This is a genomic window from Mucilaginibacter sp. (genome assembly GCF_028288185.1).
Taxonomy (GTDB): Bacteria; Bacteroidota; Bacteroidia; order Sphingobacteriales; family Sphingobacteriaceae; genus Mucilaginibacter.
Genome location: NZ_JAQBOF010000025.1, coordinates 1 through 115,343 on the forward strand (window position 1 = coordinate 1; position 115,343 = coordinate 115,343).

A 115,343-nucleotide genomic window follows, 5' to 3' on the forward strand; every position below is an offset into this window, starting at 1 on the left:
CGCAGCAGAAGTAGCCGTAGGCCTGGCAATAATTGTAAAGATATACCGCAACACAAATTCGATAGATATTAATGTGTTGAACAGGATAAAATGGTAGCTTAATTTCGGATTTGAATTAATATAATAATAAAGAAAAACGTAATACGTACAACGTCAAACGAACAATATAACAACATGGATAAATACATCTGGCTTATTCCTTTATTACCGTTAGCCGGTTTCGTTATTAACGGCCTTGGCCGCAATACTTTGTCAAAAGGCGTTATAGGCTTTATTGGCAGCTTGTTGGTTTTAATTTCATTTGGGTTAAGCGTTGCTGCTTTCTTCCAGATCAAATCTACCGGACAACCAATAAATGTTGATTTGTTTACCTGGTTCTCTGTTGGTGCATTGAAAGTTAATTTGGCTTTCCTGGTAGATCAGTTAAGTTCTATAATGCTGTTGATCATAACGGGAGTAGGGTTTTTAATTCACCTGTATTCTGTAGGTTATATGCATGATGATGACGGCTTTGGTAAGTTCTTCGCTTACTTAAACCTGTTTGTTTTCTTTATGCTATTGTTGGTATTAGGTTCAAACTATCTGGTAATGTTTATAGGTTGGGAAGGTGTGGGGCTTTGCTCTTACCTGCTGATCGGCTTTTGGTACACTAATCCAAACTATGCTGAAGCCGCAAAGAAAGCATTTATCATGAATCGTATTGGCGACTTAGGTTTCCTGATAGGCATATTTGTAATATTCCATACGTTTGATAGCATAGCATACGCTGAGGTATTTAAAAGAGCGGCTTATGTACATGATGCACCATTTGTACTCATCACTTTATTATTATTTGTAGGTGCGGTTGGTAAATCGGCACAGTTGCCATTATTTACCTGGCTGCCTGACGCGATGGCCGGCCCAACCCCGGTATCAGCCTTAATACATGCTGCAACCATGGTTACTGCTGGTGTTTATATGATAGCCCGCTCAAACATCCTCTTTACAATGGCTCCTGAAACAATGGAGGTTATTGCCATCATCGGATTAGCGACAGCGGCATTTGCGGCATTGATAGCCTTAACACAAACAGATATTAAAAAGGTATTAGCTTATTCAACTGTATCGCAGTTAGGCTATATGTTTTTGGGTTTAGGTGTTGGTGCTTATACGGGTGCTTTTTTCCACGTATTAACTCACGCTTTCTTTAAAGCGTTATTATTCCTGGGTGCAGGTTCTGTAATTCACGCCATGGGTGGCGAGCAGGATATGCGTAAAATGGGCGGATTATCAGGTAAGATAAAAATTACGTTCGTTACCATGTTGGTTGGTACTATTGCTATTGCAGGCATACCGCCATTCTCTGGTTTCTTTTCGAAAGACGAAATTTTGGCCGCGGCCTATGCCCGTAGCACCACATTTTATGTAGTAGGTGTTATCACCGCTATGTTAACCTCATTCTATATGTTCCGGATGATGTACCTAACGTTTTGGGGTAAATTCCGCGGGACGCATGAGCAGGAACATCATCTGCATGAGTCGCCGCCAAGCATGACCATTCCATTGATCGTACTGGCTATATTATCAGCCGTTGGTGGTATGATAGGCGTACCGGCAGTAATGGGCGGCCATCATGAGTTGGGCGCATACCTTGCCCCGATTTTTGAAGCATCACACAAAATATTAGGTGAGCATGAATTAGCTGCCAGTACAGAATGGTTATTGATGGGCCTGTCTGTTGGCGGCGCTTTAATTGCCATGGTTTACGCTTATGTAAAATACGTTAAAAACGCGCATGTACCTGTTGAAGATACCGAAGAGCGTTCACTATTAGCAAACTTATCTTACCATAAATTTTATGTTGATGAGATCTATGATTTCCTGATCCGCAGGCCGCTTGATGCTATATCAGGGTTCTTCTACAACGTTGTAGAGCGTTTAGGCATTGACGGATTGGTGAATGACATTGGTAAAGGTACATTGGAATCAAGCAAGGCTTTGCGTTTACTACAAACGGGTAATGTAGGTTTCTACATATTTATGATGGTGGCTGGTATCATTGCCATATTACTGTATAGTTTAAAATTGTTTACCATATAAAATGACGGTTAGTATATTAATATTTTTGCCGGTTATTGCGGCGCTTGCTGTTCTCTTCTTTAAGAACGAAACGGCTAAACACGCGGCATTATTTTTCTCTGTTGTCGAACTGGCAATTGCCGGTATATTCCTGGCTAATTTTGTACCCGATGCTAGCACACAATTTGCTGTTGATGTACCATGGATAGTAAAACTGGGTATTTACTTTAGCGCAGGTATTGATGGGATCAGCATGATCATGGTATTGCTTACTACGGTGCTTGTTCCGCTTATAATTTTAACCACCTACAAACACCAGTATAAAAATGCCAATGCTTTTTACGCCTTGATATTATTTATGCAGGCAGGTATGCTGGTTGTATTTACCGCTTTAGATGGGTTTTTATTCTACGTAGGTTGGGAAGCCGCATTAATACCTATCTATTTTATCTGCTCACTTTGGGGCGGCGAAAACAGAATCCGTATCACCATTAAATTTTTCATTTATACGTTTGCCGGTTCGTTATTTATGTTGCTGGGCATTATATATATGTATATGCAATCGCCTGGGCAAAACTATAGCATAACCGAGTTTTATGCCAGCAGTCAGCTTACTACAGGCCATTCAGGTTTGGTATTCTGGGCCTTCTTCCTGGCGTTTGCTATAAAAATGCCGTTGTTCCCGTTCCATACGTGGCAGCCCGATACTTATACCGAAGCACCAAGCGCAGGTACCATGATGCTATCGGGCATAATGCTTAAAATGGGTATTTACGGCGCTATAAGGTGGTTGATACCTATTGCACCGGCAGGCTTTTTAACCTGGCAAACGGTAATTATTATAATGGCGGTAATCAGTATTGTTTACGGCTCGATCATTGCGTTTACGCAAACTGATGGTAAGCGTTTGGTTGCTTATTCATCCATAGCACACGTTGGCCTTATTGCCGCAGGTATATTTGTTTGGAACGTACAAGGTGTACAAGGTGCCATGATACAAATGCTTAGTCACGGTATTAACGTGGTGGGTATGTTCTTTATATGGGATATCATCAGCACTCGTTTAGGTACGCGAAATATTAACCAGCTGGGTGGTATAGCTAAAGTTGCTCCGCATTTTTCTATTGCTTTTTTAATTATTGTGTTGGGTACGGTGGCGTTGCCATTAACTAATGGTTTTATAGGCGAGTTTTTATTATTAAACAGTGTTTATCAATATAGCATTTGGGTAGCCGCGGTTGCCGGCCTAACCATTATTTTTGGCGCGGTATATATGTTGCGTATGTATAAAAATGTAATGCAGGGCACCACTAATGAATTAACTGCTACGTTTACAGATATTCATGGCTCAGAAAAATTAGTATTAGGTATTATCTGTGTGTTAATAATTGGCCTGGGTATATATCCGCAGCCAATATTACACATATCATCAGCCGCTGTCGAAAATTTGGTACACAGTGTAAGATTCCCAGTTAAGTTTTAATTATGAATACTATAATAGTTATATCTGTTTTACCTATAGTGCTTTTGTATTTAGGTTTATATAAAATGCAAAAAGCGTTGTTGCCGGTAACCGTTGTTGGTTTACTTGCTGCATTAGGTTTAGCAATAGCGCAATGGAACACCGGCGCTGTACCAGAATATCATGGAATGATATTATTTAATAATTTTTCTGTTATTTTTTCATCAGTTGCCATTATATCAACCCTGTTAATACTACTGCTTGCTAAAGATTATTTTGAAAAGATAAGCAACCATGTAGCCGAGTATTATGCTATTATTTTATTCTCCCTGGTGGGGATGATTGTAATGGTTTCTTACTATAATTTAACCATGTTATTTATCGGCATAGAAATAATGTCGGTAAGCTTGTATATACTGGCAGGTATTAAGAAGAACGATTTTGCATCAAACGAAGCAGCATTGAAATACTTCTTAATGGGTGCTTTTTCAACCGGCTTTTTATTATTCGGCGTTACTTTAATATATGGCTCAACAGGTTCATTTGGCTTGGAAGCTATTCAAACATGGGTATTAGATCATGCGGTTGTTGCCCCTATGTTATGTGCCGGTATAGTATTAGTTATTGTTGGCCTATGCTTTAAAGTAGGGGTAGCTCCGTTCCATTTCTGGGTACCGGATGTGTATGAAGGTTCGCCGTCATTAATAACGGCCTTTATGTCTACAGTGTCTAAAATTGCCAGCTTTGCTGCCTTTTTACGCCTGTTTTCTACGTGTTTTCCGGTGTTATCTAATATATGGGCGCCCGCGTTAATTGTTATAGCTATTATAACATTATTTATAGGTAACATAACCGCGCTATATCAGCAAACCTTTAAGCGGATGCTGGCTTATTCAAGTGTATCGCATGCAGGTTATTTATTGTTTGCAATTTTAGCATTAGGTGCAAGCTCAACAAATACCATATTTGTATATGGCACCGCTTATTCTATAGCCACAATTACAGCCTTTGGCGCGTTAATACTTGTACAACAAGAAACAGGAAGCGATAGCTTTGACAGCTTTAACGGACTAGGTAAAAAGAACCCGTTCCTGGCGTTGGTATTAACCATAGCCATGTTATCATTAGCAGGCATACCGCTTACAGCCGGCTTTATAGGTAAGTTTTTCGCCTTTAATATGGTATTGGGCAAAATGCATATCGCGTTAGCTATTGTAGCGGTTATTAACGCTATCATCAGTATTTTCTATTATTTCAGGGTTATTGTTGCCATGTACTTCCGCGGTACAGAGCGCGAGCAGATCGTGGTTTCGCCTTATTATGTTTTTGTGTTAGGCTTTACAGCACTGGCAACAATTGTAATAGGTGTGTACCCGCAATTGATTAGCGGACTCATTTAATGAGCAATCAAAATCCCAAAAAATGATTTAATATTTGTAGTTTTACAAATATAGTGAATGGAAAATTTTTGGGAACACCTGCAAAATTTAACAGACGCTCAATCCATTTTAAGTAAGGGAGGGTTTTACTTCCTGCTTATTGTAGTTTTTGCTGAAACAGGTCTGTTTTTCGGTTTTTTTTTACCGGGTGATTATTTATTATTCATGGCCGGTCTGCTATGCTCATCAGGGATGATCGATGTATCATTGGGTACATTGCTGTTATCCGTAATTTTGGCAGGTATCTTAGGCAATTACACAGGCTATTGGTTTGGTTACCGAACGGGGCCAATACTGTTCAACAAAAACGATTCATTGTTCTTTAAAAAGCGCTACATAATAATAGCCGAGGAGTTTTATGCCAAGCACGGCGGCATGGCATTAGTTTTAGGCAGATTTTTCCCGATAATAAGAACTTTTGCGCCTATCTTTGCAGGCGTGGTTAAAGTAGACTTTAAAAAGTTTACCTTATATAACTTAGCAGGTAGCATAATGTGGGTAAACACATTTATCTTATCCGGTTATTTTTTGGGTAGAAAGTACCCACAATTAAAAGATTATCTGGAATACGTAGTATTAGGATTAATAATAGTTACAACAATTCCGCTTATTATTGCTTTCTTAAAAAAGCGATTAGTAAAAAGCGAATAATAAATTATAATAAAATAAATGAGTACACAACATCCATGGCACCAGGTTTCGCCGGGCGATAACATTCCTGAATTTGTAAATGCGGTAATTGAGATACCTAAGGGATCAAAAGCTAAATATGAAATTGATAAAGATTCGGGCTTGTTAAAACTTGATCGTGTATTGTTTTCATCAGTAATGTACCCCGCTAATTATGGCTTTATCCCGCAAACTTATTGCGATGATAAAGATCCGCTGGATATATTAGTATTATGTTCTATCGATGTGTTCCCGATGTCCATCATTGAAGCCAAAATAGTTGGCGTAATGCACATGGTTGATAATGGCGAGCAGGATGATAAAATTATCGCGGTAGCAAAAAATGATATGTCTATAAACTATATTAACGATTTACAAGAGCTGCCGCCACATGCCATGAAAGAGATAGTACGTTTCTTTAAAGACTATAAAGCTTTGGAAGATAAAAAGGTAACTATTGAGCATATGTTGGGTAAGAAATACGCCTACAAAGTTATTAATGAAAGTTTAGAACTATATAAGTCTACTTTTCCTGTTTACCAATAATTAATTGATGGCGCCTGACCTCTACGTAAACGGATATTATATTGTATTAACCATATTCCTGGTTTTCCTGAACGGTTTTTTTGTGGCCGCAGAATTTGCGTTGGTCCGCGTTCGTAGTTCGCAAATTGAATTAAAAGTAAAAACAGGTAGTCGCGTAGCACGGCTTACCCGTAGTATAATGGCTAATCTGTCGGGTTACCTGGCTGCAACACAATTAGGCATAACTATAGCATCGCTGGGCTTGGGTGTAGTTGGTGAAGACGTATTTACCCGTGTGATGCTGAACATGTTTAAAATGTTTGGCGTAGAGATAAAGTCTGTCCTGATTATTAATACAAGCCATGTATTTGCGTTTATTGTGATTACAGTACTTAGCATCGTTTTTGGGGAATTGGCACCTAAAAGGCTGGCCATACAAAGTTCCGTGCGTACTGCATTGGCAATATCTGCACCGTTGCGTATATTCTTTGTGATGTTTAAGCCTATAATCTGGTTGCTTAACAACTTTGCTAACTTTATTTTAAAACTATTAGGCATTAACGCTGTACAAGGCGAAACGCACCATAGTTCGGAAGAGTTACAATATCTTTTGGAACAAGGCAAGGAAACCGGTGCACTAGATTCGACCGAGCATGAACTGATCCAAAACGTGTTTGATTTTAACGAACGCGTGGTTAAAAACATCATGGTCCCCCGCACTAAAATATCGGGTATTGAAGTTAATGCTACCAAGGAGGAATTATTGGAAGTTTTGATAACAGAAGGTTATTCGCGTATACCGGTTTATGATGAGGTTATTGATAAGATAGTTGGTATAGTACATGCTAAAGATGTTTTGCCGCTACTGGCCCGTGATGAAGAGATCGTGCTAAAAAACATTATCCGCAAGCCATACTTTATCCCCGAAACCAAAAAGATAAACGACCTAATGGCCGAGCTACAGCAAAAGCGCATACAGATAGCCATCGTGTCTGATGAGTTTGGCGGCACCGCGGGTATGGTTACCCTGGAAGATATTGTTGAAGAACTGGTGGGCGAGATACAGGATGAATACGATGAGGAGAAGCCAATTGTAGAAGCAGTAAATGATCGCGAATTTATAGTGAATGCCCTGGCACCGATATATGATGTAAACGGCCACTTGCCGCATGACTTGCCCGAGGATGGCGACTTTGATACTGTATCCGGCTGGCTGGGCCATATATTTGGTAAAATACCTGATGTTGGCGAGCAGAAAGAATCAAACGGCTATAACATCACCGTACTAAAAAAATCCGACCAGAATATTGAATCGGTTAAGTTGGAACTATTGCTAAATGAAGAAGATACAGTAGATTTACACTAATCTGCCTGCCAATGCATCTTTTTTATACACCTGATATTGCCCCTGCACATCCTCAATACTTTCTTAACGAAGAAGAGAGCAAGCATGCCGTACGCGTTTTGCGTTTGGAGGTTGGCTCGGAAGTACAATTGATTGACGGCAAAGGAGGGCTATACACTGCGCAAATTAAAGACGCGCACCCAAAGCGTACTATCCTGCAAATTACCAATGTAATTACCAGTTATAATAAGCGCGACCATTACTTACATATCGCCATAGCCCCAACAAAAAACCTGGATAGGTTGGAGTGGTTTTTGGAGAAAGCTACCGAGATAGGTATTGACGAAATATCATTGATCATCTGCCAGCGATCTGAACGTAAAGAAGCAAAAACCGAGCGGCTAAATAAGATTATAACGGCAGCTATTAAGCAATCGTTAAAGGCGTTCCACCCGGTTTTAAACGAGGCTGTAACGTTCAATAAGTTTTTAGCACAGCCTTTTGACGGACAAAAATTTATCGCGCATTGCGAGGACAGTGAAAAGACAAGCCTTAGTGCTGAGATAGAAAAGCAAGGCAAATATTTAATATTGATAGGCCCCGAAGGTGATTTTTCGCCTGCCGAAATTGATGCCGCTTTGCAAAGCGGATATAAAGCCATAACTTTAGGTGATAGCAGGCTGCGTACAGAAACCGCCGCGTTAGAAGCCTGTTTTGAGGTGAATTTTTTAAACCGATAAATGAAGAAGATAATTGCTGCCGTTTGTGCTTGTATATTGCTACTAATAATTAGCAGCTTTAACACGCCAACCTATAAAATGGCCAAGCTTAAATATGCCGGCGGCGGCGATTGGTATGGCGACAGAACCGCTTTACCCAACCTGATAAAGTTTTGCAACGAAAATTTAAAAACTAATTTTCAGGCTGATGACGATATAGTTGAGCCGGGCAGCGCGCAGTTATTTAACTACCCGTTTATTTTTATGACGGGGCATGGTAACGTTATCTTCTCTGATCAGGATGCGGCCAATTTAAGAAAGTATTTAACCGGTGGCGGTTTCCTGCATATTGATGATAATTATGGATTGGATAAATTTATCCGCCCGCAAATGAAAAAGGTTTTCCCCGAGCTTGATTTTGTGGAGCTGCCGACTAATTATCCTATCTATCACCAAAAATATCCGTTTCCTAACGGCTTGCCTAAAATACATGAGCATGACGGCAAACGTCCGCAAGGCTTTGGGTTGATATATAAAGGCAGGCTGGTTTGTTTTTACACTTATGAGTGCGATCTGGGCAACGGCTGGGAAGATTATGGAACCTACGCTGGTGATACCCAGGAAAATCGCTTAAAGGCGCTAAAAATGGGTGCTAACCTTATTCAATTCGTACTAACGCAATAACTATCATGTACCAGCTAAAAGTAAATGGGCAATATGATTACGCGGTTGATAAAAATGGCGATGAATTATTGATCAATAATAAAAAAACACAAGCTGATATTAAACAGCTAAGCCCATCAACCTGGCATATTATTGAACAGTTGCGATCATACAACGTTGAGGTTATAGACTTTAATAAATCATTAAAAACTGCCCGGATCAGGGTTAATAATAATATCTACAACATTACAGCTAAAGATCAATTTGATGTACTGTTAGAAAAAATGGGTCTTAGTGGTTTAACTAACGCCAAAATAAGTGAGCTTAAAGCACCCATGCCCGGCATGGTATTAAAAGTTTTTGCCCAAGAAGGAGCCACGGTACAGAAAGGCGATAACCTGTTTGTTTTGGAGGCCATGAAGATGGAAAACATTATCAAATCTCCGGTTGATACCATAATTAAATCGATTAAAATAAAGCCGGGCGATAAAGTAGAAAAGGGGCAGGTATTACTGCAGTTTGCATAAAAAAAGAGCGGTCTGAATTTCAAGCCGCTCTTTTTTTTATGCCCATTCTTCAAGTCTCCCTTACCGGGAGAGATTAGAGGGGGCTTATTTTACCTTCTTAACACTAAAGTGTGGTTTGCCACTAGGGTGTATTTCAGGAGCGCCAACCAAATCCATTGCGCAACGGAAACCAACTTCAGCACTGGCATCATCTTCGTTCATAAAACGACGGGTGGCCGGATTTAACCAATAGGCCATATCATTCCATGAACCGCCTTTGTACACTTTTGAATGATTACTCACCAATGTAGTTGTACCATATAAGCTGGTATTAACTGTATCTACAAATCCCCTTGCATCAGCATTGTATGGCTTGCCTGCTAGCGGATCTTTCGAAGCAGTAGCTACGCTTGCTTTTTGCGAAGCAATCAGTTCGGCATAAGTCATCTTTTTAGCTGCTTTTGCAGGATCTTTTATAGGGCGACCGTATTTGTCTTTAGCATATTTACCTGTTGCCGGGTCGGCCAAACGTTTGTCAGTAAACTCATTACCACGGAACGGGTTAAAATCATCCACATCCTCAAACGTCATTTGGCGATAAGTATCTTGTACCCACTCATTAACGTTACCGGCCATATTATATAAACCAAAATCGTTTGGAACGTATGATCTGATAGGTGCTGTAATAAAAGCTTTATCATTTAAATAACCACCAACACCGCCATTATCACCCTGGCCACGTTTAAAGTTAGCCATTATTAAGCCACGGGTATCTTTTTTAGCAGAACGTACGCCTAAACCATTCCAAGGATATATTTTACCATCGGTAATATTTTCAAACTGGGTATTGCCTGCGTAAGCTAAAGCAGCATATTCCCACTCGGCCTCTGTAGGTAAACGGTAGGCTGGCTTTAAAATACCATCTTCAACAATTACAGGCCTAACCGCTTTTTTAGCACCGGCAACCGGTTTGCCATTTAAATCAGCAGTCATTTTTTTGCCGTCAATACCCGCGCCTCTAAATTGGTTATTTAAATACATATCTGTATTAAAAGGGATTTTCTGGGCTGCTGCCGCTGCAGTGTTCTTTTTAATATAAGGGTTAAGTATTTTACCTTGTTGTTGTAAAATAAGCTCATTGGTACGATCTGTACGCCATTGGCAATAATCCTGCGCCTGGTCCCAGGTAACACCCACTACAGGATAGTCCTGAAAAGCAGGGTGACGTAAATAGTTATTTACATACGGCTCATTGTATGATAAAGGCCTGCGCCATACTAAAGTATCGGGCAATGCATTATAATACAACTCATGATCTGTAGGGAAAGTCGCGCTTATCCAGTGCAGGTAATCCAACCAGTCCTGATTAGAAACCTCGGTTTCATCCATATAAAAGGCAGGGATAGTTACACGTTTACGCACATTATTGTACTCGAAATTAATGTCCTGATCGGCACTGCCACCTAAAACAAAAGTTCCGCCTTCAATAGCAACTAAGCCCGGGCCCGGAGATGGGTGGGTTTGCCTAAATTTAGAATAACCATAATTTTTATCATTATAAGGTATTCCTGTTTTTTGCGATTTAGACGACTTTTTAGAACAGCTACTAAACAACGTTGCAATCACCAGCACTATAACAGTGTTAGTAAAAAGTATTTTCATATTTTTACAATTATATATAGGGTAAATTTATAAAATATTTTAAATAAAATACTAAACTAAATTTGGCGTTAGTTAAACAATTACGCCTGTTTTATCCTTTTAACGAAGAAAGTAGTGATAGTGTTGCATCGCCAGGCAATTTTTAAAATAAAAAACTTATGCCAGCTTATTACCCAAACACATAATTAGCCTATATTTAGCCAATTAAACAAAAAGACTAACAATGAAGTTTTCTTATAGTAAGACCTCTTTTATATCTATCATACTACTATTACCTTTATTTGCAGTTGCCCAAACCGGAACAAGTACTAACGGAAGCGGTTCAAACTCCATACCTACAGCAGTGCCTTTTTTAAATATATCGCCCGACTCACGATCAGGCGCTATGGGCGATGCGGGCGTTGCTTTGTCGCCTGATGTTAATGCAAATTACTGGAACCCGTCAAAACTTGCTTTCTTAGATAGTGCTGCTAACAGCATATCCTTATCATACAGCCCGTGGCTGCGCCATTTGGTACCCGATGTTAGTTTATCTTATGTAAGTTTTGCGCATAAGCTTGATAGCAGAAATACAATAGGTGCTTCGTTAAGATATTTCAATTTGGGTTCCATTCAATTGGTTGATGCCAACCAAAACGACCAGGGCACTTATCGTCCCAGCGAGTTTTCGTTTGACGTGTCGTTCGCCCGTAAGTTTGGTAATAATTTTTCATTGGGTTTAACCATGCGTTATATTCATTCCAACTTATCTAATCAATCATTTGCATCCGGCTCAAGCCAGCAAACTAAAGCAGGCAACGCGGTAGCTGCCGATGTATCCATGTATCATACCAACACTTACCAGCAGTTTGGTAAGGATGCAACTTTTAGCTACGGATTGGACATTTCAAACATAGGCTCGAAAGTTAGTTATTCTGATGTTGGGCCGGCATACTTTTTACCCACCAATTTAAAATTGGGTATAGCTAATACTTTAAATATTGATGCCTTTAACCAGGTAACCTTCGCGTTTGATATTAATAAGCTGTTGGTGCCAACCCCACCGATAAGAGATGCAAACGGTAATATTATTTCAGGGCATGATGATGATATATCTGTTCCGGCAGGTATATTTGGATCATTTAGCGATGCGCCAGGAGGTTTTAGTGAGGAGATAAAAGAGATTTCCTTCTCGCCGGGTATTGAATATGTGTATGATCAGCAGTTTGCTATACGCGGCGGTTATTTTTATGAAAACGCGGCTAAAGGCGGCAGGCAATATATAACCTTAGGACTGGGCCTTAAATACGATATTTATAAATTCGATTTTTCATACCTGGCAGCCAGCCAGCAAAGCAGCCCATTGGCTAATACGTTAAGGTTTTCGCTATCAGTAAACTTCGGGGCCAGAAAGTAATATGAGTAAGGTAAGAGTAGGCTTTGGCTTTGATGTACATCAACTAAAAGAACAACATCCATTTGTTTTAGGCGGAGTGAACCTGGAGCATCATGCAGGTGCCTTCGGCCACTCTGATGCCGATGTTTTACTACATGCCATTTGCGATGCCCTGCTGGGTGCAGCTAATCTGCGTGATATAGGTTTCCACTTCTCAAACACCGATGACCGTTGGAAAGGCATAAGTAGCTTAAAACTGTTACAACATGTAATGGTATTGCTCCGCGAAAAAGGCTGGGAGATTGGGAATATTGACGCTATGGTATGCCTGGAAGCACCCAAGATCAACCCGCATATCCCCGCTATGAAAACTCATATAGCCGGTGCCGCCGGTATCAGCGAGGATGATATCTCCATAAAAGCTACTACTAACGAGCAACTGGGTTTTATAGGCCGCGAAGAAGGCGTTGTTGCTTACGCGGTTTGCCTTATTGAGAAAGATTAATAGTTGAAGATTAAAGATTAGGCCTGTCCGCGGGATCTATTAATAGTTAACTAATCACCAATCTCTTACTCTAATCACTATCTGCGTGTTCCACATTGAAGGTGTCCCGATGATACGGTTTGGTACACCTGTTTTTGCAAATGGTTGCAGGCTAAGCGATTATTTTTTTGACTTCGATTTCATTATTCAGTTTGGTACACTTTTCATGACTTTTAAGTAAGTTTTGGTACAACTGTTTAGTGACAAAAGAATGTCACCATAAGTTGTCAGATTTAGTTGTAACCCTCTCCAAAGGAGTTCTATGGACCGCATGTTGGATGATTTTATACGCTTTCCAATTGGCGCTCTTAATACACCTATAACTACAATTTCACGCGTTTTCACGCTACATAAACGCAATAAACCGTTTGAAGCACAAGTAGCCTTTGCGCTCTTGCCAGCCAGATATAATTACGCCATCGGCCCGGCACATTTTGTAGCAACGGGTTTTAATCCGTTGGATATGTAAATTTTAGAAAATGAATGTTGTAGGCATGACACTTATTTACGGTTCTTATTTTTCTTTTCTTTCAGTACAACGGATTAAAATCCGTTGCTACAATAATGATATTGGGTTACGCATCTTAGCGATCATACAGGTGAAATTATAATCCTCTTAATCCTATAACTGTTCCGGTTTGTGCAATTTAATATCCCAAAACTTAACTAATCTTGCACGCAAGTTTTTATAAAAGATTAATAACCGTAACTTCACAATATGGAATTTAGAAAGTTCTCGCCGTCCGACATTTTAAAGCCCTACGTTAAGCATTATTATATTTTTAAATCTGATCTGAATATTGAGTTTGAAGATACGGTGTTCCCCAGCGGTGATATGGAAATGATCTTTAATTTAGGCGAGGGTACATGGGAGTCGGCTGTAAATAATCAATTCTTAAAAACCCCGCCAATAGAGCTGTGGGGACAAATAACCAAGCCCTTGTCCATAAAATCTAAAGGCAGGCACACTATGCTGGGCGTTAAATTTTTCACCCACTCGGCAGCCTACTTTTTTAATGATAGTATTAACGTGTTTAATGACCAGATTATTGACTTGTCTGCGGTTATTGGCAGTTGTATACAAACTTTGCACAACCAGCTTTTTGAGGCAAAGACTGACGAAGATAAAATAGCGCTGATAGAAAACTTCCTATGGCAAAAATTATCAGCTAACGAAAGAAGGTCTTTCCAAATTAATAAAGTGGCTCATATACTGGCAAGTATAAAAAACGTTTCGCCGGATAATAACTTTGGCCATATCGCTTCAAAACATGGCATAACTTCCAGGTATCTTCATAAACTAATTTATCAGCATACCGGCTTATCGCCCACATCATTTAATAAAATAAACCGTTTCCAGTTCAGTTTAAACCTGGTTGCTAAAAACGAGCAGCCTTTAACCACTATTGCGTACCATTCCGGTTATTTTGATCAATCTCATTTTATCAGGGATTTTAAATTATTTACCGGTGTCACTCCATCGGCTTATGCAGAAAGCATTACGCCTGTTAACCAGCTTTTGCAGCAATAAGTTAATACTGTTCCGCTCTGTACAATTTTAGTGCTTAGTGCCCGCCTACTTTTGTTATTATAAAAAATAACAAAATATGAACTCTTATCAAACATTTTATCAGCTGCATCATAATGAAACGCCTTTTATACTAGGGAATATCTGGGATGTAAACAGCGCCAAAGTATTAGAGGCTAATAATTACCCGGCAATTGGTGTGTCAAGCCAGGCCCTATCAAACGCTATGGGGTATGATGATGGCGAAAACCTGCCCTTTGAAATACTGCTCCAACTGGCTAAAAAGGTTGTTGAGGTCGTAAATATTCCTTTTTCGGTTGATATGGAAGGCGGCTACAGCCGCAATGTTGATCGCATTATTGACAACATTAACAAACTGCATGATGCAGGTGTAGTTGGCATAAATTTAGAAGATACCATAGCAGGCACTACCCGACAATTACAGCCGGTAGCCGCGTTTCAAAAAACGTTGGAAGCCATAACCAACCACATTAGCCGGAATAACTTACAGCTGTTTCTAAACATCCGTACCGATGGATTTTTGTTGGGCATGCCAACTGCGCTTACCGAAACCCTTACCCGCATAAAAAATTACGAAAACCTGGGTGTTGACGGAATATTTGTGCCCTGCATTACTGAACGTAGTGATATTGAAACGGTTGTAAAAGCCACCAAACTGCCGGTTAATGTTATGTGTATGCCGACTTTGCCTGATTTTGACGCGTTAAAATTATTAGGGGTAAAAAGAATAAGCATTGGCCCATTTCTTTTTAATAGTGTATACACTCACGCCGGTAAATTGGCAAAGGCCATTATAGCTGATGGCAACTTCTCATCAATTATTTAACAACACCATTCACCAAAAAAAATAAAAAATGAACTTACCAAAAAGAGCGGAAGACGCTCACAGCACACTTGCTGCCGCCTTTAATACAGGCAACGTAGCCACCGTAATGAGTATGTATGATGTTAACGGTATTATTGTGCCCGAACCCGGCAAGCCCGTATCAGGCAAAGAAAAATTTGAAGAAGCTGTAAAAGCTATTCTATCCATTAAAGGCACTATGGAAATTAAAACGGTTTATTGCCTGCAAACCGGCAGCATTGCCATAGGCCGGTCTGAATGGAGCATTACCGATGGCGACGAAGTGAAAATAAGCGCCAAAGGCATTGAAGTAATGGTTGAGCAACCCGATGGCGGTTGGAAGATTATTATAGATCATGCATTTGGTGCAGAGAGCAATTTAACAGTATAACAATAACACCCAATATAACGACATTGCTAAAACAAGAGCTATCGGCTCGATTCACTTTATAGCAGCGGGTTTTAACCCGTTGAATACATAAAGTCTAAAAATGAGTGCCGTAGGCACGGCGCATATAATATGGGGTCGTACCTACGGTACTTTTACTTTTTCTTATGGTAATACAACGGATTGAAATCCGTTGTTGCAACATTGGTCAAGGCTACGCCTCTGTTGCAAATCTTTTATCGCTGTTAGTTGGGATTATAAATCCGGACTAAAGTTTTTAAGCCTACTGCAAACCAACACTGCAAACTAGTTAACTACCTCTTCACCCGCTCCGTAACATTCCCTGTACGCTTCAAGACACCCCAGGCGTTTAGTTCGCCTTTCATGGCTTTGCGTAAGGCTTTAAACAGGATGTAATACATTAGCTGGCGCCATATAAAACGCTGCGGAATGATGTACACCAGTTTCTTGTAATCTTCCTTTTCCATCCAGAAAGCCAGGATGCCTACAATGAAATCTACCAGCACGAAGATGACATAATAGGTAATGATCTTGCCCGGCTTATCGCCAAACAGGCCAATGATCATAAACAAGTCGGCCAATGGCGAGAACAGCGGCAATATGATCTGGAATATCAGGATATTAGGCATACCCACCATCCCAAAGAATTTATATTTTTTGTTGAACAGCGCGCTGCGGTTTTTCCAGAAACTTTGTATAACGCCAAAACTCCAGCGGAAACGTTGTTTAAGCAACGCGTTCAATGTTTCGGGGGCTTCTGTATAGGCTATGGCCTCGGCGCAATTTTTTATGATGTAGCCTTTTTTAAGGATCCGCATAGTTAAGTCGCAATCCTCGGCCAATGTATCGGTAGTAAAGCCACCGGCCTGGAACACCGCCGATTTGCGGAACGCTCCGATTGCACCGGGTACTACGGTTATACTATTGATCAGGTCGAACGCGCGCCTGTCCATATTTTGGGAGGTGATATATTCTATTGATTGCCACGTGGTGATGATGTTGGTATCATTACCAACTTTAACCGTGCCAGCTACCGCGCCAATTTCGTCATCAGTAAAATAGGTCATTAAATGATAAATGGCATCATCTTTTAACTGGGTATCGGCATCAATACAAACTACAAAATCATGGCTTGCATGGGTTATACCAAAGTTTAAGGCCGATGCTTTACCGCCATTAGGTTTGGTTAAAACCATTACCCGAGGGTTATCGCCATAGGCGGCATAAACCATATCATAAGTTTTGTCTTTCGACCCATCATCAACAAATATGATCTCGAAATGCCGGTACTCTGTCTTTAATAAACTTTGAATGGTTTTTATTACGGTAACCTCTTCGTTATAGGCAGGCACAATTATACTTACGGGCTGTAGTTTCTTTTTCTCGACCCTTATACGGTATTTGGCAAAGCTTTTGCCTTCGGTATATTGCCTTAGCGCTAAGATCCCTATTAATACAATACGGCCAATAGCCAGGAAAATAGCCGACAGGAACAGGTATAGTAAGAACCAGTTGCCATAAAAATAACTAACCACAAATACATCATACAAAGAGCCCATAATGCCACCCTCGTGTTTTACCCGGGGCATCAGGTCGTCTTTTGTTTTATCTAAAATATCGGCAATGGTAGTAAACTGGTAGCCATGGGTTTTAAAGAAATGTATAATTTCGGGCAAGGCCTTTACGGTTTCCTCGCGGGTATCGCCGCCGGCATCATGCAATAATAACATCGATCCGTTGTTGGCCTGCCTTATGGTACGGGCAACAATACTGTCTTTGGTAACGCCCGGCTGCCAATCCCACGGGTCTATAGATTCGCCTATGTTGATATAGTTTTGTTTGCGACTTTCGGCCACAGGTATAACCTCTGCAAGAGTTTGCGGTTCGGCATCGGCATTAAAAGGCGGGCGAAACAGAATAGTGCTATGGCCGGTAACAGATTCTATCAACTTACGGGTAGCATTTAACTCCAGGTTTACACGCTCAATACTTACGGTTGATATATCAGGGTGGAAGAACGTATGATTGCCAATTTCAAAACCTTCTTCATACTCACGGCGAAGAATCTGCATGTTTTTTTCGCCCATTGATCCTACGACGAAAAATGTCGCCGGAACTTTTTCGCGTTTTAAAATATCCAGTATCCTTGGGGTAAAGTCCGGGTCGGGTCCGTCATCAAATGTTAAAACTATTTTGCCCGGTTTGTAACCATATTTGCGGATAACATATTTGGTAGGCAGTTTTATATAATTCTGATTAGTAATAACGTAATTAACCGTATCCAGCTTAACATCTATCTGGCCTCTAACAGGTGTGGTTATCAGGTCAAGCACCTCGCCATCGCCTTCGTAGTTTATCTTGTTATTTAAACCCACGTATGTTAAGCGCTTAACATCAACGCCTGTTTTCCTTAAAGAATCAATAGCCAGGTTTTTCTGGAAGAAGCTCCACATACGTGGGTCCTCACCACCAAGCCGCCATAGCGCGACACCGCCAGTATCCCAATCATCCGCCATGCGGATAATGTTGAAATTTGTGGCAGCATCTGTAAAAACAACGGTGTGGTTTAATCCGTCCTGCCCATCATAATTGTAATGAAGGTTGGCTGATACCGGGTCATATATTATTTTACTCTTTTTTTCGTGCGCGGTACTAATGGCGGTTTGGTAGCCAATGGGTTTACCTACGCTATTCTCTGGCCAATCAACCCCGCCGCCAAATACGGTTAAAATAACTTTCTCGCTGGGTATGCGCGAACATACTTCGTCCAATATCTGTTCTACCCAGTGCTGGTTTGATATGTCGCCCGCGTTACTATCCTCTGTATGCTGGTTAATGGCCATAACAAATAGGAAGTCGTTAATATGCTGAAGGCGCTCCAGGTCAAATTGTTCATCATCCGGAATAACATTTTGTGTTACCAAAAAGCCTATGGGATGAAGCGTGTTATATAGCTCCTGCTCAAACGTAATATAGTTGAGCTCGTTGCGGTTTTTTATGTTGTCGAAATCAAGGTTAACGCCTTGAAACTTATACTTATTTAGCTGATTAACAATGCTATTTATAAAAGTGGTACGCAGCTTTTTACTTTTAATAATGCGCTCAATATCCTTGGTGTCAAAATCGCCGGTAGCATTGTTGTAATTAACATAGTTGCTTAAAGTAACCAGTACCGGCTTTTTGTATTTTTTGTTTAGATTAACAAGGCCGGTATCAATCCTGGCTTGTATGGTATCGGCGTTGGGTTTAATAATAAAGCCTTCGCTTACTATCATATCCAGCCGGGCGATATGTTCAACCAGCGAGTTGTAAGCCTGGGCTTCCCATGCGCGGTAAAAGCCGGCATTGATACGATCTTTATTATTAGGGTGTTTTATGCGATACAAACTGCGGGTGCGTTCCAGCTTTTGTATTTGGTCTTTATCTATTTTAAAATTTTTAAATTGCTTAGAAGCCTTTAGCTGTTCAAGCTCTTCTTTAGTAAGTTTTTTTGGTGTCGGATTTAAGTTGGGTAAACTAGGATATTGCTGCGAAGTAATGGTAATTACCGAGCCTGCCACGCTACAGATCAAAACAATTAATAGTATACGGCTAAGCCATTTAAAACGGTTCCATCTACCTGGGGTATCAGCTTGAAAAACCTGCTTGTCGGCCATTAATTACTAAAGATTATTACTAAAGATTTAAGTAGAATGTATTTAGGTTGGTACTATTTAAAGTTTTTATCAGTGTCGATGTTTGAAAAATCAACGCCGCATTTGCAGTTCTCGCCACAGCCTTTTTTAGCAAATAAATTTCTATACATCAGCCTGCCGATGTAAAATACAGCCGCCGCAAATATGATCAAGATTACTATTGCCTGTATATTCATGGTCACAAAATTAATACATTTTATTAAGAAACGTATATTAAGTAACGCCTGATACTGAACTTGTGTTTTTTTACTTTGAAATGTTGTGGGGATTGGTAATGTTAAACATAGTCTTGGGCTGTAGTTAAAGGTTTTGATAAAGCAAGTATAATGTCTAAATTAGAGTTATGGGAACATATATGACACTATGTTGCTTGATGCAAAAGATAAATAGCCTATCCCAATAAATGTAATCTGGTAGTTAAATTTACATTATCTTCTCACTTAATCCCTTTATCTTTTTAAAAATCCATATATTAACCTTACCTTTGCGCCAAATTTTAAAGGCATTTCATGCAAAAAATAAGAAACATTGCGATCATCGCACACGTTGACCACGGCAAGACTACTTTGGTTGATAAAATTCTGCACAGTTGTGCAATCTTCCGTGAAGGCCAGGAAACTGGTGAACTGATATTGGATAATAATGACCTGGAACGTGAGCGTGGTATCACCATCGTATCAAAAAACGTTTCGGTAATGTATAAAGATGTTAAGATCAACATCATTGACACACCTGGTCACGCCGACTTTGGCGGCGAGGTTGAGCGTGTATTAAAAATGGCCGATGGTGTTTTAATACTTTGCGATGCTTTTGAAGGAGCTATGCCCCAAACCCGTTTTGTAACACAAAAAGCTTTGGCCTTAGGCTTAAAACCTATTGTGGTTGTAAACAAGGTTGATAAAGTAAACTGCCGCCCCGAAGAAGTTTATGAGCAAATTTTCGAGTTGTTCTTTAACCTTGAGGCTACAGAAGATCAGTTGGATTTCCCGGTAATTTACGGTTCGTCAAAACAAGGATGGATGAGTACCGACTGGAAAAAACCTACTGAAGATATATTCCCGTTGATGGACGCTATTTTGGCAAACATCCAACCACCGCCAATTAGCGAGGGTACTTTGCAAATGCAGATCACGTCATTAGATTATTCTTCGTTCGTTGGTCGTATTGCTATTGGCCGTGTTGCACGTGGTGTTATTAAAGAAAACATGCCCGTATCATTGGTAAAACGCGATGGTACTATCCAAAAAACAAGAATAAAAGAACTATATACTTTTGAAGGCTTAGGTAAGGTTAAAGCTAACGAAGTTAGCGCCGGCGATATTTGCGCGGTGTTAGGTATTGACGGTTTTGATATTGGCGATACTATTGCTGATTTTGATAAACCGGAGCAATTGGAAGTTATCCATATTGACGAGACTACCATGAACATGTTGTTCACTATCAACACTTCACCATTTTTTGGTAAAGAAGGTAAATTTGTAACCTCACGCCACTTACGTGATCGTTTGTACAAAGAGATGGAGAAAAACCTGGCACTAAAGGTTGTTGAAACCGAGTCGCCGGATTCATACCTGGTTTATGGCCGTGGTATTCTTCACTTATCTGTATTGATCGAGACCATGCGTCGCGAAGGATATGAGTTACAAGTGGGCCAGCCACAAGTAATTGTTAAAGAAATTGACGGTGTAAAATGCGAACCGGTAGAAACACTGATCGTAGACGTACCGGGCGATGTTGCAGGTAAAGTTATTGAGTTGGTAACCCAACGTAAAGGCGACCTGTTAGTAATGGAGCCAAAAGGCGATCTACAACATTTAGAGTTTGATATCCCTGCACGTGGCATTATTGGTTTACGTAACAACGTATTAACCGCTACCGGTGGCGAGGCTATCATGGCTCACCGCTTTAAAGCTTACGAGCCATGGAAGGGTGTTATCCCGGGCCGCTCAAACGGTGTATTGGTATCAATGGATACAGGTAAAACTACCGCTTTCGCAATTGATAAATTGCAGGATCGTGGTCGTTTCCATATAGATCCGGGAGTTGATGTTTATGAGGGTCAGGTTTTAGGCGAGCATATCCGCGATAACGATTTGGTTATTAACTTAACTAAAGGCAAGCAATTAACCAACATGCGTGCATCTGGTAGTGATACCAACGTACGTATCGCGCCTGCCATTAAATTCTCATTAGAAGAGTCAATGGAATATATACAGGCTGATGAATACATTGAGGTTACTCCTCAAAGCATCCGTATGCGTAAAATATATTTGAATGAAAACGAGCGTAGAATAAACGCTAAGAAGTTTCAGTCATAATAGCTTAATAAGCTAATTGTTATTAAAAGAGCCGCAATATTGTGGCTCTTTTTTTGTTTAGGTATTACCAGTATATTTACGGTTAATAGTATGATGAAAAGGTATCTCTATATTTGTTTTGTATTACTGACTGCGTTGTATATAAACGCTTGTAAGAAAGAGGTAAAGTCAACCAATATTTGCCTGCACGACTCATCTATTGACTATATGAAACGCTGGGCGATATTAACCACCCAGACTGACGTTTTTGAAACAAACGGTGCCGTTAAAAGCCGTACCGTTATCCATCCCAATGGTTTTTTCCAGATCAACAGCGATTTTACCTATAATTTGTTTAGTGATGACGCGCCAGTAAACGGCAAATGGAACATCAATAAAACCTGTGATTTTGTGCTTAATCCAAACACCGCTAAAGAACGCCGGTTTTTAGTTATTACTTTGTCTGATGATTCATTAACACTGCGACAAACCTCTGGCCTTACATCTGTTACACAACGTTACGCGGCATTTAAATGCCCCAGTTTAGCCAGTTTAGAGTTTAGATGGGATAATGCTTTTACGCTGAGGGCTCCATATAGTACTGATACTGTTTTTAAAGCAATGCGCTCAAAACAGCCTGGCTATTTTAAATTAAATGCCGATGCCAGCTATAATCTTATTTTAGGCGCATTTAATGGCGTGCCCGCCCCACCACCGGCAACCGGTACCTGGGGAATTGCCCAACCCGGCTGCCTGCTTGTGCTGGATAAAAATAAGACGGATGAAAGATCTTACGAAGTGCAGAAATTAACGGCCGACTCGCTTGTTATATGGCGAAAAGATACTGTTATTAAGCAGAATTTTTTACAGCACTTTTTTAAGCATAAGTAATACCTGGCTTAATAATAAACCGTCAATAACCAAGTTATTTTAATAACCTGCATAAAAGCCTTAAATTAGCCGGATGAAAGGTAATGACCGGTTAAACCCCAATATATTCCACCCCAGATATGTACACCTTACCCAGTTAAGGGATGCAACCATCAAAAAAATAGAAGAGCTAACGGCCAATAATAAAGATTTGCTGCTGGTTGATTTTGGTTGTGGCGATATGCCTTACCGCAGTGTTATTGAACCGCATGTGGGTACTTATTTGGGTGTCGACCTGGAAATGAACCCCAAGGCTGATCATCATATCGGTTTTGACAGCAAAACCACCTTGCCTGATAATTATTGCGATATCATTCTTTCCAACCAGGTATTGGAACATGTGGATACACCATCAGGGTATTTACAGGAAGCGCTGCGGATATTAAAACCCGGCGGTTCTATCATACTAACCACGCATGGTTATTGGTATTATCACCCAACGCCTAATGATTATTGGCGGTGGACAAGCGCCGGCCTGCGTAAAACCGTAGAGGACGAAACCTTTATAGTTACCTCATTCTTCGGGATAATGGGTTTGGCCGCCAGCGGATTGCAATTGTTGCAGGATTCGATCATAAACAAACTGCCTAAATTTTTAAGGCCGCCGTTCGCGTTTATTATGCAGCTTAAAATTATTCTTTTTAATAAAATAAACTCGCAGCCACAGCGCGACAGGGATGCCTCTTTATATGTTGTATTGGCTCAAAAACCGCTAAAGTAATTAATGGAGCAATTTAACCTCTGCATCATTAAACCCAATAAAGATTCCTTTTCAGAAACCTTTGTGCGGGAACATATTGAGCGCTTGCCCGGCAATAAAAAAGTGCTGTATGGCGGTGTGTTCCCGGTTTATGACCACGAGGGTAAGTATCTCATCAAATCGCCGGTTGGTTTATTGAGCTATCTCATCCAGAAAAAAATATTTAACAAACTGGATATAAAGGTGCGTACACATGCCCTGGCAAAATATCTATCCAAAGAAAAAATTGACGTAGTATTTGCCGAGTACGGCATGGTTGGCGCATTGGTAACAGAGGCCTGCCAAATGGCAAACGTACCGCTGGTGATACATTATCATGGCGCCGATGTGCATCACCGGGCAACTATCATTCAATATTTGGATCTGTATAAACGGTCATTTAACTATGCCAGCGCCTTAATTGCGGTATCAGGCGATATGGCTGAAGCGCTGATAGAGTTAGGCGCACCTGATGATAAAATAACCAATGCCTCGTGCGGTGTTGACCCGGATGCTTTCCCCCAACTGGATATTTCTAAAACGGGCCGTACATTTTTAGCTATAGGCAGATTTGTAGAGAAGAAATCGCCAACATCGGTAGTAAAAGCGTTTAAGTTGGTGCTGGATAAATTCCCGGATGCTACTTTAAATATGGTAGGGCAGGGGCCATTGTTTGACGAGACAAAAGCGTTGATCCACCAATTAAAAGTAGAAAAAAGCGTTACTTTATCGGGCGTTTTAAACACGGCACAAATAAAAAATTTGTTTGCAAAAACACGTTGTTTTGTACAGCATTCGGTTACAGCGGCTAACGGCGATAAAGAGGGTACCCCGGTTACTATACTCGAGGCAGGCTCATCAGGCCTGGCCATAATAAGTACCTTGCATGCCGGAATAAAAGAAGCGATAATTAACGGAGAAACCGGATATTTGGTGCCCGAACATGATATTGAGGGAATGGCTGGTTATATGATGAAAATAGCCGGGGATGTAGAACTGGCCGTATCGCTTGGGGCTAAAGAAGCAACTTACATTCGCGAAAATTACGATATTAGAAACAGGATAAAAACTATAACAAAGCTTTTAAAACAAGCTATAGCAAACCATAAACATGCTTAAAAAAACATTACGGTCGTTAGTAAAGAACTTTGGTTACGATATAGTAAAACCAGACGAACGGTTAATAGTTGATGGCCTGCCCGCCGATTTTGATAAAGAAACAGTTGCTACCTACAAAAAGGTAAAACCGTATACTATGACTACGCCCGAGCGTATTGCATCATTATGCAACGCGGTAAACTACCTGGTCGACAATAAAATCGAAGGCGATTTTGTAGAGTGTGGTGTATGGCGAGGCGGCAGTACCATGGCCGCTATTGATACCCTGATGAAAGCCGGCGACAAAAGCCGCGAAATATATTTGTATGATACCTACGAGGGTATGTCTGAACCTACCGAGGCGGATAAAGTATTTACCGGCACTACGGCTGATGAGCTGATGACGACTACCGACAGGGACGACCCGACATCGGTTTGGTGTTACTCTACTATTGAGGAAGTGCAGAAGAATGTGGGCAGTCTTAATTACCCGGCAGCAAAAGTTCATTTTATAAAAGGCAAGGTTGAAGATAGCATCCCCCAAACCCTGCCGGGTAAAATAGCTTTATTAAGGTTAGACACCGATTTTTATGAATCAACCGCGCATGAGCTAAAACACTTATACCCGCTATTGGTACCGGGTGGTGTTATCATTATTGACGACTACGGCCATTGGGAAGGTGCCCGCAAAGCGGTCGACGAATATATAGAAGCCCAAAAATTACCATTATTGCTAAACCGTATTGACTATACCGGTCGTATCGGCATAAAATATTAAGCGTAAATAAATGGGGATAGTAAAAGCGCAGGCCTATAAAAATACGATGGTATCATACGGCGGTATGGTAATAGCGTATATAAATACGGTTTTGCTTTTTCCTTTTTTTGTTAACCCGGCCCAATACGGTTTTTATACGCTGATAGTTAGCGTATCGGTACTTTACTCGCTGGTTGCTTCACTAGGTGTGCCCAGCATACTGGCTAAATACTTCCCCTTTTACCGTACGGATGACCGTAAACATAATGGATTTATGCATTGGGCGGCGGGGTTGGCGCTGGCCGGTTTTATTGTGGCAACATTAGTTTATGTTGTATTTAAACCGGTAATACTAGCGCAGTATGCGCAAAAGTCGCCCTTGTTTGCAGAGTACTATTATTACCTGATACCTTTATCCTTTTTTGTATTATCCTTCAATTATTTGGAGATGACGGGGCGGATAGTATATCAAACTATCTATTCAAACTTCCTGCAAAATGTATTGCTGCGATTGCTGACTACAGGTTTCCTGTTGATGATAGCGGCTAAATGGATAAACTTTGAAGATTTTATATTTCTGTACATAGGTTGCAATGGCTTAATATCATTGCTGCTATTTATAAGCATAGTTTATACCGGCAACTTCTCTTATCGGCTTAATGATTTTGGATTTAAAACCATTAAAAAACGCGAGGTTTTAAACTTTGGTTTATTCACGGTAATATCAAGCGCCATATATGTGCTGCTGCAAAAGGTTGATACGTTAATGCTAAGCGCCATGGTTGGCGATGGTGTACAAGGTGTGTATAGCTGGTATTTTAATATAGCCATAGTGATAAGTGTGCCGGCCCAGGCCCTAAGCAGAACCACCTATGCTATTGTTGCCGATGCCTGGAAATCAAACAATCGCGACAACATTATCGAGGTTTATTATAAAACATCTATTATCCAGATGGTAATAGGCTGTTTGCTGTTTATCGGTATTATTGTAAATCGCGAAAACCTATATGCCATTGCCCGGAATAAAGAATACACCGACCCTAAATATTTTAACCTGTTTATAGTGATAGGCTTAGGGTTTTTAGTTGATATTACCGGCGGGCTAAATACTTATATCATGACTACATCGCATAAATACCGCCTGGTTACCGGGTTTGTTATAGCGGCGGTTATATTTTGTGTCAGTCTAAATTATATACTCATACCAAAATACCAGGGCATGGGCGCGGCTATATCCTATTTATTAACCACCATAGGTTTAAATTTTGCCACCTGGTTATATATAAAATACCGGTTTAAAATGCAGCCGTTTAATTACAAGCATATATTAGTAATTGGTATCGCGCTGATAGGCTGGGCAACGGGCCAATATTTTTGGCGAATGCCCAATGTTTTTTTGGATATTGTAGTACGTAGCGGGGTTACTACGCTGGTTTATGGTTTATTGGCCTATTACTTTAAAATATCTACCGATATTAATGAGAAGGCCGATGCCATGCTGAAAAAAGTTTTTCGGTAAATTAGATTGATAATTGAAATTGAATAAAATATAAAAATGCAGGAAGTTAACAGCAGCGAAAACCTTAAAACGGCGTACGATAATTATTATGAAAATAATGATGAAACCTGGCGCATGTTGGGTGCCAAATATAAGGTTGAGCATATTTTAACCGTTTGTAAAGGCTATACTTTTAACAAAGTACTAGAAGTTGGCGCAGGAGATGGTGTGATACTAAAACTATTGTCCGAAAAAAACTTCGCGCCCGAGCTGCACGCGGTCGAGCTATCGGCCAGTGGGGTAGAGCGCATTAAGGAAAGAAACATCCCCAGCATAAAGTCTGTACAGGAGTTTGATGGTTATCATCTGCCGTTTGAAGATGACAGTATGGACCTCATCATTCTTACCCATGTTTTAGAACATGTGGAGCATGAGCGCCTGTTATTACGCGAATTAAAACGTGTCGCAAAAATGGTGGTTATTGAAGTTCCGCGCGATTACCGCACCGGGGTTGATACCCGCATTAAGCATTTTTTGGCTTACGGGCATATCAATGTTTATACGCCAACATCACTACGCTATTTATTGCTGACAGAGGGATTTGAAGTCGTAACAGACCTGACCGATACCATCGCACCCGAAGTAACCAAGTTTTATACTTATATAACACTAAAAAAAACAAAGAACTTTTTAAGCTCGCTTAAAATTGATTTGGAGCATAATGTTAAAAAATTGGCTGCTGCTATCTTTGGTAAAAAGACAGAAGAAAAATTTGCCAATTACTATACGGTTTTATGCAAAAAAGCCGTTGAACAACCTAAAGTGTTTTAAATGCAGAACCTTGCCCCTATAGCGCTATTTGTATATAACCGGCCCGAGCATACCCGCCGTACACTGGCTTATTTGCAAAAGAATTTGCTGGCTGATGAGTCGCGTTTGTTTATATTTTCTGATGGCCCAAAAACCGAAGCCGATAAAGACAAGGTTGATGAGGTAAGGGCATTAGCTAATGAGGTTACCGGTTTTAAATCGGTTAAGGTAATAACCCGAAAGGAAAACCTGGGGCTGGCCAATTCTATAATTATTGGGGTGAGCCAATTGGTGAGCGAGTTTGGAAAGATCATTGTGTTTGAGGATGACATGATCTCATCGCCATATACGCTCGAGTATTTTAACGAGGGATTAACCAAATATCATGATGATGACGCGGTAATGCATATCGGCGCTTATATGTATGACCTGGATGATAAAACCCTGCCCGATGCTTTTTTCCACCGTATTGCTACAAGTTGGGGTTGGGCAACATGGGCACGCGCCTGGCGCGATTTTGAGCCGGATATTGATAAACTGATGGCCCAATTTAACGTAGAACAAAAATACGATTTCTCGATAGGCTACACCATGAACTTCTGGAAACAGATGGAAGAGTTTAAAGCGGGCAGAAACAACTCGTGGGCTATAAGGTGGTACGCGTCCATATTTCTAAAAGGAGGGCTTACGCTTAATCCCTCGCGCTCGCTGGTGCATAACATTGGGCATGACGGTACGGGCGTACACTCAAATATCGAAAACATGTATGGTGTTAATATCTCTAAAAACCCCATCAAGGATTTCCCTGTCGACCTAAAAGAAAATGAGCAGGCACATAATGCTATTAAACGTTTCCTGAAAAATCGCAAGGGTACTTTGCTGCAAAGGGGGATGCGGTTCTTTAAGCAGTGGCGGGTAAAGTCGGCTGTTAAGAAATAGCGCGAAAGTGTCACCCTGAGGCACTCGAAGGGTGAGCGTAAAGGCTTTTGCACATATGCTTCGAGTGCCTCAGCATGACACCCCTTTTAATTAGTTTTTCATCGCCTTCACCACAATATACGGCGACAGGGCCTTGCTCTCAAACGGTGCTATTTTGGTAATAACTTTCCCTGCAAACCATAATCCCTTAACAAACGCCTTGGCTAAAGCAGATTGCGTACCCTTATTCTCTAACCACATAGAAAACTTGCCGTAGTAGTATGATTCTACCTCGGTTAATCCTAACTGCTTACAGCAGTCGGCAAGCAGGGCGGGGTCCATACATTCAATGTAGTGTTTGTTATAATTTTCCAGGTCGAACTTGCGCTGTATCCAGCCGTTTATGCTTTTAAAATTAGGCAGGGTTATAAACAGTGTTCCGCCGGTTTTTAAGAATGGCAGGTGGGTTGCTATAATGGCTTTGGTATCTTTAAAATGCTCTATTAAGCCGAAGGATAATACCATATCATACTGCTCGGCAGGTTGATAGGTAAACAGGTCGGCTTCAATAATTTTAACATCACCGTCTTTTAAACCGTTCTTCTTCAGCAATTCGTTTATCAATCCCTGGTGAATAAAATAGTCGAACAGGGTGGTATCCATGTTCTCATATTTTTTAAGGTAGATGGCATAATATCCAGGGAACCCGCCCAACTCTATCGCTGTTTGGTAGCCTTTATCGGCTTTAAGTTTGCCAAGGATATCGCCAAAAATATAATCACGCTTAATACTAAAAATCAACCCCAGTCTTGATTCCCAAAATGCTTTCCAAAAAGAACGATCTGTTAAATTATTATCCATGTATGCTGTCAGCCTATTATAAATTCTCCGCGGTGTCCTTCTTGTCCAATACCCTTGCCGGGTTACCCACCACCACGCTATTGGCTGGTATGCTTTTGGTAACTACAGATCCTGCGCCTATAACTACGTTATCGCCAATTTCGACATCGCCAATTATAACAACGTTGGCGCCAATATCAACATTGTTGCCAATGCGCGGCGCACGGCCAAAGGTGCCGTCGGCTTGTTTTTTGTGGCCGATGGTGGTGCTGTTTCGTAAAGTGCAGTTATCGCCAATAACAACGCCCAGGTTTATTACCAATGCCTGTCCATGAAATAAAGATAACCCCCTGCCAATAGTAGTTTTACGCGGAATTTCAATACCCCAAACCCACTCTACCAGGTAACGATAAAACATCAGGTATGGAAAAAATATCACCTTGGTTATCATAGACCGGTTAATTAACATTACCAGCCTGAACAAAAACATAACAAGCTGTCCCTTCAAATTTCTATGGTTTGATTGCCAATCCTGAAATAAATAGCTCATGCGGGTTAACTGCTTTGGGTGTTTGTTTATTGAATAATCAAAAGTAAAATTTTTCGGCGTAATAATAGCAGAAAGCTAAAAGCAGAAAGACCAAAGCAAACTAAAGTACAAAGCAATTGAAAAAAGCTTTCTGCTTTAGTCTTTTAGCTTTCTGCTTTATTAGTATACTTGTGACAATGAAAGTAACGCTCATCAATACATCCGATGCCGGGGGGGGTGCACCTGCCGCTTGTATGCGCCTGTTAAAGGCGCTGGTTGGGCAAAAGACTGACGCGGCATTACTGGTACAAGATAAAAAAACTATTGACGATAATGTTCAGGGTATTGCCACTAGCTTTGTTACGAGGTTAAAAGCGCAAATTAATTTCTTACGTGAGCGTATCCCCTTTATATTATTTCATGAAAAGGATAAATCGGTACGGTTTGCATTCTCGCCAGCCAATTCGGGTACAAGCATCAAAAATAATTTTTTAGTTACCGGTGCGGATATTTTACACCTGCACTGGACAAACTCCGGCTTCCTATCCATTACCGACTTGAAAGAACTGGTTGATACCGGCAAACCTATTGTTTGGACGCTGCATGATATGTGGGCCTTTACTGGTGGTTGCCATTACTCGGGCATCTGCGATAATTTTATGCGCGAATGTGGCAATTGCCCTTTTTTGCGGGATGCCGATGAAAATGATATTTCGCATATCGGCTGGCTGCGCAAAGCCGCGCTGTTTAAGGATGCTAAAAATATAACCTTTGTAACCTGCAGCCAATGGCTGGCCGGGGTTGCTAAGCAGAGTTCATTGATAAAAGATTTCAGGATAGAGGCTATTCCAAATCCTATAGATATAGATATTTTTTCGCCGAAGGATAAAGCGGCGGCAAGAGAAAAAAGAGGAATTGATGCCGATGCCAAAATTATCCTTTTCGGCGCGGCTAATATTAACGATAAGCGCAAAGGCATTACTTACCTGGTGGATGCCCTGAATATTTTAAAAGCCAATTATCCGCAAAGCGAAAAAATAGAAATAGTAATATTTGGTAAGAACAAACATTTTGATGTAACACAATTGCCGTTTAAGGTGCATGAGTTAAATCTCATTAGCTCGCAAGAAGAGCTGGCTGACGTTTATAGTATGGCCGATTTGTTTATAACATCATCATTAGAAGATAACCTGCCCAATACCGTTATGGAAGCTTTGGCTTGCGGCACGCCCGTGGTTGCTTTTAATACAGGCGGTATACCCGAAATGGTAGACCATCAGCAGAATGGTTATTTAGCTCAATTTAAATCTGCCGGGGATATGGCTAAAGGATTACAAGAGGTATTGAATGGTGATGCTAAGCTGTCAGGAAACGCCCGCCAAAAGGTGCTTGATAATTATACCAACGAAAAAGTGGCCCAACAATATATTAACCTGTATCAATCCATTATAAAACAATGAGAGCAGGCCAGCCCATATTATCTGTAATAACCGTTGTTTATAATAACGTGGCTGATATTGAGCGCACACTGCTTTCGGTATTGAACCAAACTTATAAGGGGATTGAGTACATTGTTATAGATGGCGGATCAACCGATGGTACAGTACCGATAATTGAAAAATATAAAGACCGGCTCACTAAATTCATCAGCGAAAAAGATAACGGGATCTATGATGCCATGAACAAGGGGCTTATTTTGGCAACAGGTGATTACGTGTTGTTCATGAACTCGGCAGACGAGATCTACTCGGCTGATACTATAGCGAATGTGTTTGCTACTGCCCCCAATGCAGATATCTATTACGGCGAAACAGAAATGATTGATGCATCAAGCAAAAGTTTGGGCCAGCGTCGCCATAAAGCCCCGGCCAATTTTACGTGGAAAAGTTTTAAATATGGCATGAGCGTAAGCCACCAGGCTATTTACATTAAACGCGCATTGGTTGAGCCATATGACCCGCAATACCAATTAAGCGCCGATATCGACTGGATATTACGCGCAGCTAAAAAAGCTAAAACCATTGTAAACGTAAACCAATACGTTGCTAAATATCAGGTAGGCGGAATGTCGAAACTTAAACACCGCCAAAGCCTGGCCGAGCGCTTTGATATTATGAAAAAGCATTATGGTTTGTTGCCAACGCTATTTAACCACGGCATTATCGCATTTAAGTTGGGATGGTATTGGTTGAGGAATAGGAGGACGAACGATTGACCGATAACAATTTGTCATTGCGAGCGTAGCGTGGCAATCGCGAACTATTATCCGCATTGCATCCTTGCGATTGCCGCGCTCGTTCCTCGCTCGCAATGACAATTGGGTAATAAAAAGGGGTGCTGAATGAAATTCAGCACCCCTTTTTATGTGAGCAAGCCTTACGAAGTTTTAAAAACTTTGTAAGGCTGTAATAATTACGCCTTCTTTCCTGTCGGCTTTTTCTTATTCTCAGAATATCCTGCAAAGCCCAACGCTAGTACCAGCAATACAGATCCTGCTAATGAGATATTTTCGCCTGCATAGTATGAAGCAGGGTGAAATATAAATTCTATTTTATGATTGCCTACCGGTATTTGTGCGGCGCGTAAAATATAGTCAGCACGGAAGTAAGGGGTTTGTACCCCATCTAACTTCATGGTCCAGCCCTTGTCGTAATAAACCTCAGAGAATACGGCAATTTGCAATGAGGTTGAGCTGCTTTGATAAACCATGTGATCCGGGTTGTAGTTTACCAGTTTGATGGTAGCGTTTGTATCAACAAATGCCGATTTCTCATCAATTAAGCTTTTATATTTTTGATCGATAATAGCTTCGTCCTTAGGCGAAAAGCTGCTTATAGCCTGCATTTCTTCATCGGCATTTTTAGCATATTTTATGCTATGCACAAACCATGCATGCCCGCAAGCGGTTGCATTGTTTTGCATGCCAAAATTCTGTGTTTTTTGATCCTGGGTAATAATGTATTTAACATTCATCATATCCAAAACATCATGATTAACACTTTTAGCAAACTGGCTATCCAGTATTTCCTGGTAACGCTTTAAGCGTGCTGCCGAATAGCCGCTGAATGATTTATGGAAAAACGGGTTAACCAAATCATAGGTTTGCGATACTGTAGTATCAAACACCCTGAAATCAGGGTCGGTATCCCGGGCTATAAATTGATCTACCACGCGTGGCTGTGGTTTGTTCGATTCTTGTTTTTCGGTAAAGTTTTCGTCTTTTAAATAACGTTTATCTATTTGCCAAACATCAACCAAAATCAAGGCTAAAAAGCCAACCGATAATATAGTGGCGTTAATTTTATGTTTAATAAATGCCCATAATAAACCAAACGCAATCACTACAAATATTAATGAGCGTATAGCATCTGCGCGCTCAAGAGCCATCCTGTCTTTAACAATAGCGTTTGATACCGCGGTGGCTACAGCAGTGTCATTTTGCAGGGCTTGTGCAAGTGCCTGCACGCCGTTTGCCTGCTCTGCTGATCTAAAGCTTAATAAAACTTCGGGCAGGGCTATCAGCACTAATAATAAACCGCCGGTAATATACAAGGCTATCTTTAGCTTTTTGAAAACCTCTTTACTATCAACTGCTTCCAAAACTTCCTTAATAGCTAAAAATGCCAGTATCGGGAAACAAAGGGCCGCGACCGCCAGTACAGATTCTACCGTCCGGAATTTATTATAGAGCGGGAAGTAGTTGAAAAACAGATCGGATACATAAGGCCAGTTACCGCCGAAAGAAAGCAGCATTGTTAAAACCACAGTTGCCAGCAACCACCATTTTACGCGGTTTTTAACAACCAACAATCCAAATATAAACAGGAAACAAATGGCAGCGCCAAAGTAAAACGGTCCGCTGGTATTAGGTTTAGTACCCCAATAAGTACCCATGCCGGGGAATCCGCCGATTTGGTTAGCCATTCTTATAGCCTGGTCCGCAGGAACGCTGCGTGCAGTAAATACTTTTACAGTTTCAGAATTTTCGTCTAAGACCTCGGTAGAGCTGCCACCGCCGTATGCGTTAGGTACTAAAAACGTAAAGCACTCGCCAACGCTTTGGCTGTAGCTATAAGCATAATCTTTAGCCAGGCCGCTGCTTGGCTCGGTTGTATGCTGCGTTAAGTTTGATTGCCCCCTTATAGTTTCTTTACCATAATCATAAGTGCTCCAAAGTATAGACGCGTTTACCGTTACAGCCAACAACAAAGCACCGCCTAAATAAGCTAATGATTTAAAATACGGGCCGGTTGTTTTTGATTTTATGGCGTGATATAATTCAATGCCTGCTAAAATTAATATAGCCAGCATTAAATAATAAGTCATTTGTATGTGATTGGCACGGATCTCCATGGTGAGGAAAAGCGCCGTAAGCGCGCCGCCCAATATGTATTTTCCGCGCAGCGTTAATATTATACTGGCCAATATAGGCGCAAAAAACGCTATTGCATAAGCCTGGTTGGAGTGCCCCGCCACCAGCAAAATGATATTGTAGGATGAAAAGGTAAATGCAATGGCACCCGCTGCCGATAACCACGGATTCAATTTTAATACTATGAACAGGAAGTATGTACCCAATAAAAATATCAATACCGTATCAATAGGGTTTGGGAACACCGCTTTTAGCGCATGGATAACATGTGTAGTAATATTAGCTTTATACGGAGCCCAAAGCTGGAAAGCGGGCATCCCTCCAAATATTTGATTGGTCCACAATATGGTGGTGTCTTTTGCTTTATAAGCGTCAATTTCAGCAGCCGAGGATTGAGCCCCGGTAACATCGGCCTGCCCTAAAGTTTTACCCTGGAAAGCAGGGGTAAAGTATAAGAAGCAGATCACTAAAAAAATTCCTGTAATGGCGAAGTGAATGCCATTGCGCTTAAACCAGTTATTCATCTAAGTTTTTTAAAATGGATATTAATTAATGTTCAAAAATAGAAAATTGCCCGACAATAGGAATTATATGTTTGAAAGGATTTATTAAAGCTGGTTATGCGCTATAAAGTATAGCAGTACAAGGCCTACCAGACTAATTGCGTAAGCAATAATAACTGGCTTAGTAAATTCTTCAATATTTCTGCGGATGTTGAAGTAGTTGTACACCCCCAGCAGGATAATGGTTAGGCCGAAAAACCAGTTTAGTTTGGCATCCAACGTAAAAAGGGTGCAGCAAACTACGTAGTTGGTAATAATAAGTAAAGCATACTTGGGCGTATTGTTATGGTTACGCCTGCGTTTAAATATATCGTCAGATACCATTTAAAATTATTTTACTTCTTCGTAATCTACAAACTCGCCTTCGCTATCAGGGAATTTGCCTTTTTTTCGGTCTTCGGGCACATAATCAACTTTTATGCGGCCGGTTGGCTGTTGTTGGGTGCTTTTATAATTTGTTTGTTGCTGCTGATGTTGCTGCGCTTTGTTTACCACACTTTGAAAAAGCATTGGCAATGCCCAGCGTATAATTGCCCTTACTATATATAATATCCCTATGGCAATAAAGAGAAAACGGATTAATTCTTCCATTTGTGTATTTCTTAATAATTAGCGTACAAATATAATATTATAACGGCAAAATTGTTTGCTTATGATTTTTCCGTTTTATTTTGGACGGATGGCTGTTGCCATTTGTTACTGTTGTTTTGTTTGCCGAGTGTCATTTCCTGCTGCACCACCACCTGCACCATGGTGCAGTGCAATCAATTAACTAAAACTTCTCCTCCATCATTTTCTCCAAAGCAAACATTTCATCGCGCAGCTTGGCGGCCAATAAAAAATTCATGTCTTTGGCAGCGGCAAGCATATCTTTCTTGGTGTTTTCTATTGATTTCTTCAGGTCAGGTTTTGACATGTATTGAACAATTGGGTCGGCAGCCATACTGATCATATCCTGCTCCACATAAGCTTTCTGCACCCCTCCCTGAAAATCCATCACCGATGTTTGCTCAATAATTTCGGCACGGGTTTTACCAACGGTTAGCGGTGTTATGCCATGCTCGGTGTTATAAGCTATCTGCAATTCGCGGCGGCGGGTGGTTTCGCTCATGGTAATGGCCATCGAGTCGGTAATTTTATCAGCATACATAATTACCCGGCCACGGTCATTACGCGCGGCACGGCCTATGGTTTGTATCAATGATCGCTCACTGCGTAAAAAGCCCTCCTTATCAGCATCCAAAATAGCTACTAAGGATACCTCGGGCAAATCCAGTCCCTCACGTAATAAGTTAATACCAATCAGCACATCAAACACGCCTAAACGCAAATCGCGAAGTATCTCTACCCGTTGCAGGGTCTTAACTTCCGAGTGTATGTAGCGGCATTTAATGCCTAATCTATCCATGTATTTGGCCAGTTCTTCGGCCATGCGTTTGGTTAGCGTGGTTACCAGTACACGGTCGCCTAGTTTTACAATTTTATCTACTTCATCCAGCAAGTCATCCACCTGGTTAATAACCGGTCGCACTTCAATAATAGGGTCTAATAAACCTGTAGGGCGTATTACCTGTTCCACAACCACACCGCCCGATTTTTCTAATTCAAAATCGGCAGGGGTGGCGCTTACATAAATAGTTTGGGGTGCCAACCGCTCAAACTCCTGGAAGTTTAGCGGGCGGTTATCCATAGCTGCCGGCAGACGGAAACCATAATCGACCAATGAGATCTTACGCGAACGGTCACCACCATACATTGCCCGGATCTGCGGTACGGTAACGTGGCTTTCATCAATCACCATTAAATAATCATCAGGGAAATAATCCAGCAAACAGAACGGCCTGGCACCCGGCGCGCGCCCATCAAAAAAGCGCGAATAATTTTCAATACCCGAGCAATAACCCAACTCGCGGATCATCTCCAAATCATAATTAACCCTTTCTTCCAAACGCTTGGCTTCCAGGAAACGGCCGTCATCAATAAATTGCTTTTTGCGGGTCTCCAGTTCTTCCTGTATGGCCCAGATAGATTGAGTAAAACGTTCGCGGGGGGCAACATATAAGTTAGCGGGATAAAGCACCATGTGCGTCATCTTCTCTACCGTTTTGCCGGTGCCGATATCAAATGTGCTTAGTTCTTCAATATCATCGCCAAAAAAAGATATACGGTAGGCGTGGTCCATATACGCCGGGAAAATATCAACCGTATCGCCTTTAACCCTGAATGTACCACGTTTAAAATCGGTAGTAGTGCGTGAGTATAAGATCTCAACCAGTCTATGCAAAAAAGCATTACGGCTAACACGCGTACCTACAGCGAATTTAAATACCGAGTTAGCAAAATCCTCCGGGTTTCCCATACCATAAATGCACGATATGGATGATACCACAATAACATCCCTGCGGCCACTCATTAATGCCGATGTGGTACGCAAACGCAGTTTTTCAATCTCCTCGTTTATCTGCAGGTCTTTTTCTATATAGGTATTGGTGGTAGGAATAAATGCTTCGGGCTGGTAATAATCATAATACGAAACAAAGTAGTTAACCGAGTTCTCCGGAAAAAACTGTTTGAACTCGCCGTACAACTGCGCCGCCAAAGTTTTGTTGTGGCTTAAAACCAGCGTAGGCTTTTGTGTTTGTTGTATAACATTGGCAATACTAAATGTTTTACCCGAGCCGGTAACACCCAGCAGGGTTTGATAGTTGTCGCCATTGTTTACACCCTCAACCAGTTGACGGATGGCTTCGGGCTGGTCGCCGGTGGGTTTATATTGAGAAGTTAAGTTAAAATCCATTGATGATGTAAAAATACGGTTTTTGAAAGATTAGTGATTGAAGATTGAAGATTAGTTGATTAGCAAGAGCATTAGTTTTACATTCTATTAATAAAACAAAATTAATGCCGTTGATGACAGCCCTATGTCAGTAGAGAAAGATTAGTTAATTAGAGATTAAAGATTAGTTATTTTTATTTATGATTAATTAGATTTACAATTACAAACGCGCCAGGCCTAATCTTTAATCTTCAATCACTAATCTTTTGAAAGCATGATCTTCATCCTCAACAAAACAAACACCATTGCCAACAGTTTTTTGGCCGAAATGCGCGATGTTAATATACAGCAGGATAAGCAGCGTTTTAGGCACAACCAGGAAAAACTGGGCGAGATACTGGCGTACGAGATAAGTAAGACATTTAAATATACGCCCGAAGAAATACAAACGCCGTTAGGTATCTGCAATATTAATTTACCTGGTGCTGCGCCAGTGTTGGGTACGATATTGCGTGCCGGTTTACCTTTTCACCAGGGGTTTATGAATTATTTTGATCAGTCGGAATCTGCATTTATTACCGCTTGCCGCAAGGTTAAGCGCTCTGGTGATTTTACGATACGGATAGACCATATATCAACCCCAAATTTAGATGGAAAAACTTTTATTTTATGCGATACCATGCTGGCTACTGGCCAAAGTATTGTGGATGTTTGCAAAGAATTAATGGCTACCTATAAAATTGCCAACCTGCACATTGCCGCCGTAATTGCCAGCACGGTAGGTATAGCGCATGTGCAAGCCAACCTGCCCAAAGCCAAAATATGGGTTTGCGCGGTAGATGAAGAAATGACCAGCAAATCATACATCGTACCGGGGTTGGGTGACGCGGGGGATTTGGCGTTTGGGGATAAGGCGTAGGGGATTTCGGATTTGTAATTGACTGTTAAAAACAGTTAATGTTTACCGTGCTATGCAGGCGATTAAACTTTTATTGCTTTTCTTTATCCAATAAAAAAACATTTACCTAAATGGCCTTAAAATCTTATCACTTATTAATTGGCGTTTTATTGTTGTTGATGGGCGCCTCGCATGTACAGGCGCAAACCGCAAAAGACATATTACTTAAAAATGTGGGCACTTTACCCATGCCCCCGGTGCCCGAGTGCATCTCCTTTTTTTATACAACAAATGAACGGCCCGAAATTATTGCTACCACCAAATGGGATGGCGCGCCGGACGTATGGATGCCGGTTATTATTGTGTCTACGGTAGATAAAGGCAAAGTATTAGCATTGAACAGTCCCGAATATCTCAAACCCATTATGCTGCAAAATAGGGACGTGGCACAATTACTTATCAATACGTTAACCTGGGCAGGCAATGGTAAAAAAAGCCTAAGTGTTGCCCTTACAACTAAAGCCGACAATAAAGCGCTTCGCGATCTGTTAGCCGGCAACGGGGCATCGGCTTATATCATCAAAGACTTCGACTTTAAAAGTAAACCGGACGTTTTAATATTGACCGAAGAAGTAGTTAACCCGTTGCGGCAAAAACGTATAGAAACTTTTGTGCGTAGTGGCGGTACGTTGATATTTGCTTCGCCTTATAATGAGATTCGCAATAAGAGAGATTCGACTAAAAAAGAAGATGTTTCATTACTGAGTATAAACAAGGTATTGACCAAAGCCGGTATATTTAGTATGTACACCTTTGCCAAGCAGCCGGCAAACAACAAAGTATTAAGGACAGACAGCGTGCCTGATTATATGCACATTAATACCATATTGCCCAGGTTGTTGTTACAACAAAAATCAGACAGGGATGATTTTATAGATTACGCTTTTGTAACCCCGATGCTTGAACTAGTGGGTGAAAATAATAGTATTGATGCCCCGATTTTTAAACACCTTAAGCAATATTTTAAAGTGCCTGATGTTTTACCCGTGCCTACAGTTGCCAAACCGGTAATTAATAATACGCCCGAGCTTAAGATAGCTACAAAAATTGCGTATATGCTGTATACCAAACAACAGGACTTTGACAAACACCCAACAGCAAAAGCGCCGGGTTATGAAAATTTTCCGGGCGCGGTGCCAGCGGGTGCCGCCCGTGTTACCCAAACGGTTACCATCCCGGTAATGGTGGGTACACAAGGGCTGCCCGATATGCCGTCCGTTTATTTTCGCCCGCATACTACCGGATTATATGTGCCCGCCGGTGAAAAGGTAACCGTAACTATAAGCAAAGCCAATATAAAGCAACACCTAAAAGCACAAATTGGCGTACATGATGATAACGTAACCCATCTTGACGAGTTTAAACGCGTACCTGTTGATATGACCAAAGTGGTGGATCTTGATAAAGAAAAAATAGAGATATACTCGCCTTATGGGGGTTTGTTATTGATCAGTATTGCCGATACCAGTAAACTAAAAACACTAAAAATAACAGTAAGCGGCGCGGTAAAAGCGCCTTACTTTAAACTGAGCGAAACCAATGAGCAGGATTGGATCAAAACCATCCGCAACAATCCCGCCCCATGGGCCGAACTGGCTACCGATAAGATTGTGTTTACAGTGCCATCGTCCTATGTTCGTTATTTAAACAATCCGGTTAAGCTAATGCAATTTTGGGATGAAGTAATGGATGCTGATGCAGACTTAGCTATAGTATCCAGAAAACGCGTACATCAGGAAAGGATAATTGTGGATGTATCTGTGGCCTATGGAGGGTTGTTTACTGTGCCTTATAAAATAGTTGCGCCTGACGAAGAAAGTTCTCGGCAAATGCTTGACGAAGTGTATATGCGATCAAAAGGTTTATGGGGCCAGTTTCATGAACTGGGCCATCGCCACCAGTTTTTTGATCTTAATTTCCCCGGGACTACAGAGGTAACCGTGAATTTATTTACCATGTACGTTTTTGATAAAGTGTTGCACAAGGGCCTTTATAATCATGAAGGTATGGAGGATATGACCAAGGTAGTTAAGGTTATAAAAGATTACCTGGCAGATAATCCCACTTATGAAAAATGGAGTAACGACCCCTTCCTGGCGCTAAGCATGTACATCCAGATAATTGACGCCTTTGGATGGGATGCTATTAAGGCGGCTAACACGGTTTATCGTAATTTACCTTTAACCCAATACTCCAAAACAGATCAGGATAAACGTGACCTTTGGTTTACCACCATCTGCAAAGCCACTAACAGTAATATGAGTCGTTTTTTTGATGTGTGGAAGATAGAGGTGTCAGCTGCTGCCAAAAAACAAGTAGCAGGTTATAAAGAATGGTTCCCTAAAGTGTTGGAAAATTAAATAAACAATAGTGCTGATAATGAGTTATGTACAATATAACTCACAACATATGAAAAAGATTATTACTACTTGTTTAACAGCGCTGCTAATAGCAGGCTCATTAAATTTATTTGCCGATAAATTACCCAAAAAAGAATATGTAAAGGTGCCGGATGGCCGCAGCATAACCATGCAACCGTCTATAAATCACTTGGGCCACGCTAATGGCATAGTAGCTATAGATTTTGTAATGGATAAAAAAGGTAATGTAATTTCGGCACACGCTGACCGCAGGCACACTACTGTAAAAGATAAAAACTTTGTACGCAAAGTTGAAGAAGCTGTAATGGCCATAAAATTTAATAAAGACAAACATGCGCCTGATGAGCAAAGGGGTAGTTTGGCGTATTCGTTTAGATAGATATTTCAATTTAATAGCGATGGGTTTAAAACCCATCGCTATTAAACTATAATGGCTAAAACATTAACTTTGGCCTGATGAAATACCAACACATCTTCTTCGACCTTGACCATACCATTTGGGATTTTGATAAAAATGCCGAGGAGGCATTGCAAGAGTTATATGTTATTCATCGCTTAAATGATATCGGGCTAAATTCTGCCGAGGTATTTATTGAAACCTATACCCAAAATAACCACAGGCTTTGGCGCGAATATCATATCGGTAACATCACCAAAGAGACCCTGCGCGAAGCGCGTTTTAAACAAACGTTTTTAGACCTTGGCGTACATCCTGACGTAATTCCGCATGGTTTTGAGGATGAGTATGTAAAACTCTGTCCAACCAAAACCAACCTATTCCCCAACGCGCATGAAACGCTGGAATATCTAAGTTCAAAATATACACTGCATTTAATATCTAACGGGTTTAAAGAGTCGCAGGATATTAAAATAAACGGAACTGGCATTGGTAAATATTTTACTCACATTGTTATATCAGAACTGGTTGGCGTTAACAAACCAGATCCGGCTATATTTCAATATGCTATCAATACGGCCCAAACAACTAAGGCCCAAAGCCTGATGATAGGCGACAGCCTGGAAGCCGATGTGCTGGGCGCTTTAAACTTTGGTATGGATGCTATTTATTTTAATCCGTTCAACACACCAAAGCCCGATGAGGTGCCGGTGCAAATAAATGATTTAAAAGAGCTAACTTTAATGCTATGAAAATAGCCGAAGAGCGCCGTGCCATTGATACCGCGCTTGATAACTATCGCAACCAGTTAGATACCATTCCTGACGATTTGTTTGACGTTACGCCGCCGGGTGGTGGCTGGTCATTTGCCGAAGTGTATTCACATATTTTGCAGGCAACCATAGGCTCAACCATAGCTGCCGAGCGTTGTGCGAATGGCACTTGCGAGCCAACTAAAAAAGACCTTACACTAATTGGAAGATTTGCGTTGCTGTTTGGCTATATGCCAAAAGTAAAAACTACTGAAGAAGGCGCTAAAATTCCCGTAAAAAAATTAACAAAAGAAGAGGCCAGGAACCTGCTGGTAAAATGCCACAGCAGAATAGATATCATAACACCACATATTAATGGTGCATTGGCGCATAGCCGTTTTAAACATTCGCGTTTTGGTATGATGAATGCCGGGCAATGGTATAAGTTTATACTCGTCCATTTAAAACATCATTTAAAACAGCTGGAGCGGGTTAAGAAGAAGTTTGCTATTTAGTTACAAGCAAATAATATTCCAGAAAACGTCACCTTATATCAGCTATAATCTGCTCATAGGCAATATTGTGCAAATGTTAAAAAAAATAAATTTCATACCCAATGAAACCTTTTACATTTAACAGAGTCTTAATGTTAAAATAATATACATTAACCACCTTTGTAAAAACCTTGTAAAATGCATTTTGAATACGCATATATGGTTGTAATAATACTCCTGCTGTCGGTAGGGTTATTTTATTTAAGTCCATATGAACTTACTACGAATAAGGAAGAGGACGATGAGTAAGTGTTGTTAAATATTCTCATTTATTTTTTCAGTGAATTTGTCCCCGTCGAGTGGTGTTTTTATTTTATTACCTAATTAAAGATTGCGCTACTAAATTTGCATGTGTAGGTATATATAATTAAGCCCACATGCAATTATTAACGCTGGTAGTTTTTGAATGACATTTTTTTCCATTATTCTCCATTTACTTAAGGTCGATTAAATAATAAATCCTACTTTACAGCGTCCAAATATTTATTTATTGATGCTGTTTACTTCTATCCAGTTCGCATTTTTTTTTCTGATAACTACCGCCTTATTTTACCTATTACCGCATAGATTTAGATGGTTATTATTGTTATTAGCAAGCTGTTATTTTTATATGGCTTTTGTACCAGTGTACATCCTGATTTTGGGGGCTACCATAATTATAGATTATTTTGCCGGGCTGTACATCGAGAAAAATGTTGGTGTTAAAAGAAAAACTTTACTAATAGTTAGCCTTGTTGCTAATATTGGGGTTCTTTGCTTTTTTAAATATTACAATTTTATTAATGAAAACATTAGTGCCGTTTTGCAAAACTGGCACTATAAAACGCCATTCCCTCAATTAACTATATTACTGCCTATTGGCTTGTCGTTTCATACTTTTCAAGCTATGAGTTATACTGTTGAAGTATATCGTGGCAATCAGCCTGCCGAAAGAAAATTTGGCATATACGCGCTTTACGTAATGTTTTACCCTCAGTTGGTGGCCGGTCCTATAGAACGCCCGCAAAGGTTACTACCGCAGTTTCACACCAAACAAGCTTTTAATATCGAAAACATAAGTAGTGGCTTACAACAAATGCTAATTGGCTTTATTAAAAAACTGGTAGTTGCAGACAGGGTTGCATTATTTGTAGATAATATTTATGACCACTCGGCCCTTCAATCGGGTAAATCATTAGCCCTGGCGACAGTGTTTTTTGCTTTTCAGATATATTGCGATTTTTCTGGTTATACAGACATTGCCATCGGGGCTGCAAAAGTTTTAGGTTATGATTTGATGAAGAATTTTAACCGGCCTTATTTAGCTGTTTCCCTGGCGCAATTTTGGCAGCGCTGGCATATTTCGCTCTCCACATGGTTTAGAGATTATTTGTACATACCATTGGGCGGTAATCGTGTTAGTAATTTTAGGCGCTACGGTAATTTACTTATTGTGTTTTTTATAAGTGGTTTATGGCACGGCGCTAAATGGACGTTTGTAATCTGGGGTACTCTTAATGGCTTGCTTCTGGTTATTGAATCTATGCTTAACATTTCATCAAAAAGGGGGCATTGGCTAAAAACTATTGTTAAAACATTAGTTACATTTTTATTGATATGTGTAACCTGGGTGTTTTTTCGGGCACCTACAATTGATAACGCTATTTATATTTTAATGAAAATATTGAAATTTGATGGCGGTTTAATGCAGGGCAATGACCATTACTATTATGCTTTTATAGTTGTTACCATATTAATGCTTTTTGAAATAATTAATGAGTATAAACCAACCCTCTATAAAATAGTCCCCAATAACTTTGCAGTCCGCTGTGCTTACTATACCCTGTTGGTTGTAATAATTTTACAGTTTGGTGTTTTTGATGGCAGTCAATTTATTTACTTCCAATTTTAGTTATATGGGCAATAACTATAAAGTATTATTAATTAAGCTTTTTATAATGACTGCGGTTATAATTTCTGTTGATGCTGTTGCCGGGCTGGGATTAAAAAATATTTTTTATAAGCAAAAAAAAGGTAAATACTACAAGGTAACACACGCTATAAAAAATGCAAAGGAAGATATTTTGATCTTTGGAAACTCACACGCGTCCGAACATTTTGATGCCCCATTAATGAAAAAGCTCACATTAAATACTGTGTTTAATTTTGGTAACCAGGGGCAAAGCTTACTATATGTTTATCCGCTGGTAAAATCGATATTAGCCTATCATAAACCATTGTTAATAATCGTTAACCTGGATTATGACGAACTGCAATTTAAAAGCGAAGCTTATGAAAGGTTATCAATACTATTACCATATTATCATATTAATGAGGTAATAGACTCGGCAATAGCACTAATGCCTTATAATGAAGATTTAAAATGCCACTCTTTTCTTTATAGATATAATTCAACCCTGGGCAATATTATGTTGAATATTTCCGGCAAAAAATTAATTTCTAACCAGGGCTATGAACCCATTGCCGGTAATATATGCCGCGTTAATGGCACCGAAAAGATAGAAAGCCCAACCAACGCTTCGAGTTTTGATCAAAATAAAATTAAATATTTAATGATGCTGATAAGCGCCGTACATAAAGCAAATGTAAAGCTGCTAATAACCACAACGCCTATCTATAATTACAACGCAAACCAAAAAAATATTTACAAAGAAAAGCTTAGGCGAATTTTGAACGGCCTTAATGTTAAATATCTGGACTATGGTACTAATAACGAGTTTAAGGGCAAGTGCCAATATTTTAGTGATGATACACACCTAAATCCCGATGGTGCCGACAAATGGACAACTCAATGCAGTAGCTACGCAAAAGCTATGATTAACAATTAACATGCTCTTAATAATATAGTAATATGGTGGCCCTATTTTTGTAGGAAGTTATATTAATATATTGATAGTAGCATTGAAGCTATTTTTTTTAAGTATTTCTCTACTTTCTGTAACCCGAATAGATTTACCGGGCGCAACTTTATCCCACAAATTTTATGGCAAAGCGCGAAGTTGATATTGTTATTATATCTGATGTGCATTTGGGTACCTATGGCTGCCATGCCAAAGAACTGCTTAAATATTTAAAAAGCATTAAACCCAAAATGTTAATTCTGAATGGCGATATTATTGATATATGGCAGTTCAGCAAATCTTACTGGCCTGAGGCGCATATGAAAGTAGTGCGCCGCATATTAAAATTTGTTACCGAAGGTGTTCCCGTTTATTACCTAACCGGCAACCACGATGAAATGCTGCGAAAGTTTGCCGATTTCGACCTGGGATCATTCAAACTATTAAATAAAGTTGTATTAAACATCGATGGAAAAAAAGCCTGGATATTTCATGGTGATGTGTTTGATGTTACTATGCAGCACTCTAAATGGCTGGCTAAACTGGGCGCTGTTGGTTATGATACGCTGATATTATTAAATAGTATAACCAATTGGTTTTTGACCGCGATAGGCCGCGAAAAAATGAGCTTCTCGCAAAAGGTAAAAGCCAAGTTTAAGGATGCTGTAAAATTTATCAATCAGTTTGAACAAACCGCTGCCGACCTGGCCGTGGCTAAAGAATATCAATACGTAATATGCGGCCACATCCACCACGCCGAGATCCGCGAGATGACGGCTTCTGACAACCCGGGCAAGGTGCTATACCTAAACAGTGGCGATTGGGTTGAAAGTCTTACCGCTTTAGAGTACAATAACGGTAATTGGGAGATCTTTAAATATGATCCCAACGATTTCAAAAAAGATACTGATGAGGACGACATCACCGATGCCGAGGATCTGGAAGCGAAAATGGATGTGAATTTATTGTTGGAAAGATTTAAGCAGGAAGCGTCGTAGAACGTTACTCTGGTATTCCAATTTTATCTATTAGTGCTATAGATTGAACTACAACCTTAATTTTTTTAGTCCTGAGATCATTCACCATGTTTTGCCAATCTTGTACTCCTAAACTTGCACCTTTAAAACCAAAGGAAATTTTGTCGTCTCTTATTACCTTTAAACTAGCTTTAGCAGTCGATCTATAGCTTGAGTTTAGTAGTTGGATTTCGGTGATCTCATTTAGAGGATACCTAATCTTCATGAATGGCAAGAGATAATTCTTTACAATAAAATCATCTTCTGTTATCTCAAAATAAAAAGAATCAATAACAGCTATAAAAAACGAGACGATAATAATTATCCAGTATCCACTGTCTATTATATTATGTAATGTTACTTTACCAATTATTCCAAAAAGTAATAGAAAACCTGCAGGGATAGCATTATTTATATTGAATAGTCTGTTACCAGAATAGGTCATTAGTTTTAGAATTTATATGGTGAAGTTAATATTTATACAATTACAAACAAATATGGATATCGGGCACAACCTTATGAGTTATCTTTGTTAATTTGGCTCCGTTTACACAATGAAGATCTTATACGCCATACAAGGAACAGGAAACGGGCACATTAGCCGCGCGCGGGAGATTGTGCCTTTACTACAAAAGTATGGCGAGCTGGACCTGCTGGTAAGCGGCACCGAGGCCGAAGTAACCTTAGCGCAGCCGCTAAAATATAAATTTCATGGTATTAGTTTTGTATTTGGCAGCAATGGCGGGGTTGATAAATGGGCCACCTTTAAACTAATGAACCTTCGCCGGTTTTGGCGCGATATGCATAGCCTGCCGCTAGAAGAATACGACCTGATCATTAATGATTTTGAACCGGTAAGCGCCTGGGCATGTAAGCTCAAAAAGATACCATCTGTTTCTTTAAGTCACCAATGTTCTTTTGTTTCAAAAAACACTCCTCGCCCCAAAAAGCGGAGCTATGGCGAGTGGGTACTTAAAAATTATTCGCCTACTACACACCATATCGGTTTCCATTTTGAGCGTTATGCCGATTTTATACATACCCCCGTTATTCGCAGCGAAATACGTAACCTGCAAACCAGTAACCTGGGCCACTATACAGTTTATTTGCCTGCTTATGACGATAAAAAACTTACCAAATATTTAAACGAAACCGATGTGCAATGGCACATTTTCTCCAAGCGCCAAAAAACTGCTTATACCGATGGTAACGTACAGGTAATACCGGTAAATAACGAAGGTTTTAATATTAGCCTGGCCAGTTGTGAGGGATTGCTTACAGGCGGCGGATTTGAAGGGCCTGCCGAAGCGCTGTTTCTGCAAAAAAAGTTAATGATGATACCCATGCAAGGGCAGTACGAGCAGCAATGCAACGCCCTGGCAACATCACGCCTGGGTGTGCCTGTTTTACAGGCTATTGGCGATGGTTTTGTGGATCATTTAAAAAAATGGATAAAAGAAGATAACAAGGTTTGGGTTGATTTCCCCGATGAAACCGCGCAGATTGTGCATGATATGGTGCAGCGATATGCAAGGTGATCTCTTAAAAGTTCGTTACCTATCCCTTGGTAACGCGTTCTAAAAAACATTTTGGTAAATAACCTATTATTTCTCCATCCCCGCTTTTTCTATTAATATTGCAGTAATGATAAATGCGTTCAGAAACTATAACCCGCTTAATATTTTATGGCTGGCCATTTTATTGTTTTTGCTGCGTATAGGCTATGCTTATAATGCTCCGCCTAAATTAGCATTTACTTATCTCGAACCATTTGCCCGCCTGTTTGTACCGGGGGCTTATCAATATGCTTTCCAGCCATTGGTTGATATTTTTTTGGCAGGTATGCTGGTATTTATACAGGCTTTATTGGTTAACAGGCTGGTAAACCAGTATGGGTTGTTAAGCAAACCAAGCTTTTTGCCGGCGTTAATGTATATTGTATTATCGAGCTTGTTTACCCCATTTTTGGTTTTGAGCCCCCCGCTTGTCTGTAATTTTTTGCTGATATGGATGCTGTACAAACTATTTGGACTTTACAAGGGCGATGACGCCAAATCCATCACCTACGATCTGGGGATGATTGTAGCCATTGGGTCATTGATCTACCTGCCTTTTATTTATTTGTTTTTAGCCATCTGGGCCGCCCTTTTGCTCTTTAGGCCTTTTTATTGGCGCGAGTGGGTAATTGGCATAATGGGCTATGCAACTATATTTTTCTTTTTAGCGGTGGCTTATTATTTAAGTGATAACATGGCTATATTTTATTCTATTTGGGTGCCACTTACCACTAAGTTTCCTACCCATGTTAAAATTGATTACTATGACTACCTGGTGCTGGTGCCGATAATTATTATATTTATATTAGGTATAATAAAGATAAGGCAAATATTTTTCAGGAGTTATGTACAGGTGCGTAAATCCTTCCAGCTACTATTTATTGTTTTTTTAATAGCCGGGTTATCATTTTATGTAAAGGCCGAGTTTAGCTTAACGCACTTTTTACTATGCGTTATACCTGTAAGTGTGTTTTTTGCTTACTATTTTTTATACGCCAACATGCGCTGGTTTTACGAAAGTTTGTTTTTTATACTGCTCATCAGTATAGTTTATTTTCAGTTTAACAATTTTTAACTTTTACATTCGTTCAAATTTCGGCTGTTATATTAGATTTGTAGCATGAAATTACTATGGGCTGTTATTAGCTTGTAGTATTCACTAAAAACATAAAGCTGATGAAATTTGGAGTTGTAATATTTCCCGGGTCTAATTGTGATGAAGATATCATCCATGTACTGGATAAAATAATGGGCCAGCAGGTTGTTCGCCTATGGCATAAAGATCATGACCTGCAAGGTGCAGAATTTATTATACTGCCCGGTGGCTTCTCATTTGGCGATTATTTGCGTTCAGGCGCTATCGCCCGTTTCTCGCCTATTATGGAGCAGGTAATACAATTTGCCAATAACGGCGGATATGTATTGGGTATATGCAATGGTTTCCAGATATTAACCGAAGCCGGTTTATTGCCAGGTGCTTTATTGCATAATAATAACCGCAAATTTATTTGCCGCAACATTTACATGAAACCGCAAACCGGTAATACCTTATTAACTGCACAAATTGATCCGCAACGCGCATTAAAAATACCTATAGCACATGGCGAGGGCAACTACTTTGCCGATGCTGATGTGCTAAAATCGATCAATGACAATGACCAGGTGATATTTAGATATTGTGATGAGGCTGGTAATATTACTACCGATGCAAACCCTAACGGATCAATAGAAAACATAGCAGGTGTAACTAACATTAACCGTAACGTTTTTGGTTTTATGCCACACCCTGAGCGCGCTGCCGACCCATTGTTAGCTAATGAGGATGGGCTTGCAATTTTTGAATCCATACTATCAATGGTTAAAGCCTGATGGCCAATTTGGTTATCGATATAGGGAATACTTTTACTAAGGCAGCCATATTTGAACAGGATGAATTAGTTTATACAGAACATTATAAAGCGCTCGATAAAACAATACTGGATACTTTTTTAACCCAATACAGCGTTGATAAAGCCATCATATCATCAGTAAAAAAAAATAGCGAAGAGTGGGAAGCCGGATTAAAGCAAAAAACACAATTGATTTATTTTAATGCCGGAATGACCACGCGTATCCATAACCATTATCGCACACCAACAACGCTTGGGCTTGACAGGCTGGCCGCGGTAATAGGCGCTAATTATTTATACCCAGATAAAGATAACCTGGTAATTGATGGCGGCACTTGCATAACTTATGACTGGATAAATGCCGCAGGAAATTATTTTGGCGGAAGTATATCGCCGGGTTTAAATATGCGTTATAATGCACTTAACCATTATACTGCAGGCCTGCCGATAGTTAAACAGGACGAAAGTTTTGACAATAATAGTGGTGACGATACAGAAACGGCCATCAGATCGGGTGTGCAAAACGGAATTAAATTTGAATTGAATGGCTTTATAGAAAGCTATGCAAAGAATAAACAACAACTAAATATTATACTAACAGGCGGCGACAGTATTTTTTTTGATACCCTATTAAAAAATAGCATCTTTGCCCCCTATATAAAAAATGAGCCTCATTTGGTTCTAAAAGGATTAAACGCAGCTACACAAAAGCATAATGATTAAATATACTAAGCTCTTTATAATAGTTTTACTTGCAGTTACAGCATTACAGGCCAAGGCGCAAACAACGGCAAACACAAGCTCGCCATATTCACAATATGGGTTAGGCGACTTAACACCAATGTTATTGCCACAAAATAAGGCCATGGGCGGTATTGCTGCCGGTACTAATACTATAAACAGGTACATGAGTATTAATCCATTAAACCCTGCATCGTACGGTACTATATCATTTACTACAATTGATGCCGGTCTGTCAATGAGCTCGCTTTCTTTAAGCCAAACAGGGCAATCAACACAAAAAAATTCAAACTTTAGGCTAAGTCATTTGGCTTTTGCAATACCGGTTAGCACAGGTTCGGCTTTAAGTTTTGGCTTGCTTCCTTACAGCCAGGTTGGGTATAATTATACAAAAACAACTAAAGGTTTTGGTACCGGGTCGGCAGTTGATACCAATACCGTTAATAACATTTTTACTGGCGAGGGTGGTTTAACAAAAGCCTACCTTGGCTATGGCTTTACCATTAAGCGTAATTTATTGCTTGGTTTTAACGTAGGCTATATATTTGGCGATTTGAAACATTTCCAGCAAATAGAGATGCCGCTATTGCCGGGTAACTTAAATACAAGTGTTGAGCGCGATAATAGCGTTGGCGGTGTAAGTTATGATTTTGGCGCCCAATATATATGGGACCTTTCATTAACAAGGCACATTGTTTTTGGCTACTCAGGTTCGGCCAAATCTCAAATCAATTCAAAAAACAGCTATATCGTCAGCCACTATACATTTGATGCCGGCGGAAACAGGGGCGTTAATATAGATTCGGTTATTAATCAGCAAAACGCGTCTTCAAAAATACAATTACCTAAAATTCAGCATTTTGGCATATCTTATCAGCAGGATCTTAAATTTTTAGTTGGTATGGACTACAGTATAGGTAATTGGTCTGATCTGAGTATAGGAGGTGTAAACCAAGGTATGGCTAATAGCAGTACTTTTAACATAGGCGGGCAATATACCCCTTACATTAATTCATTACACAACTACCTGGCAACTTTAGATTACCGCTTAGGTTTAATGCTTGATAACACCTATTATAATGTGCCAAACCCTTCCGGTGGCGGTAGCACCAATATCAAATCAAAGGCCATTACATTAGGTTTAGGTATACCACTTAGAGGTGCTAACACCAGCTTCTACAAAGTTAACTTCACAGCCGAACTTGGGCAGCGCGGAACTTTAAATAACGGTTTGGTAAAAGAAAATTACATTAACCTTCATCTAGGGTTTACGCTTAACGATAAGTGGTTTCAACGTTATAAATTTGATTAATTTAAGCTATGCATAGTCGGTTAAAACAGGTATCAGCCTTATTTTTGCCGGCATTGCTTTTTGGCATGCTGCTTTTAACCGCCTGCGAGAATGATTTAAAAAAAATCAAAGAAATATCGGCAAATTTTGTGAACCTGCCCATTGATACCACCAGGGGTGTTGATGTAATTTACAGCGATTCGGCTTTTGTTAAGGGTAGAATGACTACACCTATTATGATCCATTACAGCTACACCAAAGTAACACCCTACTATATAATGCCTAGAGGTGTAAAGGTTGTTTTTTATGATAAGAACATACAGCAAGACGGTAACATAGTTGCTGATTCTGCCGTGTACCGCGAGGCCGATAAATTAATAGAGTTTTATAAAAATGTAGTTTATACCACTTCTAAAGGCGATACTTTCAAGTCTGACGAGTTGATCTGGGACCAGGTTAAGAAAACCATGTATTCAAATAAACCGGTCCAGATTATCTTGAAAAGTGGCGATGTGATAAATGGAAGAAACTTTAAGAGTGATGAAAAACTTCAATACCCCATTATAGATAGTGGTACAGGTGTATTTGATGTAACCGACATGCCGGGAAAATAGGCTGTTTTTAGCATGAAAAATTGTATGATAAAATTTTACTAAAAGTTGTATCTTGCGCCCTCTTTTTAAGATTTAAATTTAATTAAACAAGAATAAGTATATATGGCTGTAATGGGTTATTTGCGCGACCGGATGGGTAAAATTGTCGCAGGTGTGATAGGGCTTTCGCTTTTTGCTTTTATTGCAACAGAAGCAATAAAAAGTGGCGGATCTTTTTTTAAAGGTGATAATAATATAATAGGTTCAGTAGGTGATGAAAAAATTCCACTGGACGAATTTAATGCAGGAGTTGAGCAAAATACGGCTCAGTTTAAACAGCAATCCGGCCAGGGCCGCATAACACCACAAATTACCAGTTACATACAGGACAATACCTGGAACCAGTTTGTAAGCAAAGCGATCTTTAAAAAGGAAGTCGAAAAATTGGGTTTAGCTGTTGAAGGGGACGAAACCCAGTCAATGCTTACCGGTAGTAACCCAAGCCCGCGTGTTGTGCAGGCTTTTACAGATCCGCAAACCGGTAAATTTGATCCTTCAGGTGTAATTAATGCTATTAACAGCGTTAAAACATTAAGAGATGATGATCAACGGAAAGTACAGTGGAAACAATTTGTAATAGACTTGATCGACTCTAAAAAAGCCGAAAAATACATGGCTTTGGTAACCAATGGTTTATATGTTAACGCGTTGGAAGCTAAAGATGCCTACGAAGGAAAAAACAAATTGGTTAACTTTAAATATACAGTATTAGATTATACTTCAATACCTGATAATAAAGTTACATTAACCGATGCTGATTACAGCAGCTATTATGATGCACATAAAAGCGAGTTTAAAAATCCGGAAGAGTTAAGAAGCATTAGCTATGTTAGCTTTAACGCGGCACCTTCTTCGGCAGATTCTGCTGCTATAAAACAGCAACTAACCAAATTGCTGCCTGATTTTATTGCAAGTACTAACGATTCGCTTTTTGTACAAATAAACTCAGAAACAAAATCACCGCTTAATTATCAGAAAAAAGGCCAGCTTGATCCTCCAGTGGATAGTATAATGTTTAAGCAAAACCCTGGATTTATTTATGGCCCGTACCTGTCAAACGGTAGCTATAAACTGGCCAAACTGGTTGATGCACGCATGAGCCCTGATTCTGTAAAAGCAAGACACATATTAATTTCGCCGACAGAAGCCGGCAGTATGGAAAAAGCACTGGCAAGAGCAGATTCACTTAAAAAACTAATCGAGTCAGGTAAAGGTACATTTGCTTCATTGGCTCCCATCTTCTCTATAGATAAAGCTTCAGGCGTTAAAGGCGGCGATCTGGGTACTTTTGGCCGTGGTGCAATGGTGCCTGTTTTTGACAATGCTGTTTTCAACGGCAAAAAAGGCGATATTAAAATAATAACCTCGCAATTTGGTGTTCACTTAGTAGAGATCCAGGATCAAAAAGGATCATCTAAAGTGGTAAAAGTTGCTACTATTGATAAACCATTATCTGCAAGCCAAACAACACAATCAGCAGCTTATAGCAAAGCACAGGCATTCCTTGGTTCATTAAACAAGGATAATTTTGATGCGGAAGCAAAAAAAGCAGGGTTAAAAACTAATGTGAGTGATGATATTCAAGGTGTTGCTTCAAGCATCCCTGGATTGAATGATGCCCGTGATTTGGTAAGATGGGTATTTAAATCAGCGAAAAATGATATATCAGACCAGGTATTTACCGTAGGCGACCAATATATTGTTGCCTGTGTAACAGAGATCAAACCTAAAGGTACCTTATCGCTTGATTTGGTTAAAAAGAAAATTGAGCCTCAGGTTAGGATCGAAGTAAAAGCTAAATTATTAAGCGATAAGTTTACAGCGGCATCAAGCGGAGCTTCATCTATCGAACAAATTGCACAAAAAGCAGGCGCAAAGGTTTTACCTATACAAAATATTGTATTTGCTAACCCTGTAATCCCCGGTTCATCAGCAGAATATAAAGTTGTAGGTACCGCTTTTGGATTGCCGCTTAATAAAATATCAAAACCAATAGCAGGCCAGCAAGGCGTTTATATGTTGGTTGTAAATAATTTTATAGTGCCTGCACCGCTTACAAATGCATTGAGGGAGAAAGAGCAAATAGGCCAGGCTTTATTACAGCGTGCGCAAGGACAGCTGTTTGAAGCCCTGAAAGATAAGGACAATGTAAAAGATAACAGAGCTAAGCTGTTATAGTAATATTTTAAAGTAATTTTGTATCCGGGATAGCGTTATAATACGCGATCCCGGATTTTTTATTTTATAACGATGGAGATACAAGAAAACTTTGTGAATAAAGTGGCCCAAAGCGGCTTGGTTACTTTAGACCCGGCAGAATTTTATGCACCCGGCGAAAGGGTGATCTATGATATTAAAGACAACTTGTTCCAGGGATTGATGCTACGCGAAAAAGACCTTAGGGAATTTGTAAAAGAGCATGACTGGACGCAATACCAGGATAAGAACGTGGCTCTTACCTGCTCTGTTGATGCTATTGTGCCGGCATGGGCCTATTTATTGCTGGCCAATAAAATGGCCCCCTATGCCCGCGAAGTGGTGTTTGGTGATGCAGAGGTATTGGAAACAGTTTTGTTTGTTAAAGAAATAGCAAAACTTGATGTGGAGCAATATCGCGATCAACGACTGGTTATAAAAGGCTGTGGTGATATTGATGTACCTGTTTCGGCTTATGTTGAATTGGGAAAGAAACTTAGCCCGGTAGTAAAGAGCCTGATGTTTGGCGAACCATGCTCGACCGTGCCGATTTATAAGAGAAAGGATTAGTGGTTTGCTTTTTATAATAAGTATTGAATGAAGAAACACCTTTTTACCATCATACTGCTTACAATAGGCTTGGTTCCGGCATTTAGCCAGGAGGCTAGAAACGTTATCGAGCCTGTTTTTAAAGTTGGCGAAGAGTTAAGCTACAAGTTTAAATATGGTTTTTTTACGGGTGCCGAAGGGCACCTAAAGGTAGAGGAGGGGGATAACATAGACGGGCATCCAATTTACCATATTGTCGCTGATGGTAAAACTGCCGGTACTTTTGATATTTTTTATAAAGTACGCAACCGGTACGAAAGCTATGTTGACCGTACAACATTACAACCTTATTTATATACCGAGAACCGCCGCGAAGGAAGCTGGAGACATACCGATAAAGTAACCTTTGACCATGAAAGCGGAAAGATAACTGCCAATAAGGGCATATTCCCATCAAAAGGAAAGATATTTGACTTTGTATCGGCTTATTATTTTGCGCGCAGTATTGATGTCGCCAAACTTAAAATAGGTGATAAATTTGATATCCCTTATTTTTTAGAAGACGGCATATACTCTTTAAGTGTAACTTACATGGGTAAAGAGGTAATAAATAGCACTTTTGGCAAGTTTAATTGTCTTAAATTTAATCCGACAATTATAGCGGGGCGCATATTCAGAAAAAATAGTAAACTATATTTGTGGATCACTGATGATAATAACCGCATACCTGTAAAGGCTAATGTAGAGTTAGTAGTAGGTAGTGTTACAATGGAGCTTACAGGTGCAAAGGGGCTAAAGTTCCTGCTTAATCCGATAAACAAATAATAAGCCCCCTCTAAATCTCCCCCTGTTGGGGAGACTTTATGAATTTTTAAAAGTCCTCCCTTCAGGGGAGGGTTGGAAGGGACTCTTTTAAACAAATAAAATAAATGATAGAAGTTGGCAGCGTTTTGGTGCATGAAGATGTAGTAAAAGAAAATTTTGTATGTAATTTAAGTAAATGTAAGGGTGCTTGCTGCTTAGAGGGCGACTCGGGCGCTCCATTAAACCACGATGAGCTGAATATACTGGACGAGATCTATCCGAAGGTAAAACCTTATATGACCGAAAAGGGGATAAAAACCATTGAAAAAGTTGGTACCTATGTAACCGATTTTGAAGGCGACTATACCACCCCATGTGTTGATATAAATAAAGAATGCGCTTATGTAATATGGGAAGGCGGCATAACCAAATGCGCCATTGAAAAAGCTTATGAAGAAGGTGCTATCAACTGGAAAAAGCCTATTTCTTGCCATTTATATCCTATCCGCATAACCAAATACCCTGAGTTTGACGTGTTGAATTATGATAGATGGAGTATATGCAGCCCTGCCTGTAGTTTTGGCAATGAACTTAAAGTACATGTACATGAGTTTTTAAAGGACCCATTAATAAGAAAATATGGCGAAGAATGGTACCAGGAACTGGAGGATACTGTTGCCGGGATATAATATAGTTTTTTATTCAATCCAATCTTTTTTGCAAAAAAACACGTATTAAAGCACCGATGTTATCTTGTTTACAATTAATTTGGATAATATTGCAGTGTATGTAACATACTTATTAAATTATAATGAAAGTAGCTTTAATTACGGGTATCACCGGGCAGGATGGTGCGTATCTTGCTGAATTTTTACTGAAAAAAGGATACGAAGTACACGGTGTTAAAAGAAGATCATCTTTATTTAATACAGATCGTATTGATCATTTATATCATGATCCGCATGAGCCTAATGTTAAATTTAAATTACACTACGGCGATTTAACAGATTCAACCAATTTAATAAGGCTGGTACAAGAAATTCAGCCAGACGAAATTTATAATTTAGGTGCCATGTCGCACGTACAGGTAAGTTTTGAAACGCCAGAGTATACTGCAAATGCCGATGGTATTGGTACCCTGCGTATACTGGAAGCTGTAAGGCTATTAGGCTTAACTAAAAAGACACGCGTTTACCAGGCATCAACTTCAGAGTTGTATGGTTTGGTACAAGCTGTGCCACAAAGCGAAACAACACCGTTTTACCCGCGTTCGCCTTACGCGGTAGCCAAATTATACGGTTATTGGATAATAGTGAACTATCGTGAAGCATATGATATGTATGCCTGCAACGGCATATTATTTAACCATGAGAGCCCTATACGAGGGGAAACTTTTGTAACACGTAAAATAACCCGCGCGGCTTCAAAAATTGCTTTAGGCCTTCAAACCTGCCTATATGTAGGTAATTTATCAGCACGCCGCGATTGGGGCCATGCTAAGGATTATATTGAAGCTATGTGGCTAATGCTGCAGCAGGATAAAGCCGAAGATTATGTTATTGCTACAGGTGTAACTACTACGGTAAGAGATTTTATAAAAATGGCATTTGCCGAGTTGGGTGTTGATCTGGAGTTTAGCGGCAAGGATGAAAACGAGCGCGGTGTAATTATTGATATCGACAAACAAAAAGCACAACAATTAGGTTTAGATGCTGACCTTTTAAAACTAGGACAAACAGTTGTTAAAGTTGATGCTAAATATTTCCGCCCTACAGAAGTTGATTTATTGATAGGCGACCCTACTAAAGCACAAACACAACTAGGCTGGAAACCCAAATATGACTTAGCTGCGTTGGTTAAGGATATGATGGAATCTGACTTGCACCTGGTTAAAAAAGATGATTATTTGAAAAAAGGGGGCTTTAAAACCTTAAACTATTTTGAATAATACGCGTTTTTTACAAAATCTTTCTACATGAAAAAATTATTAAGCAGTTTAATATTGCTTTTATTATTTGTTAAGGTTGGTATAGCTCAAGCTCAATACCAACCTTATTCTTATCAGTTCTATCAAAAACTTAATGAGGATGTTTACTCAACAAAAACGCGGTTACACAGTTCGTTAAAATCATATATAATTGACAGTGTTTTACAACATCGATATGATTCACTGATGAATGTTGGGGTTGACATTGCCGGCCATCATAGTTGGGCACATCGCAAATTGTTTAATGAGCATTTATTTGATGTAAAAACACCAGAGTATACTTTTTTTGGCGATTACCTGCCTGATCTTACTATCGGAAAAGATTTTAGCGGAAACAGAAATACCTGGTTAAATACACGTGGCTATCAGTTAGGTGGTACTATTGGTAAAAAGTTTTATTTCTACACAAACGGGTTTGAAAATCAAGCTGTTTTCCCAGAATATTTAACAACATATATTAATCAGGTTGGCGTGGTGCCGGGCCAGGCTTATGATCGTACTTTTGGAACGAAACGCACCAAAGATTGGTCAGACGTAACAGGTATCGTATCGTATACGCCCATAAAATATTTAAATATTACAGCAGGGCAGGACAAAACCTTTATAGGCGATGGCTATCGGTCTGAGTTGCTATCTGACTTCGCATCCAGTTATCCATTTTTAAAGCTTACAGGTACCTTGGGTAACGTACAGTATATGGTTATGTATGCCTATATGGTTGCACCAAATGACCGACCTTCGCAATTTGCAATTGGGCCCAGAAATAAATGGGCCGTATTTCATTATTTAGATTGGAACGTTAGCAACAGGCTTTCGTTAGGTTTCTTTGATGCCATAGTATGGCCTAAAATAGACCCCTCGACAGGAAATAACCGTGGATTTGATTTTTCATACGCTACCCCTGTTATTTTTTTAAGGCCGGTTGATGCCTCAAATGGTTCGCCGGGTAATGCGGTAATAGGTTTTACCGGTAAATACAAAATATCAGACGGCATTACAACCTATGGCCAGTTTGTTTTAGATGAATTTGAGTCCAAAAGCTTTTTTTCCGGTGACGGAAGTTATAGAAATAAATACAGTTTCCAGTTAGGTATTAAGGGAGCCAATCTGTTTAAAGTAAAGGCATTGAATTATTTGGTAGAGTATAATAGTGCTACACCATATACTTACTCTGAACAAAATAATGATATAAATAATTACGCCGAGCAGGAAGAACCATTGGCACACCCTTTTGGGGCTAATTTTAGAGAGATTGTTGGTTTGCTAAATTACAGCTACAAAAGATTTGATTTTAGTGGTGAGGTTGATTATGGTTATTACGGATTAGATATCAATGGCCTTAACTATGGTAAAGATCCTTATCAACTTTATAGTATTCCTGCTAGCCAACTTGGTAACTACATCGGGCAGGGCCTAACCACTAAGATGGCGTACGTTGAAGGCAAGGTAGCTTATATGCTTAACCCTAAATATAATTTACGTATTGAGTTAGGCGGTTTGTATAGGATGGAAAAAAATACGCAGTTCACTGATAAAACCACCATGATAACTATCGGCCTGCGCAGCTCATTCCGTACACTATATACAGATTTAGCTAGCTATAAAACACATTAATTTTAGAGAGATTAGAGCTTTTTTTGGATATACAAATTAATAAAAAGGGCGATGAATTTCAACTTCATCGCCCTTTTTTATTTACCCATGCCAGGCCTAATCTCTAATAACCAATTAACTAATCTCTAACTAGCAATCGTATGCGTATTCTGCTTTAATGCTATGCTTTTAACTTGTGTAGTAATTCCTTTGGCATCATAACCACATTCGGCCCAAAGTTCTGGTTGCTCGCCATGCTCAATTATACGGTCGGGGATACCCAGGCGTATTACTTGCGCTTTGTAGTTATTATCGGCCATAAATTCTAAAACAGCGCTGCCCATTCCGCCTTCTATACAACCATCTTCAACTGTAATTACTTTGCTGTATTTTTTAAATACTTCGTGCAATAGAGCTTCGTCCAGTGGTTTTACAAAGCGGATATCATAATGTGCGGGGTAATAGCCTTCGGCATTTAATTCCGCAGTAGCTTTTACGGCTTCATTACCTATATGGCCTATAGTTAACAAGGCTACTTCTTCACCATCGCAAATTTTGCGGCCCTTGCCAACCGGTATGGCTTTAAAAGGTCGCTGCCAATCAACCATAACACCTTGTCCGCGCGGGTACCTTATTACAAACGGGCCCATATTATCCTGTTGCGCGGTAAACATCAGATTGCGCAGTTCTTCCTCATTCATTGGTGCCGATACCGTCATGTTGGGTATGCAACGCATATAAGCCAGATCGTAAGCGCCGTGGTGCGTTGGGCCGTCTGCACCGGCTATGCCGGCACGGTCTAAGCAAAACACCACGTTTAATTTTTGTATGGCAACATCATGTATCACCTGGTCATACGCCCGTTGCATAAAGCTGGAGTATATGTTACAAAACGGAACTAATCCTTGCGTAGCCAATCCGGCAGAAAATGTTACCGCATGCTGCTCGGCAATGCCCACATCAAACGCGCGGTTAGGCATGGCCTTCATCATTAGGTTAAGCGAGCAGCCCGATGGCATTGCCGGCGTAATACCCATTATTTTTGAGTTGGCTTCGGCCAGTTCAATTATGCTATGGCCAAATACATCCTGGTATTTAGGCGGTTGCGGCTTGTCATGTTTTGTTTTTTTGATCTCGCCGGTTATCTTATCAAATAAGCCGGGGGCGTGCCATTTGGTTTGGTCCTTTTCGGCCAGGGCGTAGCCTTTACCTTTAGTGGTAATGCAATGTAAAAGCTTCGGCCCTGGTATGTCACGCAGATCGCGCAGAACCTTAACCATGTTTTTTACATCGTGCCCGTCAATAGGGCCAAAGTACCTGAATTTTAAGGCTTCGAAAAAGTTACTGCGTTTAAGCAGGGTGCCTTTTATGCTTTTCTCTATTTTTTGTACCATGTTATACGCGTCAGGGCCTATTGACGATATTTTAGCCAGCACGGCAGCAATATCATCCCTGAAACGATTATAGGGCTTAGAGGTAGTTATAGAAGTTAAGTAATCTTTTAACGCGCCAACATTAGGGTCAATAGCCATATTGTTGTCGTTAAGTATAACCAGCAGGTTTGAGTTTTCAATACCGGCATGGTTCAATGCCTCAAAGGCCATACCCGCGGTTATAGAGCCATCGCCAATAACGGCTACGTGCTGCCTGTCGGTTTCGCCTTTGTATTGCGATGCCACCGCCATGCCCAGCGCTGCTGATATGGAGGTTGATGAGTGCCCGACACCAAAAGTATCATATTCGCTCTCAGACCGTTTTGGGAACCCACTGATGCCACCGTATAAACGATTGGTATCAAACATTTCGCGGCGGCCCGTTAATATTTTATGGCCGTAAGCCTGGTGGCCAACGTCCCATACCAATTGGTCGTAAGGCGTGTTTAAAATATAGTGCAAGGCAACGGTTAGCTCAACAACACCCAAACTGGCGGCAAAATGTCCGCCGTTTACCGATACTACATCAATAATATACTGACGCAGCTCCTGGCAAACCTGTTCAAGTTCGTTTTCACTAAGCTTCTTTAAATCAGACGGATAGTAAATTTTTTCTAATAAGTCACCTGCTTTTACTTGCATTGATATTTGTGTGCGAATAATAACTTACAAAGTAAGTAAGTTTAATTAATAAAATAAGGACATTTAGCAGTAATATTTGTTTGATATTGCATTTTTTAATTTGTTTAAAATCAATAAGGTGTATTTTTACCGGTAGATATGGAGCAAGAAAGCTTTGAAATAAAATTACCCCAGTTTGAAGGTCCGTTTGACCTGCTGCTGTTTTTTATTGAGCGCGATGAGCTGGAGATCCACGATATCCCTATTGCCCGCATTACCGATGATTTTTTAAACTACATACATCAAATGGTGAGCTTAAATATTGAGCTGGCCAGCGAGTTTATTTTTGTTGCAGCTACGCTGATGCGCATAAAAGCCAAAATGCTGCTGCCCCGCCATGATGCCGAAAATGGTGAAAGCGAAGTAGACACCAAAGAAGAACTGATACGCAAGCTGATAGAATACAAAAAGTTTAAAGAGCTATGCGAAGAGATTCGCCCGTTAGAGGAGGAACGCCTTAAACAGGAGCGCCGTGGCAATATCCAATACGACCTGGAGCAAGCCGAACGTGTAGCTACCCCCGGCGAAGAGCTATCTGATGTAAGTTTATATAAGCTGATGATGGTTTACAGTCGCCTGATGCGCAACTACAACACCCGCAGCGAAGAGGTTACACATACCGTAACGCAATACCCATACACCATCGAAAAACAGAAGAAAGCCATAGACGACCTGCTGCGCCTCAACAAAATGATGGATTTTAAAGCCATAGCTAAAGAATCAGAGAACAGGGTGCATTTTGTATATAACTTTTTGGCCGTACTGGAGATGCTGCAACAGGAGCTGATAGATATACAAATAGGGTTGGGGTATAATAATTTTTGGATCTCGGCAAGGGGTGGGGAGTAATAATTGGTTGCTTTTCTCTCCATGCGTCATTGCCCATATCCCCCCGCGCGTCATTGCGAGGAACGAAGCAATCTCTACTGCGGATATTCAGCAACCGGTATATTGGTGTAGGCACAAGTAGCCTTTAACCGCAATCCCGCCCGACATACTTACGCCAGCGGGGAGATAACCCACATACTCCGGCTAGACTTTTGCTACGCAGAAGGGATTTTGAATTTTAGGATGGGATTTAAATTAAGTTAAATTCATTTAAATTGATTTCTGCTTCATATATTTTAGCTTGAGAAAACTTTTCATCGTGAATGTTGTGTATCTCTGTTTTGATTTCTCTACTCATTTTACAACCTAATATAATTTCTTTTATACATGCATCCGGAATCCGATGTATGGTTCTAGCTGAATTGCTTTTTCTCAACCTAAATTCATTTTCATAGCTCCAATGCATTGATTTTGTATTTAGCAAACGTAATGTGTTAACTAATGGTTCGTCAAACATCCCGAGTTCAGGAAATTTATCGGAATAAATAACCTCGGCGAGAGCTCCCCCAATGGTGTCAAATAATAATTGAGTATCTAATCCAACACAGAATCCATTATGGGAATCTGCGTAGTGAGACCACATCAATAAGTCATCACATTTTGTTGATAAAGATAAAATTCCATATTCGTTAGCAATGTTTTCGACAAAATATGGATAGAAATCCTTCCAATAATCAGCGCTATCAAATACACCTGACGATTGTTTTATAAAGCACTTTTCTTCTATTTGCTCATTAGAGAGATTTGGCCAGTTGCGTTTTGCTATCTCCCTCAATTTCAAATAAATATTTCCGGGATTTAACTCTTCTTCTTTGTATCTAAAAGGAAGAGAACAATCAAATGGATCATTGAATTGTTTAGGAGAAGCCAGAAATACTTCATTTTCTGTCAAAACTCGCCTTTGATATTGATGTTCCGAACAAGGTTCTTTCCACATTCTATATTTATATAAAATGGTAGGCATACCTTCAATTTTCATTTCTCCTTTATTGTAAACCTGTCCGTTCATTAAATACAATTGAATACATCAAATTACACATTATTTAATTAAATCCCCCATGCTGGCGCAAGTTTGCTGCGTAAGCCAAAAGCAGGCGTACCCCCATCTGGCGCGAGTATGCGGCCCTCAAGCTGGCGCAAGTATGTCGGGTAAACATGTGCGAAAAGGCTACTTGTGCCTATACCACCATACAGGTAATTGATTAGCAAGTGTAGAGATTGCTTCGTTCCTCGCAATGACGTGGTGGTGAGGTTGGGGGGCTAACTGTTCCGCTAATTTCATTTTGTTCCGCCACTAAGAGAACGGAACAGTTGTATCAATGACGGGTGGATAGATATACGGTTAGTGTCTTGACTCCCCTCATCCGTAATTTATTAGTGACAAGCGCCCCTAAACTGCCTGATGAGATAAATTTTCGCCATATTTAGGCTTCAAACGCTAATAATGAAAAAAATACTGATCTCCGCTATTGTTCTCTTTGCTGTTGTAACCGCATCGGCACAAAAAATCAATAAAAAACCGTTAGACCATTCGGTTTACGATGGCTGGCAAAGCATAGCCGGCGAACGCATCAGCAACGATGGTAAATGGGTACTCTATACCATAAAACCACAAGCTGCCGATGCCGAACTGGTAATAACCGATGCAGCGCTGACTACCAAAACCAGCATCGCCCGTGCAGATACGGCCAGGTTCACATCCGACTCGAAATATGCCGTATTAATGATCAAACCTTTTTATCACGAGGTACGCCAGCTAAAGATCAAAAAGAAAAAACCTGCCGAATTCCCAAAAGATACTTTAGGCATAATAGCCCTTGGTAAAAACGGCATAGAAAAGATACCCGCGGTACGCACCTTTAAAATTGCCGAAGATGCCCCGGTGCTGGCCTATTTAATACCTGCGGATAGCAGCGCCGCTGTCACCAAAAAACCAGCTGATACGGCCAAGGCAACAGCCAGTCTGCCCGCATCCGAGCTTACCGTAAGGCAAATGGCAACAGGCAAAACCCGCACCTTTAAATATGTTAACGATTACCAGTTGAACAAGAACGGTACGTTACTGGCGTTCTCGGTTGTAGCCCCGCGTGGCGCTAAAAATGTAAAAGCAGGTGTGTTTATATATGATATTGAAAAGAACGAGATCAAACCAATAAGCACGGGCCGGGGCAACTACCGTAACCTGGTATTTGACGATGCAGGCAAACAACTAGCCTTTGCCGCCGAGAAAGCTCCGGAAAAAGTAAAAATCAAACCCTACAGCCTTTACTATTACAATACCAATGCAGATAGCGCTAAGATAGTGGCAGCGCCACAGTCGGCAGGGATGCCGGCTAAATGGGCGGTAGCAGAGAGCGGCCGAATCAACTTTAGTAAAGATGGTAACAGCTTATTCTTCGGCACCGCGCCAATACCTAAGCCTGTTGATACCACCATAGTTGATTTTGAAGTAGCCAAATTGGATATATGGAACTATAAGGAAGATTATTTACAGTCGCAGCAATTACATAACCTGCCGCGCGATCTGCGCCGCAATTACCTGGCAGTTGTGCATCCGGCTACGGATAATAAAATGATACAGTTGGGCGATGAGGCTATTCAGAATGTTAGTGTTCCCGAAAATAATAAAGGTATTTATGTGTTGGGCGTAACAGATACCGGCGCGCGTGTACAGTCGCAATGGGAAGGCGGGTCGCGTGAGCAAGCGTTTTTGATCAATACCCAAACAGGGGAGCGTAAGCTCATCAATCCGCGTTTAAAGGCCCGTTACAGCATTTCGCCAGATGGTGGTTACGTAGTGTGGTTTGATAGTAAAATGCAAAACTGGCAGAGCTATGCCATCGCCACCGGCAAAAAAACAAACCTTACCGCATTCATTAAAACCAAAATGGGCGAAGAGGATAATGATACGCCTGATGATCCCTCGCCATACGGCTTAGCAGGCTGGGAGCAGGGCGATAAAAGTGTATTGATTTATGATAGATATGATATCTGGAAGATAAACCCTGCAACAGGCGCGGCCACAAACTTGACCAACAACGTGGGCCGTACAAATAAATTGATCTTCCGCTATAAAATTGTCGACCCTGATGAGCGTGCCCTCGCACCAAACAAAATGCTTTGGCTAATCACTCAAAACGAAAAGAACAAACAATGGGGTTATTATAAAAAGACGCTAAACAGCACCGCTAATCCTGAGAAAGTGATTATGGCGCCTTATGCTTACAGTACCCTGCAAAAAGCAAAAAATGCTGATGAGTATATTTACACCAAGGGCAACTATGAACATTCGCCGGATTTGTATGTATCAACCGATCTAAAAAAAGAAACACGCCTTAGCGCCATCAATCCGCAGCAAGCCAATTACAACTGGGGTACCGCCGAACTGGTGCATTGGACAACACCACACGGCCACCCGGGTACCGGTATACTATTTAAGCCGGAGAATTTTGATCCGAAGAAAAAGTACCCTATGATATCTTATTTCTATGAAAAGGTATCAGAAACGCTATACAATTACCAGGCCCCGGCGCCTACACCATCAAGGCTACCTATCTCATTTTTTGTAAGTAATGGCTATTTGGTTTTTACGCCTGATATTAGTTATGAAAGCGGACATCCCGGCAAATCAGCAGTCGAGTATGTAAACTCGGGCGTTGAGGCATTAAAGAAAAACCCATGGGTTGATGGTAAGCACTTAGGCATACAAGGCCAAAGCTGGGGCGGTTACCAGGTGGCTTATTTAATTACCGCCACTAATATGTATGCGGCGGCCTGGGCCGGTGCGCCGGTTGTTAATATGACCTCGGCTTACGGCGGTATTCGTTGGGAGAGTGGTAATAACCGCCAGTCGCAATATGAGCATGGGCAAAGCCGTATAGGGGCCAGCCTTTGGACACATCCTGAACTGTATGTAGAGAACTCGCCGTTGTTCCATTTGCCAAACGTGCATACGCCGGTTGCTATAATGAGCAATGATGCCGATGGTGCTGTACCGTATTACCAGGGGATTGAAATGTTTACCGCCCTGCGCCGCCTTAACAAACCTGTTTGGCTGCTGATGTATAATGGCGAGGCCCATAACCTGGTGCAGCGCCAAAACCGTAAAGACATTTCTATACGCGAACAGCAGTTTTTTGACCACTTTTTAAAAGGGGCCCCAATGCCAGAATGGATGGCTAAAGGTGTCCCTGCAATAGACAAGGGTAAGGATTGGGGGTTTGAGTTGAGTAAGTAAGCGATAAAATAAAATAAATTTGCTACCTGACACGTTTCGCGTTACATTTGTTTAAATGATTGTAAACATACGTCATAAAGGCCTGCGGCTATACTTTGAAAAAGGTGATGCATCTAAATTGCAACCGCAGCATATAAGTAAAATTAGACTTATTTTAACACGTTTGCAGGCGGCCAAATCTATTGGTGATATGAATATACCCGGTTATGGTTTGCACCAATTAACAGGAGAGTTTAAAGGTTTTTGGGCTGTTAAAGTGGGCAAAAACTTCAGGATCATATTTCAATTTATTGCCGAAGATGCGCATGAGGTAGATTATTTAGATTATCATTAACAGGAGGATTAGAAATGTATATGTTTGACCCAGCCCACCCGGGCGAATTAATAAGAGAAACGCTAAGTGGCTTACAAGAAGAAACCGGCAAAAAACTAACTGTTGAACAGGTTGCTATTGGGTTAGGTACAACCAGGAAGACTTTGTCGGCAATTATTAACGGTAAACAAAGTATTAGTCCCGAAATGGCATTGCGATTAAGCCAGGGATTTAATACTACTCCCGAATTTTGGCTGCACGCCCAAGAAAACTATGATCTGGCTAAAGCGAGGAAAAATGTAGATGTTAAACAGGTTAAAGTATTTTGGCACCCGCAGGTTGCCTAGTTAACTTCTACTTCTGGAAGAAAATAAAAGCATACATAATATAATTTCCTGCTTATTGGTGACATAATTGTCAACCGCTAAAAATGCTCCTTCACTAAAACAGCCCCGCAAATGTTAGTAACTCCAAATTACTCACATATCCAACTAATTAACTAATCTCTAATTAACTAATCAACCAATCTTGTTAACTTAGCCGCGATTTTAAACATCACAATGAAAAGAGATAAACTAATATTTAAGCTGTTAGATGAAGAACAACAGCGCCAGGAAGAAGGATTAGAGCTTATAGCCTCAGAAAACTTTGTAAGCAAGCAAGTTATGGAAGCCGCAGGATCTGTTGCAACCAACAAATATGCCGAAGGCTTACCGGGCAAACGCTATTATGGCGGCTGCCAGATAGTTGATGAGATAGAAACCATAGCTATTGAACGTGCCAAGCAATTGTTTAATGCCGAGTGGGTTAACGTACAACCACACTCCGGGGCGCAGGCAAACGCGGCAGTTATGCTGGCCTGTTTACAACCCGGCGATAAAATATTGGGATTTGATCTGTCGCATGGCGGACATTTAACACATGGCTCGGCGGTGAATTTTTCTGGTAAATTGTATGAGCCGCATTTTTATGGGGTTAAAAAAGAAACAGGTTATGTTGATTATGAGCAGCTGGAGAAAGTAGCGCTAAAAGAAAAACCAAAGATGATCATCTGCGGCGCATCTGCTTACTCGCGCGATTGGGATTATGCTTTTATCCGTAAAGTGGCCGATAAAATTGGCGCTTTGGTATTGGCTGATATTTCGCACCCTGCCGGTTTAATAGCCCGAGGCTTGTTGACCGATCCGTTGCCGCATTGTCATATAGTTAGTACTACTACCCACAAAACTTTACGTGGCCCGCGTGGTGGTTTAATTATGATGGGTAAAGATTTTGAAAACCCATGGGGATTAAAAACCCCAAAAGGCGAAGTAAGAATGATGTCGAATTTGTTGGATATGGCCGTTTTCCCTGGTACACAAGGCGGCCCATTAGAGCATATTATTGCAGCTAAGGCAATTGCGTTTGGCGAAGCACTTTCTGACAGCTATATGAAGTATATCCTTCAAGTTAAGAAAAATGGCGCGGCAATTGCAAAAGCATTTACAGACAGAGGATATGAGATAGTATCAGGCGGTACAGATAACCATTTGGTATTGATAGATCTGAGAAATAAAAATGTAACAGGTAAGGCTGCCGAGAACGCTTTGGTAAAAGCAGACATAACTATTAATAAAAATATGGTACCTTACGATGATAAGTCGCCATTTATAACTTCAGGCATACGCATAGGTACAGCAGCTGTAACTACGAGGGGGATGAAAGAGAAACAAATGGAAGCTATTGTGGACCTGATAGATGAAGTAATAAAAGATCCGGAAAATGAACATTCTTTAGATAGGGTTCGTAAAAAGGTGCATAAGTTAACGGAGAAATTTCCGTTGTATAAAGAGTAGCAATAAAAGTAATAAATGATTCACGAGCAACCAGTCACTTCTGATACTGAAACTAAGCGCTTAAACGCGCTTAGTTCATATAATGTACTGGATACGTTGCCCGAGAAGGAGTATGACGCCATTACCCGCCTGGCCTCCTATATATGCCAGGTGCCCGTAGCCGTGATATCATTAATTGATACCGACAGACAATGGTTTAAATCAATAGTTGGTTTGGATACCACCCAAACATCGCGCGCTGACGCATTTTGCAATTACACTATCCTTAATGATGATATTTTAGAAGTTAATAACGCTGCAGAGGACGATCTTTTTAAAGATAACCCTTTTGTTACCGGCGATACGCAATTACGATTCTATGCCGGGGCGCCACTTATTGATCCCGATGGAAATCGTTTAGGATCGTTGTGTGTTATTGATACTGTACCACGTAAGCTTACTTTCGAGCAGCGTGATGCTTTGCGTACGCTTGCTGATGAGGTAATGTCACGCCTTTTATTACGGAAACAAAAAAGCGAACTCCAACAATCGCTCGAAGCTCATAAAGAGTTTTTTAACTTATTTGATACCTCGCCCGAAATACATTTTATTGCTGATAAAGATTCAAATATCGAGCTCATCAATAAATCAGTAAGGACCATTTTGGGTTATGATCCGCAGCAAGCTATTGGCAAATCATTATGGAGCTTTGTGGTCGGCAATACTCCTCGCGACCAATTTGTGCCATTAATTGAAAAAGCAATGACGACTGGCGAGTCGTTTACCCTTGAAACCCATACCATAAGCCTGGATGGTAAAGAAAAATGGATAGGTTGGTGCGGTATTTATAAAGGCGAAAAATGGTATGCCAGCGGGCGCGATATCACCTATCAAAAAAACCTGGTGGCAGAGTTGGAGCAATTATCGCTGGTGGCCAGTAAAATGATAAATGGCGTAGCGGTAAGTGATGCTAATGATCATGTAATCTGGACAAACGATGCGTTTGAAAAAATAACGGGATTTAATCACCAGGACGTAGCTGATAAGCGGCTTAGGGATGTACTTGTAGGCAAAACAGACCATTATAATCCTATTGAAGAATACAATGATTTTATAAAAACCAAGCAATCCTACTCGGTACACGTATACGCAACCCGTAAAGACGGGCAGGAGGTATGGTTATCATTGATAACCTCGGTTATTAAAAATGAAGAAGGAGAGGTAGAAAAATATATAAGGTTAATGTCTGATATAACTGCGCGTAAAGCAGCGCAAAAGGATCTTGAAATTCTATCATTCGCTGCCCGTAAATCGCCAAGCGGAATGTTGAGCCGTGATGCCGATGGTGTGGTGATTTGGATGAATGAGGCTATGGAAAGGATCACTGGCTATACCCTTACCGAAATGGAGGGTAAACGGTTTGGTACCATCCTAACCGGTAAAGATACCGATATGGAAGTGTTTCAAAACGCGGTTAAAGCTGTTGAAGAGAAAAAGCCATACGACGCTGAAATATTAATTTATAAAAAAGACAGAACGCCGGTATGGGTAGCCATGTCAAACAGCCCGTTATTTAATGATGCCGGCGAAGTTGAGCGCCAGGTAACAACCATGTTGGATGTTACCGAACGTAAAAAAGTGGAGGCCGAGCATAAGTTACTGTCATTAGTTGCAAGTAATACCACCAGTGGCGTGGTGATAAATAATAGCGCCGGAGAAATAGAGTGGGTAAATGAATCTTTCGAAAATATTACCGGTTTTAATTTTGCTGATGTTAAAGACAAGCACCTGGGCGATATATTACAAGGCGAACTTACGGATATAACTATTATTGAAAAAGGCAGAGAACTTAGTAAAAATAAAAAATCATTTGAGGTTGATCTGCTAGGCTACCGTAAAGACGGTACACCTATTTGGGTAACAGTAATTAATTCGGTTATTCTGAATAAAGAAGGCGAAGTCGATAAATACATCGAGGTTGTAATTGATATAAGCTCTAAAAAGAAGGTTGAACTGGAGCTTGTGCAGGCAAAAGAAGAGGCATTACAGTTGAGCCGGGCCAAAGATATGTTTATATCTATTATGAGCCATGAGATACGTACACCGTTAAACGCGGTAATTGGTATGTCGCATTTACTGCTCGAGGGTAATCCGTTAGAAACTCAAAGAGAGAATCTGAATGTGCTCAAATTTTCGGCAGATAATTTATTGATACTGATTAATGATGTGCTTGATTTTACTAAAATTGAGACAGGAAATATTGAGCTGGAAGAAGAGAAAGTAAATCTGCGCGAAACTGTGCAAAGCATAACCGGTTCGTTACAATATAAAACTAAAGAGAAAAATATATACCTTACTGCTCAAATTGATCCGGCCATGCCTGATATAATTATGGGAGATAGTATCAGGCTGGGGCAAATACTGCTTAACTTAGCCAATAACGCAGTTAAATTTACAGATAAGGGTGGTGTAAATATTGAACTTGAGGTAATTGATCAGACCCGAAAAAATGTAAGGGTGAGGTTTTCTGTAACAGATACAGGAATAGGTATAGCAAGTGATAAATTTAATACGATATTTGAATCGTTTAAACAGGCCGATACCAGTACCACCCGTAAATATGGCGGTACAGGATTAGGCTTGGCGATTAGTAAACGATTAATAGAGCTGCACGACTCGCGGATAAACGTTGATAGCGAACCGGGAAAAGGTTCGACATTTTGGTTTACGGTTACATTTAATAAGACAAACAATAAAAAAAGTAATAACGATAACGTGGAAACAGGATTAAACATACATGTACTTGTTGTAGATGATAATCAGATAAACAGATTATTGATTAACAAGATTTTAACCAAATGGGGCGCTACCATTGATTTTGCCGAAAACGGCATTCAGGCAGTGAACAAAGTTGAAACCAACAAGTACGATGTTGTATTAATGGATATCCACATGCCAGAAATGGGCGGCTTAGAAGCTACCCAGATCATCCGCAACAAACCCGAACCGTACTTTAAACAATTGCCTATTATAGCATTAACAGCATCTCTGTTAAACAGCCAGATGGGCGATATAGGCAATGCCGGCATGAATGATTATATACTAAAACCATTCGAACCGAAGATCTTGTACGATAAATTAAGCAGGTATCAGAAGCAATAGCTTTAAAAATTGGTTATTAAAGATTGGTTATTAAAGATTGAAGATTAGTCCTGTCAATTAAATATAAAAGCCCTCAAATTTTGTAAGGGCTTTTTCTTTGATAGGCGAACGATAGGCCCAATCTTTAATCTTCATTCTCTAATCTTTTTACTCCGCATACGCTATCGTAGCAATACTTAGTTTTAATCCCGGTATTTTTAGGAGAGGTATTGCGCAGGCTTCCAGCGTTGAGCCGGTGGTTACTATATCATCAACCAGTAACACATGTTTGTCTTGTAACTTTTCTGCATCTTTTACTACGAATACTTCCTGCATATTTTCAAACCTTGCAAAGCGCGATCGGTGTGTTTGTGTTTGGGTAGCACGGGTGCGTACCAGGTTGTTTTCTTCAACAACTGCGTTTAGCTTTTCTGCAAGGCCTTCGGCAAAACAAGCACTTTGGTTATAACCACGCTCTTTTAACCTGCTTTTATGTAAGGGGACAGGTATAATATAATCAACCCCAACAAATTTTTCGTTTTTATGGAGCTGGCTTCCGGCGATGTTTCCCAACAGGTTGCCTATTTGCGGCATACCTTTATATTTAAAATGATGCATCAGGTTTTGCACTTTGCCGCCTTTGGTAAAGTAGTATAAAGCATAAGCTCCTTCTAAATTTATCTTACCCCAAAATTGCTGCGCTACAATATTATCAGCCTGTAAATGGGAATTGGTTAATGGCAGGTTGTATAAGCAATCCATACAAATTATTTTTTCGTGAGCTACAAGGTCTGTACCACAGGCCGGGCAAAGCTGCGGGAAAAATAGTGATAAGAAATCGGCCAGGTAGCTGCTTTGCAGTTTCATGGCATTAAAGTAGCTGGTTTTCTTTTTAAAAAGAAATATTAAATGCTTTCAGATGACAAAAGGTGTTCGATATTATTTAATATCCTTTACTGGCCCTCTTTAATAGCCAATTGGCCACAAGCAGCATCAATATCTTTACCGCGGCTGCGGCGCAGGTGAGTGTTTACGCCATTTTTACGCAGGTAGTCGGCAAAGGCTTCTACTTTATCTTCGCCTGCGTTAATATAGGATGCGAACGATATGGGGTTATATTCGATAATATTTACTTTGCAGGGCAGGTGTTTGCAAAATTGGACCAGTTCGGCGGCATCTTCAATGTTATCATTAAAGCCGTCAAAAATAATGTATTCGTAAGTTACGGGGTTTTTGGTTTTGGCGTAATAGTATTTAAGGGCCTCGGCCAATGCTTTTAACGAGTTTTGCTCATTAATGGGCATAATGGTATTGCGCTTCTCATCATTAGCGGCGTGTAGCGATAAGGCTAAATTAAATTTTACACCATCATCGCCCAGCTTCTTTATCATTTTGGCTATGCCGGCTGTTGATACCGTGATGCGTTTGGCAGCCATGTTCAAGCCCTCTTCGGATGTTATTTTCTCTATTGAGTCCATAACATTCTTATAATTCAACAATGGCTCGCCCATACCCATATAAACAATGTTGCTTAATGGTATACCATAATTTTCGCGGGCCTGCTTATCAATAAGTACAACCTGGTCATAAATTTCATCAGGATTTAGGTTGCGTTTACGCTCCATATATCCGGTAGCGCAAAATTTACAGGTAAGACTGCAACCTACTTGCGATGATACACAAGCAGTCATCCTGCCCGGGGTTGGAATTAAAACACCTTCAATTAGATGCTTATCGTGCAAAATGAAAGAATTTTTTATAGTTTTATCAGCGCTAAACTGTGAGTTACTAATTTGTACATTATTAATAACGAAACTGTTATCCAGTTTGGTGCGAAGTTCTTTTGATATATTGCTCATCTCGTCGAACGAAAAGCAAGATTTTTTCCATAGCCATTCATAAACTTGTTTGGCCCTGAAGCTTTTTTCGTCCATTTGGATAAAATGCTTTTGCAGGCTTTCCAGGCTCAGGCTACGGATATCAATTTTCTCTTTTTCAGCAATCACGCTGCAAAAGTACGAAATTTAAAAATCTATCTTTTTAAATCAGGTAATTAAAAACAATAACTAAAAGTTAATTGTATTAATTTAACGGATTAAGGGGGAACGAGATGGCAACTTGCAAGTTATAACGAATGAAAATTTTTAGAGCCGATTACGTTTTCCCCATTAGTGCCGATCCAATTAAAGATGGTGTGATTGCTGTTGATGATCACGGTAAGATCATTTCTGTATCAGACCAATTACCTCCGGGTGCCTCCAATGCATCCGTTGAGCGTCTGCATGGTATAATTTGTCCGGGATTTATTAATACCCATTGCCATGTTGAGCTTTCGCATCTGCATGGTAAAATTCCCCGGAGCGGGGGTTTGGTGAATTTTATAAAGGATACACAACAACTACGAAATTCTGACCCTAAACAAATTGAAGCCGCAGCCATAAAGGCTGACAATGATATGTACGATAACGGTATTGTTGCCGTTGGCGATATTTCTAACACAAATGCAACCGTCGCCCTTAAAGCAAGCAGCAAATTATACTACCATACATTTGTTGAAACATTTGCTTTTACCCCGAACAAGGCCGAGGAAGTTTTTAATAACGCGCTGGCATTAATGGCCGAATTTAAACCTCAATCCTGCTCAGTAACACCGCATGCGCCATACTCGGTATCAAAAGAATTATTTAAACTGCTAAAAAAATATTGCGATAGTAATGTAAAAAACCTGATCAGTATACACAACCAGGAGTGCGAAGACGAGAATAAATTTTACCGTTATAAATTAGGAGCCTTTAATGACCTTTACGCACATTTTGGTATTGATATAAGCTATTTTAAACCCCAGGCGCGTAACTCGCTGCAATCGGTAATACCGTTGTTAACCAGCAAGCAGGATATTTTGATGGTGCATAATACCTGCACCAATTTAAAAGACATTTACTTCATTAAACGCTTTGACCGTAAAATACATTGGTGCTTTTGCCCCCATGCTAATTTATATATAGAGGGTGCGTTACCTAAGGTTGATCTGTTTTTAGATCAGGGCTTTAATATCACCCTGGGTACCGATAGCCTGGCATCAAACAATAAGCTTTGCATATTAAGCGAGATGCGCACACTGCAAGCAAATTTCCCGGCATTGAGTATGGATAGATTATTAAAATGGGCTACAATAAATGGCGCCACCTATTTGGGTATCGATAAATATAAAGGAAGTTTAGACGTTGGTAAAACACCGGGATTAAACCTGATAACCGGATTGGATGATTTGAAGATCACTGCTGATACTAAAGTTAAGCGGCTTATCTAATCATGCCTGTCATTTCTCACTATCGTTTGTGATAACTAGAAACTATAACCATCCCTTTTTTGACTTTTTAATTTTTAATTTTGCCTTAACATGAAGCATTTAGATATTACAGTTAAAGGCAAAGTACAGGGCGTATTGTACCGAGCATCGACCAAAGCCGTTGCCGACCAGTTGGGCGTACGCGGAACGATAAAGAATGAAGCCAATGGCGATGTTATTATCGAAGCCGAAGGCGAACCTACCATGCTTGAAATGTTTTTAGACTGGTGCCACGAAGGGCCCCAGGATGCCGAAGTAACTACTGTTGAAAGTAATGAGGGCGAATTAAAAAACTATCGTAATTTTGAAGTATTAAAAAGAGGTTTGTTTAAATAACCTGCATATAGCCCAATATAGCGATGGGTTTTAATCCATCGCTATATTGAGTTGGATATTATAATACGCTAACTATTGTCAACAGCTAAAAAATTTGCCGGGCAAACTGCCATATATGGGTTAAGCACCATTGTACAACGGTTATTAAGCTCATTACTTACTCCATTATATACTCACGTATATCTCCCTAAAGTTTATAGTATTTTTAGTACCATGTTTGCCTACGCCTCTATTTTCCAGGCATTTTTGGCTTTTGGTATGGAAACCACTTTTTTTAGGTATCTAAATAAGTTTGCCGATAAAAAGAAACAGGTTTATAACAACGGCTTTTGGGTAATATTTATAGTATCTATTGGTTTTTTATTACTTACTATTCCATTTACGCATACACTGGCCGGGCTAATAAAAATTGGAAAAGACATCCCACAAAATGAGTTCGAGCTATATATAAAATATTTTATAGCCATACTGGTGCTTGATGCCTGGTGTGTTATCCCTTTCGCAAAAATAAGGGCCGATGGCAGACCTGTTAAATACGGTGTTATCAAGGTCATTAACATTGTAGTAACCGTATTGCTAAACGTTGTTTTTATTATAGTAATACCTTACTGGTTAAAACACAATCTTTATGGTTGGGAGTGGATATCACACTGGTATATACATGGCTGGGTAGCTTACGCGTTTTTATCAAATTTGGTGGCCAGTGCTGTTACGTTGTTACTGTTGTTACCTGAATTATTTGAGCTTGAATTAAAGTTTGATAAGGTTATGTTTAGGCAGATGCTTATTTATAGCGGGCCAATATTAATAGCCAACTTATCATACCTGGTAAATGAAAATTTGGATAAAATATTACTCGGAAAATTATTGCCGGTAAATATAAGCGAGCATGAGGTTGGTGTTTATTCGGCGTGTGCCCGGTTATCTATATTCGCTAGTTTGTTCAATCAGGCGTTCCGCATGGGGGCCGAGCCTTTCTTTTTTAGCCATGCCAAAAATAAAAACGCGGGCTATACCTATTCACGCATTATGGATTATTTTGTGATCACCATGTGTGTTATGTTTTTAGGCGTGGTGGCTAATATTGAAATATTAAAGTATTATGTAAATAACAGGGCCTTTTGGGTAGGGCTTGATGTTGTGCCACCTTTGTTATTTGGCTATGTAGCACTGGGGGTTTATATGAATTTATCGGTATGGTATAAACTATCAGACCAAACCCGCTATGGGTTATATATTTCCTGTATAGGCGCCATTGCCACTATTATATTAAATGTAATATTTATACCAAAATACAGTTACATGGCTTCGGCGTGGACATCGCTTATAGCTTATACTATCATGATGGTTCTATCCTACATTTGGGGGCAAAAAAATTATCCTATTCCATACAACCTAAAAAAGAACCTTGCTTATATCATTTCATCGGTTATACTCGTTTATTTATCATTCTATGTGTTTAATCGTAATATATTTATAGGCAATGCGTTGTTATTACTTTTTGGAACAGCGGCTTTATTTTTTGAGTGGAAAAATTTAAAAGCTATATTTAACAGATAGAGTTAAGAGCCAAGAATCAAGATTATAATGAATATAATATCTGCAAATAATAAGGGAGCTAAAGGGAGCAATTGGGAGGCAAAATGCTTCTTGATTCTTGCATCTTGTTTCTTGATTCTGCCTACTTATGCCCAAAGCCAAAAACCAGCCAAAACCGGGGTTGACAGCGATGCGGTTGCGACCCTTTTCTATTCGGCCTTGCGCGAAAAAACGATTGAAAACAATACCCAGGCTGCCGATCTGTTTGGCAAGATATTAACTATCGATCCAACAAACGATGCATCGCTCTATGAATTGGCCAATATTAAAAAACGCGAAAATAAATATGGAGAGGCACAGCCACTGCTTGAAAAAGCGGTAACTATTAAACCTGATAACCAGTGGTATTGGTCGGCACTTGCTGATGTTTATGAGAAAAGCAATGATGTAAATAATCTGGCTAAGCTTGAAAATGTATTTACCCAATTAATAAGGATCAACCCCGAGCGTGTTGATTATTATTATGATAAAGCCAACGCTTATTTTTTGCAGAATAAATTTGATGAGGCGTTAAAGGTATATGATCAAATAGAGCAGATAAGTGGATCTACAGACGATCTGATCATCAATCGCCAAAAAATTTATTTAAAACAGGGTAAGGTAGATAAGGCTGCCTCGGGCTTGGAGCAAATGATAGCAAAGAACCCAAACGAAGTAAGATATTACATTTTATTGGCCGAAATTTATACGGCAAATAAAGATGCCGATAAAGCTTTTAAAACATTAGAAAAAGCAAAAGCAGTAGACCCAAACAATGCGCTGGTACATTTAGGCCTGGCTGATATTTATCGTGACCGGAAAAATATTGATGCAAGTTTTAAAGAGCTACAGGCAGCGTTTGCTAATCCTGATTTAAATATTGATCAGAAAATTAGAATAGTAATGGGGTATTTCCCTAAGTTTTCTGAAGCTGGTGTTCGCACCGCGGCATTATTTAGCGCACTAGAGTTAAGTAAGATAATAGTTGAAAAACACCCTAACGAAGCTAAAGCCTATGCGCTATATGGCGATGTGCTGGTGCAAAACGAAAAAAATAACGAAGCAAAAGCAAGCTACCAACGCTCAATCGAGTTAAACGGCCAGATATACCAAACGCGCGAGGCTTTGGTGCGTATTGAGCTAAATAATAATGATATGGACGGCGTGATCCGTGATGGTGAAAGTGCGTTGTCATTCTTCCCTAACCAGGGATGGATGAATTACTTTGTAGGCATTGCCTGGGCACAGAAAAAAGATTATAAAAAAGCGGTAAGCTATTTAAAAAATACCACCTCACTGGAGTTTCAGGATAAAGAATTGTTATCATTAAGCTATTCGCAAATAGGCGATTGCTACCATGCGATGCAGGACAATAAAAGCTCTGACGATTCGTACGATAAATCATTAAGTTATAATGCCGACAACAAATACACGTTAAATAATTACGCGTATTATTTATCAGTAAGGGGCGAGCAGTTAGATAAAGCAGCGCAAATGGCTAAACACGCTAATGAGCTGGACGCAAACAATGCATCGTTTGAGGATACCTACGCCTGGATATTGTTTAAACAAAAAAATTATAAAGAGGCAAAAGCGTGGATGGAAAAGGCGTTAACTGATGGTAAAAATAAAAGCGCCGTGCAAACAGAACATTATGGCGACATATTGTTTTATTTAGGCGATGCCGATGCAGCCGTACAAAACTGGAAAAAGGCCAAAGAGTACGGTGCTACTTCGCCGGTTTTAGATCGTAAAATAAATGAAAAGAAATATATTGAATAGGTTATTAATTATTTGCTGCCTGTTGGCGATGGTGAGTTGTAAGGCGCGAAAGAAAGTAATAACTAACGGCGCTGCTACAACTACTAATGCCACTATATCCAGCCCCCAGGTGGTAAACACGGTTAAAATAGCAACCACACCGCCCGATCTAACTTTAATAAAAAACCAATTGGCTGTAATAAAAAGTCACCAGGTAAACTTTGATACCTTCGCTGGCCGGGCAACTACTAAATTGGATATTGATGGCAACAGCAATGATGTTACTTTAAATATCCGCATAAGCCGTGATAAAAAGATATGGGTATCAATAACAGCCCTGTTGGGTATAGAAGTTGCAAGGGCGGTAATTACGCCCGACAGCATTAAAGTGATCAATAAATTACAGGGCCTTTACTTTAAAAAACCTTTCAGCTTTATATACCAATACGCCAGCAGGCAGGTTAATTATAAAACTATCGAGTGCTTATTGGTAGGTAACGCCATGCCCGAGTTGTTGACAGAAAACAGTAGCATAAAAAGCGATATGGGTAATGTTATTTTATCAGGCAACTTGCAAGAATTAATGTATAGCTTAATGTTGGGTACCAATATGCGGGTAACGCAGTTTAACCTATCTAATATAAATGAGGGGCAAGCGCTTTTGGTAAATAACAGTAATTTTATACAAGCCACTAATAGATTGATACCTTCGCAAATAGATATTCTATCTACTATAAAAGAAAAAAAAATACAGGCTAATTTGCGTTATACCAAGGTGGATTTTGATCAGCAGTTAGATTTTCCTTTCAATATTCCGGAAAGATACACTCCGGCCAATTAAAAATTAATATTTTTGGACCGGATGAAATTTTTAAAAGTATTATTTTTTTTAATCTGTGTTTTTGCAGCCGTGCAAGTGCATGCCCAAAGCAGCGCCGAATTAGGGAAACAGCGGGATAGGATAAATCATGAGTTGGATCAGCTTAATCGTGAGTTACAGGAAACGCAATCAAATAAAAAAGCTACTTTAAAGCAGTTGAGTATTTTAAAAGCGCAAATATATCTCCGCGAGCAAAAGATCACCGTAATAAATAGCGAGGTACGGAACCTGGATAGCCAGATATCAGAAAATACCAATACTGTACATGATCTGCAAAGCCAGTTGGAGCTTTTGAAGAAAAAGTATGCCGATATGGTGCTGTTTGCCTTTCGTAACCAAAGCGCTTATAATAAGCTGATGTTTATTTTTGCATCAAAAGATTTTAACCAGGCTTACAAACGATTAAAATACTTACAACAGTTTGCAACCTATCGTGAACGGCAGGCGGCATCCATACAAAACAAGCAAAAAGACCTTCATGTTAAAATAGTTGAGCTTGATAAAACTAAAGATCAAAAACATACGTTGTTAATTGATCAGGAAAAGGAAAGAGAAACCCTTGGTAAAGAACGTAATAATCAGTCCGCAACGGCTAAGGATCTTACAAAACAAGAAAAACAGTTAAGGAACGAATACCAGGTAAAACAAAGACAGGTATCAAGAATTATCAGTCAATATGTAAGAGCGGTAAATGACGAAGCACGGCGCAAGGCCGAAGAAGAGGCAAGGATAGCGGCAGCAAAAGCAAAAGCAGCGGCGGGGGCCAACAAAGATGCAATACCCACTATTGCCATAAAACCAGTAGCACGTAAAACCAATAGCGAGATATTAAACGCGACACCCGAAGCCGCAAAACTGTCTAACGACTTTTTTGGTAACAGGGGCAGGTTGCCATGGCCGGTTGCCAATGGCGATATTACCCAGGGATTTGGGGCTTATATGACCGATGGTATCAGAAGTGAAAGTACCGGGGTAGATATCCGTACCAATAATGGCGCATCTGTAAGAACGGTATTTGAAGGAACAATATCAAAGGTGCAGAATGTGTTGGGCACCTGGCTTATAATAATTAGACATGGCGAATATTTAACAGCCTATTCAAACCTTAAATCGGTCGGCGTAACAGCCGGGCAAAAGGTTAGCACCAAACAAATATTGGGCGCTGCAGCAACAGATGCGGTGACAGGTGAAACACAAGTGCACTTTGAATTGTATAAAGCCGGCACACCTGTTGACCCTAAAATTTGGTTGGCCGACAGGTAAATTAAATTTGTAATACTTTAATTGTTTATATTTGTAACTTTAATTGATAAGAGTATGTTTAGTTCAGTTTTTTTGTTTTTTGAATTTACAGCGCCAGAAATAATGCTTATTTTATTTGTGACGTTGTTATTGTTTGGTGGCGATAAGCTACCGGGTTTGGCTAAGGGATTAGGTAAAGGTATCCGTGAATTTAAGGATGCGTCAGAAGGTGTTAAGCGTGAGATAAATAACCAGATTGATAACTACGAAAATAAAAAGAAGGAAGAGCCCGCTAAAACCGAAGAAACTCCTTTAATTGCAGAACATTCAACCGATAATGTTGAGGGTAATGCGGCTGAGACACCTACGGTAGCTAATACAATACCAGCCGGACAAAGCCATGTTGCTGCAACTGATAATATAGATCATGAGCATTATGACGGCACGCCCGAAAGTAGTGAGCACCTGTATAATCATTATAATGGTGTAACAGAAAATCAGGAGCCGGCAACCCACGTATCTGAAGCAGGTAAAGCAACTAAAGAATAATTAATTATAAACTAATATAAAATTTAAATATCATGGGATTAGATGGTCCAGCAGTATTTGTCATCCTTTTAGTAGTATTACTAATATTTGGTGGTAAAAAAATACCTGAATTAATGAAAGGTTTAGGCAAAGGTGTAAAAGAATTTAAAGACGCGCAAAGCGGCGAGAACGAAGACAAACCTAAGGTTTAGTCTTTCGACATAATTATACAGCTTTTTACTTAATGATACTTATCTGTTGAAATTAATTTCGATTTCAACAGATAAGTTTTTTATTTTCGGCCCATGACTAAATTTTATTCCTCTTTAAGTGAAATAAAGAGTGGGTTACAAAGCAATACCATTACTGTTGAAGAACTGGTAAAGAACTATCTAAGTCAGATTGAGCAAAATGCCCATTTAAATGCTTTTAACGAAGTATTTGGCCAGGAGGCATTACAACGTGCTAAGGATATTGACAGCCGCTTTAAGCAAGGCAATACGGGCAAACTGGCCGGTATGGTTATAGCTATAAAAGATAACATTTGTTATAAAGGGCATAAGGTAAGCGCGTCATCCAAAATTTTAAATGGTTTTCAGTCGGTTTACTCGTCAACAATAGTTGAACGTTTACTGGCCGAGGATGCTATTATTATAGGCCGCTGCAATTGCGATGAGTTTGCTATGGGCGCCTCTAACGAGTCATCTTATTTTGGCCCTGTAAAAAATTATGCCGATGAAACCAAAGTTGCAGGCGGATCATCAGGCGGCTCGGCTGTGGCGGTGCAGGCTGGTATGTGCCATGCGGCAATAGGTACAGATACAGGTGGCTCTGTAAGACAACCCGCTTCATTTTGCGGCGTAATAGGGTTAAAACCAACTTATGGCCGTGTATCAAGGCATGGGTTAATTGCCTATGCTTCATCATTTGATCAGGCAGGCCCGATCACTAATTCTATCGAAGACGCGGCGCTGTTGCTTGAAGTAATGGCCGGTGCCGATGAGTACGATAGTACAACCGTTAACAAATCGGTGCCATCCTATGCAACTGATCTTAAAAAATCAACCGGAAAAAAGAAAATAGCCTATTTGCAGGAATCCATATCAAGCCCCGGCGTTGATAGTGAGGTGAAAAATGCGCTCATAAACACCATTGATAAACTACGTGCCGAAGGACATACGATTAAACCAATAGCGTTTGAATACCTGGATTATTTAGTACCTGCTTATTACATACTGGTTACTGCCGAAGCTTCATCAAACCTGGCCCGTTTTGATGGTGTGCATTATGGTTATAGGAGTGAGGCAGCTACAGATCTGACATCGACTTATAAAAAATCGCGCTCTGAAGGCTTTGGTAAAGAGGTTAAACGCCGCATTATGCTGGGCACTTTTGTATTGAGTGCGGGTTATTATGATGCATATTACGCCAAAGCGCAAAAAGTACGCAGGCTGATACAGGAAAAAACCGAGAAAATTTTCGAAGAATACGATTTTATACTAATGCCGACAGCGCCCGAACCGGCGTTTAACATTGGCAAAGAAGAAAAAGACCCGGTTGTTAGTTACCTGGCAGATATTTTTACAGTGCAGGCATCATTAACCGGCGCACCGGCAATTTCTCTGCCCGTGGGCAATAACGCCAAAGGATTACCGTTAGGATTACAATTATTAGCCAAACATTTTAACGAACAAGAGTTGTTAAATTTCTCCAAATATTTCCTGGAGCTATAATAATTTAATATTTTAGTAAAACTATTGAGCCAAAAAAGCGTATAAGCTTACCTCTAACGAAAAAGAATGAAGAGATTTTTGATTTTTGCAGCCTTCCTTTTATCACAGCAAATTGTAAATGCTCATTCCTTAGCAATTGCCGACTCTGGTTTTAGAGCAGCGCGCGGCAATTACTCCCAAAAAACTTTAAAGGATACCGTTTTAGCGATGCCTGTCAGTGCTTATTCGGGTTCTGTTTTTAAACTTAGGTTGGATTCTATCCAAAAGGAAATCCCGTTGGATTATAATGAGTATGTACAGGCTTATATAGACATATACACCCGTCATAAAGACGAGATGAGCCATGTAATGGGGCTATCCAAATATTACTTCCCTATTTATGAAAAGATCTTTCGTGAAGCAGGCATCCCTACAGAAATTAAATATTTATCAATAGTTGAGTCAAAGCTTGACCCTAACGCGATATCAAGAGTTGGCGCAACCGGCCCATGGCAGTTTATGGCTACTACCGCCAAGATATATGGCCTAAACATGAACGATTATGTTGATGAGCGCCGGGATCCTATTCAATCGGCATACGCTGCTGCCGCATATTTAAAAGATGCTTACCAGGAGTTTGGCGATTGGTTGTTAGCCATTGCTTCATATAATTGCGGTAAAAGCAATGTAGAGCGTGCCATTGTAAAAGCAGGTGCTATGGATTTTTGGTCCATTCGCCAATACTTGCCTGTTGAAACACGCAGCTATGTGCCCGCTTATATCGCCATGTCCTACGTAATGAACTATGCCCGCCACCACGATATAACGCCCGATAACTGGAATTTCTCTGCCCGTATTGACACCGTTATGGTTAACAGGTTTGTGGAGCTTAATAATGTCGCAAGTGCATTAAATGTAAATATCAATGACCTTGCATTATTAAACCCGGCATATAAAAGGTTAATAATAAATGGGTCAACAATTGCACCTCGCAGAATGATCATCCCGCACATTGCGCAAGAAAAATATACGCCATTATATAATGTGCTTAATGGTATTCCAAATCCGGTTGTGTCAAGACCGCAACCGGCGCAAATGTTTGTAACCACCGCCGCCGCACCAGCTTCTGTTAAGCCTGTACTAACAGCGGATATAGTACAAACAGGTAATGTAGCTACCGCCGCGCTTGTTGCAGTTAAGCCTGCGATTATAAAAAATGCAGATTACCATGTTGTACAGGAAGGCGAAACTTTAGAAGCAATAGCTGCTGATAATGGTTTAGATGTGCGCGAGATAAAAGCCTGGAATCGCCTGCAATCTAATAAGGTTATAGCCGGTAAAAAGTTGAAGCTTAACCCGTTTGCTAAGACGGACAGAGGGTAGTGATCTTCTTTAAACCCGATTTTTTTATTCCGCAAATAGAATAATTAGCAAGGTGTCACCTAACCAAGTTATAAAATCATAAGTCGTTTATAACGACAGGGGTAAATGGTGGAGAACAAGTCAAAAGATATTATCAAATCTGCATCATCAAAAAAACATTAAATTCGGGTCTGAATTGTATAAGTATCTTATTATTAATATTTTACCTAAAAAACTTACTACCGGCATTAGCCCTCATACGCGATAAATGCCATTTTTTACTACCGGCAATAACCATAATGCCCGATAAATGCCCCAAATTACTACCAGTAAAGCCACTGATACCCGGAAAATGGCATTTTTTTATTACCGATAAACGCAGTAAAGCAGGTGTGAAAACATTTAAGGTAATTAACCCTTGCTTTTTTTATACCCGTTAAAAAAAGCGTTAACTTAGGGCCTTTAACTGATAACATGGATAAATCAAACCGTAAACTAGAAGCACTTAATTATCATTCTAAAGGACGCCCCGGTAAAATACAAGTAGTACCCACCAAGCCAACCAACTCGCAGCGCGATCTGACTATGGCTTATTCGCCGGGTGTTGCCGAGCCCTGTTTACGTATTGCCGAAAATGTTGATGATGTCTATAAGTATACTGCTAAAGGCAACCTGGTAGCTGTTATCACTAATGGTACAGCCGTACTAGGCTTAGGTAATATTGGCCCCGAAGCCAGCAAGCCGGTGATGGAAGGTAAGGGCCTGCTATTTAAGATCTACGCGGATATTGATGTTTTTGATTTAGAGATCAATGCTAAATCTGTTGATGAATTTGTGACCATAGTTAAGGCGCTAGAGCCAACTTTCGGTGGTATTAACCTGGAAGATATATCGGCACCAACCTGCTTCGAGATTGAGCGCAGGCTAAAAGCCGAAATGAAAATACCCGTTATGCATGACGATCAACACGGTACGGCCATCATATCGGGAGCAGCTTTATTAAATGCCTGCGAAATACAAGGCAAAAAGCTGGATAAAATAAAAATGGTAATTAATGGTGCAGGTGCCGCCGCGGTATCCTGCTCAAAAATATATTTATCACTGGGGGTTAAAAAAGAGAACCTGGTGATGTTTGACATTAACGGGCTAATAACCCCAACCCGTACCGACCTTGACGAAATGCGCCTGCAATTTGCTACCGAGCGCAAAGGCATAGATACACTTGGGGAAGCCATGAAAGGTGCCGATGTTTTCATTGGCCTATCAGCCGGTAATTTAGTTACGCCTGATATGCTGCGCGGCATGGCTAAAAATCCCATCGTTTTTGCAATGGCCAATCCCGAGCCGGAGATAACTTACGATCTGGCAATAACATCCCGTAAGGATATTATAATAGCTACGGGTAGGTCTGATTTCCCTAACCAGGTAAATAATGTGTTGGGTTTCCCTTACATATTTAGAGGGGCGTTGGATGTTAGGGCAAGTGCCATAAACGAAGAAATGAAACTGGCGGCTGTTTATGCTATAGCAGGCATTGCTAAAAAACCCGTACCCGAGGCGGTTAACCTGGCTTACAATGCTAAGAATTTAAAGTTTGGCCGCGATTATATTATCCCCAAACCAATGGATCAGCGGTTAATAACCGAGGTTTCATCAGCGGTAGCTAAGGCGGCTATCGAGTCGGGCGTAGCACGTAAGGTTATAACCGATTGGGATGCTTACACTGAAGAGTTGCGGTCAAAAGTAGGTGACGATGATAGGTTGATGCGCAATATTACCAACATAGCCAAGAGCAATCCTAAGCGGGTGGTTTTTGCCGATGCGGATAATTATAAAATACTACGTGCCGCCCAAATTGTAAAAGATGAAGGCATAGCCACACCAATTTTACTGGGCGATGTAGGAAAGATAAAACAGATTATTAAAGAAACTGAACTGGAGTTTGGCGAGGTAGAAATTATTGACCCGCATTTGGGTACCAAGCGGTCAGAAGAATACGCGCAGTATTACTTTAAAAAACGCCAGCGCAGAGGTATAACCTTATTTGAGGCAAGGCAGGTAATGACCGACTCAAACTATTACGGCGCCTGTATGGTACAGTTTGGCGCGGCGGATGCATTGATATCCGGGTTGAGTAAAAATTATGCAACCACCGTAAAACCTGCCCTACAGATCATCGGTACCGAAAAGGGTGTAAGCCGTGTAGCCGGTATGTATATGATGATAACCCAAAAAGGCCCGGTATTTTTTGGTGATACTACAGTAAACGTAAACCCTACAGTTGAAGAATTGGTAGATATTACCGTATTGATAGAGCGGTCTGTAAAGAAGTTTAATATTAATCCGAGAGTTGCTGTACTATCGTATTCCAACTTTGGATCAAACGATGGCCCGGTGCCCGAAGGTACGCGTGAAGCGGTGCGCATACTTCATGAAAAATATCCGGAAATGATAGTCGATGGTGATATGCAGGCCAACTTTGCCTTAAATGCTGATCTGTTAGCTGATAACTTTCCGTTCTCAACCTTAAAAGGTAAAGCTGCAAATACATTGATCTTCCCTAACCTGGAATCTGGTAACATTGCTTATAAACTTTTACAGGAAATAGGCAGCGCCGAAGCTGTTGGGCCAATTTTGTTGGGCTTGAAAAAGCCGGTACATGTATTACAGTTGGATAGTTCGGTACGTGAAATTGTAAACATGGTTACCATAGCAGTTGTTGACGCGCAGGCGAAAGCGGATAATAAATAGAGGTAAAAGGTTTAGAGGTTAAAGGTAAAAGGTTATTTTTACCTCAATCAAATTACTAGTAAAACCTTTTACATTAAACCTTAAATAACATGTACGCTTATATTGATGGCAGATTAGTTTTTAAAAGCCCCGCTTATGTGGTTATTGATGCCGGTGGGGTTGGTTATCATATCAATATATCGTTAAATACTTATTCTTTATTAGGCGATGCCGAAAGGTGTAAACTATTTACGTGGCTGCACGTAAAAGAAGATGGGCATACTTTATATGGCTTTGCCGATGAAGGCGAGCGCAGATTGTTCTTGCACCTTATTTCCATATCAGGCATAGGGCCAAATACAGGGCGTATGATGTTGTCATCTATCACTCCCCTTGAAATACAGACCGCAATTATCAACGGCAATGTTTCTTTAATACAACGTATAAAAGGCATAGGCCCAAAATCGGCACAAAGAGTAATTTTAGAGCTACAGGACAAGCTGCGTAAAGAAGGTTCTGAAACATTGAATACTACACCTATAGCTAAAACCGTTAAGGACGAGGCACTTGCCGCGTTGGTTATGCTGGGCTTTGCCCGTAACGCTGCCGAAAAGGTGCTGGAGCAGGAAATAAATAAAAATGGCGGAACATTAACTGTAGAACAGCTTATAAAATTCGCCTTAAAAAGTTTATAATTACGTTGATTTTAGTTGTTGCGTGTGATAGGAAATTTTACTTATAAATTTCTTCTGGGTGTACTCTCTTTCTCTGCTTTTTGCGGGATAAGAAACTCTTTTGCGCAACAAAGATCAACAGGAACACCTAAAAAAGATTCGGTAACAGTTAAAGCCCCATTTAAACGTACCCAATCAAAAAATGCGCTAATGCGCCAGGGTATTTTTGATCAGCCCCCGTTTGGTGTGGTGCGTACGGTTGAGTATGATGCCCTGTCAAACAGATATGTACTTTATGAGCGTATAGGTAATATGCTGTACCGTGCACCAACTTACCTTACTTTTAATGAGTACTTATACCTTAAACAAGCCGAAGAAAAGCGCGACTACTTTAAAAAACTGGCCGACAACTATTCATATGAACAACAGCAGCCCGGCTTCATACCGCCGATAAATGTTCACAACCAAACTTTCGAAAAAATATTTGGTAGCTCAATAATTGACATAAGGCCGCAGGGGTCGGCAGAGGCGGTGTTAAGCGGGCAGATAAATAGTAATGAAAATCCGCTGTTTAATACCAAGCAGCGCAAGCAATACAACTTTAATTTCGACCAGCACATACAGTTAAACTTAACGGGTAATATCGGCGATAAATTAAAGATAGCTACCAACTACAACACCGATGCCCAGTTCCAGTTTGATAACCAGGTAAAACTGGATTATATCGGCCACCCTGATGAGATCATACAAGAGATACAGGCCGGTACGGTAAGTATGCCTTTAAATACATCGTTAATAACAGGTACACAAGCTTTGTTTGGTTTAAAAACTAAATTGAAGTTTGGTAAGCTGGATGTGACCTCCATTTTTTCACAGCAACGCTCGCAATCAAAAAACATAACCATAACCAACCAGGGGCAGCAAGGCACATTTTCTGCCCTGGCATCAGATTATGAGGCCAATAAGCACTACTTTTTATCACAATATTTCCGTAATAATTATAATAAGGCGCTGGCTAATATCCCTATCATCAGCTCGAATATTAATATTACAAAAATTGAGGTCTGGACAACCAACCGCACCAACGCCACTACCGACTCGCGCGATGTAGCAGGCTTTTTGGATCTGGGTGAAAACGCGCCTTACAATACCGCGCAAATACAAGGTGGATCGGGTTTCTCAGGTTTGCCTGCAGGTTTCCAGGGGCCGGGGTTTACAGATCAGTCTAATAATTTACTAGCCAATTTACCGGCAAACGCTCGTTTTACTAATGATCCGTCAAACTCATTGATAGGTTATTTTGCAGCACATGGTGGTACAGATAACTATGCGAAATTAACCTACGCGCGCAAGCTTACAGCTAAGGAATATACCCTGCATGCGCAATTGGGTTATATATCCCTAAACTACCCTTTAAATAATGACGAGGTGCTGGCCGTGGCCTATCAATACACTTACAATGGCAAGCAATACCAGGTGGGCGAGTTTTCGAGCGATATACCGGTTAGTCCGGGTACGCCAAAGTTGTTGTACCTGAAACTATTAAAGAACACTTTACTAAAAACCAATCTGCCTACCTGGAAGTTGATGATGAAAAACATCTACTCATTGAACGCTTTCCAGGTTAGCTCTACAAATTTCAAGCTAAGTGTGGCACGTTTGGACGATAAATCGGGCATTGAGAAGCCGGTAATGGAGGAGGGGCAAAATACAAAAAGCAAACTCTGGCTAAAACTGACGGGCTTGGATAACTTAAATCAGCAGGGCGAAAAGCAATCAGATGGATACTTTGACTTTTTAGAAGGCGTAACTATTGATTCGCAAAACGGCCGAATTGTCTTTCCGACGGTAGAACCCTTTGGATCTGACCTGGCCAAACAATTTAATCCCGGCGAAACGGACCTCATCAACCGCTATGTTTATCAACAGTTGTATGATTCTACTAAAACCGTAGCGCAGCAGTTTTTTCCAAAGCTAAACCGGTACACCATTAAGGGTACTTATACCGCGCAGGGCGGCGGCGGCTCGTACCAATTAAACGCTATTAATATCCCGCAGGGGTCGGTAACGGTATCCGCAGGGGCAACTAAACTGGTAGAGGGTACAGATTATACAGTTGATTATAACGCGGGCCGTTTAAATGTAATTAACACAGCTATCCTGTCATCGGGGCAACCTATTGATGTGCATTTAGAGAATAATGAGCTTTTTGGTGTGCAGCAAAAGTCATTATACGGGTCGAGGTTCGATTATAAGTATAGTCCAAAACTTGCCTTAGGTGCCACAATATTGCACCTCACAGAGCAGCCCATATCGCAAAACGAAGCTATAGGGGCGGAGTCTATATCAAACACCATTGTGGGTTTTGATGTAAATTATGCTACAGATTCACGCCTGCTTACCCGCTTGGTTGACAAAATTCCATTTATTCATACCAAAGCGCCATCATCATTAAACTTTAGCGGTGAGTTTGCCAAATTGCTGCCAGGTAGCCCAAGCGTGCTCAATTATGCCGGCTCAACAAATGGCACATCCTATTTAGATGATTTTGAAAACAGCCAATCCATAATTGATGTTAAAAGCGCCAACAACTGGCAAATATCGGGCACCCCTCAATTATTTCCCGAGTCGCAGTTGTTTAACAACCTGAGTTATGGCTTTAACCGTGCACGGCTGGCGTTTTATAATATCGATCCTATATTTTACACTAATTCGGGGTCAATTGGGGTTACACGCAGCCAGTTGTCAAATCATTATCAACGGCAGATTATACAAACAGAGGTTTTTCCGTATAAACAATCGGTTACCGGCCAGCCTTTAAGCTTGTCGACTTTAGATCTGGCTTTTTATCCAACCATACGTGGCCCGTATAACTATGCAACAAGCGGTATTAATGCCGATGGTTCGTTACAAAACCCAACTACCCGCTGGGGTGGTATGTACCGTGGCATATCAACTAATGATTTCCAGGCATTGAACGTAGAGTATATTGAGTTTTGGGTGATGGACCCGTTCATCTACAAACCATCAGCGCCGGGTGGCGATTTATATTTCAACTTAGGCAGTATATCAGAAGACGTATTAAAAGACGGCCGTAAAGGTTTGGAGAACGGTTTACCGGTAAATGGTGATCTGAGTACGGTAGACACTACCGCATGGGGCAGGGTGCCAAAGGCACAACCTGTTGTAAATGCGTTTGACAGTAACCCGGCATCACGCGTTTTACAAGATGTTGGTTTGGATGGGTTGAGCGATGCGGACGAGCAGGCTAAATTTGCGGCAGTTGTCCAGCAGATCAAAGGTACGGTAAGCGGCACCGCGGCAAACGCTTTTGCTAATGACCCATCATCTGATAATTATCAATATTACCTTGGCCCAGCGCAGGACGCGGCAAAGGCCAGTATACTAGATCGGTATAGTAAATATAATGGTAACGAGGGCAACTCCAAAACCGCCCAGCAATCCCTGGCGGAGTTGGGGCTGCAAACATCGGCCAATACCTCATTGCCTGATGGCGAGGATATTGACCGGGATAATAACATGAGCCAGGACGACCAGTATTTTCAATACAAGGTGTCCATGCGCCCTAAGGATTTGGTAGTGGGCCAGAATTTTGTAAATGATAAACTAACATCGCAGGTTAAACTGGCCGATGGTACAACGCAAAATGTTACCTGGTACCAGTTTCGTATTCCTATCGCTTCTTATCAATCTGCTATTGGCGGGATACAGGATTTTAAGGCGATAAGGTACATGCGTATGTTTATGACCAACTTTGCCGATACTGCGGTACTACGTTTTGCCACACTGCAATTGGTACGTGGCGATTGGCGGGCATACAATACCGAGAAAAATCCGCTAAATGTTATTGCTGATCCGGCTATTACCAACCCGTCGCTGGACAACGCTGTCATTAATGTAGAAACTGTAAATATTGAAGAAAACGGTAAACGTGTACCTATACCTTACGTTGTGCCACCGGGCATTAACCGCCAGCGCGATTACAATAATCTGCAAACCAATACCCAGTTAAACGAGCAATCCCTATCATTAAATGTAACCAACCTTGCAGACGGTTATTCAAAAGCCGCATTCAAAACCTTTTATAACGACTTGCGCAAGTATAAGCACCTGCAAATGTTTATTCACGCCGAAGCAAACCAAACGGCATTGCATGATAATGATGTAAGCGCTTTTGTACGTTTAGGTGCCGATTACCAGGATAATTATTACGAATACGAAATCCCCCTAACAGTTACCCAGCCCGGCACCGCCAGCCCTAATTCTATCTGGCCGGACGCAAATGCGCTGGATATTGAACTGTCGTTATTAACCGATGCTAAAGTGGCGCGTAATAATGCCAAGTTTAATGGCTTGCCATGGCCCGTAAATAAACCGTTTACCTATGCCAACGGAAGAAACCGCATAACCATAATGGGTGTACCAGACCTAAGCCGTTTGCGAACGATTATGCTCGGTGTGCGTAACCCCTATCGTAATAATTTGCCGGTTGGGGTTGATGATGGGTTGAGTAAATCGGCCATTGTATGGTTTGATGAGTTGCGGTTAACCGATTTTGATAATAAAGGCGGCTGGGCGGCAATTGCCCGTGCTGATTTTAAACTGGCTGACTTTGCCACTGTCACCGTATCAGGCAATAAAAGTACGTCAGGCTTTGGCTCGCTCGACTCCAAACTGGAGGATAGGCAATTAACCAATAATCAGGGTTATGATATATCAGCCAATGCAGACCTGGGCCGATTTTTACCAAGCAAGGCGGGGATAAAAATTCCGGCTTATATCAATGTGTCCAACCAGGTAAATACGCCGCAGTATGATCCGGCGCAATCTGATATCTCGTTAAAACAAACGCTTAACTCGGCAAAATCGTCACAACAGCGCGACTCCATAAAAAATGCCGCCGAAGATTATACTATGCGCAAAAGCATCAACTTTACCAATGTGCATAAGGATAGAGCGCCGACTAAAAACACGGTACATGTTTATGACGTTGAAAATTTAAATGCCAGTTATGCTTATACCGAATATATGCACCATGATTTTACGACAGAAAACGACCTGGAGAGAACTTATCATGTAGCGCTGGCTTATAATTATGCCAATCAGCCTAAATATATTAGCCCGTTCGAAAAAATTATTAAAACCAATATGCTGGCGCTGATAAGGGATATTAACTTTAGCCTGGCACCTACCCGTTTAAATTTCAGCATTAATTTTGATCGTTTTTATTCGGAAAACTCATTGCGTAATAATGACCCGGCCAACCCTGTGTTAATACCGACAAGCTTTAACAAAACATTTAATATAACCCGTGTTTATGGTATGGGGTGGAACCTTACCAAATCATTAACCATGGATATTGATGCTACCAACCTATCGGTAGTTGATGAGCCTTACGGCCGCTTGGATGGTTTAAAAATTGATACCCTTTGGCAAAATATACGCAAGCTGGGACGCACCACCAATTACAACCACACGTTTAATATAAACTATACTGTACCGCTAAACAAAATACCGGGTATGGACTGGACAGCCTTGGGCGCCCATTACAGTACCAATTTTACATGGCAGGCCGCGCCAGAGTTTGCCATAGGCAACCCGCAATTTAACGTAGGTAACAGCATACAAAACGCCCGAAAAATACAGCTGGACCCGGCCTTAAACATAACTGCCTTATATAACAAGATAGCCTATTTAAGAAACGGCAGTAATCCTAAAAACAGCACGGCAACCAGGCTACTGGTTGGGTTTATAACCAGTATTAAAAACGTTAGCGCATCGTACACCCGCACCGACGCTACCTTTTTACCGGGATACCTGCCGCAATCAAATTTATTTGGCGAGGATTTGAGTTACGACTCGCCGGGCCTGGGTTTTTTATTAGGCAGCCAGGCTGACATACGAGGCCGCGCCATTAGCCAGGGTTGGATCTCAAGAGATACGCTACAAAATCAATTGTATGTACAATCTGTTGACGAGGATCTGCATTTAAAGGCAAGCGTAGAGCCGATATCCGACCTGCGGATACAGTTAAGCGCATTTAAAACGCAGCACCATACGTACCAAACCAATTTTAAATTTTTAAGCGCCACCAACGATTTTGAAAACCTGTCGCCGTCCACCACCGGTAATTATAGTATTTCTTATTTCTCATTGGCTACTGCTTTTTCAAAGGAGAAAGGGGTTAACAATACATCAGCGCCGTTCCAGAAGTTTTTGGATAACAGGAGCGTAATTTCTCAGCGCTTAGGGCATACCAATCCAAACTCAGGTACGGCAGCAGGCGGTTTTGCTGATGGTTACGGGCCTAACTCTCAAAATGTTTTGGTGCCGGCTTTCCTGGCTGCTTACACGGGCAAAGATGCTTCGGGCGCTAGCTTAAATCAATTCCCTAATATACCTATACCTAACTGGCAAGTTACCTATAGCGGTTTGGGCCGTATGCCCTTGTTCCAGGATTTATTTGAATCATTTGATATAAGGCATGGCTATCAATCATCCTATACCGTTGGCGACTATAATACCTTATTGCAGTATAAGGAAAGTAATGGTGCGGCAAGTTCTAGGGATGTTAATAATGACTTCCTGCCGCGTTTCCAGTTTTCGCAGATCACTATCATGGAGCAGTTTGTTCCGTTGATAGGTATTGATATCCGCTTTAAAAATAACATGACCGCCACTTTCGACTATCGCCAAAGCCGCGCATTAAGTTTAAGTTTACTAAACAGCCAGCTTACCCAGTTAAATGAGCATGTGGTAATGTTTGGCTTCGGCTATAAAACTAAGAACTTTAGGTTCCCGTTTGGGTTATTTAATAACCTGATATTGAAAAACGACCTGAACTTTAAGCTGGACTTTGCTTTACGCGATAACAAAACTTTAATTTACCAGGCTGATGTTACCGCCGCGCAAGTATCCTCAGGCGCGCAAAATATTACGTATCGCCCTTCTATTGATTATACCATTAGCCAACGGTTTATATTGAATATATTTTACGATTCAAACCTTACCAAGCCATTTACATCGCAGGCTTTCAATACCTCATTTACCAACTTTGGAGTTAATTTGAAGCTGTTGTTGCAGTAGATATTCAGAAGAGCGCTGTCATGCTGAGGTACTCGAAGCATGACAGGCCTTTACGCTCACCCTTCGAGAGCCTCAGGGTGACACCCACAGGTCTATTCCTTGACTTCCTTTTTTAATTCGCGCTTTAACTTACGCTCTGCCCGTTTTTGTTTGCGTGCAGCCTTTTTTATTTTGCGGTTTTGCTTATTGAGCTCATGTTCGCTCATGCGGGCGGTGGTAGCCTTCTGCGTTTTTTCGTCATAACCAACTGCTGGTTTAATGCCTAGCAGCAAACTATGCCAAATGGTTTTAAAAAAAGGTGAGTTTATCGGGCGCTTATAAACCACGTTGAATGATCGTGGTATTAAACCTTCTTTATCGGGGTTGTTATGTTTTAAGATAAATATATTGGCAAACATAGATACGATCAATTTATTTTTAAGGTTTTGATTTACACTATCGGCTTTTAAAATATTTATCTTCAAATCATTATATAAAACAATCACCTTGCCCCTTGATAAGTTGCTATTAGCTGTAAAATCAAAGCTAAACTCTTTTAACTTTCCCGAAGTGATTTTTACCATTGATAATGGCATGGTTGCTTGGTTTACAGGCTGCAAACTCATAGGGCCCAACTTGCCTTTATAAGTATAAGTGGCATCCTTGTCGGTTAAATTAAGCGTAAAGTTTACATCCAGTTTGCCGTGATCCATAAAATAGCTGGTTGCATGCACTTTAGTAATGTTGTTTTTTTGCAGTGCCGCTTTATTGGTTGTGACATTTAAAACCTGGCCATTGGTGCGGTTAAATGTTATGGTGCCGGTTTGGTTTGATTTTTTATTGTGTTCGCTGTAGCTGATATCGACATGATGAATAAGGATAGTATCTATCTTAACATCAGTAGTTAACTGGCGGAGGGCCACATTAGGAAAACTTTTGATCTTATCCTTATTGGTTGTAATGGCATTAGGATTACTAAAAATATCAAAACTACCCCCGCTGATTATCATGCTCGAAGCCGAAATAGAATGGTATTTATTGTAGGTTAAAAAATCGAACTTGTTAAGCTGGATAGAATCAAGTTTTAAAGTATAACGGCCCTTATCAGTTTTAGTAAAAAAATTACTAACCGGGTTTAAGGTAAAACCATCAATATTTACTTGTGCGCTGCGGGTTGAAAATTTAAGCCGCTTTACTGTATAAGTATATAAACCATTTGCTGTTTTACCTTTGTAATTGTTCAGGTCGGCTACTATGTCTTTGCAATAAAGTGTCCGTGACGAATCAGTTTGAGTTAATGAATCTATAAGCAACTCGTTAGCCTGCAAATTCATTTCTTTCAACTCGGATACCTCTAATTTATTACCCGAATAATCATCATATTTAAATTTAACATCGTTTAAAAATATATCGCCAACGTGTACATATTTTAGTGATTTGGATATTTTTTGCCACGGGGTGCGGAGATCTTTAACTGTAGTGTCTTTAGTATGATTTAGTTGGTAGCTTACATGTACCTCCGGCTCGGTAAGGGTAATGCGATCAATATCCAGTATATGCTGAAAGTATAATTTAAACGGATGGATATGCGATAACACCAATCGTTTTACATGAAATGTAGTTAGATTATTAGGGGCAAGGTGTAATTGCTTGCGATGATTATAAACCGCACTGTCAACCTTAAAATCGATATTGTAAATAATTATACGCCCCTCAAGTACATGCAGTTCGGCAGACGAAAAATCAACATTGTACAAGCTATCAGTGCTAGTTAATACCGCACTTTTTACTTTGTCTGATAGTATTGGCGACCAGTACCGATTAACTAAAAAGGCCAACCCCAACAGCAATATAATAAAAATGGTTACACTAACCAGCGTTACTTTTTGCCATTTATGCTTCAAAAAATTTAACGCCATTGAGTATCTGATTACTGTTTTTTAAGATTTGCTATCGAGTCTCTTTTAGCCTGTCGCCTTGCCTGGCGGTCTTCTTTCCGTTTTTTACGGTCCTCTTTAAACTTGTTAAACTTGTCAACCAAGGTACTTACTTTGGCTACAACTTTGTTAACCTTGCCTTCTGTTTTTTTATCAAAACCTACGCTTGGCTTTAACCCATCGAGCAAGCCTATGTATAAAAAACTAAAGAATGATACAGTTGGTTCGCGCTTTAAGTCGATTGGTCCCGGCCGAAAAACTCCTTTTTTATCCGGGTTTTCATTATCAATAATAAGCGAGTTTGCTATTTTTGATATAAAGCCCTGTTTTTGCAGTTCGGCTTTACCATCAACTTTTTTTAGCAGCTGTACATTTAGGTTTTTATAATAGAACTCTAAATGCCCTTTGCCATTATAATTATTGGCATCAACATTAAAATTTAAACGCTCTACATCGGCCGATTGCACATGTACCAAGGCTAACGGTTTTACCAGCTTATCTAATATGCGCCCATCAAACTTGCCCAACGTGCCCGAGTAGTTAAACGCGCCGTTTGTAGCATTTAAATTAAATTTAAAGTTTACTTGCAATGGCGCTACATTCATAAAGTGGGTGCTTATATGTGCTATCATAAACGGATTTACCTTTTTAGCATCTGCATCATTAGTTACATTAAAAAAGTGGCCGGTGGTATTGTTAAAAGTAATTATGCCAGTTTGCTGGGTCACGGCATCCAACTCCGAATATATGATATCGCTATGAGTAAGATTTAGCTTATTGAGTTTCATATCCAATGCCACCTTTTGCAATGCCTGGTGTGGGTCCTTGCCAATTTTTATAGATTTTTTGCCTTTATAATTGCTGTTACTATATATCTGCACATTGGCATTGGCAATATTCATGGTGCCGGCATACAGCTTTTGGTCGCGCAGGAAACGTTGCAGGTCAATATCAAGGATAGCTATCTTCTTAAATTTCAAAGTGAATATATCGCCTGATGTACCCAGCTTTTCATAAAAATCGGTATGGTTATATCGCGGCAAGAATGATACGCCGTCTAAAATGATCTCACGCTTAGCAGTAGAGAAATAGATCTGCTTTAATTCGGCTTTATACATACTGTCGGGAGTAGCTATTTTGTAATTATGTAATACAAACTCAATGCCTTTGGTATAATAAAAACGGGTGCTATCCAAAGCCGAAAGCGAATCGATTAAAATGCGGGATATATTAATATCCAGATGATTTATTGCCGTTTGTTTGGCTACCGGGTTACTTTTATTAATATAATTTACGTTGATGTCTTTTAACGAGATAGAATCTATACGCAACTGTTTAAATATATTTTTAACTAACTGGTAAGGCGTTTTTGGCTTGCCCACTTTTACCGTATCATTAAAGCTATAGCGCTTGTTTACAATGGTAAGATTGGGTTTATCAATAGATATATTATCAATGATCAGGATCTTTTCTTTATACGCTTTTTTAGCGCCTACGTTTTTAATGGTTAGTTTTTTAACGCTTAGTGTAAACAGATTGTCTGGTGCTTTTTTTTCGATTACCAGTTTTTGGTAGACTGCCGAATCGGGCACCAATTTAAAGTCAGTAAGTGTAGCATCTCCCGAAGTCAGGTCGAGATCAAAATTAGAGTATTCAATATGATACAAACTATCGGTTGATTTGAGTATCATCTCCTTTAGCTTTGCCTGTAGCAGAGGTTTCCACTTATCGCCGGCTACATATCTTTTATACAGATACCACCCGGTAGCACCTAGTAGAAATATAAATACCAATATAACGATGGGCCATATACGTATAGTGTATTTTTTAGGAGTTGGGTGCTGCGTCATTAATTTGTTTGCTATTAGATATTTGTATAACAACAATAACCCGGTTTTGTTAACCAGGTGTTGCTCCGGTAAAGAATACCCTTGGTATATTATATATTTTTACTTTTATATTTCTGCCAATCTGTCATCCTTGTATTTAAATTTTTGTATTTTTGCTGCTCAATTTTTTTACAACGATGATAGATTTGGTTATCCCGGATAAAGTACATGACGAGAGCAGGCAGGGCGAGGCTTTATTACTAGACCCTGTTGCGGGAAAAAATAACGGGCGTAAACTATATATAGAAAGTTATGGCTGCGCCATGAATTTTTCTGATAGCGAGATAGTAGCTTCTATATTATCAGAAAAAGGATTTGAAACTACCGGCGATTACAATGATGCTGATGTTATTTTCATCAACACGTGTTCTATTCGTGAAAACGCGGAAACACGTGTGCGCAATCGCCTGAAAGAATTTAAGGTTGCCAAAGGTAAAAAACCCGGAATGGTGGTTGGCGTATTAGGCTGCATGGCCGAACGTTTAAAAGCCAAATTTTTAGAAGAAGAAAAACTGGTTGATGTAGTGGTGGGCCCCGATGCTTACCGCGACCTGCCAAACTTGATAGACCAGGTTGATAGTGGGCAGAAAGCCGTTAATGTGCTATTATCACGCGAGGAAACTTATGCAGATATTAGTCCCGTACGATTGAATAGCAATGGCATTAACGCCTTCGTGTCAATTATGCGCGGTTGCGATAATATGTGTTCATTTTGCGTGGTACCGTTTACTCGTGGCCGCGAGCGTAGCCGTGATGCCATATCAATAGTGAATGAATGTACCGAACTGTTTAACAGCGGATACCGCGAGGTTACCTTGTTAGGGCAGAATGTGGATAGTTATAAATGGACAAAGCCTCACCCTGCCCTCTCCAAAGGAGAGGATTTAGATGAGGCTAAAACCGTTAACTTTGCTAGCCTGCTTGAACTGGTAGCTTTAATCAACCCAGATCTGCGCGTGCGTTTTTCAACCTCGCATCCAAAAGATATTACAGACGAGGTTTTATACATCATTGCCAAATACGACAACATTTGCAACTATATTCACCTGCCGGTACAATCGGGCAATAGCCGCGTGCTGGAGTTAATGAACCGTACTTATGATCGCGAATGGTATATCAATAGGATAGATGCTATACGCCGTATTATACCGGAGTGCGCTATATCAACCGATGTTATTACCGGCTTCTGTACCGAAACTGACGAAGAACATAAAGAAACCGTAAGCATGATGGATTATGTGCAATATGATTTTGCCTACATGTTTATGTACTCAGAGCGTCCCGGTACTTTAGCAGCCAAACGTTATGCGGATGATATTCCGGAAGCAACTAAAGCGGCAAGGTTAACAGAGATAGTTGCCTTACAGCAAAAATATTCGCTGGTGCGTTTGCAGGCACAAATAGGTAAAGTGCAAAAAGTGCTGATAGAAGGCTTTTCAAAAAAATCAAAAAACGACTATTGCGGACGCACCGACCAAAATGCAATGATGGTATTCCCGGTTGACGAAAGATACAAACCGGGACAATATGTGAATGTTGTCGCAGAGCGGTGCACAACTGCAACGTTAATGGGAAAAATAATTGACTAATTTGATAATTTGAAAATTTGAGGATTAGCATTTTTCAAATTTTCATTTTTCAAATCTTCAAACTAAATAATGGAGATACAAGAAATTAAACAACGCTACGGTATTATTGGCAACTCGCCATTATTAAACCGGGCAATAAATATAGCTAACCAGGTATCACCTACTGATATTTCTGTTTTAATAACAGGCGAGAGCGGTAGCGGTAAAGAGGTTTTCTCGCACATTATACACCAAATGAGCCCGCGCAAGCACGGGCCGTTTATTGCGGTTAACTGCGGTGCCATACCCGAGGGGACTATCGATTCTGAATTATTCGGTCACGAAAAAGGGGCCTATACAGGTGCCGTTGGCGAGCGTAAAGGTTATTTTGAAACCGTAAACGGTGGTACTATATTTTTGGATGAGATTGCGGAGATGCCGTTGGGTACCCAGGCCCGCCTACTGCGTGTTTTAGAATCAGGCCAATACATAAAGGTAGGTTCATCAAAAGTAGAAAAAACCAATGTGCGTGTTATTGCAGCAACCAATGTTGATGTTTATGACGCGGTAAAGAATGGTAAGTTCCGTGAGGATCTTTATTATCGTTTAAATACCGTGCCTTTGCGTATACCACCGCTGCGTGACAGGAAAGAGGATATTTACCTGCTGTTTAGAAAATTCACTTCAGACTTTACTGATAAATACCGTACACCACCAATCCAACTGGATGAGGAGGCGCAGCAGGTATTGGTCAACTACTCATGGCCGGGTAATGTGCGCCAGTTAAAAAACATGGCCGAGCAGTTGGCGGTTTTAGAGCGCGATCACGTAATTACAGGTCAAACTTTATTGACTTACATTCCGCAGGAAGCAAATGGTAAAAACCTGCCTATGCGAATAGGCAACCATGGTAAAGAAGATTTTTCTGAACGTGACATATTGTACAAAGTATTGTTTGATATGAAACGCGATATGGTAGAACTTAAAAAACTGGTGGCCGATATTATTGAGCATGGTGGGGTTACACCAAGCTTTGCCAATCAATCGCAAGCCATTAATCAATTGTACCGGGATATTGAAATGCCGGGCGGTAATGCTGATCAACAATTTACAATACAACAACCCGTTAATAACAACGATGGCTATAATATAACGCACGAAGCCGAAGAGGTGGAAGAGTCGTTATCACTGATAGAAAAAGAATCTGACCTGATACGCAAGGCCCTTAAAAAACATAAAGGCAAACGTAAGCTGGCAGCAAACGAATTGGGTATATCAGAAAGAACGTTGTACAGAAAAATAAAAGAATTAAATTTATAGGGTTGATGAAAAGGTTACTGGGTATATTTTTAGCGTTGGGTGCATTAGTTTTTGTTTCTCCGGGATGCTATTCGCTTTCAGGGTCGGCAGTACCGCCGGCAATGACTACCATAAACATCGGATTTTTTGAGAATAACGCCCCAATAGTGGTAGCTAACTTAAGCCAGGTACTAACAGAAGCTTTAAAAGAAAGGATCCGATCAACCACCCGCATAAGTATTGTTACCGGCGAAGGTAAAGCCAACATGAGTGGTGCCATAACTAAGTATTATTACGCACCAGTATCTATCCAGGCCTCTAATCCAAACGCGCCGCCAATTGCCGATGCGGAAGTTTTAAGCATTACTGTAAGGGTTAAATTTGTGTATGATGCCGATAAAAAACTTAATTTTGATCAGGAGTTTACAAAAACAGCCAACTTTACGGGCGATATAAACTCGCAGGAACAGGCATTGATCAGAACCATCACCAAACAGTTAATTGATGATATTTTTAATAAGGCCTTTAATAATTGGTAAGTATTTTATAGCTTCATCCCCGTGAACGAACAAGTAGATAACGCAGAGTACGAATTTTTATGGAAGCTATTAGCCAACCCGGCTGATCCAAATCACTCGTATATCTTTAATTTGCAATCGTTAGTGACGGATTATCCGCAAAGCGGTGCCCTGCGGGCACTATTAATGCCTAATGGGGATAAGCGTCATTTAAAACACGCCGCGGCTTATTTTAACCCGGTAGTATTACATAAACTAGCTACCGCGCCTGATAGCTTGCCTGTTGTAACATCAGAACAAGTTGTTTACAGTGACGAGCCACCGGCTGTACCTGCTGATGCTTATTTTAACATACCGGTAGCCGAACCGTTTATCCCGCCGGTAACTGAGCCTGAAACATCTTATTACCCTGTAACGGACGATGATGCAGTAGAAAATCATCAAACAGATACACCTTATAATAGATTTGCCGAACACGAAACCACTGCCGATAATCAGCACAACGATCTGGCAAATGCATACAATACTTTTGCCGAGAACGAAAAGGATCTGGATAACTATCCCGGGCATTGGGCAAAAGAGGCCGAGCCGATGGCTCAATCTATAGATGAGCCTGCACCATATACTTACCCGGTACCCGAAAACGCGGTTGATCACGCAGATAATGCATATACCCAACCTGAAGTTATTGCTGAGACAGCTCCTATACAGGAAAACTACATACATGAAGCAATAGCAACGCCATTAGCTGAAGAACCAGCACCTGCCGGGATAGAAGAAACTTCGGCAATATCAGCGGTTAAAGAAGAAAATACACTTGCGGAGGAATACAACGCGTATTTAGCCGAAAGTAATACGCAACCGGAAGAGCCTGTATCTTCATTTGATGGGATGAGATATTTTCATCAGGAGATTGATGATGAGGTATATGATGAGATAGTAAGTATTGAAGATATTGGTTTGGAGCAATTAGCTATCCTTAATAAATCTGCTAAAGAAGAGGATGCTGTTGCAGCGCTCGTTGCAAGTGCTAAAGCCGAAGAAAATCATTTTGTTTTTGAACCGGGGACTGCAGAAAGCAATGATGGAAAGATACAAGACCAGCAGCCCGCAATAGTTATCGAAAGAAAACCTCTTGAACTGCAACAAACAATAAACGACCAGGCAAATAACGATGTATCAAAATACAACGATGAAAAAATGCCTTACTCGTTTATGTGGTGGCTTGATAAAACCCGTAAAAAACATGCGGAGATATACCAGCCTTATGTAAGTAACTCAACCCCGCCTGCTGCCAAACTTAAAAAGAAAGAAGTTGTAGACGAATTACAACAGCAGTATTATCAAAACATTGTTAGTACCAGCTCTATAAATGATTTGAACCAGGCACCGCCAAAAACTACAACTAATCCATCGCACAAAAAAGAAGCTCAAATAATTGAGCGCTTTATACAGGAAGAGCCGCAAATTAAGCATCCAAGCGGTATTAAACTGAATAATGAGAACAAAGCAAAGCGAAGCTCGGAAGATAAAGAAGAACTGGTAACCGAAACACTGGCACGTATTTATACCGAACAAATGCTTTATCATAAAGCTATATTGACATATAAAAAATTGATGTTGAAATTTCCGGAAAAAAGCCTTTACTTTGCAGGCCAAATTGAACAGTTAGAAAGTAAAATAAATTAATATAAAGAAATGTATTTAGTATTATCAATCATTGTTATTATAGTATGTGTGCTTTTAGGCATTATTGTATTGATACAAAATCCTAAAGGTGGTGGTTTATCGTCAAATTTTTCAAGCTCATCACAATTAATGGGTGTACAAAAAACCGGTGATTTTTTAGAAAAAGGTACCTGGATATTAGCTATAACCCTAATGGTTTTGGCACTGGCAATTAACGTGGTAACAAAAGGCGGATCAGCTAAAACTGATTCACAGTATAATGACCAGTTAGAAAAATCATTAAAAGCTCCGGTAGCTGCACCAAGTTCGCCTACTACACAACCGTTGCAATTGCCGGCAAAAAAATAAGCCGTTTTAAAAACATAATAAAAAGGCTTTGGGGTTTTATCTTCAAAGCCTTTTTGTATTAGTACTGTCATCATGGCATTGATAAATCAGAATAAAATAAACCAATAAATAACTGGGTTACGTAAATCTGACAATACAACAGTATATGTGTCAAATTACAGGCTTGGCATAGTTGATGTGCAAAAGCAAACGAAGTATAAACTTATATATAACTAAAAAAATAATATTAGTATGTCATTAAACATTAAACCTATCGGAGACAGGGTAGTAGTAGAAGCTGCTCCGGCCGAAACCAAAACCGCTTCAGGCATTTATATCCCTGAAACTGCGCAGGAAAAACCACAACACGGTAAAGTTGTAGCTGTAGGCCCAGGCCGTTATGCTGATTCAACCGGTAACTTAATACCATTGTCAGTAAAAGCTGGTGATAAAGTTCTTTACGGAAAATTTGCAGGTCAGGAAGTTACTTTAGAAGGTAAAGATTACCTGATAATGAGAGAGTCTGATATTTATATAGTACTATAATTAATTATTGATTATTGAGGGAGTGAATTATTGAATTTGCCCCCCTGTTAATAAAATCATTAATTCAATAAATCATTAATTTAAAAATTAAACACATGTCAAAACAAGTTAAATATAATGTTGAAGCAAGAGACGCCCTTAAAAGAGGCGTTGATATTTTAGCTAACGCGGTTAAGGTAACATTAGGCCCAAAAGGCCGTCACGTAATTATTGATAAAAAATTCGGCTCACCTGTGATTACTAAGGATGGTGTTACTGTAGCTAAAGAAATTGAATTAAAAGACCCTATCGAAAACATGGGTGCCCAAATGTTGAAAGAAGTTGCATCAAAAACTGCTGATATTGCAGGTGATGGTACTACTACTGCAACTGTATTGGCGCAAGCAATTGTTACTGCAGGTATTAAAAACGTAGCTGCCGGCGCAAACCCAATGGATTTAAAACGCGGTATTGATAAAGCGGTTAAAGTTGTTGTTGAAAACTTAAAAGCACAAAAACAAGATGTTGGTGATGATTTCAGCAAGATCAAACAAGTAGCTTCTATATCAGCTAACAATGATGATGTAATTGGCGAAATGATTGCTGATGCGATGCAAAAAGTTGGTACAGGTGGTGTAATTACTGTTGAAGAAGCAAAAGGTACCGAAACCGAAGTTAAAACTGTAGAAGGTATGCAGTTTGACCGTGGTTACCTGTCAGCTTACTTTGTTACCAATACTGATAAAATGGAAGCAGAATTAGAAAACCCTTACATTTTGATCTACGACAAAAAGATCTCTTCAATGAAAGAAATTCTGCCGATCCTTGAAAAACAAGTTCAAACCGGCAAACCATTATTAATTATTGCTGAAGATTTAGATGGCGAAGCATTATCAACTTTAGTAGTAAACAAAATACGTGGCTCACTAAAAGTTGCTGCTGTTAAAGCACCAGGTTTTGGCGATCGTCGTAAAGCTATTTTAGAAGACATTGCTACCCTAACCGGCGGTACTGTAATTTCTGAAGAAAAAGGTATTAAATTAGAATCAGCCGAGTTAAGCGACTTAGGTCAGGCAGAAAAAATCATAATCGATAAAGACAACACAACTATTATTGATGGTGCAGGTAGTGTAGACGCTATCCAGGCTCGTGTTAGCGAAATACGCGCTTCTATGGAAGCAACTACATCTGATTACGATAAAGAAAAATTACAAGAGCGTTTAGCTAAATTATCAGGTGGTGTTGCTGTATTATACATTGGTGCAGCATCAGAAGTTGAAATGAAAGAAAAGAAAGATCGTGTTGACGATGCTTTACATGCAACCCGTGCGGCTGTTGAAGAAGGTATTGTTGCAGGTGGTGGTGTTGCTTTCATCCGCGCGGTTGGTGCTTTAGCCGACCTTAAAGGTGAAAACGAAGACGAAAATACCGGTATCCAGATCATCCGTCGCGCTATTGAAGAGCCATTACGTCAAATCTGCGAAAACGCGGGTATTGAAGGTTCTATCATCGTACAAAAAGTAAAAGAAGGCAAAGGCGACTTTGGTTACAATGCACGTACCGACAAGTTTGAAAACTTAATTGGTGCCGGTGTAATTGACCCAACTAAGGTAAGCCGTGTAGCTTTAGAGAATGCAGCATCAATTGCAGCTATGTTGTTAACAACAGAATGCGTATTGGCTGACGATCCTGAAGAAGCACAAGCCGGCGGTCACCAACAAATGGGTGGCGGCGGTATGGGCGGCATGATGTAATCTACCCCCTTTCCAAATAACAAAACCCCTGTATGCTTTTGCATACAGGGGTTTTGTTATTCTAGACCATTGCAAAGTCATTGTAACGTAAATGGATGGTCATTTATTAATCATTTGATTAATAACGTAATATTAGCGCTACAATTAAGCTTAATTTTGTACTCAACGTCTGATAGTTAATAATCAGGCACAACAATTGAATATACTATCACATGAAACACCTAACACACACTACCCAACAAATACGCTCAACATTGGTTGATTGGATGCTTTTTAAAGTTCCCGAGTTGTTTGTAACTATATACGGACGCTAAAAATTTGTAACTTCGTGCTTCATTATGAAGTTACACGATTTATACATAGAAGCCTACCAATGGCTGATCATAAACGGACTTAAACTAATAATTGGCGTTGCCGTATTATTAATAGGTTTAAAAATCATCAAATTTTTAAGTACTACCATCCGCAACCGGATGAGTAAAAGAGAGGTCCACTCATCATTACAACCATTCTTTCTTAGCCTTGCCATAACAGCGTTATACACGTTGCTGATTATTTTGGTAATGACTATCGTCGGCATCCCCTTCAGTTCTTTTGCAACGATATTAGGTGGTTTTACAGTAGCTGTAGGTTTAGCCCTATCCGGGACCTTCCAGAATTTTGCCGGCGGAGTATTGATTTTATTGCTAAAACCATTCGGGCTTGAGGACAGCATTTTTGCCCAGGGGCAGGAAGGTAAGGTAATATCCATACAAATATTTTACACAGTGCTTTTGTCCCCAGATAATAAAACTATCATCATCCCCAACGGAAAACTGTTTAACGAAGTAATAGTTAACGTTACCCGCGAGGGTAAGCGCCGCCTTGATTTTGAAGTTAAGCTGGGTTATTATGTAGATGTTGATCAGGCAAAAAAAATAATGATGGATGCTATCAATTCTGTTCCGGGTGTTTTAAAAACGCCGGCAATAAGAGTGGGTATTATAGCGTTTGAAGTTGAGCACATACGTTATACCATAAACGTATGGGTAAACCCTGCAGATTTTTTAAATGTTAAAATTGCCTTACAGGAAAAGATTATTAAAGATCTTAAAGCCGGTGGTATTAGGCTATTGGGTACCTGATAAACCATAACCATGCAACGCGAGCAACTTTCTGTATTTGATATGTTTAAGATAGGCATAGGCCCGTCAAGCTCACATACGCTTGGGCCGTGGCGTGCCGCCCAGCAATTTGTGCAGGTACTTGAACAGGCCGAAGCATTGCCTTTAGTTACAGAAGTAAAAATATTATTATATGGATCGCTGGCTAAAACCGGCCGGGGACACGGTACGGATATAGCTATATTGCTTGGCCTAAGTGGCGATGACCCGGTAACATTCGCGGTTGATGAGGTTACGCCTAAGATAGATCAGATAAAAGCCACCCATAAATTAGTTTTGGGCGGCAAGCACGAAATAAACTTTATGATGGATGACGATCTGTTATTTCTGTTTAACGAAAGCTTGCCTTATCACCCTAATGCGGTAACATTCCAGGCATTTTTAAGTACAGGGAAGGCTATGTCCGAAACCTATTATTCAATAGGTGGTGGTTTTGTAGTTAAAGAAGGCGAGCAAAGCCAGGGCAAAACCGAAGTTGACCTGCCTTTCCCGATTGATACAGCCGGAGACTTATTGCATTGGTGTATTAAAACCGGCCTAAAAATATCAGAAGTAGTAACCGAGAATGAGCTGGCCTGGCGTAGCGAGCAGGAAACCAAAACAGGCGTATTAAATATTTTTAACGCGATGGCAGAATGTATGTATCGCGGCAGCCATACTAAAGGCAAACTACCCGGTGGGTTAAATGTAGAACGCCGTGCCGCAAACCTTAATAAAAGATTAATTGGTAACAACGCCTACACTAATTTTAATGAATGGGTTACAGCCATAAGGCAAACCGGCGGCGGCTTTCAGAATATATTAGACTGGGTAAGCTGTTTCGCGCTGGCAGTTAATGAAGAAAATGCTTCATTTGGCCGCGTAGTAACCGCACCTACCAATGGCGCGGCAGGTGTTATACCGGCGGTATTGCAATATTATCTGGTTTTTTGTGATGAATATAGTGACAAGCGGATTATCCAATTTCTATTAACCGCATCAGAGATTGGTTGCATCTTTAAAAAAGGAGCCACCATATCAGCAGCTATGGGCGGTTGCCAGGCAGAGATAGGTGTATCATCAGCAATGGCGGCAGCGGCGCTTACAGAGTGTTTAGGAGGCTCACAGCGCCAGGTAATGATGGCTGCAGAGATTGCTATGGAACATCACCTGGGTCTAACCTGCGACCCGATAGGCGGCCTGGTGCAGGTGCCTTGTATCGAGCGCAATACTATGGGAGCTATCAAAGCCATTACAGCCTCACAATTAGCCTTGCAAACCAATCCGGACAACGCTAAAGTAAGCTTGGATGCCGTAGTTAAAACCATGTGGGAAACTGCCCAGGATATGAATTCTAAGTACAAAGAAACTGCCGATGGTGGACTAGCCATCAATATCCCGCTAAGTTTGCCGGAGTGTTAATATTGGTGTACAAAGATTTATGAAGTTTTAAAACTTCGTAAACCTGCTTCGTTTTGCCTCACTTACTTCTTAAACAACCTCGAATCAAACGAAAAAGTATCAATGCTTTTTATCTTCACTTTATTAAAATCAGTGTGCCTGGGATTGATCAGATAATTATGATCGCCGGTAACTGTTGCTGACGGAACCTGCAATATTAAATGCTTGTTGCTTCTTATAAAATTATCGCCTATGGTTTGCGTTGCTTTTACAAACGGGTTGCTGTTCCAGTTTTTGGGGAGGGTCTTTGTATCAAGTTTCAGTATGTCATCATCGGGCACTTCAACGCTGGCCAGGAAATAATTTGCAGGGATAATACCAACCGGCACGTGTACCGCGATTTCAACTACGGCTAAAGCGCGCGATGCGGCAGTATATAAAACGGGGATGCCTTTGCTGTTCCACCGGCCGCCGGTTTTTTCGGCGCCATAGCCCGATATATCATTAATAAATGCCTGCCTGCTAAGCCGGAAAACGATCATGCCAATACGCCAAATTCAATGCGTCCTAACTCATCATAAATAGCCTCAATACCGAAACCTGTATCTAAAAGATCTTTAGGCTTAACGCTGCCCAATGGGATACTGATGGTATCCATCCAGGTGTAAAAGTTATCGGCTACGCCAAAAACAACAATACCTTTTTTGTATAAAAGCTCAATTTCTAATATCCTTTCAGAGTAAAGCGGATCAAAAGATTTGTTCTCTTTTTTATAACGTTGTATGGTGCGCTCAGAAAGATGCAGGTATGACGACCACTCTTCCAGGCCAAAATGTATTTGGTTTGATAAATTGTTAAAATAAGGAAATGGCACCCCCTCCCTAACCATATTAGTCAGATCAAAGGAATCCTCTTCAGGATGTTTATATAATTTTTCTTTACTCATCCCAGTATCATTGACATCTGTCATCAAATTTACGACACTTGTCTTAGATAAACAAATCTTTTTGAAATTATTTTATTTAACTAATTGATTTTTAACCATGAGGGTTACATGGTTAATCTTTTTAGGGTACTATCTCCATATCAAATAATACGGAAATATAGTGTTGTAGGATGGTTTGAACCCGTTTAATATCAACCTCGGTACCTAGCTCTTGCTGCATAGACGTTACCGCCTTATCATCAATACCGCAGGGGATTATATTTTTAAAATACGATAGATCGTTATTTACATTAAACGCCAGGCCATGCATGGTAACCCATCGGCTGCAGCGCACACCCATAGCGCTTATTTTGCGGGCACGCTCGTTATCGGCATCCAGCCAAACACCGGTATAGCCGGGGTAGCGTGATGCTTTAATACCGTAGTCCGCCAAGGTAAGTATTACAGCCTCTTCGAGCGTGCGTAGGTATAAGTGTATATCGGTAAAAAAATTATCAAGGTCAAGTATCGGGTACGCTACAATTTGTCCGGGGCCGTGGTAAGTAATGTCACCACCACGGTTAATGTGGTAGTAGGTGGCGTCATTGTCTTGCAGTCCTTTTTCATCTAGGAGTAAGTGCTCCGGCTTGCCGCTATTGCCTAAAGTATAAACGTGCAGGTGTTCACAAAAAACAAGATAGTTAGGTGTTAAAGTATCATCAGGTTGGTTATCGCCATCAGCCGTTGCTAATTGTCGGTTACGTATCTCCATTTTTATGGCGATAGTATCATTAAACAGCACTTCCTGTTTTGCCCAGGCCTCTTTGTAATCAATTAATCCCCAATCCTGTACTGTTACCTTTTTGTTCTTCATCTCTATCCCTTTACGTAACCTATCATGTAGTCTTCGTACTGCAAATATCCTACGGTATAATCAATTTTGGTATCGCCTTTCGTTAAAATGGCATTAACCTGACCCTGTTCTGTAAACTCAAACGGATTTATTAAAATATCATCCATAAATGACACCTCTTTTTGCCCATTGCATTTATATACAGCCTCTTTAGCACACCAGCAGACATATAGTTGTGGTACCCTGTTTTCAGTGCCAATAAAAGCCAATTCTTTAGGTAATAAAAACCGGGCAGCAATACGCTCTACCTTTTCTTTTACCTGCTCAATATCGATACCTACCGGGCTTTTTTTACTGATCATCACCGCCGCATAATCAAACGAATGGCTTAACGAGATGTGATAAGGCAGTGATACCAAATAAGGTTTGCCATGCTCATCAACCTGGCAGTCAATATATTCATCGGTAAGCAGCATTTTACGTAAAAGCACACGTGTGCCCAGCCAATGCAGATGGCGCTTACCGTTGCTTATATTTTCAACAAAAGCCTTTTCATCATTATTTAGCTGTAGCTGATTATACAGATCTTCGGCCTGCTCTTCAATTTTCCAGAGCGCAAATTCTGTATCATCATCAACCCGTTGCCTGTAAGCTATAGCCATAAAAGTAAATTGCAAATACTACGACAAACTTATAGCAAATAATTCTATTTTTAGCCAAATTCCCTAACGTAGTTGTATGATACTGTCTGATAAGCGCATTCTTGAAGAAATTGAAAAAGGCCACATCATTATTGAGCCGTTTAAACGTGAATGTTTAGGTACAAACTCGTACGATGTACATTTAGGAAAACACCTTGCTACATACCGGGATAGGGTGTTGGATGCTAAGCTGCATAATGAGATTGATAGCTTTGAAATACCTAAGGACGGATTTGTTTTACAACCCAACACACTTTATTTAGGCGTAACGGTTGAGTATACCGAAACCCATAAACATGTTCCGTTTTTAGAAGGTAAATCAAGCACTGGCCGGTTAGGTATTGATATACACGCTACAGCAGGTAAAGGTGATGTTGGCTTTTGTAACACCTGGACATTAGAAATATCATGCGCCCAACCCGTAAAAATCTATTCCGGTATGCCCATTGGCCAGTTAATATATTTTGCTGTCGAGGGTGATATTGAAACCCTTTACAATACTAAAAGCAATGCTAAATACAATAACAAAACCACACGACCAGTTGAAAGCATGATGTGGAAGAATAAGTTTTAACCACTCTTCTGCCTCCAAAAAAGCTTATTACTCTTTCGCTAAAGTAAATTTGCCCCAAAAGTCTATTGGGTCGCCAGTTGCTTTAACGTGTTCTGCTGATGTATGGCTTCGTCCGCCGCCACCAGCCATACCACCACCGCCTCTGCGTCCGCCGCCACCGCCACCACCGCCGCGCCCGCCACGGCCACCGCCTGCGTTCGTATTCAGGTTTCCATCCTGGTCGTCAGCTTGTTTTTTTATGGTTGATTGGTCGCCGTTTATTTTAATATTAAAGGCCCATTCATTTTTTTTCAATTCATCGGCATGGAAAAGTTTTAGCGGGATAACCTCTTCATAAACCAGAAACCCATGTATGTCATAATCAATACTAACCCTAAAGCCATACGTGTTTTCCAACGTAAATATATCACTCTCCACATCTTTAAATCCATCCGCTTTAATCCTTTTTAATTTGGTTAAGTTGGCTTCTGCCTTTTTTTCCTGAGCGGTATAATTATCGGCAAAACTTACACTTTCCTGTTCGGCAAACGGAAAAGTGACACTATAGGTTGGCTTTTTATGACCTTTAGGGTCAATGCTTAAAGTAACCCCTGCTGATAATATGCGAAACTGCTGTATAGGATCAATGGTTTTTAAAACCAGGTACATATTGTCCTTGTCATTTGCTAATGTGTAATTAATTTTCGTTTCGTTATTATAATAACTAAGGCTGTCTCCCCATTCTGTCAGGCTGCCGTCAATAGTAACATGCGTGGGTGCTGGCTTTAGATTTATGGTTTGTGCACAGCAAACATTAATCCCAAGTAGTTGAACAATAAAAGCGGCAAAACAATAAGAATAGTTTTTTTTCATGATAGGTATTATATGGATAATAAAACTAAACAACATTTTGATTTATTTATTATTGTTTTTGAGTAAATTTGTTGACATACATGTCGACTACAGAAACACAGGAAAAGACCTTCACGCTTGAAGAGCTACTGGCGGGATTTAAAGAACTGCATCGCCTTATTTTATGGAATGATGATCATAACACCTTCGATCATGTTATCCATTGCATGATAAAATATCTGGACTATACCGAAAGCCAGGCCGAGCGCATAGCCTGGAAAGTACATAACGAAGGTAAGTGCGCTATACTGGAAGGGTCATTTACCGAAGTTGAAGTTTACCGCAAAATTTTACAGCAGGAGGGGTTGACGGTTAGTGTGGATTGAGTTGTTAAAGATTAGTGATTGAAGATTGGCTCTAAAGATTAATTGAAGATTATGCTGGTCAATTAAATACGAAAAGCCTCCTGATATATCGGAAGGCTTTTTCTTTTATAGACGAGCGATAGGCCCAATCTTTAATCTTCAATAACTAATCTTTATCACACAAAATAATTCCATCCATGTACATCCGGGCCGTTTCCATAACGGATAGCGTCTAACGTTTTTAATGCTTTTTTTGAGAATTCTCTTTCTTTCGGGTCTATCAGCGTGTACTCTTCGCCATTAAGGCTTATAGAGCCAACCGGTGCTATAGTGGCGGCGGTGCCTGCTCCAAACGCATCGGTTAGTTTGCCGTTTTTGGCGCCTTCAATAATCTCGGCAACAGAAACTTTGCGTTCCTCAACCGGGAAACCAAAATCGTTAGCTAATGCAATAACGGTATCGCGGGTTACGCCATCTAATATCGTATCCTGCGCTAATGGGGTTATTAACTTGCCATCCAATACAAACATGGCATTGGCAGCGCCCATTTCTTCAATATATTTATGTTCTTTGGCATCAGTCCAAATCAGTTGGTCAAAACCTTCTTCGGTAGCTTTTTTAGCAGGATACATAGAACCGCCGTAATTGCCTGATGATTTGGCAAAGCCCATGCCACCCTCGGCAGACCGGGTATAATGTGTTTCGATCTTTACTCTTAGCGGCTTGGTAAAATAAGGCCCAACCGGGCAAAGTAAAACCATGTATTTATAAGTATTTGAAGGTGCAACCCCCAAAAACTGATCGGTAGCAAACATAAACGGCCTTATGTATAAGGAGTGGCCGGGCGCGGCAGGTATCCAGTCGCGGTCAATATCTACAATGGCGGCAAGGCTTTGCAAAAATACATCCTCTGGTATGGTCGGCATGCATAAACGCTCGGCAGATTTATTAAAACGTTTCGCGTTCTTATCCGGGCGAAATATAGATACTTTACCATCAGCATGTTTGTAGGCTTTTATCCCCTCAAAAAATGACTGGCCATAATGTAAAGATGAAATACCAGGGCTGACCGTAATTTCGCCATAAGGAACAATTTCAAAATTTTTCCATTCGCCATCAGCATAATCTGCAACCAGCATGTGGTCAGAAAATGTGCGGCCGAAAACCAGGTTACTAAAATCGGTCTCGGCTAAACGCGATTTGCTTGTTTTGGTGATTTTGATATCCAGCGTGTCAGTCATTGCTTTGCGTATTTGTAATTCAGGAAGTGCAATTTACCTAATTTACAGCGTGTTTAGCAACAGAAATTTGATTTTATTATGCATGCAGAATAAAATTCTGTCAGTTTGGTTTTCAAAATAATCAAACTAATAATTTGGTTTGTTTAGCGGATTTATATTTTAACGCAGGCAATTAAGTTGTTAGCAATAAATTGCTACATCATCGCAATACACTCCACCGATACCAATATCCCACCGGGAAAAGGCATTACCTGCGGCGCGCTGCGTGCCGGTGGGTTCTCGGGAAAAAACTCGGTGTAAATTTTATTAAT

The 115,343-nt window shown here is 40.4% G+C and carries 99 protein-coding genes (1 of these 99 running past the window's edge); 76 read left to right on the forward strand and 23 right to left on the reverse strand.

Annotated features, from left to right (window positions below; translation table 11 throughout):
- From JWQ34_RS09590 to JWQ34_RS09635, 10 genes are all read left to right on the forward strand, one after another.
- Positions 1-97 (forward strand): NADH-quinone oxidoreductase subunit K (locus JWQ34_RS09590; protein WP_367278609.1); only part of this gene is annotated, 97 nt, incomplete at its 5' end.
- A gap of 77 nt (positions 98-174) precedes the next feature.
- Positions 175-2,079, forward strand: a complete 1,905-nt coding sequence (gene nuoL / locus JWQ34_RS09595; RefSeq protein WP_299356914.1) for an NADH-quinone oxidoreductase subunit L — start codon at positions 175-177, stop codon at positions 2,077-2,079.
- Between the two features lies 1 nt (position 2,080).
- The gene (locus JWQ34_RS09600; protein ID WP_299356916.1) at positions 2,081-3,541 is read left to right on the forward strand and encodes an NADH-quinone oxidoreductase subunit M; all 1,461 of its coding nucleotides are present in this window, start codon (positions 2,081-2,083) and stop codon (positions 3,539-3,541) included.
- A 2-nt stretch (positions 3,542-3,543) separates the two neighbouring features.
- Positions 3,544-4,920, forward strand: coding sequence for an NADH-quinone oxidoreductase subunit N (locus tag JWQ34_RS09605; RefSeq protein ID WP_299356918.1), 1,377 nt, complete (start codon positions 3,544-3,546; stop codon positions 4,918-4,920).
- A 57-nt stretch (positions 4,921-4,977) separates the two neighbouring features.
- Complete coding sequence (locus JWQ34_RS09610) at positions 4,978-5,610, forward strand: VTT domain-containing protein (RefSeq protein WP_299356920.1); 633 nt, start codon at positions 4,978-4,980, stop codon at positions 5,608-5,610.
- An 18-nt stretch (positions 5,611-5,628) separates the two neighbouring features.
- On the forward strand, positions 5,629-6,174 hold the full coding sequence (locus tag JWQ34_RS09615; protein WP_299356922.1) for an inorganic diphosphatase: 546 nt from the start codon (positions 5,629-5,631) through the stop codon (positions 6,172-6,174).
- A gap of 7 nt (positions 6,175-6,181) precedes the next feature.
- Positions 6,182-7,519, forward strand: a complete 1,338-nt coding sequence (locus JWQ34_RS09620) for a hemolysin family protein (protein WP_299356924.1) — start codon at positions 6,182-6,184, stop codon at positions 7,517-7,519.
- Between the two features lie 11 nt (positions 7,520-7,530).
- Positions 7,531-8,238, forward strand: coding sequence for a 16S rRNA (uracil(1498)-N(3))-methyltransferase (locus JWQ34_RS09625; RefSeq protein WP_299356926.1), 708 nt, complete (start codon positions 7,531-7,533; stop codon positions 8,236-8,238).
- Complete coding sequence (locus tag JWQ34_RS09630; RefSeq protein ID WP_299356928.1) at positions 8,239-8,901, forward strand: DUF4159 domain-containing protein; 663 nt, start codon at positions 8,239-8,241, stop codon at positions 8,899-8,901.
- 5 nt (positions 8,902-8,906) lie between these two features.
- On the forward strand, positions 8,907-9,407 hold the full coding sequence (locus JWQ34_RS09635) for an acetyl-CoA carboxylase biotin carboxyl carrier protein subunit (RefSeq protein WP_299356930.1): 501 nt from the start codon (positions 8,907-8,909) through the stop codon (positions 9,405-9,407).
- An 84-nt stretch (positions 9,408-9,491) separates the two neighbouring features.
- Here the strand turns inward: JWQ34_RS09635 and JWQ34_RS09640 are convergent, their stop codons facing one another.
- The gene (locus JWQ34_RS09640) at positions 9,492-11,048 is read right to left on the reverse strand and encodes an SUMF1/EgtB/PvdO family nonheme iron enzyme (RefSeq protein ID WP_299356932.1); all 1,557 of its coding nucleotides are present in this window, start codon (positions 11,046-11,048) and stop codon (positions 9,492-9,494) included.
- Between the two features lie 223 nt (positions 11,049-11,271).
- On the opposite strand from JWQ34_RS09640, the gene porV reads away from it, so the two are divergent.
- From porV to JWQ34_RS09670, 6 genes are all read left to right on the forward strand, one after another.
- A complete protein-coding gene (gene porV, locus JWQ34_RS09645; RefSeq protein ID WP_299356934.1) occupies positions 11,272-12,444 on the forward strand; it encodes a type IX secretion system outer membrane channel protein PorV in 1,173 nt (390 codons plus the stop codon).
- Between the two features lies 1 nt (position 12,445).
- On the forward strand, positions 12,446-12,928 hold the full coding sequence (gene ispF, locus JWQ34_RS09650) for a 2-C-methyl-D-erythritol 2,4-cyclodiphosphate synthase (protein ID WP_299356936.1): 483 nt from the start codon (positions 12,446-12,448) through the stop codon (positions 12,926-12,928).
- Positions 12,929-13,229: 301 nt separating this feature from the next.
- Positions 13,230-13,436 carry a hypothetical protein gene (locus JWQ34_RS09655; RefSeq protein ID WP_299356938.1) on the forward strand — a complete coding sequence of 69 codons (207 nt, stop codon included), beginning with the start codon at positions 13,230-13,232 and terminating at the stop codon, positions 13,434-13,436.
- Between the two features lie 249 nt (positions 13,437-13,685).
- Positions 13,686-14,498, forward strand: coding sequence for an AraC family transcriptional regulator (locus tag JWQ34_RS09660; protein WP_299356940.1), 813 nt, complete (start codon positions 13,686-13,688; stop codon positions 14,496-14,498).
- Between the two features lie 76 nt (positions 14,499-14,574).
- On the forward strand, positions 14,575-15,342 hold the full coding sequence (locus tag JWQ34_RS09665) for an isocitrate lyase/phosphoenolpyruvate mutase family protein (RefSeq protein WP_299356942.1): 768 nt from the start codon (positions 14,575-14,577) through the stop codon (positions 15,340-15,342).
- A gap of 28 nt (positions 15,343-15,370) precedes the next feature.
- A complete protein-coding gene (locus JWQ34_RS09670; protein ID WP_299356944.1) occupies positions 15,371-15,751 on the forward strand; it encodes a DUF4440 domain-containing protein in 381 nt (126 codons plus the stop codon).
- Between the two features lie 311 nt (positions 15,752-16,062).
- Here JWQ34_RS09670 and JWQ34_RS09675 read toward each other — a convergent pair whose 3' ends face one another.
- Positions 16,063-19,425 (reverse strand): glycosyltransferase, encoded by a 3,363-nt coding sequence (locus tag JWQ34_RS09675; protein WP_299356946.1) that lies wholly within the window; start codon positions 19,423-19,425, stop codon positions 16,063-16,065.
- A 53-nt stretch (positions 19,426-19,478) separates the two neighbouring features.
- Positions 19,479-19,640 (reverse strand): FeoB-associated Cys-rich membrane protein, encoded by a 162-nt coding sequence (locus JWQ34_RS09680; protein ID WP_299356947.1) that lies wholly within the window; start codon positions 19,638-19,640, stop codon positions 19,479-19,481.
- A gap of 333 nt (positions 19,641-19,973) precedes the next feature.
- On the opposite strand from JWQ34_RS09680, the gene typA reads away from it, so the two are divergent.
- The 8 genes from typA to JWQ34_RS09720 all read left to right on the forward strand — a co-directional run bounded on the left by typA (position 19,974) and on the right by JWQ34_RS09720 (position 28,532).
- Positions 19,974-21,782 (forward strand): translational GTPase TypA, encoded by a 1,809-nt coding sequence (gene typA / locus JWQ34_RS09685; protein WP_299356948.1) that lies wholly within the window; start codon positions 19,974-19,976, stop codon positions 21,780-21,782.
- A 93-nt stretch (positions 21,783-21,875) separates the two neighbouring features.
- Positions 21,876-22,652: a hypothetical protein gene (locus tag JWQ34_RS09690; protein WP_299356949.1), complete on the forward strand. Its 777-nt coding sequence runs from the start codon at positions 21,876-21,878 to the stop codon at positions 22,650-22,652.
- A gap of 73 nt (positions 22,653-22,725) precedes the next feature.
- On the forward strand, positions 22,726-23,412 hold the full coding sequence (locus JWQ34_RS09695) for a class I SAM-dependent methyltransferase (RefSeq protein ID WP_299356951.1): 687 nt from the start codon (positions 22,726-22,728) through the stop codon (positions 23,410-23,412).
- Positions 23,413-23,415: 3 nt separating this feature from the next.
- Positions 23,416-24,549: a glycosyltransferase gene (locus JWQ34_RS09700; protein ID WP_299356953.1), complete on the forward strand. Its 1,134-nt coding sequence runs from the start codon at positions 23,416-23,418 to the stop codon at positions 24,547-24,549.
- Positions 24,542-25,306, forward strand: a complete 765-nt coding sequence (locus JWQ34_RS09705) for a TylF/MycF/NovP-related O-methyltransferase (RefSeq protein ID WP_299356955.1) — start codon at positions 24,542-24,544, stop codon at positions 25,304-25,306. Before JWQ34_RS09700 ends, JWQ34_RS09705 begins: the two co-directional genes overlap by 8 nt.
- A 10-nt stretch (positions 25,307-25,316) precedes the next feature.
- Positions 25,317-26,804 (forward strand): polysaccharide biosynthesis C-terminal domain-containing protein, encoded by a 1,488-nt coding sequence (locus JWQ34_RS09710; RefSeq protein ID WP_299356957.1) that lies wholly within the window; start codon positions 25,317-25,319, stop codon positions 26,802-26,804.
- 36 nt (positions 26,805-26,840) lie between these two features.
- On the forward strand, positions 26,841-27,614 hold the full coding sequence (locus JWQ34_RS09715) for a class I SAM-dependent methyltransferase (RefSeq protein WP_299356958.1): 774 nt from the start codon (positions 26,841-26,843) through the stop codon (positions 27,612-27,614).
- Complete coding sequence (locus JWQ34_RS09720; protein WP_299356961.1) at positions 27,615-28,532, forward strand: glycosyltransferase; 918 nt, start codon at positions 27,615-27,617, stop codon at positions 28,530-28,532. It abuts the gene before it with no gap.
- A 90-nt stretch (positions 28,533-28,622) separates the two neighbouring features.
- On the opposite strand, the gene JWQ34_RS09725 is transcribed toward JWQ34_RS09720, so the two are convergent.
- Together JWQ34_RS09725 and JWQ34_RS09730 are read right to left on the reverse strand one after the other, a co-directional pair.
- Complete coding sequence (locus JWQ34_RS09725; protein ID WP_299356963.1) at positions 28,623-29,372, reverse strand: class I SAM-dependent methyltransferase; 750 nt, start codon at positions 29,370-29,372, stop codon at positions 28,623-28,625.
- 16 nt (positions 29,373-29,388) lie between these two features.
- On the reverse strand, positions 29,389-29,901 hold the full coding sequence (locus JWQ34_RS09730; RefSeq protein ID WP_299356965.1) for a serine acetyltransferase: 513 nt from the start codon (positions 29,899-29,901) through the stop codon (positions 29,389-29,391).
- Between the two features lie 176 nt (positions 29,902-30,077).
- On the opposite strand from JWQ34_RS09730, the gene JWQ34_RS09735 reads away from it, so the two are divergent.
- Entirely contained in the window at positions 30,078-31,340 is a 1,263-nt protein-coding gene (locus JWQ34_RS09735; RefSeq protein ID WP_299356966.1) for a glycosyltransferase family 4 protein, read from the forward strand.
- The gene (locus JWQ34_RS09740) at positions 31,337-32,095 is read left to right on the forward strand and encodes a glycosyltransferase family 2 protein (protein WP_299356967.1); all 759 of its coding nucleotides are present in this window, start codon (positions 31,337-31,339) and stop codon (positions 32,093-32,095) included. The genes JWQ34_RS09735 and JWQ34_RS09740 overlap by 4 nt, the downstream gene beginning before the upstream one ends.
- Before the next feature lie 197 nt (positions 32,096-32,292).
- On the opposite strand, the gene JWQ34_RS09745 is transcribed toward JWQ34_RS09740, so the two are convergent.
- The 4 genes from JWQ34_RS09745 to uvrB form a co-directional block, all read right to left on the reverse strand.
- Entirely contained in the window at positions 32,293-34,776 is a 2,484-nt protein-coding gene (locus JWQ34_RS09745; protein WP_299356968.1) for a hypothetical protein, read from the reverse strand.
- 84 nt (positions 34,777-34,860) lie between these two features.
- On the reverse strand, positions 34,861-35,139 hold the full coding sequence (locus tag JWQ34_RS09750; protein ID WP_299356970.1) for a hypothetical protein: 279 nt from the start codon (positions 35,137-35,139) through the stop codon (positions 34,861-34,863).
- Positions 35,140-35,145: 6 nt separating this feature from the next.
- Positions 35,146-35,406: a DUF4834 family protein gene (locus JWQ34_RS09755; RefSeq protein WP_299356972.1), complete on the reverse strand. Its 261-nt coding sequence runs from the start codon at positions 35,404-35,406 to the stop codon at positions 35,146-35,148.
- A 181-nt stretch (positions 35,407-35,587) separates the two neighbouring features.
- Positions 35,588-37,612: an excinuclease ABC subunit UvrB gene (uvrB, locus tag JWQ34_RS09760; protein WP_299356974.1), complete on the reverse strand. Its 2,025-nt coding sequence runs from the start codon at positions 37,610-37,612 to the stop codon at positions 35,588-35,590.
- Positions 37,613-37,865: 253 nt separating this feature from the next.
- On the opposite strand from uvrB, the gene upp reads away from it, so the two are divergent.
- From upp to JWQ34_RS09800, 8 genes are all read left to right on the forward strand, one after another.
- The gene (gene upp, locus JWQ34_RS09765; RefSeq protein WP_299356976.1) at positions 37,866-38,510 is read left to right on the forward strand and encodes a uracil phosphoribosyltransferase; all 645 of its coding nucleotides are present in this window, start codon (positions 37,866-37,868) and stop codon (positions 38,508-38,510) included.
- Between the two features lie 110 nt (positions 38,511-38,620).
- Complete coding sequence (locus tag JWQ34_RS09770) at positions 38,621-40,909, forward strand: M60 family metallopeptidase (RefSeq protein WP_299356978.1); 2,289 nt, start codon at positions 38,621-38,623, stop codon at positions 40,907-40,909.
- A 49-nt stretch (positions 40,910-40,958) separates the two neighbouring features.
- Positions 40,959-41,309, forward strand: a complete 351-nt coding sequence (locus JWQ34_RS09775; protein WP_299356980.1) for a hypothetical protein — start codon at positions 40,959-40,961, stop codon at positions 41,307-41,309.
- Positions 41,310-41,386: 77 nt separating this feature from the next.
- Entirely contained in the window at positions 41,387-42,079 is a 693-nt protein-coding gene (locus JWQ34_RS09780; RefSeq protein ID WP_299356982.1) for a YjjG family noncanonical pyrimidine nucleotidase, read from the forward strand.
- Positions 42,076-42,594, forward strand: coding sequence for a DinB family protein (locus tag JWQ34_RS09785; RefSeq protein ID WP_299356984.1), 519 nt, complete (start codon positions 42,076-42,078; stop codon positions 42,592-42,594). The genes JWQ34_RS09780 and JWQ34_RS09785 overlap by 4 nt, the downstream gene beginning before the upstream one ends.
- Before the next feature lie 649 nt (positions 42,595-43,243).
- A complete protein-coding gene (locus tag JWQ34_RS09790) occupies positions 43,244-44,524 on the forward strand; it encodes an MBOAT family protein (RefSeq protein WP_299356985.1) in 1,281 nt (426 codons plus the stop codon).
- Positions 44,525-44,570: 46 nt separating this feature from the next.
- Positions 44,571-45,461 carry a hypothetical protein gene (locus JWQ34_RS09795; RefSeq protein ID WP_299356987.1) on the forward strand — a complete coding sequence of 297 codons (891 nt, stop codon included), beginning with the start codon at positions 44,571-44,573 and terminating at the stop codon, positions 45,459-45,461.
- Positions 45,462-45,616: 155 nt separating this feature from the next.
- A complete protein-coding gene (locus JWQ34_RS09800; protein ID WP_299356989.1) occupies positions 45,617-46,471 on the forward strand; it encodes a UDP-2,3-diacylglucosamine diphosphatase in 855 nt (284 codons plus the stop codon).
- A 4-nt stretch (positions 46,472-46,475) separates the two neighbouring features.
- On the opposite strand, the gene JWQ34_RS09805 is transcribed toward JWQ34_RS09800, so the two are convergent.
- Positions 46,476-46,934, reverse strand: a complete 459-nt coding sequence (locus JWQ34_RS09805; RefSeq protein WP_299356991.1) for a hypothetical protein — start codon at positions 46,932-46,934, stop codon at positions 46,476-46,478.
- 109 nt (positions 46,935-47,043) lie between these two features.
- On the opposite strand from JWQ34_RS09805, the gene JWQ34_RS09810 reads away from it, so the two are divergent.
- From JWQ34_RS09810 to JWQ34_RS09865, 12 genes are all read left to right on the forward strand, one after another.
- Positions 47,044-48,027: a glycosyltransferase family protein gene (locus JWQ34_RS09810; RefSeq protein ID WP_299356993.1), complete on the forward strand. Its 984-nt coding sequence runs from the start codon at positions 47,044-47,046 to the stop codon at positions 48,025-48,027.
- Positions 48,028-48,133: 106 nt separating this feature from the next.
- Positions 48,134-49,120, forward strand: coding sequence for a DUF6427 family protein (locus JWQ34_RS09815; protein ID WP_299356995.1), 987 nt, complete (start codon positions 48,134-48,136; stop codon positions 49,118-49,120).
- 101 nt (positions 49,121-49,221) lie between these two features.
- Complete coding sequence (gene purQ, locus JWQ34_RS09820; RefSeq protein WP_299356997.1) at positions 49,222-49,914, forward strand: phosphoribosylformylglycinamidine synthase subunit PurQ; 693 nt, start codon at positions 49,222-49,224, stop codon at positions 49,912-49,914.
- The gene (locus tag JWQ34_RS09825) at positions 49,914-50,657 is read left to right on the forward strand and encodes a type III pantothenate kinase (protein ID WP_299356999.1); all 744 of its coding nucleotides are present in this window, start codon (positions 49,914-49,916) and stop codon (positions 50,655-50,657) included. The genes purQ and JWQ34_RS09825 overlap by 1 nt, the downstream gene beginning before the upstream one ends.
- Entirely contained in the window at positions 50,650-51,987 is a 1,338-nt protein-coding gene (locus JWQ34_RS09830; RefSeq protein ID WP_299357001.1) for a hypothetical protein, read from the forward strand. The genes JWQ34_RS09825 and JWQ34_RS09830 overlap by 8 nt, the downstream gene beginning before the upstream one ends.
- A gap of 8 nt (positions 51,988-51,995) precedes the next feature.
- Positions 51,996-52,580 (forward strand): LPS export ABC transporter periplasmic protein LptC, encoded by a 585-nt coding sequence (gene lptC / locus JWQ34_RS09835; protein WP_299357003.1) that lies wholly within the window; start codon positions 51,996-51,998, stop codon positions 52,578-52,580.
- Positions 52,581-52,682: 102 nt separating this feature from the next.
- Positions 52,683-54,797, forward strand: a complete 2,115-nt coding sequence (locus JWQ34_RS09840; RefSeq protein WP_299357005.1) for a peptidylprolyl isomerase — start codon at positions 52,683-52,685, stop codon at positions 54,795-54,797.
- A 72-nt stretch (positions 54,798-54,869) separates the two neighbouring features.
- Positions 54,870-55,385 carry a DUF2480 family protein gene (locus JWQ34_RS09845; protein ID WP_299357007.1) on the forward strand — a complete coding sequence of 172 codons (516 nt, stop codon included), beginning with the start codon at positions 54,870-54,872 and terminating at the stop codon, positions 55,383-55,385.
- A 27-nt stretch (positions 55,386-55,412) separates the two neighbouring features.
- The gene (locus tag JWQ34_RS09850) at positions 55,413-56,189 is read left to right on the forward strand and encodes a DUF3108 domain-containing protein (protein ID WP_299357009.1); all 777 of its coding nucleotides are present in this window, start codon (positions 55,413-55,415) and stop codon (positions 56,187-56,189) included.
- Between the two features lie 104 nt (positions 56,190-56,293).
- Positions 56,294-56,857, forward strand: coding sequence for a DUF3109 family protein (locus tag JWQ34_RS09855; RefSeq protein ID WP_299357011.1), 564 nt, complete (start codon positions 56,294-56,296; stop codon positions 56,855-56,857).
- 122 nt (positions 56,858-56,979) lie between these two features.
- Positions 56,980-58,116, forward strand: coding sequence for a GDP-mannose 4,6-dehydratase (gmd, locus tag JWQ34_RS09860; protein WP_299357013.1), 1,137 nt, complete (start codon positions 56,980-56,982; stop codon positions 58,114-58,116).
- Positions 58,117-58,143: 27 nt separating this feature from the next.
- Positions 58,144-59,769 carry a gliding motility protein RemB gene (locus tag JWQ34_RS09865; protein WP_299357015.1) on the forward strand — a complete coding sequence of 542 codons (1,626 nt, stop codon included), beginning with the start codon at positions 58,144-58,146 and terminating at the stop codon, positions 59,767-59,769.
- Positions 59,770-59,894: 125 nt separating this feature from the next.
- Here the strand turns inward: JWQ34_RS09865 and dxs are convergent, their stop codons facing one another.
- Positions 59,895-61,823 carry a 1-deoxy-D-xylulose-5-phosphate synthase gene (gene dxs / locus JWQ34_RS09870; protein ID WP_299357017.1) on the reverse strand — a complete coding sequence of 643 codons (1,929 nt, stop codon included), beginning with the start codon at positions 61,821-61,823 and terminating at the stop codon, positions 59,895-59,897.
- Between the two features lie 138 nt (positions 61,824-61,961).
- Here dxs and JWQ34_RS09875 point away from each other — a divergent pair, with 138 nt between their 5' ends.
- Positions 61,962-62,711, forward strand: a complete 750-nt coding sequence (locus tag JWQ34_RS09875; RefSeq protein ID WP_299357019.1) for a segregation/condensation protein A — start codon at positions 61,962-61,964, stop codon at positions 62,709-62,711.
- Between the two features lie 229 nt (positions 62,712-62,940).
- Here the strand turns inward: JWQ34_RS09875 and JWQ34_RS09880 are convergent, their stop codons facing one another.
- Entirely contained in the window at positions 62,941-63,759 is an 819-nt protein-coding gene (locus tag JWQ34_RS09880) for a DUF2971 domain-containing protein (protein ID WP_299357020.1), read from the reverse strand.
- 435 nt (positions 63,760-64,194) lie between these two features.
- On the opposite strand from JWQ34_RS09880, the gene JWQ34_RS09885 reads away from it, so the two are divergent.
- From JWQ34_RS09885 to JWQ34_RS09905, 5 genes are all read left to right on the forward strand, one after another.
- Entirely contained in the window at positions 64,195-66,987 is a 2,793-nt protein-coding gene (locus JWQ34_RS09885) for a prolyl oligopeptidase family serine peptidase (protein ID WP_299357022.1), read from the forward strand.
- A 55-nt stretch (positions 66,988-67,042) separates the two neighbouring features.
- Entirely contained in the window at positions 67,043-67,321 is a 279-nt protein-coding gene (locus JWQ34_RS09890) for a type II toxin-antitoxin system RelE/ParE family toxin (protein ID WP_299357024.1), read from the forward strand.
- A gap of 14 nt (positions 67,322-67,335) precedes the next feature.
- Positions 67,336-67,647 (forward strand): HigA family addiction module antitoxin, encoded by a 312-nt coding sequence (locus JWQ34_RS09895; RefSeq protein ID WP_299357026.1) that lies wholly within the window; start codon positions 67,336-67,338, stop codon positions 67,645-67,647.
- A gap of 213 nt (positions 67,648-67,860) precedes the next feature.
- Positions 67,861-69,135 carry a serine hydroxymethyltransferase gene (gene glyA, locus JWQ34_RS09900; protein WP_299357028.1) on the forward strand — a complete coding sequence of 425 codons (1,275 nt, stop codon included), beginning with the start codon at positions 67,861-67,863 and terminating at the stop codon, positions 69,133-69,135.
- Between the two features lie 15 nt (positions 69,136-69,150).
- Complete coding sequence (locus JWQ34_RS09905) at positions 69,151-72,276, forward strand: PAS domain-containing protein (RefSeq protein WP_299357031.1); 3,126 nt, start codon at positions 69,151-69,153, stop codon at positions 72,274-72,276.
- A 147-nt stretch (positions 72,277-72,423) separates the two neighbouring features.
- Here the strand turns inward: JWQ34_RS09905 and JWQ34_RS09910 are convergent, their stop codons facing one another.
- Entirely contained in the window at positions 72,424-73,122 is a 699-nt protein-coding gene (locus tag JWQ34_RS09910; protein WP_299357033.1) for a ComF family protein, read from the reverse strand.
- Between the two features lie 86 nt (positions 73,123-73,208).
- Positions 73,209-74,258, reverse strand: coding sequence for a 23S rRNA (adenine(2503)-C(2))-methyltransferase RlmN (rlmN, locus tag JWQ34_RS09915; RefSeq protein ID WP_299357140.1), 1,050 nt, complete (start codon positions 74,256-74,258; stop codon positions 73,209-73,211).
- A 131-nt stretch (positions 74,259-74,389) separates the two neighbouring features.
- Between rlmN and JWQ34_RS09920 the strand changes: the two genes are divergently transcribed.
- From JWQ34_RS09920 to sprA, 13 genes are all read left to right on the forward strand, one after another.
- Positions 74,390-75,565 (forward strand): amidohydrolase family protein, encoded by a 1,176-nt coding sequence (locus tag JWQ34_RS09920; RefSeq protein WP_299357035.1) that lies wholly within the window; start codon positions 74,390-74,392, stop codon positions 75,563-75,565.
- A gap of 90 nt (positions 75,566-75,655) precedes the next feature.
- Positions 75,656-75,940, forward strand: coding sequence for an acylphosphatase (locus JWQ34_RS09925; RefSeq protein ID WP_299357037.1), 285 nt, complete (start codon positions 75,656-75,658; stop codon positions 75,938-75,940).
- A 75-nt stretch (positions 75,941-76,015) separates the two neighbouring features.
- A complete protein-coding gene (locus JWQ34_RS09930; protein ID WP_299357039.1) occupies positions 76,016-77,500 on the forward strand; it encodes an oligosaccharide flippase family protein in 1,485 nt (494 codons plus the stop codon).
- Between the two features lie 27 nt (positions 77,501-77,527).
- Positions 77,528-79,300: a tetratricopeptide repeat protein gene (locus tag JWQ34_RS09935; protein ID WP_299357041.1), complete on the forward strand. Its 1,773-nt coding sequence runs from the start codon at positions 77,528-77,530 to the stop codon at positions 79,298-79,300.
- Positions 79,278-80,120, forward strand: coding sequence for a DUF4292 domain-containing protein (locus JWQ34_RS09940; protein WP_299357043.1), 843 nt, complete (start codon positions 79,278-79,280; stop codon positions 80,118-80,120). Before JWQ34_RS09935 ends, JWQ34_RS09940 begins: the two co-directional genes overlap by 23 nt.
- Before the next feature lie 21 nt (positions 80,121-80,141).
- On the forward strand, positions 80,142-81,422 hold the full coding sequence (locus JWQ34_RS09945) for a peptidoglycan DD-metalloendopeptidase family protein (RefSeq protein WP_299357045.1): 1,281 nt from the start codon (positions 80,142-80,144) through the stop codon (positions 81,420-81,422).
- Between the two features lie 102 nt (positions 81,423-81,524).
- The gene (locus JWQ34_RS09950; RefSeq protein ID WP_299357047.1) at positions 81,525-81,950 is read left to right on the forward strand and encodes a twin-arginine translocase TatA/TatE family subunit; all 426 of its coding nucleotides are present in this window, start codon (positions 81,525-81,527) and stop codon (positions 81,948-81,950) included.
- 32 nt (positions 81,951-81,982) lie between these two features.
- On the forward strand, positions 81,983-82,141 hold the full coding sequence (locus JWQ34_RS09955; RefSeq protein ID WP_299357049.1) for a twin-arginine translocase TatA/TatE family subunit: 159 nt from the start codon (positions 81,983-81,985) through the stop codon (positions 82,139-82,141).
- A gap of 93 nt (positions 82,142-82,234) precedes the next feature.
- Positions 82,235-83,662 (forward strand): Asp-tRNA(Asn)/Glu-tRNA(Gln) amidotransferase subunit GatA, encoded by a 1,428-nt coding sequence (gatA, locus tag JWQ34_RS09960; protein ID WP_299357051.1) that lies wholly within the window; start codon positions 82,235-82,237, stop codon positions 83,660-83,662.
- Positions 83,663-83,728: 66 nt separating this feature from the next.
- A complete protein-coding gene (locus JWQ34_RS09965) occupies positions 83,729-85,024 on the forward strand; it encodes a lytic transglycosylase domain-containing protein (protein ID WP_299357053.1) in 1,296 nt (431 codons plus the stop codon).
- A 453-nt stretch (positions 85,025-85,477) separates the two neighbouring features.
- Positions 85,478-87,754 carry an NADP-dependent malic enzyme gene (locus tag JWQ34_RS09970; RefSeq protein WP_299357055.1) on the forward strand — a complete coding sequence of 759 codons (2,277 nt, stop codon included), beginning with the start codon at positions 85,478-85,480 and terminating at the stop codon, positions 87,752-87,754.
- Positions 87,755-87,843: 89 nt separating this feature from the next.
- Positions 87,844-88,428 carry a Holliday junction branch migration protein RuvA gene (ruvA, locus tag JWQ34_RS09975; protein WP_299357058.1) on the forward strand — a complete coding sequence of 195 codons (585 nt, stop codon included), beginning with the start codon at positions 87,844-87,846 and terminating at the stop codon, positions 88,426-88,428.
- A gap of 24 nt (positions 88,429-88,452) precedes the next feature.
- The gene (sprA, locus tag JWQ34_RS09980; RefSeq protein WP_299357061.1) at positions 88,453-95,514 is read left to right on the forward strand and encodes a cell surface protein SprA; all 7,062 of its coding nucleotides are present in this window, start codon (positions 88,453-88,455) and stop codon (positions 95,512-95,514) included.
- A 92-nt stretch (positions 95,515-95,606) separates the two neighbouring features.
- On the opposite strand, the gene JWQ34_RS09985 is transcribed toward sprA, so the two are convergent.
- Positions 95,607-97,412 carry a hypothetical protein gene (locus JWQ34_RS09985; protein WP_299357063.1) on the reverse strand — a complete coding sequence of 602 codons (1,806 nt, stop codon included), beginning with the start codon at positions 97,410-97,412 and terminating at the stop codon, positions 95,607-95,609.
- Positions 97,413-97,423: 11 nt separating this feature from the next.
- On the reverse strand, positions 97,424-99,280 hold the full coding sequence (locus JWQ34_RS09990; protein ID WP_299357065.1) for a hypothetical protein: 1,857 nt from the start codon (positions 99,278-99,280) through the stop codon (positions 97,424-97,426).
- Between the two features lie 176 nt (positions 99,281-99,456).
- On the opposite strand from JWQ34_RS09990, the gene miaB reads away from it, so the two are divergent.
- The 9 genes from miaB to JWQ34_RS10035 all read left to right on the forward strand — a co-directional run bounded on the left by miaB (position 99,457) and on the right by JWQ34_RS10035 (position 109,563).
- The gene (miaB, locus tag JWQ34_RS09995; protein WP_299357067.1) at positions 99,457-100,908 is read left to right on the forward strand and encodes a tRNA (N6-isopentenyl adenosine(37)-C2)-methylthiotransferase MiaB; all 1,452 of its coding nucleotides are present in this window, start codon (positions 99,457-99,459) and stop codon (positions 100,906-100,908) included.
- A 69-nt stretch (positions 100,909-100,977) separates the two neighbouring features.
- Positions 100,978-102,207 (forward strand): sigma-54 dependent transcriptional regulator, encoded by a 1,230-nt coding sequence (locus JWQ34_RS10000; RefSeq protein WP_299357070.1) that lies wholly within the window; start codon positions 100,978-100,980, stop codon positions 102,205-102,207.
- 5 nt (positions 102,208-102,212) lie between these two features.
- On the forward strand, positions 102,213-102,725 hold the full coding sequence (gene lptE / locus JWQ34_RS10005; protein ID WP_299357072.1) for an LPS assembly lipoprotein LptE: 513 nt from the start codon (positions 102,213-102,215) through the stop codon (positions 102,723-102,725).
- 21 nt (positions 102,726-102,746) lie between these two features.
- Complete coding sequence (locus JWQ34_RS10010; RefSeq protein WP_299357074.1) at positions 102,747-104,393, forward strand: hypothetical protein; 1,647 nt, start codon at positions 102,747-102,749, stop codon at positions 104,391-104,393.
- 9 nt (positions 104,394-104,402) lie between these two features.
- Entirely contained in the window at positions 104,403-104,741 is a 339-nt protein-coding gene (secG, locus tag JWQ34_RS10015) for a preprotein translocase subunit SecG (RefSeq protein WP_299357076.1), read from the forward strand.
- 231 nt (positions 104,742-104,972) lie between these two features.
- Positions 104,973-105,266 carry a co-chaperone GroES gene (gene groES, locus JWQ34_RS10020; RefSeq protein WP_299357078.1) on the forward strand — a complete coding sequence of 98 codons (294 nt, stop codon included), beginning with the start codon at positions 104,973-104,975 and terminating at the stop codon, positions 105,264-105,266.
- Between the two features lie 95 nt (positions 105,267-105,361).
- On the forward strand, positions 105,362-106,999 hold the full coding sequence (gene groL, locus JWQ34_RS10025; RefSeq protein WP_299357080.1) for a chaperonin GroEL: 1,638 nt from the start codon (positions 105,362-105,364) through the stop codon (positions 106,997-106,999).
- A 338-nt stretch (positions 107,000-107,337) separates the two neighbouring features.
- Positions 107,338-108,123 carry a mechanosensitive ion channel domain-containing protein gene (locus JWQ34_RS10030; protein WP_299357082.1) on the forward strand — a complete coding sequence of 262 codons (786 nt, stop codon included), beginning with the start codon at positions 107,338-107,340 and terminating at the stop codon, positions 108,121-108,123.
- A 12-nt stretch (positions 108,124-108,135) separates the two neighbouring features.
- On the forward strand, positions 108,136-109,563 hold the full coding sequence (locus JWQ34_RS10035; protein ID WP_299357084.1) for an L-serine ammonia-lyase: 1,428 nt from the start codon (positions 108,136-108,138) through the stop codon (positions 109,561-109,563).
- A gap of 62 nt (positions 109,564-109,625) precedes the next feature.
- On the opposite strand, the gene JWQ34_RS10040 is transcribed toward JWQ34_RS10035, so the two are convergent.
- The 4 genes from JWQ34_RS10040 to JWQ34_RS10055 all read right to left on the reverse strand — a co-directional run bounded on the left by JWQ34_RS10040 (position 109,626) and on the right by JWQ34_RS10055 (position 111,982).
- Positions 109,626-110,084 (reverse strand): RES family NAD+ phosphorylase, encoded by a 459-nt coding sequence (locus JWQ34_RS10040; RefSeq protein ID WP_299357086.1) that lies wholly within the window; start codon positions 110,082-110,084, stop codon positions 109,626-109,628.
- The gene (locus JWQ34_RS10045; protein ID WP_299357088.1) at positions 110,081-110,488 is read right to left on the reverse strand and encodes an antitoxin Xre-like helix-turn-helix domain-containing protein; all 408 of its coding nucleotides are present in this window, start codon (positions 110,486-110,488) and stop codon (positions 110,081-110,083) included. The genes JWQ34_RS10040 and JWQ34_RS10045 overlap by 4 nt, the downstream gene beginning before the upstream one ends.
- Before the next feature lie 121 nt (positions 110,489-110,609).
- Positions 110,610-111,341 (reverse strand): lipoyl(octanoyl) transferase LipB, encoded by a 732-nt coding sequence (gene lipB / locus JWQ34_RS10050; RefSeq protein ID WP_299357089.1) that lies wholly within the window; start codon positions 111,339-111,341, stop codon positions 110,610-110,612.
- Positions 111,342-111,343: 2 nt separating this feature from the next.
- Positions 111,344-111,982 (reverse strand): 4'-phosphopantetheinyl transferase superfamily protein, encoded by a 639-nt coding sequence (locus JWQ34_RS10055; RefSeq protein WP_299357092.1) that lies wholly within the window; start codon positions 111,980-111,982, stop codon positions 111,344-111,346.
- Positions 111,983-112,058: 76 nt separating this feature from the next.
- On the opposite strand from JWQ34_RS10055, the gene dcd reads away from it, so the two are divergent.
- Entirely contained in the window at positions 112,059-112,595 is a 537-nt protein-coding gene (gene dcd / locus JWQ34_RS10060) for a dCTP deaminase (RefSeq protein ID WP_299357094.1), read from the forward strand.
- 27 nt (positions 112,596-112,622) lie between these two features.
- On the opposite strand, the gene JWQ34_RS10065 is transcribed toward dcd, so the two are convergent.
- Positions 112,623-113,447 (reverse strand): hypothetical protein, encoded by an 825-nt coding sequence (locus tag JWQ34_RS10065; protein ID WP_299357097.1) that lies wholly within the window; start codon positions 113,445-113,447, stop codon positions 112,623-112,625.
- Between the two features lie 80 nt (positions 113,448-113,527).
- On the opposite strand from JWQ34_RS10065, the gene JWQ34_RS10070 reads away from it, so the two are divergent.
- Entirely contained in the window at positions 113,528-113,812 is a 285-nt protein-coding gene (locus tag JWQ34_RS10070; RefSeq protein WP_299357099.1) for an ATP-dependent Clp protease adaptor ClpS, read from the forward strand.
- 155 nt (positions 113,813-113,967) lie between these two features.
- Here JWQ34_RS10070 and JWQ34_RS10075 read toward each other — a convergent pair whose 3' ends face one another.
- Both JWQ34_RS10075 and JWQ34_RS10080 read right to left on the reverse strand, forming a co-directional pair.
- Positions 113,968-115,032 (reverse strand): branched-chain amino acid aminotransferase, encoded by a 1,065-nt coding sequence (locus JWQ34_RS10075; RefSeq protein ID WP_299357101.1) that lies wholly within the window; start codon positions 115,030-115,032, stop codon positions 113,968-113,970.
- Between the two features lie 194 nt (positions 115,033-115,226).
- A protein-coding gene (locus tag JWQ34_RS10080) for a RidA family protein (protein ID WP_299357103.1) crosses the window boundary here: on the reverse strand, positions 115,227-115,343 show its 3' portion. Its footprint extends 270 nt past the window's final position; 117 of the gene's 387 nt are visible here — the last part of the coding sequence; its start codon lies beyond the right edge, outside the window; its stop codon occupies positions 115,227-115,229.

Bases quoted from the DNA above. Each gene is read 5' to 3' on its own strand.
- nuoL (WP_299356914.1), top strand. From the start codon at position 175: ATGGATAAATACATCTGGCTTATTCCTTTATTACCGTTAGCCGGTTTC.
- JWQ34_RS09600 (WP_299356916.1), top strand. From the start codon at position 2,081: ATGACGGTTAGTATATTAATATTTTTGCCGGTTATTGCGGCGCTTGCT.
- JWQ34_RS09605 (WP_299356918.1), top strand. From the start codon at position 3,544: ATGAATACTATAATAGTTATATCTGTTTTACCTATAGTGCTTTTGTAT.
- JWQ34_RS09610 (WP_299356920.1), top strand. From the start codon at position 4,978: ATGGAAAATTTTTGGGAACACCTGCAAAATTTAACAGACGCTCAATCC.
- JWQ34_RS09615 (WP_299356922.1), top strand. From the start codon at position 5,629: ATGAGTACACAACATCCATGGCACCAGGTTTCGCCGGGCGATAACATT.
- JWQ34_RS09620 (WP_299356924.1), top strand. From the start codon at position 6,182: ATGGCGCCTGACCTCTACGTAAACGGATATTATATTGTATTAACCATA.
- JWQ34_RS09625 (WP_299356926.1), top strand. From the start codon at position 7,531: ATGCATCTTTTTTATACACCTGATATTGCCCCTGCACATCCTCAATAC.
- JWQ34_RS09630 (WP_299356928.1), top strand. From the start codon at position 8,239: ATGAAGAAGATAATTGCTGCCGTTTGTGCTTGTATATTGCTACTAATA.
- JWQ34_RS09635 (WP_299356930.1), top strand. From the start codon at position 8,907: ATGTACCAGCTAAAAGTAAATGGGCAATATGATTACGCGGTTGATAAA.
- JWQ34_RS09640 (WP_299356932.1), bottom strand. From the start codon at position 11,048: ATGAAAATACTTTTTACTAACACTGTTATAGTGCTGGTGATTGCAACG.
- porV (WP_299356934.1), top strand. From the start codon at position 11,272: ATGAAGTTTTCTTATAGTAAGACCTCTTTTATATCTATCATACTACTA.
- ispF (WP_299356936.1), top strand. From the start codon at position 12,446: ATGAGTAAGGTAAGAGTAGGCTTTGGCTTTGATGTACATCAACTAAAA.
- JWQ34_RS09655 (WP_299356938.1), top strand. From the start codon at position 13,230: ATGGACCGCATGTTGGATGATTTTATACGCTTTCCAATTGGCGCTCTT.
- JWQ34_RS09660 (WP_299356940.1), top strand. From the start codon at position 13,686: ATGGAATTTAGAAAGTTCTCGCCGTCCGACATTTTAAAGCCCTACGTT.
- JWQ34_RS09665 (WP_299356942.1), top strand. From the start codon at position 14,575: ATGAACTCTTATCAAACATTTTATCAGCTGCATCATAATGAAACGCCT.
- JWQ34_RS09670 (WP_299356944.1), top strand. From the start codon at position 15,371: ATGAACTTACCAAAAAGAGCGGAAGACGCTCACAGCACACTTGCTGCC.
- JWQ34_RS09675 (WP_299356946.1), bottom strand. From the start codon at position 19,425: ATGGCCGACAAGCAGGTTTTTCAAGCTGATACCCCAGGTAGATGGAAC.
- JWQ34_RS09680 (WP_299356947.1), bottom strand. From the start codon at position 19,640: ATGAATATACAGGCAATAGTAATCTTGATCATATTTGCGGCGGCTGTA.
- typA (WP_299356948.1), top strand. From the start codon at position 19,974: ATGCAAAAAATAAGAAACATTGCGATCATCGCACACGTTGACCACGGC.
- JWQ34_RS09690 (WP_299356949.1), top strand. From the start codon at position 21,876: ATGAAAAGGTATCTCTATATTTGTTTTGTATTACTGACTGCGTTGTAT.
- JWQ34_RS09695 (WP_299356951.1), top strand. From the start codon at position 22,726: ATGAAAGGTAATGACCGGTTAAACCCCAATATATTCCACCCCAGATAT.
- JWQ34_RS09700 (WP_299356953.1), top strand. From the start codon at position 23,416: ATGGAGCAATTTAACCTCTGCATCATTAAACCCAATAAAGATTCCTTT.
- JWQ34_RS09705 (WP_299356955.1), top strand. From the start codon at position 24,542: ATGCTTAAAAAAACATTACGGTCGTTAGTAAAGAACTTTGGTTACGAT.
- JWQ34_RS09710 (WP_299356957.1), top strand. From the start codon at position 25,317: ATGGGGATAGTAAAAGCGCAGGCCTATAAAAATACGATGGTATCATAC.
- JWQ34_RS09715 (WP_299356958.1), top strand. From the start codon at position 26,841: ATGCAGGAAGTTAACAGCAGCGAAAACCTTAAAACGGCGTACGATAAT.
- JWQ34_RS09720 (WP_299356961.1), top strand. From the start codon at position 27,615: ATGCAGAACCTTGCCCCTATAGCGCTATTTGTATATAACCGGCCCGAG.
- JWQ34_RS09725 (WP_299356963.1), bottom strand. From the start codon at position 29,372: ATGGATAATAATTTAACAGATCGTTCTTTTTGGAAAGCATTTTGGGAA.
- JWQ34_RS09730 (WP_299356965.1), bottom strand. From the start codon at position 29,901: ATGAGCTATTTATTTCAGGATTGGCAATCAAACCATAGAAATTTGAAG.
- JWQ34_RS09735 (WP_299356966.1), top strand. From the start codon at position 30,078: ATGAAAGTAACGCTCATCAATACATCCGATGCCGGGGGGGGTGCACCT.
- JWQ34_RS09740 (WP_299356967.1), top strand. From the start codon at position 31,337: ATGAGAGCAGGCCAGCCCATATTATCTGTAATAACCGTTGTTTATAAT.
- JWQ34_RS09745 (WP_299356968.1), bottom strand. From the start codon at position 34,776: ATGAATAACTGGTTTAAGCGCAATGGCATTCACTTCGCCATTACAGGA.
- JWQ34_RS09750 (WP_299356970.1), bottom strand. From the start codon at position 35,139: ATGGTATCTGACGATATATTTAAACGCAGGCGTAACCATAACAATACG.
- JWQ34_RS09755 (WP_299356972.1), bottom strand. From the start codon at position 35,406: ATGGAAGAATTAATCCGTTTTCTCTTTATTGCCATAGGGATATTATAT.
- uvrB (WP_299356974.1), bottom strand. From the start codon at position 37,612: ATGGATTTTAACTTAACTTCTCAATATAAACCCACCGGCGACCAGCCC.
- upp (WP_299356976.1), top strand. From the start codon at position 37,866: ATGATCTTCATCCTCAACAAAACAAACACCATTGCCAACAGTTTTTTG.
- JWQ34_RS09770 (WP_299356978.1), top strand. From the start codon at position 38,621: ATGGCCTTAAAATCTTATCACTTATTAATTGGCGTTTTATTGTTGTTG.
- JWQ34_RS09775 (WP_299356980.1), top strand. From the start codon at position 40,959: ATGAAAAAGATTATTACTACTTGTTTAACAGCGCTGCTAATAGCAGGC.
- JWQ34_RS09780 (WP_299356982.1), top strand. From the start codon at position 41,387: ATGAAATACCAACACATCTTCTTCGACCTTGACCATACCATTTGGGAT.
- JWQ34_RS09785 (WP_299356984.1), top strand. From the start codon at position 42,076: ATGAAAATAGCCGAAGAGCGCCGTGCCATTGATACCGCGCTTGATAAC.
- JWQ34_RS09790 (WP_299356985.1), top strand. From the start codon at position 43,244: ATGGCTTTTGTACCAGTGTACATCCTGATTTTGGGGGCTACCATAATT.
- JWQ34_RS09795 (WP_299356987.1), top strand. From the start codon at position 44,571: ATGACTGCGGTTATAATTTCTGTTGATGCTGTTGCCGGGCTGGGATTA.
- JWQ34_RS09800 (WP_299356989.1), top strand. From the start codon at position 45,617: ATGGCAAAGCGCGAAGTTGATATTGTTATTATATCTGATGTGCATTTG.
- JWQ34_RS09805 (WP_299356991.1), bottom strand. From the start codon at position 46,934: ATGACCTATTCTGGTAACAGACTATTCAATATAAATAATGCTATCCCT.
- JWQ34_RS09810 (WP_299356993.1), top strand. From the start codon at position 47,044: ATGAAGATCTTATACGCCATACAAGGAACAGGAAACGGGCACATTAGC.
- JWQ34_RS09815 (WP_299356995.1), top strand. From the start codon at position 48,134: ATGATAAATGCGTTCAGAAACTATAACCCGCTTAATATTTTATGGCTG.
- purQ (WP_299356997.1), top strand. From the start codon at position 49,222: ATGAAATTTGGAGTTGTAATATTTCCCGGGTCTAATTGTGATGAAGAT.
- JWQ34_RS09825 (WP_299356999.1), top strand. From the start codon at position 49,914: ATGGCCAATTTGGTTATCGATATAGGGAATACTTTTACTAAGGCAGCC.
- JWQ34_RS09830 (WP_299357001.1), top strand. From the start codon at position 50,650: ATGATTAAATATACTAAGCTCTTTATAATAGTTTTACTTGCAGTTACA.
- lptC (WP_299357003.1), top strand. From the start codon at position 51,996: ATGCATAGTCGGTTAAAACAGGTATCAGCCTTATTTTTGCCGGCATTG.
- JWQ34_RS09840 (WP_299357005.1), top strand. From the start codon at position 52,683: ATGGCTGTAATGGGTTATTTGCGCGACCGGATGGGTAAAATTGTCGCA.
- JWQ34_RS09845 (WP_299357007.1), top strand. From the start codon at position 54,870: ATGGAGATACAAGAAAACTTTGTGAATAAAGTGGCCCAAAGCGGCTTG.
- JWQ34_RS09850 (WP_299357009.1), top strand. From the start codon at position 55,413: ATGAAGAAACACCTTTTTACCATCATACTGCTTACAATAGGCTTGGTT.
- JWQ34_RS09855 (WP_299357011.1), top strand. From the start codon at position 56,294: ATGATAGAAGTTGGCAGCGTTTTGGTGCATGAAGATGTAGTAAAAGAA.
- gmd (WP_299357013.1), top strand. From the start codon at position 56,980: ATGAAAGTAGCTTTAATTACGGGTATCACCGGGCAGGATGGTGCGTAT.
- JWQ34_RS09865 (WP_299357015.1), top strand. From the start codon at position 58,144: ATGAAAAAATTATTAAGCAGTTTAATATTGCTTTTATTATTTGTTAAG.
- dxs (WP_299357017.1), bottom strand. From the start codon at position 61,823: ATGCAAGTAAAAGCAGGTGACTTATTAGAAAAAATTTACTATCCGTCT.
- JWQ34_RS09875 (WP_299357019.1), top strand. From the start codon at position 61,962: ATGGAGCAAGAAAGCTTTGAAATAAAATTACCCCAGTTTGAAGGTCCG.
- JWQ34_RS09880 (WP_299357020.1), bottom strand. From the start codon at position 63,759: ATGAACGGACAGGTTTACAATAAAGGAGAAATGAAAATTGAAGGTATG.
- JWQ34_RS09885 (WP_299357022.1), top strand. From the start codon at position 64,195: ATGAAAAAAATACTGATCTCCGCTATTGTTCTCTTTGCTGTTGTAACC.
- JWQ34_RS09890 (WP_299357024.1), top strand. From the start codon at position 67,043: ATGATTGTAAACATACGTCATAAAGGCCTGCGGCTATACTTTGAAAAA.
- JWQ34_RS09895 (WP_299357026.1), top strand. From the start codon at position 67,336: ATGTATATGTTTGACCCAGCCCACCCGGGCGAATTAATAAGAGAAACG.
- glyA (WP_299357028.1), top strand. From the start codon at position 67,861: ATGAAAAGAGATAAACTAATATTTAAGCTGTTAGATGAAGAACAACAG.
- JWQ34_RS09905 (WP_299357031.1), top strand. From the start codon at position 69,151: ATGATTCACGAGCAACCAGTCACTTCTGATACTGAAACTAAGCGCTTA.
- JWQ34_RS09910 (WP_299357033.1), bottom strand. From the start codon at position 73,122: ATGAAACTGCAAAGCAGCTACCTGGCCGATTTCTTATCACTATTTTTC.
- JWQ34_RS09920 (WP_299357035.1), top strand. From the start codon at position 74,390: ATGAAAATTTTTAGAGCCGATTACGTTTTCCCCATTAGTGCCGATCCA.
- JWQ34_RS09925 (WP_299357037.1), top strand. From the start codon at position 75,656: ATGAAGCATTTAGATATTACAGTTAAAGGCAAAGTACAGGGCGTATTG.
- JWQ34_RS09935 (WP_299357041.1), top strand. From the start codon at position 77,528: ATGAATATAATATCTGCAAATAATAAGGGAGCTAAAGGGAGCAATTGG.
- JWQ34_RS09940 (WP_299357043.1), top strand. From the start codon at position 79,278: ATGAAAAGAAATATATTGAATAGGTTATTAATTATTTGCTGCCTGTTG.
- JWQ34_RS09945 (WP_299357045.1), top strand. From the start codon at position 80,142: ATGAAATTTTTAAAAGTATTATTTTTTTTAATCTGTGTTTTTGCAGCC.
- JWQ34_RS09950 (WP_299357047.1), top strand. From the start codon at position 81,525: ATGCTTATTTTATTTGTGACGTTGTTATTGTTTGGTGGCGATAAGCTA.
- JWQ34_RS09955 (WP_299357049.1), top strand. From the start codon at position 81,983: ATGGGATTAGATGGTCCAGCAGTATTTGTCATCCTTTTAGTAGTATTA.
- gatA (WP_299357051.1), top strand. From the start codon at position 82,235: ATGACTAAATTTTATTCCTCTTTAAGTGAAATAAAGAGTGGGTTACAA.
- JWQ34_RS09965 (WP_299357053.1), top strand. From the start codon at position 83,729: ATGAAGAGATTTTTGATTTTTGCAGCCTTCCTTTTATCACAGCAAATT.
- JWQ34_RS09970 (WP_299357055.1), top strand. From the start codon at position 85,478: ATGGATAAATCAAACCGTAAACTAGAAGCACTTAATTATCATTCTAAA.
- ruvA (WP_299357058.1), top strand. From the start codon at position 87,844: ATGTACGCTTATATTGATGGCAGATTAGTTTTTAAAAGCCCCGCTTAT.
- JWQ34_RS09985 (WP_299357063.1), bottom strand. From the start codon at position 97,412: ATGGCGTTAAATTTTTTGAAGCATAAATGGCAAAAAGTAACGCTGGTT.
- JWQ34_RS09990 (WP_299357065.1), bottom strand. From the start codon at position 99,280: ATGACGCAGCACCCAACTCCTAAAAAATACACTATACGTATATGGCCC.
- miaB (WP_299357067.1), top strand. From the start codon at position 99,457: ATGATAGATTTGGTTATCCCGGATAAAGTACATGACGAGAGCAGGCAG.
- JWQ34_RS10000 (WP_299357070.1), top strand. From the start codon at position 100,978: ATGGAGATACAAGAAATTAAACAACGCTACGGTATTATTGGCAACTCG.
- lptE (WP_299357072.1), top strand. From the start codon at position 102,213: ATGAAAAGGTTACTGGGTATATTTTTAGCGTTGGGTGCATTAGTTTTT.
- secG (WP_299357076.1), top strand. From the start codon at position 104,403: ATGTATTTAGTATTATCAATCATTGTTATTATAGTATGTGTGCTTTTA.
- groES (WP_299357078.1), top strand. From the start codon at position 104,973: ATGTCATTAAACATTAAACCTATCGGAGACAGGGTAGTAGTAGAAGCT.
- groL (WP_299357080.1), top strand. From the start codon at position 105,362: ATGTCAAAACAAGTTAAATATAATGTTGAAGCAAGAGACGCCCTTAAA.
- JWQ34_RS10030 (WP_299357082.1), top strand. From the start codon at position 107,338: ATGAAGTTACACGATTTATACATAGAAGCCTACCAATGGCTGATCATA.
- JWQ34_RS10035 (WP_299357084.1), top strand. From the start codon at position 108,136: ATGCAACGCGAGCAACTTTCTGTATTTGATATGTTTAAGATAGGCATA.
- JWQ34_RS10040 (WP_299357086.1), bottom strand. From the start codon at position 110,084: ATGATCGTTTTCCGGCTTAGCAGGCAGGCATTTATTAATGATATATCG.
- JWQ34_RS10045 (WP_299357088.1), bottom strand. From the start codon at position 110,488: ATGAGTAAAGAAAAATTATATAAACATCCTGAAGAGGATTCCTTTGAT.
- lipB (WP_299357089.1), bottom strand. From the start codon at position 111,341: ATGAAGAACAAAAAGGTAACAGTACAGGATTGGGGATTAATTGATTAC.
- JWQ34_RS10055 (WP_299357092.1), bottom strand. From the start codon at position 111,982: ATGGCTATAGCTTACAGGCAACGGGTTGATGATGATACAGAATTTGCG.
- dcd (WP_299357094.1), top strand. From the start codon at position 112,059: ATGATACTGTCTGATAAGCGCATTCTTGAAGAAATTGAAAAAGGCCAC.
- JWQ34_RS10065 (WP_299357097.1), bottom strand. From the start codon at position 113,447: ATGAAAAAAAACTATTCTTATTGTTTTGCCGCTTTTATTGTTCAACTA.
- JWQ34_RS10070 (WP_299357099.1), top strand. From the start codon at position 113,528: ATGTCGACTACAGAAACACAGGAAAAGACCTTCACGCTTGAAGAGCTA.
- JWQ34_RS10075 (WP_299357101.1), bottom strand. From the start codon at position 115,032: ATGACTGACACGCTGGATATCAAAATCACCAAAACAAGCAAATCGCGT.